The sequence below is a fragment of the Streptomyces sp. NPDC090499 genome, from assembly GCF_044769305.1.
Classification (GTDB): domain Bacteria; phylum Actinomycetota; class Actinomycetes; order Streptomycetales; family Streptomycetaceae; genus Streptomyces.
Genome location: NZ_JBIVXP010000001.1, coordinates 1422899 through 1537562 on the forward strand (window position 1 = coordinate 1422899; position 114664 = coordinate 1537562).

The following is a 114664-nucleotide window of genomic DNA, read 5'->3' on the forward strand; positions in this document are numbered from 1 at the left end:
CCGTGCTGCTCTCGCTGCTGGTCGCGGCGGCGGTGGTCGCCGTCGCGGTGGTGAAGGAGAAGGTGGCCGGCGGCCGGGCCAAGGAGGCGGCCGCCGAGCCTGCCGACCAGGTGTCCGTCGGCTGATCCTCACAGCAGGGTGAAGCTCTCCTTCACCTTCTCGTAGGTCCGTACGGCCTGGGCTTCGACCGCCGGCTGGTACCAGGTGTTGATCTGGTACGACTTGCCTCCGGCGTCGAAGCCCAGCAGCCGTGCGTGCCAGGGGGTGCCCCCGAGGGTGAAGGTGTACTCCCAGACCACCGCCGGGTGGCCGCGGAAGGTCGTCCCGGCCAGCCGGATCTTGGTGTAGTCCCGGCCCTGGTGGGCGCTCTGTTCGGAGGCGCTCCAGCTGTCCATGAGATTGCCCCGGGCGAGCGAGGACCTGGCGACGAGTTCCTGGCTGCCGTCGGGGGACGTGTAGTGGACCTCGGCGCCCGTCTTCACGTCCCTGCGCCAGCCGGCGGGCGGCGCCCAGGCGAAGCCGCCGGCCTCCTCGTGGGTGCCGGGCGGCAGCGAGCGGGGGCGGGCGGTGCCCTCGACTGTGGGCGCCGGTGAAGTGGGCGTCGGAGTCGAGGGGGTCGAGGAGGTGCCGGTCGCCTTGTCGCTGTCGCCGCCGCCTGTCGTGGTGGTGAGGAGGACGGCGAGGGCGGTGGCCACGGCGGCGATTCCCAGGGCGGCGAGGAGAGTCGTGCGTCGGGGGGCTTTGGCCGGGTGCGGACGTGCGGGCGCGTCGTGGCTGGTCGCGCGCCGCGGCGGAGCCGCTGACCGATGCAGCCCAGCACCCCTTTCGGGGCGCTGCAGCGTGGGCTTCGCCGAATTGCCCGACGGGGTTTCGGACCGTACCTCCGAGCGTTCCGAGGCCGCCTCCGTCGACGCGCTGAACGACGGGGCGGGCTGCGGCCGGGCCGGCGGGGGCTGCGGGGGTGCGTCCTGCGGTACCGGTGGGCGCAGCACGTGGGTGGGGGTTCGGCGTTCCGCGGGGGCCGGGGAGGCCACCGGGTGCAGTTCGCGTTCCACCTCCGCGAGGCCGGGACGTGCGGTCGGTTCCTTCGCCAGGAGGGCGGCCAGGAGGTCGTGCAACGGGCCTGCCGCAGCGGGGAGTTCGGGTTCCTCGTAGAGGACGGCGTGCAGGGTGGCCAGGGTGGTGTCGCGGGAGAAGGGGGAGCGGCCGCCGAGGGCCGCGCACAGGGTCGCGCCGAGCGACCAGAGGTCGGAGGGCGGGCCCTGCGGGCGGCCGGAGACGCGTTCGGGCGCCATGTAGTCGGGGGAGCCGACGAGCATGCCGACCATCGTGAGCGCCTTGGCGTCCTGGATCGCGGCGATGCCGAAGTCGGTGAGGACGACCCGGCCCGCGGTGTTCTCGACGAGGACGTTGCCGGGTTTGATGTCGCGGTGCAGCACTCCCCCGGCGTGCACCTGGCGCAGCGCCGCGACCAGGCCGAGGCCGATCCGGGCGGCCGCGCGCGGGCTCAGCGGCCCCTCCTCGGCCATGATCCACTCCAGGGAGCGGCCGTTGACCAGCTCCATGACGATCCAGAGGCGTTCGCCCTCGTCGACGACGTCGTAGACCCGCACCACGTTGGGGTGGTCGATCCGGGCGGTCGCCCTGGCCTCGCGCAGGGTGCGTTCGCGGCGGGTGCGGGTGTCCTCGGCGTCGAGGCCGTCGATCCGCATCTCCTTGACGGCGACCTGCCGGTCGAGTGTCTCGTCGGCGGCCCGCCACACCCGCCCCATGCCGCCCTGCCCGATACTCTCGGCCAGCCGGTAGCGGCCGGTCACCAGCAGCCCGGGAACACCGCCCGGCCCCGCGTTCTCCGGATTCCCCGCATTCCCCGGGCTCCCCGAGCCAACTGAATTCCCTGAACTCCCTGAACTCCCTGATTTCTCTGAATTCCCCGGCAATTCGCTGCACCCCCTCAACGACCGCCCCTGGCGACACACAATGGTCACACTTACAGCCGTACCAGCATAGTGCGGAGAAATCTTGTGGTACCTCTTCAAGTGACCGCGAATTCAGGCGCGGTCCAGGGGGTTGCAAGGGGGACGGACATGAGTTCTCGTCGTACGCTCCGGCGGCTGACCGTGGTCACGGGATCGCTGGTCACGGCATCTTTCTCGGCCGTGATGATCCTGTCGGCCACGGCCGTCGCCGACGACCAGGGGCCGGGAAGCGGCAAAGGGGGAAAGGCGGTCGACCAGGCACCGGACGGTGTGCGGCTGACCACCACGCTGCCCGAGAGGATCTCGGTCGACAACAGTTCGCAGAAAACGGCGATTACCGCCACCGTGAAGAACGAAGGGACCAAGGAAAGCGACAGTATCCGTCTTTTGGTGGTCGGTTTCGACGGACTGAAGGTCACCGGGGTGCAGGGGTGCGACGCCGTCGCCGCGAAGGATCTGCCGGCCGGTTCGAACAGTGCCTTCAGCTGTCCCGTGGGCGCGCTCGCCGCCGGCAAGTCGAAGTCGTACGCGGTCGACGCGACGTTCGACCTCGGCAGGACCGGGAAGATCTGCCTGCCCGTGCAGAGCGCGGACGGGAAGAAGACGTTCTGGCAGCAGGGCCCGGTGCCGTTCGGTACGACGAACCCGTCGCCGAACGCCCCGGCCACCCCGCTGCTGCTCGGCACCGACAACAAGCCGGTGGGGCCGAGCGGCGACCAGCTGCCGAAGACCGGCGCGGGACGTGACCTGCTGCCGCTCGGCGCGGCCGGCGCGGCGCTGGTCGCGGCCGGGGCGGCGGGGGTGTGGTGGTCGCAGCGGCGGCCGCGGCAGCAGTCGTAACGGCCCGAACGACAGTGGGGCCCCGGGTGCCGAAGCATCCGGGGCCCCACTGTCGTTCGGGTCGGGTCAGCGCTTGTCGACGAGCTTCCACGCCGCGGGCACCGCGCCCATCGCCAGGGCCGCCTTCACCGCGTCGCCGATCAGGAACGGGGTGAGGCCGGCCGCGATCGCGGCGGACGCGGACATGTCGGCGGCGTAGGCCAGGTACGGCACGCCGACCGCGTAGATGAGCGCCTCGCCGAGCAGCATCGTGCCCGCCATCCGCAGTACGCCGCGGTCGGCGCCGCGTCGGGCCAGGGCGCCGACGACGGCGGAGGCGAGCATCATGCCGAGGATGTAGCCGAAGGAGACCGAGACACCGGAGGTGCCGCTCGCGAACCACGGCACGCCCGCGAGTCCCGCCAGTGCGTACAGGGTGAGGGAGAGCAGGCCGCGGCGGGCGCCCAGGGCGGTGCCGACGAGCAGGGCGGCGAAGGTCTGGCCGGTCACCGGGACCGGGGAGCCGGGCACCGGGACCGCGATCTGGGCGGCGAGGCCGGTGAGCGCGGCGCCGCCGAGCACGAGGGCGGCGTCGCGCACCCGGGACGCGGGCAGGAGGTCGGCCAGGACGGTGCCGGTGCGGGTCGACGCGGCGGCGGTGGCGGTGCTCATGGGGACTCCGCGGGGTGGGGGCAGGCAAGGGACCCTGTGACGCTATCCCGGCCGGTCTGAGCCGGACACGTCAGCGGTCGACAAAGGCCGTGAGCGGCACTTGGTGGGCTCCCCACAAAGGGTGTGGGTTACACGCGGTAGGGGGTGACGCCGATCACTGAGGCAGAGATGTTTCAGTCACGTCAACGGCGTTGAACAGGCCTGTGGAGTTCCCCCAATCGAATCCCAGCACTCTGGTGGGATTCAAGGTTTCTGGCCTACGCTTCCGGACATGGTCGCCCAGTCCCGGAACCTCACGTCGCGTCGCTATGTCGACCTGCGACGCCAGGGTGCTGCCACCTGTCGCCGTAGGCCCTGAGGCCGCGCGGCGGGAGACCGGTCCGGCGCGCCTCGACCCCCGAGACGTGTCGGCCCCGTTCCCGAGGACGGTTTCCCATGCCCCGTACCGCGGCACCCCCGCTCACCCCCGCGCCCCGTGACCGGCGGCGGACCAGCGCCAGTGTGGTCCTGCGCTCGGTGCTGGAGCACGGGCCGGTCGCCCGCTCCACCATCGCCCGGCTGACCGGGCTGTCCCCTGCCTCCGTCACCGACTACTGCGCCCGGTTCACCGAACTCGGCCTGATCCGCGAGACCGGGACGCCGCAGCGCGTCAAGGGCGTGGGCCGGCCGCACGTGCCGGTCGACCTGGACGACTCGCGGTTCGTGGTCGGCGGGGTGCACGTGGCCGTCCCGTACACCACGGTCGCGCTGCTCGACCTGCGCGGACGGGTCGTCCTGCGCCGGGAGTTGAAGCACCGTTCCACCGATCCGCGCGGGGTGCTGGCGCGGGCCGCGGCGGGGCTCGACGCGCTGCTCGACGAGGTGCCCGGCAGCCGGCCGCTGGGTGTCGGCGTCGCCGTCGGCGGCTGGGTGGACCGGGACTCCGGGACCGTCGTCGAGCACCCCCTGCTCGGCTGGCGCGAGGTGCCGGTGCGCGAACTGCTCGGCGCGCACACCGGGCTGCCGGTCCATGTGGACGGGCACGCGCGCGCGTTGGTCAACGGGGAGCGGCTCTTCGGGCGGGCCCGGGGCAGCCGGAGCGTGCTGCACCTGTTCGTCGGGAACGTGGTCGACGCGGCCTTCGCCACCGGCGACGAGGTGCACCACGGCCCGCGCTCCCAGGCCGGCATGATCGGCCATCTCCCGGTGCCGGGCGGCACCGAGCCGTGCGGCTGCGGACGCACCGGCTGCCTCCAGGCGGAGCTCGGCGAACGCACCCTGGTGCGGCGGGCCCGCGCGGCCGGGGTGGTGGACAGCGGCAACCCGATGGACGTCCTGGCGGCGGCCGGGGCCGGTGCTCCGGCGGCCGTGCGGCTGCTGGTGGAGCGGGCGCGGCTGACCGGGCGGGCGGCGGCGCTGCTGCTCGACGTCCTCAACCCGGAGAGCGTGGTCGTCACCGAGGTCGGGGTGCTGTACCGGGAGGACTGTCTGGCCGCGCTGCGGGAGGCGGTGGGCGCGGAGCGGGCGGCCGTGGTCGCGCCGACCAGTTTCGGGGCCTCGGTGCTGGCGGTGGCGGGCGGTTCGGTGGTCCTCGACGTGCTGTACCGGGACCCGCTGAGCGCCTCGCGCGCCGCGGCTCCGGCCCTGTCACCAGAGCTTATTTAATTCAGAAACTCGGAATATTGACAGCCGTCGCACACGGCAAGGAGCATCCATCCCATGACCTGTCGCACCCTCTGTTGCTGACGTCTTGACGCGCCCCGGGCGCGCATTTCCCTCTGCGTGAGATCTCTCTTTCCGGCCCTCTGCCGCCGGGAATTTGCCCTGCCTTTCTGCTGCTTTTCTCCCCGGAGCACTCCCATGCCTTCTGCGTCCTCCCCCGGCCTCGACCGCCGGCTCTTCCTCACCTCACTGCTCGGCGCCTCGGCGGCCGTGGCCGGGCTGAGCGGCTGCGCGGGCGGCAGTGCGGCCGCCGACACCGCGGGCGCCTCGACCGCGCCGCTGGCCGACAAGGTCCCGGCCGGCACCAGCCTGAAGATCGCCTCCTATCTGGGCGCCCAGCAGCTGCAGTTCAAGCTGGCCAAACTGCCCGCGCTGCCGTTCACGGTGTCCAGCTGGGCGAACATCGGCGCCGGTCCCGATGTCATCAACGCGTTCCGCGCCAAGTCCCTGGACGTCGCCAACAACGCGGGAATTCCGCCGATCCAGGCGCAGTTCCAGGGTTTCGCCGCAAAAATCGTGGCGATCGAACTGACCCGCAAGCCGAACTACCTGTTCGCCACCAAGCCCGGCAGCGACATACGCACGGTCGCCGAATTCAAGGGGAAGAAGCTCGCCTTCTCGCAGGGGCAGGCGCAGGGTGTCGTCCTGCTGCGGGCGCTCAAGGAGGCCGGGCTCGCCCACGACGACGTGAAGCTGGTCCCGCTGACCAGCAACCAGTTCCTCACCGCCCTGCAGTCCGGCCAGGTGGACGTGGCCCCGCTGGCCAACAGCCAGGCCCCGGCCTACCTCCAGCAGTACGGCCCGAAGGGCGCGCACACCATCGCCACCGACGTCGTCGACCTGCTGAACCTGCTGTGGGCGCCGCAGTCGGTGCTGAACGACAAGGCCAAGGCGGCCGCGGTCGCCGCGTACATCCCGCAGTGGGCCAAGGGCCTGGTCTGGCAGTGGGAGAACCCGGACACCTGGAACGAGGAGTTCTACGTCAGGACGCAGAACCTGACCCTCGCCCAGGCCCAGGGCATCACCAGGCTCGCCAACAAGCCGCTGTTCCCGCCGAGCTGGGACGAGGCGGTCAAGTGGGAGCAGGAGACCGCCGATCTGCTCGCGGAGGGCGGGTTCGTGAAGAAGACCGACGTCACCGGGCTCTTCGACCACCGCTTCGAGTCCCTCGCCGCCGAGGCCGTACCGGCGGAGTACCGGAAATGACCGCCGTGACCACCGGCACCGTGCCGGTTCCCGTCGCGGAGGAGGAGGCGCACCGGGTCCGGCCGCGCCGCCGGCTCTCCCCCGGCCGCCGGCTGCCCGCCGCCCGGCTGGCCGGCCCGCTCGTCGTCCTCGCCGCCTGGGCGATCGCCTCCGCCGCCGGGCAGCTCGACCCCGGCGCGATCCCGGCGCCCTGGACCGTCCTGGACACCGCCGTCCGCCTGTGGACCGCCGGGACGCTGCGCACCGACATCCTGACCTCCGTGGAGCGGGCCGGGTACGGCTTCGTGATCGGCCTGACCGCCGGGGTGCTGCTGGCCCTGGCCTCCGGGCTCACCCGCACCGGCGAGGCGCTGATCGACGGGACCGTGCAGATCAACCGGGCGATCCCCACCCTCGGCCTGATCCCGCTGTTCATCCTCTGGCTGGGCATCGGCGAGACCTTCAAGATCGCCATCATCGCGATCGTCGTCTACATCCCGGTCTACCTGAACACGCATGCCGCGCTGTCCGCGATCGACAGCCGGTACGTCGAACTCGCCGAGGTGCTGGACCTGTCGCGGCTCCGGTTCGTCCGGGAGGTCGTGATCCCCGGCGCGCTGCCCGGTTTCTTCGTGGGGCTCCGGCTCGGCGTCACCGGTTCCTGGCTCGGCCTGGTCGTCCTGGAGCAGATCAACGCCACCAGCGGCCTCGGTTACATGATGTTCCAGGCCCAGAACTACGGGCGCAGCGACATCATCCTGGTCGGCCTGCTGATCTACGGCGTCTTCGGTCTCGTCTCCGACACGGTGGTCCGGCTGATCGAACGGAGGGTGCTGTCATGGCGCCGCACACTGAGCAGCTGACCCGCCCCGCCGTCCGGCTCCGGGGCCTGACCCGGTCGTTCGGGGAGCGTACGGTCCTCGACTCCGTCGACCTCGATCTGCCGGCCGGGCAGTTCACCGCGCTGCTCGGGCACAGCGGCTCCGGCAAGAGCACCCTGCTGCGGGCCGTCGCCGGACTCGACCACGGGGTCGCCGGCAGCGGGGAACTCAGTGCGCCGGAGCGGGTCTCGGTGGTCTTCCAGGACTCCCGGCTGCTGCCCTGGCGCCGGGTCCTGGACAACGTGGTGCTGGGCCTGGACGGCAGGGACGCCCACGACAAGGGCCGCTCGGCGCTGACCGAGGTCGGGCTCGCGGGCCGCGAAGGGGCCTGGCCTGGCGAGCTGTCCGGCGGCGAGGCACAGCGGGCCGCGCTCGCCCGCTCCCTGGTCCGCGAACCCGAACTGCTCCTCGCCGACGAGCCGTTCGGCGCCCTGGACGCGCTCACCCGGATCAGGATGCACCACCTGCTGCGCGAGCTGTGGAAACGGCACCGCCCGTCCGTGCTGCTCGTCACCCACGACGTCGACGAGGCGATCGTCCTCGCCGACCGGGTCCTCGTCCTGGAGCGGGGCCGGATCGGCCTCGACCTGACCGTGGACCACGACCGGCCGCGCAGCGAGTACCGGAGCCGGCTGCTGGCGGCGCTTGGCGTCGCCGAGGACGTCACGTGACCGTCGTTTGTGGTGGCCGTCCCGGGGGCTGCCGCCCCCCCGCCCCCCGCTTCGGCCTTCGGCCTCGTCCTCAATCGCCGGACGGGCTCAAAAGATGCAAAGGACCCCGCATGACCCGCCAGCTCCACCTCAACGCCTTCCTGATGAACACCGGTCACCACGAGGCCTCCTGGCGTCTCCCGGAGAGCGACCCCTACGCGCACGTCGACCTCGGGCACTACGTCGGGCTCGCCCGCACCGCCGAGCGCGGCACCTTCGACTCCCTCTTCCTCGCCGACGGCCCGCACCTGTGGGGCAGCGTCGAGCAGCGGCCCGCCGGAGCCCTGGAACCGCTCACCCTGCTCACCGCGCTGGCCACGGCCACCGAGCACATCGGCCTGATCGCCACCGCGTCCACCTCCTACAACTCCCCCTACAACCTGGCCCGCAGGTTCGCCTCGCTGGACATCATCAGCGGCGGCCGGGCCGGCTGGAACATCGTCACCACGGCGGGGGCGGAGGCGGCCCGCAACTTCGGCATCGACGAGGAGCCCGCGCACGCCGAGCGGTACGCGCGGGCCGCCGAGTTCCTCGACGTGGCGCTGAAGCTCTGGGACAGCTGGGAGGACGACGCGATCGTCGCCGACAAGGCGGCCGGTGTCTGGGGCGACGACGCGAAGATCCACCCGCCCCGGCACCGGGGCACGTACCTCAGTGTCGAGGGCGCCCTCAACGTGCCCCGCAGCCCGCAGGGTTACCCACTGCTGGTGCAGGCCGGGTCGAGCGAGGACGGCAAGGCGTTCGCGGCCCGGTACGCGGAGGCCGTGTTCACCGCGCAGCAGACCGTCGAGGAGGCGCGGGCGTTCTACGCCGACCTGAAGTCCCGTACCGCCGCGGCCGGCCGCGACCCCGACCACATCAAGGTGCTGCCCGGCATCGTCCCGGTCATCGGCTCGACCGAGGCCGAGGCGCGGGCCAACGAGCAGGTCCTGGAGGACCACATCGTGCACCGGCACGGGGTCGACCGCCTGGAGCGGCTGCTGCACCTGCCCGCCGGAACCCTGGAGCTGGACGCCCAACTGCCGGGCGGCCTCCCCTCCGAGGACGCCATCGAGGGCGCCAGGAGCCGCTACACCCTGGTCGTCGGGCTCGCCCGCCGCGAGCGGCTCACCGTGCGGCAGCTGATCGGCCGGCTCGGCGGCGGACGCGGGCACCTGACCTTCACCGGAACGCCCGAGCAGGTCGCCGACGCGATCGGGACCTGGTTCACCGAGGGCGCCGCCGACGGTTTCAACATCATGCCGCCCGTGCTGCCGTCCGGTCTGGAGGCCTTCGTCGACCACGTCGTCCCGATCCTGCGCGCCCGCGGCCTGCTGCGCAACGAGTACGGCCCGCGCCGGACCCTGCGGGAGCGCTACGGCCTCCCGCGCCCCGCCAACCAGTACGCCACCCCCGCACCGGCCACCGCCTGACACCCGCAGAAAGCCCGAGAATCCGGAAGGACGCACCCGTATGTCCATCGAGATCCGCAAGGTCACCGCGCACATCGGCGCCCAGGTCCTGGGCGTGGACATCGCCGAGCCGCTCGACGCGGAGCAGGTCGCCGCGATCCGCGAGGCCCTGAACGTCCACAAGGCCCTGGTCTTCGACGGCGTCCGCCTCGACGACGAGGGCCAGGAGGCCTTCGCCCGGCACTTCGGCGACCTGACCACCGCCCACCCGACGGTGCCCGCCGTCGACGGCGCCCCGAACGTGCTGCCCGTCGACAGCGAGCGCGGCCGGGCCAACCACTGGCACACCGACGTGACGTTCGTCCTGAACCCGCCGCAGGCCAGCACCCTGCGCTCCCTCACGGTCCCGCCGTACGGCGGCGAGACCCTGATCACCAGTTCGGCCGCCGCCTACCGCCAGCTCCCGGAGCCGCTGCGGGCGCTGGCCGACACGCTGTGGGCGGAGCACACCAACGACTACGACTACGCCGTACCGGACGAGGAGATCGACGAGGAGAAGGCCGCCCAGCGCGCCCAGTTCACGTCGACCAGGTTCCGCACGGTCCACCCGGTGGTCCGGGTGCACCCGCTGACCGGTGAACGCGGCCTGTTCATCGGCGGGTTCGCGCAGCGGATCGCCGGCCTGTCGAAGGACGAGTCCCGCAGGGTCCTCGACCTGCTGCAGGCCTACGTCACCCGCCCCGAGAACATCCTGCGCCACCGCTGGTCCCCCAACCAGCTCGTCCTGTTCGACAACCGCATCACCCAGCACTACGCCGTCGACAACTACGACGGCCTGCCGCGCCGCCTCCACCGCGTCACCGTCGCCGGCGACGTCCCGGTCGGCATCGAGGGCAAGGAGAGCTACTCGATCGAGGGCGACGCCTCGCACTACACCTCGGTAGCCGTGTGACCACGGCGCGCTGACGGCGCGTCCGGACAGCGGGCGGCCCCTCCGGGACGACGGAGAGGCCGCCCGCACGGGTCTTCGTCGCCGTCTCCCGGCTTCTGCCGCGCCGCCGCCCGGCCGGTGCGGCACCGGAGCAGCCGGTCGTGCGCATGCGGGCGTGCCCCTACCCGACTCCCGACACTCTTGCTGCTAGCCTGCACTTGCAAGTAGGTTGCAATAAGAGGTTCGGAGGGGACCCACGCCCATGCCCGTCTACACGCTTCCTGAACTGCCCTACGACTACTCCGCGCTCGCGCCCGTGATCAGCCCCGAGATCATCGAGTTGCACCACGACAAGCACCACGCGGCGTACGTGAAGGGCGCCAACGACACCCTGGAGCAGCTGGCGGAGGCGCGCGACAAGGAGAGCTGGGGGGCGGTCAACGGGCTGGAGAAGAACCTGGCCTTCCATCTCTCCGGCCACATCCTGCACAGCATCTACTGGCAGAACATGACCGGCCCGAAGGACGGCGGCGGTGAGCCGCTGGCGGCGGACGGGGTGGGTGAGCTGGCCGGGGCGATCACCGAGTCCTTCGGCTCGTTCGCGGGCTTCAAGGCGCAGCTGACCAAGGCGGCGGCCACCACCCAGGGCTCCGGCTGGGGCGTCCTGGCGTACGAGCCGCTCAGCGGGCGGCTGATCGTGGAGCAGGTCTACGACCACCAGGGCAACGTCGGCCAGGGGTCGGTGCCGGTCCTCGTCTTCGACGCCTGGGAGCACGCCTTCTACCTGCAGTACCGGAACCAGAAGGTCGACTTCATCGACGCCATGTGGGCCGTCGTCGACTGGCAGGACGTGGCACGCCGGTACGCGGCCGCGCGGTCCCGGGCGGATGTGCTGCTGCTGGCTCCCTGAGCCGCCGACGCGTCCTGCCTCGTGATCGTCTTCTCACCGTTCACCGCGGGCAGGCGGAAGAAGGAAGGCCCCCGCGAGGACGTGACTCGCGGGGGCCTTCCGGCGCGGTCGCCCAGGGCTTGCGGCCGAGGCCGCCGGGCGCGGAGGCGGGACCTAGAGGTTGCTGAAGTCGGGGCCCTTGGTGCGGGTCCGCTTGATCTCGTAGAAGCCGGGGACGGAGGCGACCGCGAGGGTGCCGTCCCACAGGCGGGCCGCCTCCTCGCCCTTGGGGGCGGGGGTGACGACCGGGCCGAAGAAGGCGATCTGCTCGCCGTCGGAGCCGGGGACCGCGATGACCGGGGTGCCGACGTCCTGGCCGACCTTGTCGATGCCCTCCTTGTGGGAGGCGCGCAGCTCGGCGTCGAACTCGAAGTCCTCCTGGTCGGCGTAGTCGATCAGGTCGGCCGGCAGGCCGACGTCCGCGAGCGCGCCCGCGACGGCCTCCAGGGTCGGGCCCTCGCCGTTGTTGTGGATGCGGGTGCCGAGCGCGGTGTACAGCGGGCCGATGATGTCGGAGCCGTGCTTCTGCCAGGCCGCGGTGACCACGCGGATCGGCTTCCACGCCTTGGTCTCCAGCAGCTCGCGGTACTCCTCGGGCAGCTCGTCGAGCTTGGGCTCGTTGAGGACCGCGAGGCTCATGATGTGCCAGCGGACCTCGATGTCGCGGACCTTCTCCACCTCCAGGACCCAGCGGGAGGTCATCCAGGCCCAGGGGCACAGCGGGTCGAACCAGAAGTCGACGGGGGTCTTGCCGGAGCTGGTCACGGTCTCGGACATGGTTCTCCTCGGAATACAGGCCTTTTCCAGCGGCAACACCGTCACCGGCCACCCCATTCCCGGGTGCCCGCCGTCAGGGGCGCGTGGGAGGATCGGTGCTGTCCCGACCACTGACGACGATGCGTTTCGACACGAAGGAGTGCCGCCCGTGCCCGGTGAGAATCTGTCCCGCGACGAGGCCCGGGAGCGGGCCGCCCTGCTGTCGGTCGACGGGTACGACGTGTCGCTGGACGTCCGGTCCGCCGTCGGGGAGAGCCAGGACGAGCCGCGCACCTTCCGCTCGGTGACCACGATCCGCTTCCGCTGCAACGAGCCGGGCGCGTCGAGCTTCGCCGACCTGGTCGCGCCGGGCGTGACCGCCGTGACCCTGAACGGCAAGGACCTCGACCCCGGGGAGGTCTTCGACGGCACCCGGATCGCCCTGGAGGACCTGGCCGCGGAGAACGAGCTGGTGGTGGACGCCCGGTGCGCCTACTCCCGCACCGGCGAGGGCCTGCACCGTTTCGTCGACCCCGAGGACGGCGAGGTCTACCTCTACACGCAGTACGAGCCGGCCGACTCGCGCCGGGTCTTCGCCAACTTCGAGCAGCCGGACCTCAAGGCGCCGTTCCGCTTCGAGGTGCGGGCGCCCGAGGGGTGGACGGTGTGGAGCAACGGCGCCGGTGAACTGGCCGACGGTGTCTGGCGGTTCGCGGAGACCAGGCCGATCTCGACGTACATCACGTGCGTGGTGGCGGGGCCCTACCACTACGTGACGGACGCGTACTCCCGCACCCTGCCGGACGGCTCGACGCTGGAGATCCCGCTCGGCGCGATGTGCCGCAAGGGCCTCGCCCCCTACTTCGACGCGGACGACGTCTTCCTGATCACCAGGCAGGGGCTGGACTTCTTCCACGAGCACTTCGACTACCCGTACCCGTTCGGGAAGTACGACCAGGCGTTCGTGCCCGAGTACAACCTCGGGGCGATGGAGAACCCTGGTCTGGTGACCTTCCGGGAGGAGTACATCTTCCGGGGCAAGGTGACGCAGGCGTCGTACGAGGCGCGCGCCAACGTGATCCTGCACGAGATGGCGCACATGTGGTTCGGCGACCTGGTCACCATGGTGTGGTGGGACGACCTGTGGCTGAAGGAGTCCTTCGCGGACTTCATGGGCACGTTCGCGAACGTCGGCGCCACCCGCTTCCAGAACGCCTGGACCACCTTCGCCAACCGCCGCAAGGCCTGGGCGTACCGCGCCGACCAGCTGCCCTCCACGCACCCGATCACGGCGGACATCCGCGACCTCCAGGACGCCAAGCTCAACTTCGACGGCATCACCTACGCCAAGGGCGCCTCCGTCCTCAAGCAGCTGGTGGCCTACGTCGGCCAGGACGCGTTCCTGGAGGGCGCCCGCCGCTACTTCAAGCGCAACGCGTACGGCAACACGCGCCTCGGCGACCTGCTGTCGGTCCTGGCGGAGACCAGCGGCCGGGACATGGGCGCCTGGGCCGGGAAGTGGCTGCAGACGGCGGGGGTGAACTCGCTGACCCCGCAGGTGCTGCTCGACGGGGACGGCAGGGTGGCCGAGCTGACCGTGCTGCAGGAGGCGGCCGAGTCGCACCCCGAGCTGCGCCCGCACCGGGTCGCGATCGGCCTGTACCGGCTGGAGGGCGGCGACCTGGTCCGGTACGCGCGCGCCGAGGCGGACGTGGACGGCCCCCGTACGGTGATCACCGAGCTGGCCGGCGCCGACGCCCCGGAGCTGGTCCTGGTCAACGACGACGACCTCACCTACTGCAAGATCCGCTTCGACGAGACCTCGCTGGCGACCCTGCGCGACCGGCTCGGCTCGCTCACCGACCCGCTGGCCCGCGCGCTGTGCTGGTCGGCGCTGTGGAACCTGACCCGGGACGCGCTGCTGCCCGCCCGGGACTTCGTCGGCCTGGTGCTGCGGTTCGCGAGCCGCGAGTCGGACATCGGCGTGCTGCAGATGCTCCAGGCGTGGGCGGAGTCGGCGCTGGTGAACTACGTGGCGCCCGAGGGCCGGGAGGCGGCCGGGCGGCTGCTCGCCGAGGGCGCCCTGCGGGAGCTGCGGCAGGCGGCGCCGGGCAGCGAGCACCAGCTGGCCTGGGCCCGCTTCTTCGCGTCGACGGCGGCCGACGAGCCCGGCCTCCGACTGCTCCAGGACCTCCTGTCGGGGGCGGCGGCGATCGACGGCCTGGACGTCGACCAGGAGCTGCGCTGGGCGTTCCTCGAACCCCTCGCCGCGCACGGCCTGGCCGACGAGTCGGTCCTGGCGGCCGAACTGGCCCGGGACGACACGGCGTCCGGCAAGCGCCACCAGGTGCGCTGCCTGGCCGCCCGTCCGTCGGCGGCGGTGAAGGCGCAGGCGTGGGCGCAGGTCGTGGAGTCGCAGGCGCTGTCCAACGCGCTGGTGGAGGCGACGATCGCGGGCTTCGCCCAGGCCTCGCAGCGGGAGCTGCTGGCCCCGTACGCCGAGAAGTACTTCGAGGTCATCGCCGGGATCTGGGCGGACCGCTCGATCCAGATCGGCATGGACGTGGTGCGGGGCCTGTACCCCTCCCTCCAGGACCGTCCGGAGACCCTGGCGGCGACGGACGCGTGGCTGACGGCGCACGCCGACGCGGCTCCGGCGCTGCGGCGGCTGGTCCTGGAGGCCCGGGACGACCTGGCACGGACGTTGCGCGGACAGGAGTGCGACGCGCGGGCCGCCGAGGCCGCCGCCGGCTGATCTTTGGCCAGAGGTTGCCCGCCGGGTGACCGTTACGCAATTCATTCCATCATGGCCGTAACCCCTGGTCCCCACCCATCCGGACCAGGGGTTTTGGCTCCCTACTCGGCACCCGAACACCCGTCCTTTAGTACCGCCTTGTCCGCATTTTTCGACGAGTGCGTAACACCGGTTAAGGACCCGGCCGGCCCCGGGAATCCCGAGGCCATGACCCACAACACCCCGCTCTCCCCCCGCCCCCTCCGCCACCTGTCCGACGTCCACCGCCGGGTCCTGACGACGGCCCAGCTCCGCTCGCACGGCGTCGCGGCCACCGAGATCGCCGAGCAGTGCCGGCCGGGCGGCCCCTGGCAGCAGCTGCTGCCGGGCGTGGTCCTGCTCCACCCCGGCCCCCCGACCAGCGAGGAACGCCTGCACGGCGCGCTCCTGTTCACGGCGCGCGAGCCGGTCCCGGGTGTCCCGGCGCAGCCCGCCCCGGACTCCCCGCACCGCCCGGTCCACGCGGACGTGATGATCACGGGCCTGGCGGCGCTGACCCTGCACGGCTTCTCCTCGACCCCGCCGCTGCTCTCCCTGGACCACGTGGACGTCCTGGTCCCGCGGCTGCGCCGGCTGCGCTCCACCTCCTACGTCCGCGTGCTCCGCGCCCCGGCCCTGCCCACCCCCGAGCAGGTCACGGGCCTCCCGGTCGCCCCGGTCCCCCGTGCCCTCGCGGACGCGGTGGCGGACCTGACCGACGCGGAGGCGGTACGCCGGCTGCTGACCGAGGCGGTGCGCGGCGGCCACTGCGAACCGGCGGCGGTGGTACGGGCGTTGAACGAGGCGAAGCTGCTCTCCCGCCCCCACGTGGTGGACGCCGTCGACTCCCTGGTCGCCGAGGGCCGGGCCATCGCCGAGGACCGTCTGTACCGGATGGTCCACGAGTACGGCCTCCCCGACCCGGTCTGGAACGTGGACCTGAGGCTGCCGGGCGGCCCGCACCTGGGCGGCGTCGACGCCTACTGGCCGGAGCAGGGGGTCGCCGTCGAACTCGACACCCGCGCACCCCGCCAGGACGAGGACGCCCTGTGGTCCGAGTACGCCCGCAAGCGCGAGCACCTGGAGCGGCTCGGCATCACGGTCGTCTACCTCACCCCGCGAAAGCTCCGCGACGCGATGGAACAGCAGGCGGCGGTGGTCCGCACGGCCCTGATGGCAGCCGGCGACCGCGACCCGGCCGCGTACGTGGTGGTACTGCCGCGCTGAAAAGCGCCCCCGGAACAGCACCCCGAAGGGCCCCGAAGGGGTCCTGAAGGGGCGCGGGGAACTGCGCGACCGGCCACGACGGCGCAGCAGACGAAAGAGGCCGCCGGTTCGGAGGGGAACCGACGGCCTCTTCCCGCGTCGCGGGGGGGGAGGGAGAGGGAACGGGGGAGAGACGGCGCGTCGCTACTGCCCGCCGACCCCCGGGCGCAGCCCGTCGCGGACGTCGCCGACGACGTGCCCGAGCAGGTCGGCGTAGGCGGCGATCATCCGGGTCCGGCTGAACCGCTCGCGGCTCGCCGCCAGCGCGGGAGCGAACAGCTCCCGGTCGGCCACCGCCGCCGACCACGCGAAGGCGATCGCGTCGGGGTCGAAGGGCGTCACGAACCCGTGCCCCTCGACGATCGACGCGCTGTCGCCGACGTCCGTCGTGACCGGGACGGCACCGCACATCATGCCCTCGATGAGGCAGAGCGGCGCCGCCTCGCCGGAGGCGGAGGTGAGGGCGACGACGTCGGAGCCGGCGTAGACGGTCTCCATGTCGTGCCGTACGCCGAGCAGGTGCAGCCGGTCGCCGAGGGCGGCCCGGTCGGCGCCGAAGGCGACCTCGATGTCGGCCCACAGGGCGGGGTTGTCCTCGGTCATCCCGGCCCCGCACATCACGACGTGGCCGCCCCCCTCGCGGGCCAGCCAGGCCCGCGCCGCCCGCAGGAAGAGCGGCACGTTCTTCATCCCGGCGTACCGGGCGGCGAACACGACGACGGGAGCGCCGGGGGCGCCGGGGCCGTCCGGAACCGTGGCGGGGATGCCGAGGGACTCGCGGAAGGCGAGCCGCAGCGCCGCGTCGGGCCGGAAGCGGAGCAGGTCGACGCCGTTCGGGATCACGTGCAGCAGCTCGCCGGGGATCCCGGCGGCCTCGTACGCGTCCCGGGTGGACTCGGCGCAGCACACGCAGGCGGCCACCGTGCCGTCCGCGATGGCGGCCTTGAGTTCGTCCAGCGCCCGGCCCTGGTTCTCCGGGTCGGAGCGGTGCAGGCAGACGACGACGGGACGGCGCGGCAGCCCGGCCTGGTTGAGCAGCGCGAGCGGCTGCTCCTTCAGGGACAGGATGACGTCCGCACCGGCCATGGCCCGTGCCGTATCGGCCAGTTCGGGGCCGCTGAAAACCGACGCCGCGACGGTGCCGTCCACGAGCCCGGCGGTGCGGCCGAGGGAGGTGACCTCGATGCCGCCGGCCGTAAGGGCCCGGTAACACGCGTCGTCCTCCATGCGTTGTGTGGTGGCTTCTCGGTGGACCTCACCGTGCAGACTCAGCACCCGATGCCACTGCTGTCCGCCCTCTACCAGGCCCAGCAGCACATCACTGTGCACGATCCGGGCTCCCCCGGAGAAAAAGCCCTCATAGACCGAGAGCACACGAAGTCCGAGCCGAGCGTCCACACGACCACCTGCCTTGCACCAGATCGAGCCATCCCCGGGATCCGCGGGTTAGCCGATATGAGGCGGTACGGACGTTTCATTCGGATGAACGGAGTGTCTCGTGTCGGAGTCGGCTGCGTTTACAGGATCAGCGCCGGACCCGCTGCCGCCAACATCATTCCACTTCTCGCGCCGCCACCCTTCTGACCTGCACTTTTACAAGGGCATTCGGCTCCCCCGCGCCCTCCGGACGACTGCCGCCGACGGCAAAAAATCGGCAAGCCAGGCACCCGGACGCGCGACGATGTCACGGGCCGCGGTGCGCGTTGAGGCGGGCGGCCCGGCGGGTCAGGTGGTCGCGTTCGGCGAGGTTCGTGGCCTTGCGGGCGGCCTCGGCGTACAGGCGTGCGGCGGTCACCGGGTCGCCGTCGCGTTCGTGCAGGTGGGCGGCGACCGCGGGGTGCCGGGGCAGGCCCGGGTCCAGCTCGGCGAGGGCGGCGAGGCCGGCCCGGGGACCGTCGGCCTCGCCGACGGCGACCGCGCGGTTGAGCCGGACGACGGGACTGTCGGTGAGGCGCACGAGTTCGTCGTACCACTCGACGATCTGCACCCAGTCGGTCTCCCCGGCGGTGGGCGCGTCCGCGTGCAGGGCGGCGATGGCGGCCTGGGCCTGGTACTCGCCGAGGCGGTCGCGGGCGAGGGCGCCCTGGAGGATCCCGACGCCCTCGGCGATCAGGCGGGTGTCCCAGCGGCTCCGGTCCTGTTCCTCAAGGGGCACCAGGCTGCCGTCGGGCGCGGTGCGGGCGGTGCGGCGGGCGTGGTGGAGCAGCATGAGGGCGAGCAGTCCGGCCGCCTCGGGGTGGTCGATCCGGGCCGCGAGCTGCCGGGTGAGCCGGACGGCCTCGGCGGCCAGGTCCACGTCGCCGGAGTAGCCCTCGTTGAAGACCAGGTAGAGGACGCGCAGCACGGTGGCGACGTCGCCGGGCCGGTCGAGGCGGACGCCGGAGACCGTGCGCTTGGCGCGGCTGATCCGCTGCGCCATGGTCGCCTCGGGCACCAGGTACGCCCGGGCGATCTGCCGGGTGGTGAGGCCGCCGACGGCGCGCAGGGTGAGGGCGACCGCGGCGGAGGGACTGAGGGAGGGGTGGGCGCAGAGGAAGTAGAGGTGGAGGGTGTCGTCGGCGGCGGGGACGGGTCCCGGCGGCGGCTCGTCGTCCACGCGGTCCTCGCGCCGGCGGCGGGCGGTGTCCGCGCGGGCCGCGTCGAGGAACCGCCGCCAGGCCACGGTGACCAGCCACCCCTTCGGGTCGCGCGGCGGATCCGCCGGCCAGACCCGGAACGCCTCGACCAGGGCGTCCTGCACGGCGTCCTCGGCCGCCGCGAAGTCGGCTCCGCGGCGGACGAGGACGGTGAGCACGCCCGGGGTGAGGCTCCTGAGCAGGACCTCGTCCATCAGTGGCAGGACTCCGCGATGGTGGGCGGCGCGGTCAGGAAGGGACGCACCTCCAGCCACTCGTGGATCGGCCTGCCGCCCGCCCCCGGGGCCGCGGACAGCTCACCGGCCAGCTCCACGGCGCGCTCCTGGCTGTCGACGTCGATCACCATCCAGCCGGCGATGAGGTCCTTGGTCTCGGCGAACGGGCCGTCGGTGACCGGCGGGCGCCCCTCGCCGTCGTAGCGGACCCACAGCCCGTCGGGGGCCAGGGCCTGGCCGTCGACGAACTCGCCGGACTTCTCCAGCCTGGCCGCGAAGTCGTTCATGTACCGGATGTGGGCCGAGATCTCCTCGGGCGTCCACCGGTCCATGGGCACGTCGTTGACTGCGGCCGGGGCGCCGCGGTAGTGCTTCAGCAGCAGGTACTTGGCCATGGTGGTTCTCCTCGGTGCCGGTGCGACCCATTGTGGCCGCCTTCACCCCTGGGACGGAGCCGGCTGCGGGTTCTCGACATCGCCGCCGAGAATTTCTTCCGGCTCGCGTCGCCGCGGCTCAGCTCCCGCAGAACTCCGCCTCGGCCACCGCGTCCTTGTCGCCCGTCCAGTCGGCGTTGAAGTTGAGGGCCAGGGCGTGGCGGCCGTCGGGGGTGGTGGCCGCGGTGGAGGAGGAGCCGTGGATGCCGCCGTCGTGGCCCCAGACGCGGACACCGCAGGGGAGGGTGACCTCGATCAGGCCGAGGCCGTACGCGCTGTTGGGGTCGCCGGGGACGGGCGTGGTGGTCTTCATCTCCTTCAGCTGGTGCGCGGGGAGCAGCCTGCCGCGCAGGAGGGCCTCGTAGAAGCGGGTCAGGTCGGCGGAGGTGGAGATCATCTCGCCGGCCGAGGAGGCCATGGAGGGGTTGAGGGCGGTGACGTCGTAGGTGGGGCCCGTCGTGGTCTCGGCGAGCTTCGAGTAGGCGCGGCTGCTCGGGCGCGGCAGGGTGGTGCGGGTGCCGGGGAGGGAGGTGCCGGTCAGGTGGAGGGGCCTGATCACCCGGTCGGTGATCTCCTGGGCGTACGAGCGGCCGGTCACCGCCTTGATCACCATGCCGGCGAGCACGTAGTTGGTGTTGGAGTAGGCCCAGCCGGTGCCCGGCGCGAAGGCCGGCGGGTGCTGCACCGCGATCGCCACCAGCCCGGCGGGGGTCAGCGTGTCGTAGCGGTGCCGGAAGAAGCCGTCCTTCAGGAAGTAGGTGCGGCCGAAGTCGGCGTCGCTCGTGTAGTTGAAGATGCCGCTGGTGTGGTTGAGGAGCTGACGGACGGTGATGCGGCGGCCGTCGTTGCCGTGGCCGGACACCACGTCCGGCAGCCACCTGTCCACCGTGTCGTCGAGGGACAGCCGGCCCTCGGCCTCCAGTTGCAGCAGGACGGTGGCCACGAAGGTCTTGGTGATGCTGCCGACCCGGTAGCGGTCGGACGGGGACCGCGGGGCGCCGGTGGCGATGTCGCCCGCCCCGGCCGTCGCCGACCAGGTGCCGTGGCCGTCCCGGACGGTGGCCGTCGCCCCCGGGACGCCGTCCCGGACCGCGGCCTCGATCGCCTTGCGGGTGGCCTGGTGGCCGGCCGCGGCCGCCGTGGGCGCCGGCCCGGCCGGTGCCGCCAGTGCCGGTCCCGCGAGCGCTGCCGACAGGGCCAGTGCGGTGGCCGCGACCAGCGTCGTGCGTACGGACATGTCTCTCCCCCGGTCGAGTGGTCGTACTCGGTCGGAGGGAGGGACACCGTGCTGATCGGCGAGGTTGCCCGGCCCGGTCCGGTTGAGCGATTCTCAGCCCTTCTTCAGGACCAGCTCCGTGTTCCGGTCCGCCGGGTCGCCGGCGAGGGCCTTGCTGGCGCCGGGGGCGTTGAAGGCCAGTTCGCGGTAGAGGGCGGCGAGGCCGGTCTGGGAGAGGTCGGAGAAGTCGGTGCGGTGCGGGGCGGCGGACTCGATCAGCGTGGTGAAGAGCGAGATCGTGCCGTCCTTGTTGTCCACCAGCTCGACGATCCTCGCGAGGTGCGGGTAGTCGACGTGCGAGGCGGTGGTGATCTCCCAGAAGGAGTTGCCGTTGGAGGCCTTGTGCGCGGTGATGAGGTTGCGGTGGATGTGGCCGTTCACCCAGGCCAGCACGTTGGCGTGGCGGTTGAGCAGGGTGACCAGCTCGGCGCCGGTGTGGCGGCGGTCGCTCGGGTGGGCCGGGTCCGGACGGGTGTTGGTCATCGACTTGCCGGTGTGGTGGCTGAAGACGACCGCGTAGGAGTCCTTGTTCTCCTTCAGGGTCTTCTCCAGCCAGGCCAGCTGGACCGTGCCGATCGATCCGTCGTAGTGGCCGCCCGCGTCCGTCGTGTCCAGGCTGATGCCGATGACGTCGTCGGAGATGCGGAAGGCGTAGTACTGGGTGCCCGCGGCCAGGTTGGCGCTGGAGTAGCCGTGGCCGACCGGGCCGAGGCCCTGGTAGGCCGGGTCCAGGTGGGCCTTGAGGTAGTCCGCGGGGGTGTAGGGGGCGCGCTTGTCGTCCGCGGTCACCGAGCGCATCGACCGGGCGTGCGCCTTGAGGAAGTCGCGGTAGCCGCTGCCCTTGGGGTCCTGCGCGTTGCGGATGCTGTCCTGGAGCTTCTTGGCCTCGGCGTCGCTGACCGACATCAGCTTCTTGCCGGCGACCGCGGCCGCGGCCAGGTAGGGGTCGGCGTGCGAGCCGAAGCAGCCGAGCGGCAGGGCGTCGTGGTTGCCGACCGTGGAGTACCAGGGCAGGTTGAGGCCGGGGCTCTTCACCTCGCGGATCGCGGCGGCCAGGTAGCCCGCGAGGTGCGGGAAGCCGAGCGTCTTGTCCTGGTCGCGGACGGTCGAGGAGGCCTGCCAGTACAGCTTCATCCCGCTGTTCTGGACGCCCTCGTAGTGCTTGGGGTCACCGGTGTTGGGGGTGATCCGGCCGCCGCTCATCACCTTCATGAACCACTCCAGTTCGGAGTGGGCGTTGTTGTCGGTGTTGTCGCCGGTCGTCATCACGAAGTGCAGCGGCGAGCCGGTGACCGGGGCGCCGCGCAGCGCGTTGACCCGCTCGACGAGCGAGACCGCGCCGGGCACGGTGAGCGCCTCGTGCGGGCGCCAGGCGTGCCGGTCGTGGACGCGCACGTACTCCAGGCGCAGCGGGTGCTGGACGTCCATCAGGTGCAGGTCGGTGAACTGCACGAACGCGGCGAGGGCGGTACGGCGGTTCTCCCGGCCGGACTTGGCGGCGGCCAGGTCGGAGCGCAGCACGCGCGCCCAGCCGGCGCCGTCGCCGAGCCGCCGGTACCCGGAGCTGTTGCGAGGCGCGGCGACCGAGGCGAGGGTGGTGCCCTTGGTGTACGGGGCGAGGGCGGCCGCCGCGGCCCTGCGGCCCTCGGCGACCGGCTGCTCCTCGGCCGCGGCGGGTGCGGCCTCGCTGTCGGTGGGACGCAGCGCGTAGCCGACGCCCGCGGAGAGCGAGACGGCTCCGGCGGCGGCGAGCACGGTACGGCGGTTGATCTCCAGTGCCTCGCGGCCCTTCTGGGCCGCGGAGGTGGCGACAGAGCGTATGCGCGACATGGCGCGATCTCCCCGAGTACGAACGCGTCGGCAGTGGTCACGGGCGATCGCTTCCGCGAACTTCCCGCTCACTGTGGATCGTTGGCACCGGGGGTGACCTGCGCGTGAACGCGGCGGCAACGTGCAGCGCCGATCACCGTACGTGGATCAGCGGAGGTGGGGACCGGTCATGGAGCGGATTGCGGGCGGCCGGGGCCCGGCTACTCCGCGTTCATCTGCCGGGGTAGGGGAGGGTCTCCGGCGCTTACGACTGCTCTTCTGCAAACCGTCCGGCGGCCGGGCGCTCCCGCCACAGCCGCAGGGCGACGTCGATCAGCGGGACGCGCCTGAGGGACGGTACGGCGTCGAGGTCCTGCCAGGCGGCCATGTCGGTCGAGCCGCCGACCTCGTTCCTGAGCTCGCCGCCGACGATCTCGCCGGTGTAGACGATCCGCACGCCGTGGTGGTCGGTGGCGGGGCGCCGCAGACCCGCGCGGGGGAAACGGACACGGTTCGAGTCGATGCCGAGCAGGCCGGTCACCTCGATGCGGTAGCCGGTCTCCTCCATGAGTTCACGGCGGACGGTGTCGTAGGGGTCCTCGCCGTGCTCCATGCCGCCGCCGGGCAGGACCCACTCGGACGTGCCGTCGCCGGCCGGTGACCGGGCGAGCAGGATCCGGTCGTCACGGACACACACGGCGTAGGCCGCCACCCTGAGCTTCTCGCGCACGTCGGCACGGTAGGGCGTGCGGCGGCCCCCGGCCAACGGGATTTCCTCGCACAGCAAGGGCACAGACAGGGGGTTTTCCCCATACGTTCATATCGATTCGGTCAACGTTCCCAAAAGACCGTTCCCTTGGGTGAAGCTGTGCGCCTACGCGCCGGTACTTGACCAAGTTCCGGCCACTCCATGCTCGTTCCTTTACCTACAAGGGATGCAGATGACCCTCAGCCCCCAGCACGACCCGATACCGGGCCACAGACGCCTGGGCCGAACAGCCCTCGCCGTCGGTGTCGTGGCCGCGCTCTCCGCCGCCGGACCGGTCCCCCTGGCCGCCGCCGCGGCCACGGCCCCCGCCGCGTCCGCCGCCACCGCCGACCCCGGTGTCAAGTCGGCCCACGACAAGCTCGGTTCGGACGACGCCGAACTGCTCGCCGAGGCCAAGGCCACGGGCACCAAGAACGTCACGATGATGGTCGCGACCGCGCCGGGGCAGACCGAGCAGGTCGCCGAGGAGCTGGACGCGGTCAAGGGCGGCTCGGTGGGCCGTACGTACGACAGGCTCGGTTACGTCCGGGCGACCGTCCCCACCGGTCGGGCGGACGCGGCGATCGCCGCCGCCGCGAAGCTGTCCTCGGTGCACGGGATCGACCTGCGCCAGGAGATCCGGCTCGACGACCCGACGGTGAGCGGGACCGGCGCCAAGAGCGCCGAGGCGGCCAGGACGGCCAAGGGCACTTACGCGGGGCCGGACAAGAACACCCCCGCCGAGAACCCCTACAACCCCTCCTTCGAGACGGGCGCCGTCGACTTCGTCAAGGAGCACCCGAAGGCGGACGGCCGGGGCATCACCATCGGCGTCCTGGACTCCGGCGTGGACCTCGGCCACCCGGCGCTGCAGAGGACCACCACCGGCGAGCGGAAGATCGTCGACTGGGTGACGTCGACCGACCCGCTCGTGGACGGCGACCAGACCTGGCGGCCGATGGTCACGGCCGTGTCCGGGCCGAACTTCGGCTACGGGGGCAGGACCTGGACGGCGCCCGCCGGGTCGTACGAGATCAGCACCTTCAGGGAGTCGTACACCACGGGCGGCGACGCGGCCGGTGACGCCAACCGCGACGGCGACACCACCGACAGCTGGGGCGTGCTCTACGACCCGGCGGCCGGCACGGTCACCGTCGACCTGAACGACAACGCCGACTTCTCCGACGACACGCCGATGAAGCCGTACAAGGACGGCTACCAGGTCGGCTACTTCGGCACCGACAACCCGGCGACCGACGTCGTCGAGCGGCAGCCGTTCGTCGTGCAGATCCGCAAGGACGTCCCCATGGACCCGAAGGGCGGGGACTGGGTCGGCAAGAAGGCCGACTTCGTCAACATCGGCGTCATCGAGTCCGAGCACGGCACCCACGTCGCCGGCATCACCGCCGCCAACGGCCTGTTCGGCGGCAAGATGAACGGCGCGGCCCCCGGCGCGAAGATCGTCTCCTCGCGCGCCTGCACCTGGACCGGCGGCTGCACCAACGTGGCCCTCACCGAGGGCATGATCGACCTGGTCGCCAACCGGGGCGTCGACATCGTCAACATGTCGATCGGCGGCCTCCCCGCGCTGAACGACGGCAACAACGCCCGCGCCGAGCTGTACACGCGGCTCATCGACACCTACGGCGTGCAGCTGGTCATCTCCGCGGGCAACGAGGGCCCCGGCGCCAACACGATCGGCGACCCCGGCCTGGCCGACAAGGTCATCTCGGTCGGTGCGGCCATCTCCAAGGAGACCTGGGCCGCCGACTACGGCTCGCAGGTGACGACCAAGTACCAGCTGCTGCCCTTCTCCTCGCGCGGCCCGCGCGAGGACGGCGGCTTCACGCCGACGCTGGTCGCGCCGGGCGCCGCGATCAACTCCACCCAGACCTGGCTCAAGGGCTCCCCGGTCGCCGAGGCGGGCTACTCCCTCCCGGCCGGCTACTCGATGCTCCAGGGCACCTCGATGGCGTCCCCGCAGGCGGCGGGCGCGAGCGCGCTGCTGCTGAGCGCCGCCAAGGAGAAGGGCATCGCCCTCTCCCCCGCCGACCTGCGCACGGCCCTCACCTCCACCGCCCACCACATCAAGGACGTGCAGGCGTACGAGGAGGGCGCGGGCCGCATCGACATCGTCGACGCGTGGGAGTCCATACGCGACCACGCCACCGCGCACGACTACACGGTCAAGGCGCCCGTCGACACCGCGATCGACTACGCGCTGAAGACCCCGGGCTTCGGCACCGGCCTCTACGACCGTGAAGGCGGCCTGAAGGCCGGGCAGAAGAAGACGTACGACGTCACGATCACCCGTACCTCCGGCGCGGACAAGGCGATCCGGCACGAGCTGCACCTGGCGAACAACGCCGGGCACACCTTCAAGATCCTCGGCTCCGACGAGGTGACGCTGCCGCTGAACCAGCCGGTGACGGTCAAGGTGCAGGCGAAGCCGAAGAGTTCGGGCATCAAGTCCGCGATCCTGGAGGTCGACGACCCGCGGACCGAGGGCGTCGACAAGCAGATCCTGACGACGGTCGTGGTGTCGGACCCGGTCCGCTACACCTACTCGGCGTCGGGTTCGGTGCAGCGCAACAGCTCCACGTCGTACTTCGTGACCGTGCCCGAGGGCGCCACCTCCCTCGAGGTCGCGATGAGCGGGCTCGCCGACAAGAGCCAGACGCGGTTCATCTCCATCCACCCGTACGGCGTCGCGGTCGACAACACCGGTACCCCGTACTGCTACAACAACTATCTGAACGGCAACGGCTGCAAGCCCGACGTCCGTTCCTACGCCGACCCGCAGGCCGGGGTCTGGGAGATCGAGGTCGAGGCGCGCCGCACCTCGCCGCTGCTCGACAACCCGTACCAGCTGGGCGTCACCGTGCTCGGCGCGGCCTTCGACCCGGCGACCGTGACCGTGCCCGAGGCCAAGGTCGGCACCCCGGTCACCGCCTCCTGGAAGGTGACCAACGCGTTCGCCGCCCTCGACGGCACGCTGGTCGGCGGCCCGCTCGGCTCCTCGAAGACGGCCCGCCCGGCCATCAAGGAGGGCGAGACCCAGACCACTACGGTGACCGTGCCGGCGGGCGCGAACTCCCTTGACGTGGCGATCGGCAACGTGTCGGACGCCTCGGCCGACCTGGACCTGACGGTGTACGACGCGTCCGGCAAGCAGGTCGCGCAGTCCGCCGACGGCGACGCGGAGGAGGCGGTCTCGATCGCCTCGCCGCCCGCCGGGACCTACACGATCGAGGTCGTGGGCTACTCGGTCCCGGCCGGCTCCACCGCCTACGACTACCGGGACGTGTTCTTCTCCGCCGCCCTCGGCTCCGTCATGGTCGACGGGTCGACGCCGGTCAAGCTCGGCACGGGCGGCTCGGCCACGGTGACCGGCCAGGTCACGGCGGCCGCGGCGGCCCCCGAGGGACGTGAGTTCTTCGGCCGGGTGCAGCTGGTCAACGCACGCGGCACGGTCGCGGGCACCGGCAGCGTGCAGATCGAGAAGGTCACGCAGTAGGCGGGTCCGGTGCCGGAGGGGGCGGGCGTCCTGCGGGGCGCCCGCCCTTTCAGCTGTCCGGGCACGTCATGGTCCGCGACGCGGGCAGGTCGCGGACGATCCAGGACCGCTCCGCCGCGATCTGCTGCTCCCCCACCGCGTACCGGTCGGGCACCTGCTGCCCGGCCGTGATGCCGACCAGGAGGCGGACGCCGGTGCGGATCCGGGCGTCGGTGCCGGAGTCGAGGAGGAACTCCACCTCGTCGGCGGTCTGCGCCGGTTTGTAGGCGCGGGTCACGCGCAGGGTGACGCGTTCCTCGCCGGAGTCCGCGAGCTGCCGCACCCCGGTGACCGTGCCCTCGACGACCAGCCGGGCACAGGCCAGGTAGCCGGGGCCGCCGGCCTGCTCCTTGCCGCCCTGGCCCGCCGGGCCGGCCGCGCTGGCGGCCTTGTCGGAACTGGCGCCGCTCGACAGGGAGCCGGCACCGCCGTTCGCCGCGAGCCATCCGATGCCGAACACGGCCCCCGCGAACGCGGCCGCGAGGGCACCGGCCAGACCGAGGGCCCGCAGGCTCCGGTGCTGCCGGGGGCGGCGGCCGACCGGGCGGGGGCGGGGCTCCGGCCGCGGGGGTGGCGCGGCCAGGGTGTCCCCGATGATCCCGAGGTGCTCGCGCAGCAGCGCCACATCGGCGCCCGCCGCCCGGTGCTCGGCCATGAAGGCGGGGTCGGCGCGCTGCTCGGCGGTGAGCGGCTCGTCCGCGAGAACGGCGAACAGGGCGTCGGTGCCGCCCGGCTCGCCGGGATCGCCGGGATCGCCGCCGTGTCCGGCGGGCATGCGCCCGTCGTGTCCGTCGGGCATGTGGTCGGCGGGCATGGTCACACCACCTCGTCCTCGTGCAGGCGGGCGCGCAGGGCCCGTACCGCCGTGTGCAGCCGGCTCTTGACCGTGCCCTCGGGGATGCCGAGCTCCCCGGCTATGTCGCGTACCGGCAGGTCGGCGTAGAAGCGCAGGACGAGGATCTGGCGCTGGGCGTCCGGCAGCTCGTCCAGACCGCGGGCGACGGCGACGGAGAGCAGCCTGCTGTCCTCGCCCACGGCGTGGTCGGGCTGGCGGAGGGAGGCCAGGCGTTCGCCGAGGCGTTCCTGGCGGCGCTTGGCGCGGTGCCAGTCCATGGCGAGCCGGGAGGCGACGACCGCCGCCCACGCCGACACGTCCCGCGGCGCCTCCTGGCCGCTCGCGGCCCGCTCCAGCAACCGCAGACGTACCTGCTGTACCCCGTCCGGCAGGTCCGCCTGCGGTACGCCGCCCAGCGCGAGCACCGCCCGCACCCGGCGCTCCTGGTCCGCGTCCAGGGGATCACCGTGCTGGTCCCCCCGGTCGCGGCGGGCCTTTCTGCGCAGCACAACCCACCCCCTCACCGCGTTTCTCCTACGACGCCGCAGCCCCCGGAAACGTTCGCCCCGGTTCCCGGAAATCTTCCGCGCGGGTTCCCGGGGCGCCTCCGAGGCGTACGTCACACCGGCGCGCGGCGCAGCACAGCTTGCGGTACTACGGCTGGGCGGAGGTAACTTCTGCAGCTCAGCGGGGGTGCGAGCGGGAGTTCCGCGGGCCGGGTGGTCCGGTCGGCGGGCATGGCGTGCAAAGAATTGGACAGGCTGGCCCTGGTCGGCCGCATGATGGAAAGGCCGTAGACACACGTCAACGTATGCAGAGGGAGTCGCTGTGAGGGTCGGAATCGTCGGAGCCACCGGTCAGGTCGGCACGGTCATGCGCAGGATCCTCGTGGAGCGGAACTTCCCCGTCACGCAGCTGCGCCTGTTCGCCTCGGCCCGTTCGGCCGGGTCCGTGCTCGACGGTGTGACGGTGGAGGACGCGGCGACCGCCGACTACTCGGGCCTGGACATCGTGCTGTTCTCGGCGGGCGGGGCCACCTCGAAGGCGCTCGCGGAGAAGGTCGCCGCCCAGGGTGCCGTCGTGATCGACAACTCCTCCGCCTGGCGCAGGGACCCCGAGGTCCCGCTGGTCGTCTCCGAGGTGAACCCGCACGCGATCGCCGACCGCCCCAAGGGCATCATCGCCAACCCGAACTGCACGACCATGGCCGCGATGCCGGTCCTGAAGGTGCTGGACGCGGAGGCGGGCCTCGAAGCGCTGGTCGCCACCACCTACCAGGCGGTGTCCGGCTCCGGTCTCGCGGGCGTCGCGGAGCTGCACGGGCAGGTGCAGAAGGTCGCCGCGGACGCGGAGAAGCTCACCCACGACGGCACGGCGGTCGACTTCCCCGAGCCGCAGGTCTACAAGCGGCCCATCGCCTTCAACGTGCTGCCGTTCGCCGGCAACCTCGTCGACGACGGTCTGAACGAGACCGACGAGGAGCAGAAGCTGCGCAACGAGTCCCGCAAGATCCTGGAGCTCCCCGAGCTGAAGGTCTCCGGCACCTGTGTGCGCGTCCCGGTGTTCTCCGGGCACTCCCTCCAGCTCAACGCCCGCTTCGCCCGGCCGATCTCCCCGGAGCGGGCGACCGAGCTGCTCGCGGACGCCCCGGGTGTCGAGCTGTCCGACATCCCGACCCCGCTGCAGGCGGCCGGGCGGGACCCGTCGTACGTCGGCCGGATCCGGCGGGACGAGACCGTGGAGAACGGGCTCGCGCTGTTCGTGTCCAACGACAACCTGCGCAAGGGGGCTGCGCTGAACGCGGTGCAGATCGCGGAGCTGGTGGCCGAGGAGCTGTCCGCGTAAGGGACGGGCGCCTCAGGGGGTGCCGTGTTCTGCCGTCGGGCGGGTGCGGCGCCGTCCTGGCCGGTCGCGCAGTTCCTCCCCCAGCCTTCGGCCGGGGGTACCCCCAGCGCCCCTTCAGGGGCGCTGATGCTCAAGTCCGCCACAAAGGGGAGCCTTCACATATGAGCGACACCCGACCTGACTGCGCCGGCTCACGTGTTCTCGACGGCAGGGTCGCCATGATCACCGGGGCGTCCAGCGGGATCGGGGCGGCTGCCGCGCGGTTGTTCGCGCGGGAGGGGGCGGCTGTCGTGGTGACGGCGCGGCGGGCGGAGCGGCTGCGGACGCTGGCCGAGGAGATCTCGGCCGGCGGCGGCCGGGCGCTGGCCGTGCCGGCGGACGTGGCCTCGGCCGCGGACGTCGAGCGGGTCGTCCGTTCGGCCGTCGACGCCTTCGGGCGCCTGGACTGCGCCTTCAACAACGCCGGGTTCGGCACCGCCGGCACCGAGCTGCACGAGACCGGCCAGGACGTCTACGAGCAGACCATGGACGTCAACGTGCGCGGGGTGTGGAACTGCCTGCGCTTCCAGATCCCCGAGATGCTGGGGGCCGGCGGCGGCACGATCGTCAACACGTCGAGTGTCGCGGGGCAGCGGGCCACCGGGGCGTCGGCGGCGTACGTGGCCGCCAAGCACGCGGTCCTCGGGCTCACCCGGGCGGCCGCGGCCGAGTACGCGCAGCGCGGCATCCGTGTCAACGCGCTGGTGGTGGGCAGTACCCGCACCGAGATGATGGACCGGGCCGTGCAGACCATGCCGGAGCTGCGGGAGCGGTTCGAGGACGAGACGCTGCAGAAGCGCATGGCGGGACCCGCCGAGGTCGCCGAGGCCGCGCTCTGGCTGTGCAGCGACCGTGCCTCCTTCGTCACCGGCGCGGCGATGCCGGTCGACGGCGGCACGACGGCGGCCTGACGGCAGCGGCCCCGCGCGATCTCTGGGGTTTTCCCTCGTCGCTCTCCTCCCCGGTCCCGTGGAAGGATGGCGCAACCCACACATAACGAGGAGATGACCGCGTGCCTGGCACAAACCTGACTCGCGAAGAGGCGCAGCAGCGGGCGAAGCTGCTCACCGTTGACTCGTACGAGATCGATCTCGACCTCTCCGGCGCGCAGGAGGGCGGTACCTACCGGTCCGTGACCACGGTGCGCTTCGACGTCGCCGAATCCGGCGCCGCGTCCTTCATCGACCTGGTGGCCCCCGCGGTCCACGAGGTCACCCTGAACGGTGACGCCCTCGACCCCGCCGAGGTCTTCGCGGACTCCCGGATCGCGCTGCCGGGGCTGCTGGAGGGCCGCAACATCCTGCGGGTCGTGGCCGACTGCGCGTACACCAACACGGGTGAAGGTCTGCACCGGTTCGTCGACCCGGTCGACGAGCAGGCCTACCTCTACACCCAGTTCGAGGTGCCGGACGCCCGCCGGGTCTTCGCCAGCTTCGAGCAGCCGGACCTCAAGGCGACGTTCCAGTTCACGGTGAAGGCGCCGAGCGGCTGGACCGTCATCTCGAACTCGCCGACGCCCGAGCCCAAGGACGACATCTGGGTCTTCGAGCCGACGCCGCGCATCTCGTCGTACATCACCGCGCTGATCGTCGGCCCGTACCACTCCGTGCACAGCGTGTACGAGAAGGACGGCCAGAGCGTGCCGCTCGGCATCTACTGCCGGCCGTCGCTCGCCGAGTTCCTGGACTCGGACGCGATCTTCGAGGTGACCCGGCAGGGCTTCGACTGGTTCCAGGAGAAGTTCGACTACGCGTACCCGTTCACCAAGTACGACCAGCTGTTCGTGCCGGAGTTCAACGCGGGCGCGATGGAGAACGCGGGCGCGGTGACCATCCGCGACCAGTACGTCTTCCGGTCCAAGGTGACCGACGCGGCGTACGAGACGCGCGCCGAGACCATCCTGCACGAGCTGGCCCACATGTGGTTCGGCGACCTGGTCACCATGGAGTGGTGGAACGACCTGTGGCTGAACGAGTCGTTCGCCACCTACACCTCCATCGCCTGCCAGGCGTACGCCCCGGGCTCGCGCTGGCCGCACTCGTGGACGACGTTCGCGAACTCCATGAAGACCTGGGCGTACCGGCAGGACCAGCTGCCCTCCACGCACCCGATCATGGCCGAGATCCGAGATCTCGACGACGTGCTCGTCAACTTCGACGGCATCACGTACGCCAAGGGTGCGAGTGTCCTGAAGCAGCTGGTCGCGTATGTCGGCATGGACGAGTTCTTCAAGGGCGTGCAGGCCTATTTCAAGCGGCACGCGTTCGGCAACACGCGCCTGTCCGACCTGCTGGGCGCCCTGGAGGAGACCTCCGGGCGTGACCTGAGCACCTGGTCGCAGAAGTGGCTGCAGACGGCCGGCATCAACATCCTGCGCCCGGAGGTGGAGACGGACGCCGACGGTGCCGTCACCTCCTTCGCCATCCGCCAGGAGGCCCCGGCGCTGCCGGCCGGTGCGAAGGGCGAGCCGACGCTGCGTCCGCACCGGATCGCGATCGGCCTGTACGACCTCGACGAGGCGACCGGCAAGCTGGTGCGCACCGACCGGATCGAGCTGGACGTGGACGGCCCGCTGACCGCCGTACCGCAGCTGTCCGGCCGCCGCCGCCCGGCGGTGTTCCTGCTCAACGACGACGACCTGTCGTACGCCAAGGTCCGCCTGGACGAGCAGTCGCTGCACTTCGTCACCGAGCACCTCGGCGACTTCGAGTCCTCGCTGCCGCGCGCGCTGTGCTGGGCGTCGGCCTGGGACATGACCCGGGACGCGGAACTCCCCACCCGCGAGTACCTGTCGCTGGTGATGTCCGGCATCGGCAAGGAGTCCGACATCGGTGTCGTGCAGTCCCTGCACCGCCAGGTGAAGCTCGCCATCGAGCTGTACGCCGACCCGGCCGCCCGCGAGGCCCTGCTCACCCGCTGGACCGACGCCACGCTGGCCCACCTGCGGTCCGCCGCGCCGGGCAGTGACCACCAGCTGGCCTGGGCCCGTGCCTTCGCGGCCACCGCCCGTACCCCGGAGCAGCTGGACCTCCTGGACAGCCTGCTGGAGGGCACCCACACCATCGAGGGCCTGGCCGTCGACACCGAGCTGCGCTGGGCGTTCGTGGAGCGGCTGGCGGCGGTCGGCCGCTTCGACGAGGCGGAGATCGCGGGCGAGTACGAGCGGGACCGGACCGCCGCCGGTGAGCGGCACGCGGCCACCGCCCGCGCCGCCCGCCCGACGCAGGAGGCGAAGGCGGAGGCCTGGGCGTCGGTCATCGACTCCGACAAGCTGCCGAACGCCGTGCAGGAGGCGGTGATCGGCGGCTTCGTCCAGACCGACCAGCGTGAGCTGCTGGCGCCCTACACCGACAAGTACTTCGAGATCCTGAAGTCGGTGTGGGACTCCCGCTCGCACGAGATCGCCCAGCAGATCGCGGTCGGCCTCTACCCGTCCCTCCAGGTCTCCCGGGAGACCCTGGCCAAGACGGACACCTGGCTGGCCGCGGCCCAGCCGAACGCGGCGCTGGCCCGGCTCGTGTCGGAGTCCCGCGCGGGCGTCGAGCGCGCCCTGAAGGCGCAGGCGGCGGACGCGGCCGCCCAGTAGGCGGCACCTTGTCGGGGCGTCCGGTGGCATCTCCACCGGGCGCCCCGCCCTATGCGCGAAGTACCCATCACCCAGGACGAGTTGAGTATCCGTGCTCACGCCGGGGGCGCCCGCACGTTGCGAGGATCGACGCAACGGCGCGGCAGAGAGCGCCGGGCCATTCGGCTCAGACGGTCTGAGCCGGTCCGAACCAGTCACGGAGAACTCGCCATGTCCCGTCGTATCGCCCTGTCCGTGGTCGCCGGTGTCGTCGTGCTCGGAGGTGCCGGGGCCTTCGCCCTCGCCTACGCCGGCGACCAGGACCCGGCGCCCGCCCTGGCGCACAGCGCCGTCCACTACACCGCGCCCACGGCCGGTCACAAGGGCTCGCTCTCCTTCACCACCGAGGTGACCGCGCCCTCCGGTGTGAAGAACCTGAAGGTACTGGCCTGGCCGGAGAAGTCCGAGTTCGCCGACAAGCCGCTGACCGCCAAGGACATGGCCTCGGTGGAGTCGGCGACCTGCACGCCTGCCGGGGGTCGCACCGTCCGGTGCGTGTACGGGAACGCGGTGTCCGCCGCCGATGTCGCCTCGTCCCCGCACGGCACCTGGCACATCGCCGTGCTCGCCACGGCGAAGGACGGGCACACCACCCTCGACACCAAGGCCGCCGACTTCACCCTCGCGTGAACCGGCCGCCCGGCGGGCAGCCGGTGGTCAACCGGCGGGCACCCGGTGGTCAGCCGGTGGTCAGCCGACGTGGATGGCCAGCGCCTTCTCGACGTCCGGCGCCTAGGCGTCCTCGCCCGCCCAGGCCACGTATCCGTCGGGGCGCACCAGAACGGCCGTACGGCGCCCGCTGCGCCAGTGCGCGACGGCCAGCCGGTCGCCGTACCGCGGGTCCGTGCCGTAGGGATCGGAGGCCGGGACCGGTGCCGGGGCTGGGGCGGAGGCGGAGGTGAGGGCGGGGGCTGGGGCTGGGGCTGGGGTGACCAGGACGAACCGGCCGCCGCGCAGGGCCTCGTACAGGCGGCCGCCGTCGGCCAGTGCGAGGTCGGGGGCGCGGGTGCCGGTGAGCGGGTGGGCGCCGTGCGGGGCGGGGTAGCGGTAGCCGATGCCGGTGATCTGGCCCAGGATGCGGCGGCGGACCGGGCCCAGCAGGCCGAACGCGCGGATGAGTCCGGAGCGCACCGACAGCATGGGGCCCCTGGCCATCGCGAGGCGGATCAGGGCGCCGCTGCTGCGCAGTACGGTCCTGCCGACCGGGTGGCGTTCGCTCTGGTAGGTGTCGAGCAGGCCGGGATCCGCGTGGCCGTGCAGCACGGCGGCGAGCTTCCAGCTCAGGTTGGCCGCGTCCTGCAGCCCGGTGTTCATCCCCTGGCCGCCGGCCGGGGTGTGCACGTGCGCCGCGTCGCCGGCCAGGAAGACCCGGCCGACCCGGTAGCTGGGCACCTGGCGCTCGTCGCTGTGGAAGCGGGACAGCCAGCGGGCGTCGTGCATCCCGTAGTCCTTGCCCAGCGCCAGGCGGGTGATCTCCCTGACCTCGTCGAGGCCGACCGGCTCGTGGTCGGGGACGTCACGGCCGCGGTGCCAGCAGATGACGCGGTAGTAGCCGTCGCCGAAGGGCGCCAGGAACGCGAACGCGTCGCCGACCGCGGCGGCCGTCAGCAGCGTCGCGGGCGGCTCGGCGAGCAGTACGTCGGCGAGGACCACGGACCGGATCGCCGACCTGCCCGGGAACGGCAGCCCGACCGCCTCCCGCACCGCGCTGTGCATGCCGTCGGCGCCGACCACGTACGCGGCCCGCAGGCTCTCGCCGTCCTTGACGTGCACGGTGACCCCGGCCGCGTCCTGGGTCAGGCCGGTCACCTCGCACTCGTTGCGGAACTCGACGCCCGCCTCTGCCGCCCGGCGCTCCAGCACCTTCTCGACCTCGTACTGCGGGAGGACGAGGACGTGCCGGAAGCGGGAGGGCAGGTCGTCCAGGTCGAGGGTGAGCCCGCCGAAGAGGCCGAGGCGGGCGAGCGGCCTGCCGACGGCTTCGAGTTCGTCGGCCAGGCCCCGGGAGTCCAGCTGTTCCAGGGCGCGGGCGTGCAGGGCGAAGGCGCGCGAGAGGTTGCTGATCTTGCGGGGGCGCTTTTCGAGGAGGGTGACCGGGATGCCGGAGGCGGCGAGGTCACCGGCCAGCAGGAGGCCGGTGGGGCCTGAGCCGACGACGATCACGCGGGCGGTTCGGCCGACGGTCCCGCCGACGGCTTCCGGGGTACCGGGTGTGCCCTGCGTGCCGGGTGTGCCGTTCATAAGGGCCTCCTGGATGTCTGCGCTCGTTTGCCAACATCCGATGACCAACACCTGTTGGCCAACGCTTGTTGACAAGCCTAGGGCGGACCCATTCCGCGGTCAACACTTGTTGGCCCACACGTGTTGGCCTACGCTCGTTGACATGACCGGCACTCCCAGTGGAAACACAGGCCCGGCGAACGGCCCGGCGAACGGCCCCGCGAACAGCCCGGCAGGCGGCCCGGCGGCGCGCCGCTCCGACGCCAGCCGCTCCGCCATCCTGGCCGCCGCCCGCGAACGCTTCGCCGCCGACGGCTACGAGCGCGCCACCATCCGCGCCATCGCCAAGGACGCTCGCATCGACCCCTCGATGGTCATGCGCTACTTCGGCAGCAAGGACGGCCTCTTCGCGGCCGCCGTCACGCTCGACCTGCGGATGGCCGACGTGTCCGCGGTGCCGCCCGCCGAGGCCGGGCGGGCGCTGGTGAGCCACTTCCTGGACATCTGGGAGGCGAACGAGGAGCTCACCGCGATGCTGCGGGTCGCCGTCACCAACAGGGCGGGGACGGAGCGCCTGCAGGACATCTTCCGGGAGCAGGTGGTGCCGGTGGCGGCGCGGGTGTGCCCGGATCCCGAGCAGGTGGTGACCCGGGCGGGGCTGTGCGCCGCCCAGCTGATGGGGCTCGCGCTGACCCGTTACGTGGTGCGGCTGCCGCCGGTCGTGGCGCTGGCGCGCGAGGAGGTCATGGCGTGGCTCGGGCCGACCGTGCAGCGGTACCTGACCGCGCCGAGCCCCTGAGGACGCGCCGAGGGCGCCGGTCGGCCCCCGTACGTGCGGTACGGGAGGCGACCGGCGCCCTCGGTGAAGCGGGGAGCCCTCGGGGCCTACGCCTTGGCCTTCGGCTTGGTGACCCGGACCTTGGACTTGTCCAGCACCATCACCAGGCCCGCGATGACCGCGAACAGCACGAGCGGTATCAGGACGTAGAGACCCAGCGTCTGGACGACGCTCAGGCCCTTGCCGGGGTCGTCGCCGTCGTCACGCGTGAGCGCGAGGGCGGGCGACGACATGAGCAGCATCATCAGCGTCGTACCGGCAGCCAGGGCGCCGGCGCGCAGGGCGTTCTTCTTGTCCACGAAGCCAAAGTTAGCGGGCCGACCTGGGGGGCGCGCGTCCGGGGGTACCCGTAAGCCGCCCTCGCCCGTGGTAGGGGCGGATCCCGGGGAAAGGGTGACAGGAACTGTCACCTTTGGCGGGCACGGTGGTGCCATGGACAAGGACATCAGCACGCAGGACACCGACACCCGTGACACCGGCACCCGTGACACCGACGCCCAGGACACCGGCACCCGTGACACCGGCCGGGAAGGCCCGCTCGCCGGCCGGATCGCGCTCGTCGCCGGGGCCACCCGCGGCGCCGGACGTGCCCTCGCCGTGGAACTCGGGCGCGCCGGCGCCACCGTGTACGCCACCGGCCGCACCACCCGCGAGCACGCCAGCGAGGTCGGCCGGACCACGGAGACCATCGAGGAGACCGCGGAGCTGGTCACCGCGGCCGGCGGCACCGGCATCGCGGTCCCCACCGACCATCTGGAGCCGGACCGGGTCCGGGCCCTCGTCGAGCGGATCGGCCGCGAACAGGGGCGGCTCGACATCCTCGTCAACGACCTCTGGGGCGGCGAGCACCTGCTCACCGGCTCCGTCTTCGGCAAGAAGAGCTGGCAGACGCCGCTCGCCGACGGTCTGCGCATCCTGGACCTCGGGGTGCGCTCGCACGTGATCACCGCGGCACTCGCCCTCCCGCTCCTGGTCCGTTCGGACGCGCCGCTGCACGTGGAGGTCACCGACGGCACGGCGGCCTTCAACCGCCGCTACCGCGAGAACCTCTACTACGACCTCGCGAAGAACGCCCCGATCCGCATCGCCTTCGGGCTGGGCCAGGAGCTGGCCGAGTACGGCGGCACGGCGGTCGCCGTCACACCGGGCTTCCTGCGCTCGGAGCAGATGCTCGCCCATTTCGGCGTGACCGAGGAGAACTGGCGCGACGCGGTGACCCAGGACCCGCACTTCGCCATCGCCGAGTCGCCCGGCTATCTCGCCCGCGCGGTCGCCGCGCTCGCCGCCGACCCGGACCGGGCCGCCCGCTGGAACGGCAGGTCCACCTCCAGCGCGGAGCTCGCCCGGACCTACGGCGTCCGGGACGTGGACGGCAGCCGGCCCGACGCCCTGGCGTACTTCGAGGACGTCGTGTACGGCGGGAAGGCCGCCTCCCCGGACGACTACCGCTGATCCGTACTACCGCTGATCCCCACTACGGCCGGTCCTGCGGCCCGGCGCTGTAGACGGCGGCGAGGGCCCGCGCGTGTTCGCGGAAGCGGGCCCGCAGGCTCGCCGGGGCCAGCACCTCCGCGTCCGCGCCCAGCCCGGTCAGCTGGCCGAAGGCGACGTCCTCCGACTCCACCGGCAGGTCGAGCGTGACCCGCCCGGCGGCGTCCGGCGCGGTCGCGGACGCGGACGCCAGCGCGACGGCCACGCCCGCCGGGTCCGCCACGGCGGGCAGTCGCCGCAGGCCGGGCCCGGTCAGCCGCACGGTGACCGTCGTACGCAGCAGCGCCCGGGCGAAACCGGCGGAGTGGGCCTGCCAGTGCGCGGCCAGGTCGAAGGACGGGTCGCGGACGAAGGGTTCGCCGGCGCCGGGCGCGGGGGCGAGTGCCGTGACGCGGTCGACGCGGTAGGTGCGCCAGACGCCGTCCCGGCCCGTCGTCCGCTCGGCGGGGAGGCGCCCCACGACGTACCAGACCCCCGCTTTCAGGACGAGCCCGTACGGCTCCAGCAGGCGGGTCACCGTGCGGGGCGGCGCGCCGTCCCGGCCCGGCCGCGCGTAGTCCAGTTCGACGGTGCGGTCGGACCACACGGCGCGGGCCAGCTCCGGGAGCAGTTCCGGCGCGGACGGTTCGCGGAACCAGGCCGGGGCGTCCAGGTGGAAGCGGCGCACCGAGGACTCGGCCGCCGCGCGCAGCGAGGGGAGCAGGGTGGCCGACAGTTTCAGCCGGGCGGTGTCCGCGGCGTCCGACAGGCCCAGGTCGCGCAGGACCGTGGGCAGGCCGGAGAGGTAGAGCGTCTCCGCCTCGGTGGGATGCAGCGTGGTGAGGCGGGTGCGGTGGCCCGGCGCCAGGTGGTAGCCGCCCGCGCGGCCGCGCTCGGACCGGATGGGGACGCCGGCCTCCTGCAGGGCCTGGGCGTCGCGGATCACGGTGCGCCGGGAGACGTCCAGCTCGCGGGCGAGGGCGTCGGCGGTCAGTCCGGGGCTCGACTGGACGAGGAGCGCCATGCGGATCAGGCGGGCGGCACGCATGACTCAAGGATCGTGGACGCCCTGCCCTACGTCCGCGCCGCCGCCTAGGACCGAAGCGGGAGCGCGGACCGGAGCGCGCGTCGTCACGCCGTGGACGGGCTGTCCGTGTGCAGGGTCCGGAACAGCGCCCGTACCCGCTCGGAGGCCGTCAGTTCCTCCAGGGTGACCGGGCGCCCCTTCGTGTCGGCGATCGGGAGGCGCCAGTTCGGGTACTGGTCCCAGGTGCCGGGGAGGTTCTGGGGGCGGCGGTCGCCGACGGTGTCCGGGAGCCAGACACCGATCATGCGGGCCGGGGTGCGGAGCAGGAAACGGTGGACGGCCCGGATCTCGGCCTCCTCGTCGCCGGACTCGGAGGCGGCGATCAGGCCGAGGCGGGTCAGCAGGGCCAGCCACTCGGCGATGTCGGCCGCCGCTTCGGCCCGCTCCTCGGCGAGCGGGCGGGTGAGGAGGCCGAGGCGGTCGCGGAGTTCGACGTGTTCGCCGGTGAGGCGGGCGGCGGTGGGCGGCAGGTCGTGGGTGGTGGCGGTGGCGAGGCAGTCGGCGCGCCAGCGTTCCGGGGGCAGCGGGCGGCCGTCGCCCGTCCAGTCCCGTTCGAACCAGAGCACGGACGTGCCGAGCACCCCGTGCCGCTGGAGCGTCTCGCGCACCCCCGGTTCCACCGTGCCCAGGTCCTCGCCGATCACCACCGCTCCGGCCCGGGTGGCCTCCAGGGCCAGCAGGGCGAGCATGGCCTCGGCGTCGTAGCGGACGTACGTGCCCTCCGTCGGCGGCCGGCCCTCGGGCACCCACCACAGCCGGAACAGGCCCATCACGTGGTCGATGCGCAGGGCGCCCGCGTAGCGGAAGAGGGCGCGCAGGAGTTCGCGGAAGGGGGCGTGGCCGGAGGCGGCGAGGCGGTCGGGGCGCCAGGGCGGCAGGCCCCAGTCCTGGCCGCGGGCGTTGAAGGCGTCGGGCGGGGCGCCGACGGACATCCCGGCGGCGAAGTGGTCCTGCTGGGCCCAGGCGTCGGCGCCCGCGGGGTGCACGCCGACGGCGAGGTCGTGCACGATCCCGACGGGCATCCCGGCCTCGCGGGCGGCGCGCTGGGCGGCGGTGAGCTGGGTGACGGTGAGCCAGGCGAGGCGGGCGTGGCAGGCGACGCGGTCGGCCAGTTCGGCGCGGGCGCGGGCGGTCTCCGGGGAGCGGGGGTCGCGCAGGGCCTCGGGCCACCGGTGCCAGTCGGAGCCGTGCAGCTCGGCGAGCGCGTACCAGGTGGCGTGGTCCTCCAGGGCCTGGCCCTCCGCGGCGCGGAAGGCGTCGTAGGCGGCCTGCCGGGCGGGGGCGAGCGGGGCGGCGGCCGCGGTCTCCAGTGCCTGCCGCTTCAGCTCCCACACGGCGTCCCGGTCGATGAGGGCGCCCTGGTCGAGGACGGCGGAGCGCAGGTGTCCGGCGCGGTCCGTGAGGGCGGGGGTGGCGGTGTACTCGGGGACGGCCTCCGGCCGTAGGTGGACCGGGTCGGGGAAGCGGCGGGAGGAGGGCCGGTAGGGGGACGGGTCGGTCGGGGCGCCCGGTACGGCCGCGTGCAGGGGGTTGACCTGCACGAATCCGGCGCCCGCGGTGCGTCCGGCCCAGTCGGCCAGCGCGGCGAGGTCGCCGAGGTCGCCCATGCCCCAGGAGCGGCGGGACAGCAGCGAGTAGAGCTGGACGAGGATGCCGTACGAGCGGCCGGCGGGGGCGGGCAGCCGGTCGGGGGCGACGACCAGGTGGGCGCGGGCGGTGCGGCCGTCGGGTGCGGCGGCGGTCAGCAGATGCACCCCGGGCGGCAGACCCGCGACGCCCTCCCGGCTCTCCCCGTCCTCCGTCCGCACCTGAAGGCGGGTGCCGGCGGGCAGGCCGAGGGCGATCTCGCCGGTGCCCGTCCAGTGCACGACGGTCGGCGGCAGCAGCCGTCCGGCGAGCTCCCGCTCCCGGTCGGCCAGGGCGGCGCGGACGGCCTCCGGGCCGCTCGCGTCGACGCCCAGGGCGCCCAGGGCGGCGGTCACGGCACCGGCGGAGGCGGCGACCGTACGGTCCGGGGCGGGGCGGTAGGAGGTGGCGACGCCGTGCAGCTCAGCGAGCCGGCGCAGCCATGGGTCCAGGGCTTCGTTCATCTACAACCCCGGCTCGCTGGTCAGCGGCACCGCGTCGGCCAGCGGCGGCTCACTGGTGAGGGGCTCGGCGTCGGGCAGCGGCGGCTCACTGGTGAGCGGGGCCTCGGCGCAGGCGCTCTCGGCGCTGAACACGCACAGGTGGGGCTCGTCCTCGGTCCGCACCGGGGGTTTGAACTGGGCCGGGATCGGATGATGAACCGTTGCGGCCACGGCGGCCTCCTCGTCTGTCCTCGTCTGTCCTCGGGTACGGCGGCGAATGCCGCGTCCTGGCAGGCCTACCCCGTGAACCGGACGGCACTCTCGCCGGAAACCGAACCGACTATTCACTCAGTACATGTACTCGGTGCATACTGATCTCCATGAGCACCCGGCACATCCTCCTGGGGCTGCTCGAGGCCGGCCCGAGCCATGGCTACGACCTCAAGCGGCGCCACGACGAGCGCTTCCCGCAGGCCCGCCCGCTGGCCTACGGGCAGGTCTACACGACCCTGCAGCGCCTGGTCCGCGACGGCCTGGCGGAGATCGACGGCACCGAGGCCGACGGCGGCCCCGAGCGGACCCGCTACCGCTCGACGGAGGCGGGCGGGCACGAACTGGCCCGCTGGGCGGGAGCGATCACCCCGCCGGCGCCGTTCGTGGCGAACGAGATCTTCGCCAAGGTCGTGGTGTCGATCCTGGCCGGCGGCGACCCGGCCGCCTACCTGCGCGACCAGCGCGCCGCGCACATGGAACGGATGCGGGAGCTCACCGCCGTCAAGACGGCGCGGAAGGCCGATCTGACGACCGTGCTCTCGGCGGACTTCGCCCTCAACCACCTCGACGCCGACCTCCGTTGGATGACCACGACGACGGCCCGGCTCACCACTCTGACCGCGGAGGTCGACCCGGCATGAACACCAAGGGGGGCACCCCGGTACCGCTGCTGGCGGGCCGGGACCTGGCCAAGGCGCACGGCAGGACCGAGGCCCTGCGCGGCGCCTCGGTCGGGCTGCGGGCGGGCGAGATCCTGGCCGTGACCGGCGCCAGCGGCAGCGGGAAGTCCACGCTGCTGCACTGCCTCGCCGGGATCGTCCGCCCGGACGCGGGCTCGGTGACGTACGCCGGGGAGCGGCTGGACGGGCTGCCGGAGAAGCGGCTGAGCGAGCTGCGGCGGACCGACTTCGGGGTGGTCTTCCAGTTCGGGCAGCTGATCCCGGAGCTCACGGCGCTGGACAACGTGGCGCTGCCGCTGATGCTCGCGGGGGCGGCCCGTACGGACGCGCGGGCGCGGGCCGGCGAGTGGCTGGAGCGGTTCGGGGTGCGCGGGCAGGAGGAGCTGCGGCCGGGGGCGATGAGCGGCGGGCAGGCCCAGCGGGCCGCCCTGGCCCGGGCGCTGGTGACCGGCCCGAAGGTGGTCTTCGCGGACGAGCCGACCGGGGCGCTGGACTCGCTGGCGAGTGAGCAGGTGATGACCGCCCTGGTGCACACGGTCCGGGAGACGGGCGCGGCCGTCCTGCTGATCACGCACGACGCCCAGGTGGCGGCGTACGCGGACCGCGAGGTGCGGCTGAGCGACGGGGCCGTGCTGCCGTCGGAGGTGACCGCGTGAGGACCGATCTGGCGCTCGCCTGGCTGCTGACCCGGGGGTCGGACCGGCGGGAGTGGTGGCGGGTGGTGCTGACGGCGGCGGGGGCCGCCCTCGCGACCGGCCTCGGGATGGTGGTCGCCGTGCTGGTGCCGATGGACGGGCACCATCACATCGGGGTCGGCGGCGGGCTGCTGGACGAGGAGGGGACCCGGGGCGGCGTGGTCGTCGCGCTGACGATGCTGCTGATTCCGGTGTACGGGTTCCTCGGGCAGAGCGCGCGGATCGGTGCCGTGCACCGCGACCGGCGGCTGGCCGCGCTGCGGCTGGCGGGGGCCGGGGCCGCGCAGGTGCGGCGGATCGCGGCGCTGGAGTCGGGGCTCGCCTGCCTGGCCGGCTCCGCCGCGGCCACGGCGGTCTCGGTGCCGGTCATGCTCCGCCTGTGGTCCCACCCCGCTCTCCTGGCCTGGGCCGGCCTCGCCGCGATGGTCCTGCTGGTGCCGGCGGCCGGCGCGGCGGTGGGCGTGCTGTCGCTGCGCCGCGTGGTGGCGTCGCCGCTGGGCGTCGTACGGCGGGTGCCGCCGGCGGGCCCGGGGCGGCTGTTCCAGGTGGCGACCGTGCTGCTGGGCGTGTCCGCGTTGTTCGTGGTGGTGGCCGTGTTCGTGCGCGACCCCTTCTCGCTCCCCCTGTTCGGGCTGGCCGTCGGCCCGCTCGTGGTCTTCGCGCTGTGCCTGCTGGTGGGCGCCGCGGCGGTGTGGCTGGCGGGCTGGTCGTCCCGGTGGCTGGGCTCGGCGCTCGCCGCCCGCACCGGGAGCCCCGCGGTGCTGATCGCTGCGGAACGGCTGCGCGACGACCCGTGGGCGGCGGCCCGGACGCACGCGGCCGTGCTGCTGGTGACGGTCGTCGGCACGGGCTTCGTGGGGGTGCGGCAGGTGCTCCTCGCCGATCTGCGCGCCTCCGAGCGCGCGGGCCGGCTCGGGACGGGCCTGTCGTACTACACCGGCGGGCTCGACCTGACGGCCGCCGCGATCCTCCTCGCCCTGGCGATCGTGCTGTCCGCGCTCGCCGTGGGCACCGCGGAGTCCCTGGCCACCCGGCGCCGGGGCCTGGCGGTCCAGACCGCCGCCGGGGTGCCGCACGGGGTGCTGGTCCGGGCGCTGCTGCTGGAGACCGCGCTGCCGCTGCTCCCCGCGGTCACGGTGGCGGGCGCGGGCGGCATGGGGATCGGGGTCTGGTACGCCGCGCTGGTCACGGAGCACGCCGCCGCGGGGGCGCCGTACGCCGCGCTGCTGGTCCCGGTGGCCGTGTACGCGTGCTGCCTGCTCGCCGCGGCCACCTCGCTGCCCCTGCTGCGCCGCTCGGTGCGCCCGGCGGAGCTGCGCTACGCATGACCGCCCGATGAGCGTCGGTCCCGGGGGCGCAGGGGGGTTCCGGGGCCGGAGCGTGCGCGCCCCGAAGGGCCCCGTGGCCGTACGGGCAGCCACGGGGTATGCGAAGGCCCGGATCGTCAGGCGGAGATGCCGTCGATCCGGGCCAGGGCGTCGTCCGCGCCGTACGGCTGCAAGTACGGCAGCCAGCGCGGGTCCCTATGGCCGGTCCCGATGATGCGCCAGGCCAGGCCGGTGGGTGGGGCTGGTTTGTGCCGCAGCCGCCAGCCGATCTCGAAGAGATGGCGGTCGGCCTTGACGTGGTTGCAGCGGCGGCAGGACGCCACCACGTTGTCCCAGACGTGCTGACCCCCGCGACTGCGCGGGATGACGTGGTCGACGCTGGTTGCGACGCCACCGCAGTACATGCACCGGCCCCCGTCGCGGGCGAAGAGCGCCCTGCGGGTGAGAGGAACGGGCCCCCGGTAGGGAACCCGTACGAATCGCTTGAGCCGGACCACGCTGGGTGCGGGGACTGTGACGGTTGCGCTGTGCATGAAGGCGCCGGATTCCTCCAAGGCGACTGCCTTGTTCTCCAGGACGAGGATGAGCGCGCGGCGGAGCGGTACGACGCCGAGCGGCTCGTACGACGCGTTGAGGACCAGGACATGCGGCACGGGTGCCTCCTTGGGCGTCGGCGGCGCGTGGCTCGCGCCGGGACGATCTGTGGCCAGTCTCCCCTCTTGCCTGGTGGACGCGCCACCATCTCCCGGTAACGGGCTGGGAGTGTTTTCGACCACACCGCATTCATCCCCCGGTTGCACCCCTCTTCAAGCGGGCCTGTTCAAGCGGGCCTGTTCAAGCGGTGGCGAGAAGCGGGCGTGAGTGCGGTCTCTCCTTCTCGTATCGGCCCGGCCCACACACAATGCCCCGTTAGTGTGGTGTTCCTGCCCGTCCGGTGACCTTTCCGTGACCTGGAACGCCGTATCTGACCCTGATCGCCGTGCCGGAGGGCAGTACCGCACCGCCTGGAGGTACCCGCCGTGTCCTTGCCCGCCGTCCTACTGGCCGCCGGTTCGTCGCCGTCGCCGAGCCCCTCGGGTTCGTCGACCCCGGCGGTGCCCACGCTCCAGGACGCCCAGGAGAGCGCCACCAACGCCGCGAGCTGGGTCGAGCAGAACTGGTCGACCTGGCTGGCGATCGGTCTGAAGGTGCTGCTGATCCTGGTGATAGCGGTGCTGCTCAGAAGGGTCGTGCTGCGGTCGATAACCAAGCTCATCGACCGGATGAACCGGACGGCCGAGTCGGCCGAGGGCACCACCCTCGGGGGGCTGCTGGTCAACGCCGAGCGGCGGCGGCAGCGGTCGCAGGCGATCGGGTCCGTGCTGCGGTCGGTGGCGAGCTTCGTGATCCTGGGCACGGCCGCGCTGACGGTGCTGTCCGCCTTCCAGATCAACCTCGCCCCGCTGCTGGCCTCCGCCGGTGTCGCCGGTGTCGCGATCGGTTTCGGCGCCCGGAACCTGGTCACGGACTTCCTGTCCGGCGTGTTCATGATCCTGGAGGACCAGTACGGCGTCGGCGACTCGATCGACTCGGGCGTCGCCTCCGGCGAGGTGGTCGAGGTGGGCCTGCGCGTGACCAAACTGCGCGGGGCCAACGGCGAGATCTGGTACGTCCGCAACGGTGAGATCAAGCGGATCGGGAACCTCTCGCAGGGCTGGGCCACCGCGGGCGTCGACGTCACCGTGCGGTCCAACGAGGACCTGCACCGGGTCCGCGCCACCCTCGACGAGGTCGCCGAGAAGATGGCGAAGGAAGAGCCGTGGAACGAGGTCCTGTGGGGCCCGATCGAGGTGCTCGGCCTGGATTCCGTGCTCATCGACTCGATGGTGGTCCGCGTCTCCGCGAAGACCATGCCGGGCAAGGCGCTGACCGTGGAGCGGGAGCTGCGCTGGCGGATCAAGCGGGCGTTCGACGCGGCGCACATCCGCATCGTGGGCGGCGAGACGGCCGTCCTCCTGGACGAGGAGATCCCGGACCGCGCGGCCGGGGTGGCGGCGCCGTCGGTGTTCTCCGACGCGGATTCGCCGCAGGCGGCGGCGACGACGCCGATCGCTCCGCCGCGGTCGGCGACGGGCGGACGGTAGCGGAACGGTTCGGCACGCCGGTTCGGGTGAACAGGTGTGGCGTCCCGGCGCCTCCCCGGCGACGACCCCACCGGGGCCGGGCGCCTGAGCGGGCCTCGGGTCAGCGGGCTTCGAGGGTGCGCACTGTCTGGCAGAGCGCGAGGAACACGGCACCCTGGAAGACGGGGGTGTCGGTGGCGAGGCGCTTGCCCGCGTGGAGTTCGACGCGGGTCTCCCCCGAGGCCTCGTCGTAGGTGACCGAACCGTCGGCGGACGCCTTGCCCCGGAACGGACGCCAGGAGAAGTCGACCGGGTTGCCGCCGCGGACCTCGGACGCCCGCCGGGACGCGCCCAGTTCGGCACGGACGAGGGAGAGCGGGAGGCCGGTGAGGGTGTGCGTCTGGGTGCGGTCGAGGGCTCTCTCGGAGACCGGGATGCCCAGCCCGCGCGCCGCGCGTACCAGCGAGCGGGTCCGCCAGGCCGCCCACAGCGGGGAGAACAGCGCCGCGGCCACCGGGATGCCGGCCGCCTCGCGCAGGGTCGACCAGGCGAGGCCGTCGTCGACGAAGGCCATGATGCACACCGTCACCGTCAGCGGCACGGCGTCGGTGAAGGTTCTCAGCGACAGCCGCAGGAACAGCTTTCTCCGGTGGGCCATACGAGTCCCCGCTCCCCTGGTCGATGCTCGGATCAGACGGCAGGAAACTGTGCGGAGGACCCCCTCGACCAGCCCGGACGGAGATCGTGACGCAGCCGTGATCAAAAACCGGCCATCGGCCGGATTCAGACGCTCTTCACAGGTCCCCCGCGTTCTCCCCGCAACCGTGATGATCTATGGTCAGCCCACTACGGGCCCTTGCTCTGGAGCGCGACGTCGCCCGGGGGCCCGTCTCGAATGTGGGGAAACATGAGAAAGCTCGCCATAGGCGCCGCCCTGTCCGGTGCCCTGGCCCTGGCCGGCATCGCGGCGCCCGCCGCCTCCGCGGCCACGCCGAACCTGGTCTTCTCCGTCGTGACCGTGAACAAGGGCAAGGCGATCGTCGTCGGCACCACCAAGACGGTGAACGTCCCGGTGTCGTACACCCTGACCCGGCCCGCCGACCTGGTCATCGACAACAAGGAGACGTTCGCCGCGGTGATCCTCTACCGCGGCACGCTGAGGACGCTCGACAACGAGCTGGACTCGGCGGTCATGCCCGTCTGCACGACGACCGCCACCACGGACACGACGGTCACCGAGAGCTGCACCGAGACCATCCCGGTCGACCCGGGCGACTCCCTGTACGAGGCCGCGGACGCCACCACGTGGAAGGCCGCGGGCCTGTACGCCCACTTCGACGGCTCCGTCTCGGACGACTACCTCAGCTCCGAGTCCGACGTGGCCATGTGGGGCAGCCTCGCCACCGTGAAGGTGCAGCGTGCCGCCCAGCTGACCGCCGACGCCTCGCCGGAGCCGGTGGCCAAGGGGAAGACGATCACCGTCAAGGGCAAGCTGACCCGGGCGGACTGGGACGCCATGGCGTACAAGGGCTACTCGGGGCAGAAGGCCGTCCTGCAGTTCCGCGCCGAGAGCGGCAAGACCTACACGAACGTGAAGACGATCACCTCCGGCACCGGCGGCGCCCTGTCCACCACGGTGAAGGCGTCCAAGAGCGGCTACTACCGGTACGTCTTCGCGGGTACGACGACCACCGCGGCGGCGACGGCCACGGGTGACTACATCAAGGTGAAGTGACGGCCCACCGCCGCCGGGATCTCCGACTGGGCCCGTCCGGATCATCCGGGCGGGCCCTTCGCATGCCCCCGCACATGCCCAAGCGCAGGTAACGACTGGGTTGCCGCCCCGGCGGGCTATTGACGCTCTCCTTCCGGCGGCCTACGTTTTCCAGCCAACAGGAAACTTTCCTAACAGTGATCAACGGATGGACGGTTCGAGCGGGTCACCCGGGTGGACCGACCGCCCAGGTCACTGGGAAACTGAGCGGCTGGAAAGGCAGGTGTCGAACCCCATGGCAGGAACCGCCGGTACGCCGGGCACCCCGCGCGTTCTGCGCGCCATGAACGACCGCGCCGCACTGGACCTGCTGCTGGAGCACGGCCCGCTCTCGCGCACCCGGATCGGCAAGCTCACCGGCCTCTCCAAGCCGACCGCCTCCCAGCTGCTGGCCCGCCTGGAGGCGGCCGGGCTGGTGCTGGCGACCGGCACCAGCGAGGGAAGGCCGGGCCCCAACGCCCAGCTGTACTCGGTGAATCCGCGTGCGGCCCACGCCGCCGGCCTCGACGTCAACCCGGGCCGGATCCGGGCCGCCGTCGCCGACGTCACCGGCCGCACGGTCGGCGAGTACGAGCTGCCGACCCCCGGCCGGCGCTCCGCGCACTCCGTCGTACGGCAGGTCACCGACGCCCTGGACGGTGCCGTGAAGGCGGCCGGGCTGGCCCGGGACGACGTGCACCGGGTCGTCGTCGGCACGCCGGGCGCCTTCGACCCGAACACCGGCCGGCTGCGGTACGCCTCGCACCTGCCCGGCTGGCACTCCCCCGCGCTGCTCGACGAACTGGCCGCCGCGCTGCCGATGCCGGTCGAGTACGAGAACGACGTCAACCTGGCCGCCATCGCCGAACAGCGGCTCGGTGCGGCCCGCGGCCACGGCGACTTCGTGCTGCTGTGGAGCCAGGAGGGCCTCGGCGCCGCCCTGGTCCTCGGCGGCCGGCTGCACCGCGGCTGGACCGGCGGCGCCGGCGAGGTCGGCTTCCTGCCGGTGCCGGGCACCCCGCTGGTCCGCCAGGTCACCAAGGCCAACAGCGGTGGCTACCAGGAACTCGCCGGTTCGCAGGCCGTGCCCCGGCTGGCGCGCGAGCTGGGTATCGAGGACCTGCCGGCCGGGCCGTACGACGAGGTGGCCGCGGAACTCGTCGCGCGCGCCGCCGACCACGCCACCGGCCCCTACCACCAGTTGCTGCGCACCTACGCGACCCGGCTCGCCACCGGTCTCGCCTCGCTCGTCTCCGTCCTCGACCCCGAACTCGTCGTCCTCAGCGGCACCGCCCTGACCGCCGGCGGCGAGGTGCTGCGCGCCCTCGTCCAGGCCGAACTGGAGGAGCTGGCCGCCGCCCGGCCGCATCTCGTGGTCGGCGACGTCCGTCAACACCCCGTGCTGCGCGGCGCGCTGGAGAGCGCGCTCGCGACCACCCGCGACGAGGTCTTCGACACCTCGCGCTGAACCCCTCAGACCCCCGCACAGCCAGTCCTTCCCTCGCACACCGCCCGCCCCGGGAGATCTCGCCATGCCCATACCCTCCGCTGCCCGAAAGACGGCTTTTGCCCTGACCGCGGCGGCCAGTTCGCTGGCCCTGCTCACCGCCTGTACCGGCCAGTCGTCCTCCGGAGCCGACGACGACGCCTCCGCGAACACCACCATCAACTTCTGGCACGCCTGGAGCGCCCCGAACGAAGTGAAGGCGGTCAACGCGCTGATCGCCGGCTTCGAGAAGGCGCACCCCAACATCCACGTCAACGTCGTCAGCAACATGACCGACGACAAGATCAACCAGGCGCTGCGCAGCGGCGGCGACAAGGCCCCGGACGTCATCTCGTCGTTCACCACCAACAACGTGGGCAAGTTCTGCTCCTCGGGCGCCCTGGTCGACCTCAACCCGTTCTTCAAGAAGGCCGGCATCGACCCTGAGACCACGTTCCCGAAGGCGATGAACGAGTACACCCAGTACGACGGCAACCGCTGCACGGCGCCGCTGCTCGGTGACGCGTACGGCCTCTACTACAACAAGACGGCGTTCAAGGCGGCCGGTATCACCAGCCCGCCGAAGACGTGGACCGAGTTCAAGGCGGACGCCAAGAAGCTGACGATCAACCAGGGCGACAGCTACAAGCAGCTCGGTTTCATGCCGGACTACCACGGCTGGGAGACCACGACCGAGCACTACGCGGCGCAGTTCTCGCCGACGTACTTCACCTCCGACGGCAAGTCGGACATCGCCAAGGACCCCGCCCTCACCGAGGCGTTCACGCTGCAGAAGAGTCTGGTCGACGAACTCGGCGGATTCCAGAAGCTGGAGAAGTACCGGGCGACGCTCGGCGACGAGTGGGGCGACAAGCACCCCTTCCAGACCGGTCAGGTCGCCATGCAGCTCGACGGCGAGTGGCGGCTCGGCATGGCCGTGGACGCCAAGACGAAGTTCGACATCGGCGTCGCGCCGCTGCCCGTGCCCGACGACCAGGTCGCGCAGTACGGCAAGGGCTACATCACCGGCACCATCGCCGGCATCGCCGCCACCAGCAAGAAGCAGAACGCGGCCTGGGAGTTCGTCAAGTACATCACCACGGACACGGACGCGGTGGTGGACTTCTCCAACGCCATCCACAACGTGCCGTCCACGCTGGCCGCCCTGAAGTCGCCGAAGCTGAAGTACGACCCGCGTTTCAAGACCTTCCTGGACATCGCCGCCAACCCGAACTCGACGACGTCCCCCGCCTCCATCAACGGCGGTGTGTACCTGGCGACGATCCAGAACTTCGGATACGACTACGAGAGCGGCAAGGTCAAGGACCTGAAGTCCGGTCTGGCGGCCACGGCCAAGCAGATCGACACGGACATCGCGCAGGCCAAGTAGCGATGAGCACCATCACGTTGGCGTCGAAGCGCCGCCGGTCGGCGCTTCGCACGGTCGCTTTCATGTCGCCCTGGCTGATCGGTTTCGCGGTGTTCTTCGCGTACCCGCTGATCTCCACGGTCTATTTCTCCTTCATGCACTACGACGGCTTCAAACCGCCGACGTGGACCGGCACGAAGAACTGGACGTACGTCTTCGAGCACTACCCGTACTTCTGGCCCGCGCTGCGCAACACCCTGTGGCTGGTCGTCGTGATGGTGTCGCTGCGGGTCGTCTTCGGCCTCGGCGTCGGCATGCTGATCACGAAGATCAAGACGGGTACGGGTGTCTTCCGGACCCTCTTCTACCTGCCCTACCTGGCTCCGCCGGTCGCGGCGACCATGGCGTTCGCGTTCCTGCTCAACCCCGGTACCGGGCCGGTCAACTCGATCCTGGAGAAGGTCGGCATCCCGGCCCCTGGCTGGTTCAACGACCCGTCCTGGTCCAAGCCGGCCCTGACCCTGCTGGCCCTGTGGGGCGTCGGCGACCTGATGGTCATCTTCATGGCCGCGCTGCTCGACGTGCCGAAGGAGCAGTACGAGGCGGCGGAGCTGGACGGCGCGTCGGCCTGGCAGCGCTTCCGGTTCGTGACGCTGCCGAACATCTCGCCGATCGTGATGTTCGCGGTCGTCACGGGTGTCATCCAGACGATGCAGTACTACACGCAGCCGCTGATCGCCGGGAAGGTCGCCTCGGGTGTCATCCAGGGCGCGGGCACGCAGTTCGAGCCCGGCTATCCCGAGAAGTCGACGCTCACCCTCCCCCAACTGGTCTACAACCTCGGTTTCCAGCGCTTCGACTACGGCTCCGCGTGTGTCGTCGCCCTCGTGCTCTTCGCCCTGTCCATGGTGTTCACCGCGTTCCTGATGCGGCGCCGGGGCGGTCTCATCCAGGCAGGTGACTGACGATGACCCAGGTACTGGACCGGCCGGCGGAGCTGAAGGCCCCGGTGTCGGAGGCCGAACGCACCGCCCGCCGCAAGGCGTTGCTGAACTGGGTGGCGGTGCACTCGCTCGGCGTCGCCGCCGCCCTGTTCTTCACCCTCCCCTTCGTGTTCGTGTTCCTGACCTCGCTGATGAGCGACAGCCAGGCACTGAGCCGGGACCTGATCCCGCACACCTGGGAGTGGGGCAACTACAAGAAGGTGTTCGACACCCCGGGCTTTTTGACCTGGTGGAAGAACACCCTGATCTACGCCGGCCTGGGCACCGTCCTGACCGTCGTGTCCTCGCTCCCGGTGGCGTACGCGCTCGCCAAGTTCCGCTTCCGGGGCCGCAACCTGTCGCTCATGCTGGTGATCTCGATGATGATGCTGCCGCCGCAGGTGGTCATCATCCCGATGTACCTGTTCTGGGCGAAGCAACTGGACCTGTCGGGCACGCTGTGGCCGCTGATCGTCCCGATGGCGTTCGGCGACGCGTTCTCCATCTTCCTGCTGCGCCAGTTCCTGATGACGATCCCGAACGAGTACCTGGACGCGGCGAAGGTGGACGGCTGCGGCGACCTCAGGACCCTCCTCAGGGTGGTGATCCCGATGGCGAAGCCGGGCATCGCCGCCGTCGCCCTCTTCCAGTTCTTCTACGCCTGGAACGACTACTTCGGCCCCCAGATCTACGCCTCGGAGAACCCGGGCGCCTGGACCCTCTCCTACGGCCTGGAGTCGTTCAAGGGCATGCACCACACCGACTGGAACCTGACCATGGCCGCGACCGTGCTGGTCATGGCCCCCGTGATCCTCGTCTTCTTCTTCGCCCAGAAGGCGTTCGTCGAGGGCGTCACGCTCACCGGAGTGAAGGGTTAACCACGTATGAAACTCACTGTGGTCGGCGGAGGCTCGACCTACACCCCCGAACTCATCGACGGCTTCGCACGCCTGCGGGACACCCTGCCCGTCGAGGAACTGGTCCTCGTGGACCCGGCCGCCGAACGCCTGGAACTGGTGGGCGGACTGGCCCGCCGGATCTTCGCGAAGCAGGGCCACAGCGGCCGTATCGTCACCACCTCCGACCTGGACGCGGGCGTCGAGGGCGCCGACGCGGTGCTGCTCCAGCTGCGCGTCGGCGGCCAGGCGGCCAGGCAGCAGGACGAGACGTGGCCGCTGGAGTGCGGCTGCATCGGCCAGGAGACCACCGGCGCCGGCGGCCTCGCCAAGGCCCTGCGCACGGTCCCCGTCGTCCTGGACATCGCCGAACGCGTCCGCCGCACCAACCCGGACGCCTGGATCATCGACTTCACCAACCCGGTGGGGATCGTGACCCGTGCCCTGCTCCAGGCCGGCCACAAGGCGGTCGGGCTGTGCAACGTGGCGATCGGCTTCCAGCGGAAGTTCGCGAACCTGCTCGGTGTCACGCCGTCCGAGATCCACCTGGACCACCTCGGCCTCAACCACCTCACCTGGGAGACGGCGGTCCGCCTCGGCGGCCCCGAGGGCGAGAACGTCCTGCCCAAGCTGCTCGGGGAGCACGGCGACACCATCGCCGCCGACCTGAAGCTGCCCCCGGCGCTCCTCGACCGCCTCGGCGGCGTGATCCCCTCCTACTACCTGCGCTACTACTACGCCCACGACGAGGTGGTGCGGGAGCTGCGCACCAAGCCGTCGCGGGCGGAGGAAGTCGCCGCGATGGAGAAGCAGTTGCTGGAGATGTACGGCGACCCGGCCCTGGACGAGAAGCCGGAGCTGCTCGCGAAGCGGGGCGGCGCCTACTACTCGGAGGCGGCGGTCGACCTGGCCGCGGCCCTGCTCGGCGGCGCCGGCAACCCCTACCAGGTGGTCAACACGTACAACGGCGGCACGCTGCCCTTCCTCCCCGACGACGCGGTGATCGAGGTCCAGGCGGCGGTGGGCGCGCACGGCCCGGTGCCGCTGCCCGTCCCGGACGTCGACCCGCTCTTCGCCGGGCTCGTCGCGAACGTGACGGCGTACGAGGAGCTGGCCCTGGAGGCGGCCCTGCGCGGCGGCCGGGACCGCGTCTTCCGGGCGCTGCTCGCCCACCCCCTGATCGGCCAGTACGAGTACGCCGACGCCCTGACCGGCCGACTGATCGCGCACAACCGGGAGCACCTCGCGTGGGCCTGACCGCAAGTGTCCTCGCCATCGACGCGGGCAACAGCAAGACCGACGTCGCGGTGGTGGCGGCGGACGGCGAGGTCCTCGCCACGGCTCGCGCCGGCGGCTTCCGGCCGCCGGTGGTGGGCGTGGAGCAGGCCGTGGACGAGGTGGCCGCGGCGGTCGCCGAGGCGTACGGCGCCGCCGGGGTCACCTCGGCCGCCCACGTCTCGGCGTGCCTGGCCAACGCCGACTTCCCCTTCGAGGAGGAGCAGTTGGCCGCCGCGCTCGCCACGCGCGCGTGGGGGGCGACGGTGGCGGTCCGCAACGACACCTTCGCGATCCTGCGGGCCGGCGTCACCGAGCCGCGCGGGGTCGCCGTCGTCTGCGGCGCCGGCATCAACTGCGTCGGCATGCGCCCCGACGGCCGCACCGCCCGCTTCCCCGCGCTCGGCCGGATCTCCGGTGACTGGGGCGGCGGTTGGGGGCTGGCGGAGGAGGCCCTGTGGCACGCGGCACGCGCGGAGGACGGCCGCGGGGAGGGCACGGCGCTGGCCCGCGCGCTCCCGGCGTACTTCGGGTACGACAGCATGCTCGCGCTGATCGAGGCGCTGCACCGGGAGGAGGTCGAGCCCGCCCGGCGGCACGAGCTGACGCCGGTGCTGTTCGCGACGGCGGCCGACGGCGACCCGGTCGCACGGGCGGTCGTGGACCGGCTGGCGCAGGAGGTGGTGGCCATGGCGGTGGTCGCGCTGACCCGCCTGGAGCTGCTGGACGAGGAGACGCCGGTGCTGCTGGGGGGCGGGGTGCTCGCGGGCGGGCATCCGCAACTCGACGACGGGGTCCGCGAGTTGCTCGCGGCACGGGCACCGAAGGCGGTACCGAGGGTGGTGACGGCGCGGCCGGTGCTGGGCGCCGCGCTGCTGGGGCTGGACGAGGTGGGGGCGGGGGCGGCCGTGCAGGAGAGGGTGCGGCGGTACTTCGAAGGGTGACGGGGGGTGTGGGCGGGGGTGGGGAGGCTCACCGGCGCCGGCAGGGTGCCGCCCGCGGCTGAAGCGCCCCTTCAGGGGCGCGGGGAACTGCGCGGGCAACCCCCACCGGCCCGCGCCCCGCGACGATGCGACACCACCCCCCAGGAACCGAACCGATTCCCCCGGCGTATTCATGGGCAGGGGTTCCGCTGCGATCCGATCAAGATCCAGTGAAGGCCGGTGCCGAATGTCAGTCCGGGCGGCGATACTGGGCGGCGACCGGATGACCATGGGGGAGGTCAAGTGACACACCCGCCGACGAAGAGCGCGGCACCGCCAGGCGCGGGCACCGCGCTGCCCGCCCAGCGGGCCGGCTCCTCCCCCGCGCCGGGCCCGGCGCCCGCCCCGGCGCCCCCGCGCCGCTCCGCGTTCGCGGAAGGCGTCGACCGGCTCCGCGCCGCCGCCACCACCGAACCCGGCCGGCTCCGCGTCATCGGCGCCGTCCTCGCCGCGCTGATCGTCGCCTTCGGTGCCGTCACCGCCTGGCAGATGACCGACCGCGCGGCCGCCGCCGACGACGTGCTGCACCGCAGCCAGCCGCTGAGTTCGGGCGCGGCCGACATCTACCGTTCGCTGGCCGACGCCAACACCGCCGCCTCCAGCGGGTTCCTGGCCGGTGGTCAGGAGACGCCCGCCTCCCGCGCCCGGTACGAGCAGGACATCCGGACCGCCGCCGCCAAGCTGGTCACCGCCGCCGCCAACTCCGAGCCCGGCTCGCCCTCCGAGGCGGCCGTGGAGAAGCTGAACACGCTGCTGCCGGAGTACAAGGGGCTGGTGGAGCGGGCCCGGGTGTACAACCGGCAGGGCTACCCGGTCGGCGGCGCCTACCTGCGGTACGCGAACGAGAAGATGGAGCAGGAGATGCTCCCGGCGGCGGAGGACCTCTACACCAAGGAGAACGCGAGCCTCGCCGCCGACTACTCGGACGCGACGCCGTACCCCTGGGCGGCGATCGTCCTCGGCCTCCTCGCGCTCGCCGCGCTCGCCTGGGCCCAGCTGCGCCACTACCGCCGGACCAACCGCCTGCTGAACCACGGCCTGGTCGCGGCCTCCGCGGCCACGGTCGTCACGCTGCTGTGGCTGGTCGTCGGCCACACCGTCGCCCGCTCCGGCCTGGACGGCTCCTACGACCACGGCGTCCGCTCGCTGAACGTGCTGCACGACGCCCGGATCGCCTCCCTGAAGGCGCGCGGGAACGAGAACCTGAGCCTGGTGGCGCGCGGCGCCGAGACGGTCACGGTCGGCGGACAGACGTACGACGCGTACTACTACGACTTCGACAAGGACATGGACGCGCTCGGCAAGGGCCTCACCGAGGCCGCGGCGCTCGCGGACGACACGGCGGGCAGCAAGCCGGTGGTGGCGGCCGAGGGGAACATGAAGGTGTGGAAGCAGCGGCACGCCGCCGCCCGCACCGAGGACGAGAACGGCGACTACCAGGCGGCGCTGGACAAGGTGATCGGCGCGAAGGGCGCGACCGCCGAGTGCTTCGACAGCGTCGACACGAACCTGAAGAACGCGCTGGCGTACGAGGAGACCCGGTTCAAGGAGCAGGCCACCGACGGGCGGGACGCGATGTCCGGACTGCCCATCGGAGCCGCCATGCTGGGGGTCGCGGCGGCGGCCGGCGCGCTGTTCGGCATCGGGCGCAGGCTTTCGGAGTACCGGTGAGAGGGGGCGTGGCGATGTTCGTGCGGCGGATGAGGGTCTCCCTGCGCGGCTGGGGCGGGGTGGGCGCGATGGCGGTCGGCTGCGTCCTGGCGCTGGCGTTCGTCCTGCTGCTGCCGCTCACCCAGTCCCGCGGTGCGGGCGGGCAGGGCGTGGGGCTCGGCGGTCCGGGGCTGGCCACCGGCAGCCCGGCGAAGGCCGACTCGTGCGTGGACTCCCGGGCGCAGGACGAGACCTGGTCGCCGTCGGGCGCGGACGGGTCCACGATCGACGCCATCAAGGCCCGTACCGGCGCCAAGCGGAAGCTGATCGTCGGCGTCGACCAGAACAGCTACCGCTGGGGCTACCGCAACCCGAACACCTCGGACGCGGAGCTGGAGGGCTTCGACATCGACCTGGTGCACCGGATCGCCCAGGACATCCTCGGCGACCCGAACGCGGTGCAGTTCAAGGCGATTCCGACGAGCCAGCGGATACCGGCGATCCAGGACGGCCGCGTGGACATGGTGGTGCGCACGATGACCATCAACTGCGACCGGCTGAAGGACGTCGCGTTCTCCGCGCCGTACTTCAGGACCGGGCAGCAGGTCCTCGCCCCCAAGTCGTCGCGGATCACCGGGTACAACGGCACGCTGGCCCACAAGAGGATCTGCACGGCGGCCGGTTCGACGGCGTACACCAAGCTGGACGCCGACAGGAAGGCCGGACGGCTGCCGGCCTCGGCGGACATCTCCACCACCGTCCCCAACCAGCTCGACTGCCTGGTGCGGCTGCAGCTCGGCGAGGTCGACGCGGTGGTCACCGACGGTGCGCTGGCCGCCAGCCAGGCCGCCCAGGACCCGACGGTCGAGCTCAAGGGCGCCGCCTTCACGACCGAGTACTACGGGGTGGCGATGAAGAAGGACGCGACCGATCTGGTCCGCCGGGTCAACCAGATCCTGGTGGAGTACCGGTCCGACGGCTGGCAGGCGTCGTACGACAAGTGGTTGTCGGCGACACTGGGAGCGGACTCGACGGCGTCGAAGCCACCCGCGCCGCAGTACCTGCGCACCAGCTGACCCGCATCCGCGAGGCCCAGCCCCGACGAGCAAGCGAGAGGTGATCGATGGGCGTCACGGACCCCGCCGGGCCGGTGATGGACCGGGACGAGGTGGACCGTGCGCTGGCGCGGCTGGGCGCGGAGCACGAGGCGATCGAGACCTCGCTGCTCGCCCTGCAGGACCACGCGGGCCGCAGGCTCCTCGAAGGCGCCGAGCTGACCGGGACGACCCGGGAGCGGTGGGCGTCCGCCGAGGCCTCGATCACCCTGCTGTGGGCGTATTTCGACGCCTACACGGACGCGTTGCGCTCCGCCCGGGAGATCAGGGCGAGACGCCGCTGGTCCAGCCGTGAGGACCTGGTGGAGCTGACCGAGCTGCTGCGCGGCGAGTCCGTGACGGTGGCGGGCAGCGCGACCGCGACGGCGAACGCGCCGACGCTGCTGTCCGCGGCCGGCCGGCTCAGCGAGCGGTTCTCGCTGTCCGGTCTGGTCGAGCGGATGAACGAGCTGTACGCGACCTCGCTGGACATGGTCGTCACCGCCGACGCGGTGTGGTCGGCGCTGCCCGCGCGGATCGATTTACTCGCCGCCGAGCTGCAGCGCACCCGCACGCTGGCGCACTCCGTCGGAGTGCGCCCCGGCGAGCACCCGGCAGGCGACGACCTGGAGCGGATCACCCGCACGCTGACGAGGCTCCGCGCGGACGTGGTCTCCGATCCGCTGGCGTTCTGGGTTCCGGCGCCGGGGAGTTCGGCGCCCGGCGGCGGCCGTCCCGACACCACGGTGTACGACCGGGAGGCGCGGGCGCTGGAGGAGGTGCGGCGGGAGATCGACGCCGTGCTGACGGTACGGCAGGACGCCGAGGCCCGGCTGATCAGGCTGCGGGACGTGCTGTCCCGCGCGGACCGCACCCTCGCCGAGGCGCGCACCGCGCGCGGTGAGGTCCTTGCGAAGATCGCGGCGACCGAGGTGCCGGTGGTCAGCGGCCCGCCGACGGTGCTGCAGGAGCAGCTGGCGACGGCCGCCGAGTACCGCCGGGGGGCCCAGTGGCACCGCCTGTCGCCGCTCCTGGAGTCCTTGGAGCAGAAGGCGGAGGACGAACTGCTGCGCGCCCGTGAGTCGTTGACGGCGGTCACCGCGCCGCTCGCGGTCCGTGCGGAGCTGCGCGGCCGGCTGGACGCGTACAAGGCGAAGGTGGCCCGGCACGGGCTGGCCGAGGACCCGTTCCTGGTCGAGCGGTACGACGCGGCCCGGCGGATGCTGTGGAGTGCGCCCTGTGATCTCAGGGTCGCGGAGCAGGCGGTGCTGCGCTATCAGCAGTCGGTGGCCGAGGTGCTGGGGGCGCCGCGGGTGCCGCAGCAGAGCGGGCCCGAGGACCGGAGGGGGGAGTAAGCCGTGAGTCAGGCGGGAGACAGCTGCCAGCGGCCGGACTGCGAGGGGACGTACGAGGACGTCGGCGACGGTGAGCTGTACTGCGACACCTGTGGTCTGGCCCCGGTCGTCTCGGCAAAGGGGATGGTGGGCTCGCCGCCCACCGGAATCACGGCGGGCGGCAGGGGCTCGGCGGGCAGCGGGAGTTCGGGTTCCAGCAGCCGCAGCAGCCGGAGCAGTTCGCGTACGTCGTCGCAGTCGTCGAAGTCGCGCCGCTCGGTCTCCGGACGGCTGTCGCGGTCCCTGTCGGGGAAGTCGACGGGCCGTTCGGTGTCGGTGCGCAGCTCCGGTTCCTCGGCGAGCACGTCCGGGCGCAGCCGGCTGGGCGCCGGTCTGGTCACGGTGCCGCAGGTGCCGAAGCCGGACCCGCGCGAGATGGTCCTGGAGAACCCGGAGGTGCCGGAGCGCAAGCGGTTCTGCTCGCGGGCGGACTGCGGGGCGCCGGTCGGACGGGCCCGCGGGGAGCGGCCGGGGCGGACCGAGGGGTTCTGCACCAAGTGCGGCAACCCGTACTCGTTCGTGCCCAAGCTCAAGGGCGGCGACGTGGTGCACGGCCAGTACGAGGTCGTGGGCTGTCTCGCGCACGGCGGCCTGGGCTGGATCTACCTCGCGGTGGACCGGGCCGTCTCGGACCGCTGGGTGGTCCTCAAGGGCCTGCTGGACACCGGCGACCAGGACGCGATGGCCGCGGCGATCTCCGAGCGGCGGTTCCTCGCGGAGATCGAGCACGCCAACATCGTGCGGATCTACAACTTCGTGGAGCACCTGGACCAGCGCACCGGCTCCCTCGACGGTTACATCGTCATGGAGTACGTCGGCGGCAAGTCCCTCAAGGAGATCGCCAACGACCGCCGCACCCCGGAGGGCCGCCGGGACCCGCTGCCGGTGGAGCAGGCGTGCGCGTACGGCATCGAGGCCCTCGAAGCCCTCGGCCACCTGCACAGCCGCTCCCTGCTGTACTGCGACTTCAAGGTCGACAACGCCATCCAGACCGAGGACCAGCTCAAGCTGATCGACATGGGCGCGGTGCGCCGGATGGACGACGACGAGTCGGCCATCTACGGCACGGTCGGCTACCAGGCGCCCGAGGTCGCCGAGGTCGGCCCGTCCGTCGCCTCCGACCTGTACACGGTGGGCCGGACGCTCGCGGTCCTCACCTTCGACTTCCAGGGGTACACGACCGTCTTCGTGGACTCGCTGCCCGACCCGGACAACATCGAGGTGTTCCGGCAGTACGAGTCGTTCTACCGGCTGCTGGTCCGGGCCACCGACCCCGACCCGGCCCGCCGGTTCGCCTCCGCGCAGGAGATGGCCGAGCAGCTGACCGGTGTGCTGCGCGAGGTGGTCTCGGTGCAGACCGGCACGGCCCGGCCCGCGCTGTCGACGCTGTTCGGGCCCGAGGTGAAGGTCACGGACACCGAGCTGTTCCCGAAGCTGGACGGGGACGTGTCCCGGCTGGGCGGGCGGAAGGTGGCCTCCAGAACGCTCGCGCTGGACCCGTCGGGACCGGCTGCGGCCCCGGCCGACCCGGCGCTGGTCCGGCCCGTCGCCACCGCGCCCGCCGCGCTCGCCCTGCCGGTCCCGCTGGTCGACCAGGGCGACCCGAACGCCGGTTTCCTGGCCGGCCTGTCGACCTCGCTGGTCGGCGAGGTCAGCCTGCTCAGCGCGCTGGCCGCGGCGCCGGCGCAGACGGTCGAGACCGAGCTGCGGATGATCCGCGCCCGGCTGGAGAACGGCGACTTCGAGGCCGCGCTGGTGAGCCTCGGCCGGCTGGAGGACGAGCGGCCCGACGACTGGCGGGTGGTCTGGTGCCGGGGGATGGCCGGCCTGGTCACCGGCGACTTCGAGGGCGCGGCGCTGTCCTTCGACGCGATCTACGACGCCTTTCCCGGCGAGACCGCGCCCAAGCTGGCGCTCGGCCTGTGCGCGGAGGTGCTCGGCCAGCTGGACAACGCTGCCGAGTACTACCGGCTGGTGTGGGCGACCGACCCGGGCTTCGTGAGCTCCGCGTTCGGCCTGGGCCGGGTGCAGCTGGCGGCCGGGGACCGGCGGGGTGCCGTACGGACGCTGGAGTCGGTGCCGGAGGCCTCGATCCACTACACGGCGGCCCGGGTGGCGGCCGTACGGGCGCGGCTGCGGCACCGGACGGCGGCGGCCGACGACACGCCGTTCCTGGACGATCTGACGGCCGCCGCCGGGCAGATCGAGGCGCTGGACGCGTACGGTCTGGATCCGGCCCGGCGCGAGCAGTTGTCGGCGGAAGTCCTCGGCTGCGCGCTGGACTGGATACTCTCCGGAGGCCAGGACTCCCAGCCCGTCGTCGGCGGCCGGGAGCTGCTGGGCAGCGGTCTGGACGAGCGGGGCCTCCGCTTCGGCCTGGAACGCTCGTACCGCACGCTGGCCAGACTGGCGGCCGGCGGTGAGGAGAGGATCGACCTGGTGGAACGGGCCAACCGTTACCGCCCCCGGACGTGGGTGTAGTTGATGTCGCAGATGCCCCAGCAGGCCGCACCGGCGAAGTGCCCGAGCTGCGCGGAGCCGCTCGAATCGGGTGACCTGTTCTGCGGTGCGTGCGGGTACGACCTGTCGGCCGTGCCCGCCGCGCCGCAGGACCACCCGACCCTCACCATGGGCGCCGCCGGTGTGGGATCCTCGGGCGTGGACTGGCCCCCGCCCGAGCCGGAGAGCTCCGGTACGCCCGCGGCACCGCATCTGCCGACCGACCTGCCCGGCACCGACTCGGGCGGCAAGCCGCTGCCGGTGTCGCGGCCCGCGCACGGCTCGCCGGCCGCCCCGCCGCCGCACGGCGCGCCCCCGCACGCTTCGCCGGTGTCGCCGGCCTCCGGGGTGCGGTTCGACCGGCCGCCGGAGCCGGACGACGACTACCCGCTGCAGGCGCCGGACCCGCGGGTGGCCGCCTCCGCCGCCGAACCGGCCGGGACGGCCGGCGCCGCCGACACCACCGGCACCGCCGAGACCACCGAGCTGCCGAAGGTCTGCGTGGCCTGCCGCGCGGGCCGGGTCGACGACGACGGCTACTGCGAGAACTGCGGGCACGCCCAGCCGCGCGAGCGCGACCACATGGAGCAGGAGTCGGGCCCGGTGGCCGCCGTCAGCGACCGCGGGCTGCGCCACCATCGCAACGAGGACGCGTTCACCGTCGGCCACACCGCGCTGCCCGACGGCACCCCGGCCGCGCTGGCGGTCGTCTGCGACGGCGTCTCCTCGGCGACCCGGCCCGACGAGGCCTCCATGGCCGCGTCCCGGGCCGCCGGCGAGGCGCTGGTGGCCGCGCTGGAGCAGGGCACCCATCCGCAGCAGGCGCTGCACGACGCGATCGTCGCGGCCTCCCAGGCGGTCAACGCCCTCGCGGAGGAGCCCCCCTCGGCCCGTGAGCACACCCCGCACCAGAACGCCCCGGCGTGCACGATCGTCGGCGCGATCGTCGCCTCGGGCCTGCTGGTGGTCGGCTGGGTCGGGGACAGCCGCGTCTACTGGGTGCCGGTGGACCGCAGCGCCCCGGCGGCGCGGCTCACCGAGGACGACTCCTGGGCCGCGCAGATGGTCGCCGCGGGCCTGATGAGCGAGGCGGAGGCGTACGCCGACGAGCGCGCGCACGCGATCACCGGCTGGCTCGGCGCGGACGCCTACGAGCTGGAGCCGCACACCGCCTCCTTCAAGCCGGACCGGCCCGGCGTGGTGGTGGTGTGCACCGACGGCCTGTGGAACTACGCGGAGACGGCCGAGGAGATGGCCGAGATCGTGCCCGCCGACGCGGACGTACGACCGCTGCACGCGGCCCGGGTGCTGGTCGGCCACGCCCTGGACGGCGGGGGCCACGACAACGTAACAGTGGCGCTGCTGCCGTTCCCGGAACCGCCTGAGGGGGCAGGATCCGCCTGAGGCCGCCGCAAAACGGCCGCAAACGGGGAAGAGACGTACAGGGAAGCGTCGCACGAGGCAGTACCGGCGGACCGGAGGGGACCGGTCCGCACACCGTCAGCACCCACCACGCGTGGGGTGGAGGGGGACCAGAGCAGTCATGGCCAATTTCTCGAAATCGAGCGTGCCGCAGTTCTCGGTGGACGTGTACCAGAACGAGTACCTGCCGGAGGGCGGCCGCGAGGTCAACGCGATCGTCACGGTGACGGCTACCGGCGGGGGCACCGTCGGGAGCGCGGTCGGCGCGTCGTACGCCCCCGGGCAGGGGCCCGCCGCCGGGGTGGCGATCATGGTCGACTGCTCGGGGTCGATGGACTACCCGCCCACCAAGATGCGCAACGCCCGGGACGCCACCGCGGCGGCGATCGACACCCTGCGCGACGGCACCCACTTCGCGGTGATCGGCGGCACGCACGTGGCCAAGGAGGTCTACCCGGGCGGCGGCCGGCTCGCGGTGGCCGACCGCTCCACTCGGGAGCAGGCCAAGCAGGCGCTGCGCAGGCTCAGCGCGGGCGGCGGGACGGCGATCGGCACCTGGCTGCGGCTCGCGGACCGGCTCCTGTCCTCCGCGGACGTCACCATCCGGCACGGCATCCTGCTCACCGACGGCCGCAACGAGCACGAGGCGCCGGAGGATCTCAAGGCCGCCCTCGACTCCAGCGCCGGGCGGTTCACGTGTGACGCGCGCGGTGTCGGCACCGACTGGGAAGTGAAAGAAGTCACAGGGATCGCCTCCGCGCTGCTCGGCACCGCCGACATAGTCGCCGACCCCACCGGTCTGGCCGCCGACTTCACGCAGATGATGGAGACGGCGATGGGCAAGGAGGTCGCGGACGTCGCGCTGCGGCTGTGGACCCCGGTCGGCACGACCATCAAGTTCGTCAAGCAAGTGGCGCCCACGGTGGAGCAGTTGACCGACCGCCGTACCGAGGCCGGGCCGCGCGCCGGGGACTACCCCACCGGCTCCTGGGGCGACGAGTCGCGTGACTACCACGTCTGCGTGGAGGTCCCCACGGCCGGCCTCGGCCAGGAAATGCTGGCCGCGCGTGTCTCGTTGGTCGTCCCGCAGCCCGGGGGCAGCGTCCAGAACCTCGGTGCACAGGGTCTGATCAGGGCGGTGTGGACGGACGACATGGTCGCCTCGACCTCCATCAGCCCCCAAGTCGCCCACTACACAGGCCAGGCCGAACTGGCACAAGCCATCCAACAGGGTCTGGATCTCCGCAAAGCGGGCGATATGGACGGGGCAACGGCCAAACTGGGTCGTGCCGTTCAGTTGGCAAGCGCTTCCGGGAACGCGGATACTGCGAAACTGCTTGCGAAGGTGGTGGACGTGGTCGACGCCACGACAGGTACTGTGCGACTGAAGGCGAAGGTCGAGGAGGCCGACGAGATGACTCTCGAAACAAGGTCCACAAAGACTGTTCGTGTAAAGAAGTGATCTGACAGTCCACACGCAGGACCACCCAGACAGGCTCAGGACGATCCTGACAGAGAGGGAAGCCCGCCATGCCGACCTGCCCGAACGGACACCAGTCGGGTTCCGACGACTGGTGCGAGGTGTGCGGTCACCGCATGGCCGGTGCCGTACCTCCGCCGCCCCCGCCCCCGCCGACCGCGGGCGGCTACGGCTTCCCGCCGCCCGCGTCCGGCGCCCCGGCGGGCGGCCCGATGGGCAGTGGCCCGATGGCCGGCGGCCCGATGGGGGGCGGCCGGCATCTGTCCGCCGTGCCGAACTCCGCCGAGCCGGAGCTGTGCCCGCAGTGCCGCACGCCCCGTGAGGGCGGTGCGCCGTTCTGCGAGGAGTGCCGCTGGAACTTCCTGACCAACACGGCCACCTCGTACACCCCGGCCGCCCCGCGCCCGCCCGCGGGCGGCGGCCCGGCCGCGCCGACCTTCCGGCCGCCGGCCCCGCCGTCGTTCGGCGGCGGCGACTCGTACGAGTACCAGGGCTCGCGCCCCTCCCAGGTGAACCGTCCGGCCGAGCCGATCCCGTCCTTCGGCAGCGAGCCCTCGGGCCCGACGCCGTTCGCGGGCGAGCGCGGCGGCCAGTCCGCCTTCGGCACCGACCGCGGCCCCTCGGGTCCTCCGGCCTTCGGGGGCGGCGACCGAGGTCAGTCCGGTCCGCCCGCGTTCGGAGGCGGCGACCGCGGCCAGTCCGGTCCGCCCGCCTTCGGAGGCGACGACCGCGGCCAGTCCGGTCCGCCCGCCTTCGGAGGCGACGACCGAGGTCAGTCCGGTCCCCCGGCCTTCGGCGGCGACCGCGGCCAGTCCGGTCCGCCCGCGTTCGGTGGCGGCGACCGCGGCCAGTCGGGCCCGCCCGCCTTCGGTGGCGGCGACCGCGGCCAGTCCGCTGCCCCGCCCTACGGCGGCGAGCGCGGCCCCGGTGCCCCGTCCTCGCCGTTCGGCGGCGCCCCCGGCCAGAACCCGGGCGGCGCGTCCGCCTTCGGTGCCCCGCCCGGCGCCGGCCAGGCCTCCGGCCCCTACACCCGTGATCCCGCCGGCGGTCCGTTCGGTGGCTCGGACCCGTCCCGGCCGCCGGTTCCGCCGCCCGGCGGCCCCGGTGCGACCACCGGCGGCGCTCCCGGCGCCTTCCAGCAGTCGGCCCCGCCCGCGCCGCCCGGCTTCCCGCAGGAGACCAGGGCGCCGGCCGGCGGCCCGTCCTTCGGTGGCGGTGACGACGACTGGGTGATCTCCCCGCCGGGCCAGGCCGCGGGCCCCGGCGCACCCGCCCGTCCGGGCGGCTACGGCTATCCGCAGCCCGGCGCCACCCAGGCCCCGCCCGGCCCCGGCTTCCCGCAGGCGCCGCAGGCTCCGGCGACCTGGACGGCGACGATCGGCCCGGACCGCGAGTACTTCATGGCCATGATGCAGCGCTCGGGCCCGGAGGCGGCCGGCCTCAACCTGCCCGCGTACTCCCCCGAGCAGCAGCGCGCCCTCACCGGCAACCAGGTCACCATCGGCCGCCGCCGGCACTCCACCGGCGACACCCCCGACATCGACCTGGCGGTACCGCCGGAGGACCCGGGTGTCTCGCACCAGCACGCGGTCCTGGTCCAGCAGCCGGACGGCAGCTGGGCGGTCGTCGACCAGAACTCGACGAACGGGACGACGGTGAACGGCGGCGAGGAGCCGATCCAGCCGTTCGTCCCGGTGCCGCTGCAGGACGGTGACCGGGTGCACGTGGGCGCCTGGACGACGATCACCGTGCGCCGGGGCTGAGCCGCGGCGCCCCCTCGGGGGCGCGGGCCCGTCCCCGCACGCGCTCCGGGTCCTAAGCCTTGAGTCCTCGGCCACCCCGTCTGAGACCATGTACGGGTGAGAGAGATTCGGCGCGGCACGCTTCAGGAGAAGACCTTCTACGAGCAGGTCGGCGGGGAGGAGACCTTCCGTCGGCTCGTCCACCGTTTCTACGAGGGCGTCGCCGAGGACCCGGTCCTGCGGCCGATGTACCCCGAGGAGGACCTGGGACCGGCCGAGGAGCGGCTCACCCTGTTCCTCATCCAGTACTGGGGCGGTCCCACGACGTACAGCGACAACCGCGGCCATCCCCGGCTGCGGATGCGGCACGCGCCGTTCACCGTGGACCGGGCGGCGCACGACGCCTGGCTGCGGCACATGCAGGTGGCCGTGGACGAGCTGGGCCTCTCCGAGGAGCACCGCGAGCAGCTCTGGAACTACCTCACCTACGCGGCCGCCTCGATGGTCAACACCCCCGACTGAGCGCCGTCGGCGCTCAGCGGACGCTGACGTCCAGCGCCCCGAGTCCCGCCCGGCGTACGGCGATCGACCCGAACGGGGTCCGCAGCCGCAGCCAGGCCCCCGCCGAGAGCAGTACCGCCTCGTCGCCCTGCTCGCCGCCCGGCTCGGTGCGCGGGCGCAGGAAGCCCAGTGACTGCGCCGCGTGGACGGCCCGGACCGGCAGCCGGGTGCCGCCGACGGTCCGGGACCAGATGTCCCGCCCGATCCGGTCGAGCGCGGCGCGGGTTCGGCCGTCCGGCGCCAACTCCTCGGTACGGGACCGGAATTCACCGACGGCGGCGGAGACCGTGGCGCGCAGCGCCTGGGGCGCGGGCAGCCCGGGCTCGGCCTGCCAGCCGCCGCGCGGCGGCAGCACCCCGGCCCACGGCGGCCCGGTCACCGGCTTCGGTACGGCGGCCGTGGCGGCCCGCTCGTCCAGCGACTCCAGCAGTTCGCCCGCCGACACGGTCACGTCGAGGGTGACGTCCAGCCCGTCCTCGTACGGCTTGGCGAGCCGCACCGCGCGGATCGCCAGCACCTCGAAGGAGGGCGGGCGGCCGAAGACGGCGAGCGCGGTGCCGGCCGCCTGCAGCCGTACCGCGGCCGAGCGGTCGTAGTGGAGCAGCCGGGAGAGGAAGGCCGCGAGGTCCGCGGCCTCCCCGTCGTCAGCGAGGTGGAGCACCGTCATGCGGCGACGGCCTCCTCCTTGTCGTCGTCACGGTACTCCTCCAGGAAGTCCCGCTCCTCGGCGGTGATCCGGCGCGGCCGTCCGGCGTCGAAGTCGAACGGCACGACGACCGTCGAGGCCCGTACGTAGACCAGGTCGTCGTCCTTCACCTCGTAGGTGATGGTGAAGGACGCGGCCCTGATCTCGGTGATCCACAGCTCGACGTCGACCGGGTGGTGCCGGTGGACGAGCTGCCGCTTGTAGTCGATCTCGTGGCGCGCCACCACCGATCCCTGCTTGAACTCCTTGTCCGGGCGGAACAGGAAGTCGATCCGGGCCTCCTCCAGGTAGCGGACGAAGACCGCGTTGTTGACATGGCCGTACGCGTCCATGTCGGACCAGCGCAGGGGGCAGCGGTAGAGATGGCGCAAGTTCGATCAGCCCCGGGTCAGCTTCTTGTAGGTGGCGCGGTGCGGACGCGCGGCGTCCGGTCCCAGCCGCTCGATCTTGTTCTTCTCGTACGACTCGAAGTTGCCCTCGAACCAGAACCACTTGGAGTCACCCTCGTAGGCGAGGATGTGGGTGGCGACCCGGTCGAGGAACCAGCGGTCGTGGGAGACGACGACGGCGCAGCCGGGGAACTCGAGCAGCGCGTTCTCCAGGCTGGAGAGCGTCTCCACGTCGAGGTCGTTGGTCGGCTCGTCGAGGAGCAGCAGGTTGCCGCCCTGCTTGAGGGTGAGCGCGAGGTTGAGGCGGTTGCGCTCACCGCCGGAGAGGATGCCGGCCGGCTTCTGCTGGTCCGGGCCCTTGAACCCGAAGGCGGACACGTACGCCCGGCTCGGCATCTCGACCTGGCCGACGTTGATGTAGTCGAGCCCGTCGGACACGACCTCCCACAGCGTCTTCTTCGGGTCGATGTTGGCGCGCCCCTGGTCGACGTACGAGATCTTGACGGTCTCGCCGACCTTGATGTCACCGGAGTCCGGCGTCTCCAGTCCCTGGATCATCTTGAACAGGGTGGTCTTGCCGGCGCCGTTCGGGCCGATGACACCGACGATGCCGTTACGCGGCAGCGTGAAGCTGAGGCCGTCGACGAGGACCTTCTCGCCGAAGGCCTTGTTCAGCTTCTCGACCTCGACGACGACGTTGCCCAGACGCGGGCCCGGCGGGATCTGGATCTCCTCGAAGTCCAGCTTCCGCATCTTGTCGGCCTCGGCGGCCATCTCCTCGTACCGCGCGAGACGGGCCTTGGACTTGGCCTGCCGCCCCTTGGCGTTCGACCGCACCCACTCCAGCTCTTCCTTGAGCCGCTTCTGCCGCTTGGCGTCCTTCTGGCCCTCGACCTTGAGACGGGTGGCCTTGGTCTCCAGGTACGTGGAGTAGTTGCCCTCGTACGGGTAGGCACGCCCGCGGTCGAGCTCCAGGATCCACTCGGCGACGTTGTCCAGGAAGTACCGGTCGTGGGTGATGGCCACGACGGTGCCGGCGTACTTGGCGAGATGCTGCTCCAGCCAGTTCACCGACTCGGCGTCGAGGTGGTTGGTGGGCTCGTCGAGGAGCAGCAGGTCGGGGGCTTCGAGCAGCAGCTTGCACAGCGCCACACGCCGCTTCTCACCACCGGAGAGCGTGGTGACCGGCCAGTCGCCCGGGGGGCACCCGAGCGCGTCCATGGCCTGCTCCAGCTGGGCGTCGAGGTCCCAGGCGTTGGCGTGGTCCAGGTCCTCCTGCAGCTTGCCCATCTCGTCGAGCAGCGCGTCGGAGTAGTCGGTGGCCATCAGCTCGGCGATCTCGTTGAACCGGTCGAGCTTGCCCTTGACCTCGGCGACACCCTCCTGGACGTTCTCCAGGACGTTCTTCTCCTCGTTGAGCTCGGGCTCCTGCATGAGGATGCCGACGCTGTACCCCGGCGAGATGTAGGCGTCGCCGTTGGACGGCTGCTCGATCCCCGCCATGATCTTCAGCACGGTCGACTTACCGGCGCCGTTCGGGCCGACGACGCCGATCTTGGCCCCCGGCAGGAAGTTCAGGGTGACGTCATCGAGAATCACCTTGTCGCCGTGCGCCTTGCGCGTCTTGCGCATGGTGTAAATGAACTCAGCCAAGAGAAACCGTCCGGCAGCTTGAAATCTGGCAGTGGGCAGATACACCCCATCTTGCCCGACGTCCAGCCTCGGGTGTTAACCCGTTTGGTCCGGGGCCTGTGACCTGGGGTTTCACCGGCGGTCACAGCGACCGGTCCGTCACTGCCGGTCGCTGTCGAGTGACCACGGGGAGCCTCGGACGGCCCGGGGGCGGTCCAGGGACGGCCCAGAGGTGATCACTGAGTGGAACCTCCCAGTGATCAGCACACGGGAAGGGGACCGGGGCTTGCCCTGGCACCGTCTCGCGTCTCCCTGCCGACCGGACAGGGGTGCACTTACTGATCGTTTCAGAATGACGTGCTTGGTCAGATGGTTGTGCGCTGCGAGGATGCGTTCTCGACTGAGCGGTCGAGGACGGGGGAACTTCGTGGCGCAGTGGCAGCTTCTGCAGGGGGACATCCTGCTCGGTGAGCTGAGTGAGTATGGCTGTGACCAGCCATTCTTCTTGGCGCGCTTCGTGCCGGGGCCGGGATGGGAGTGCGTGAGGCCGCTGTTCGAGGCTCTGGCGGCTCTCAGGGGTCCGGATCCAGATGGGTCTCGGACTGCTGCAGCGGTGAAGCCATTGCTCGACTTGGACCTCACGCTGGTTCCGGTCGGCGGCGGGCGGTCCTTGCTGCAGGTGTTCAAGGACTGCTGGCTGCGCATCGACGGGGCCGAGGCTCGCCTTCGTTACTGACCTGGGGAGCGGGGGCCTGAAGGCCTGTGCGCAGAGGGGAAGTTGTTCGTCGTGCCGATGAGCCAGTGGAAGGAAGACCACCGGCCGGATCGTCCAGGTAATGCGGGTACTGGCCTGGGTGACTGACACGGTGCAGGCCTCAAAACGCAGCAGGGCTCGGCGGGTTTTCGGCGCGGTCGTCGTGGAGCCAGGCCCAGACCTCGTCCGAGGTGTCCGCGGCGAGTGCGGGTGAGATGGTGCGGAGGGCGATGGCGACCCAGCTGTCTGCCTGGGGTGCGGAGTAGGCGTCGAAGGATGCCCGGAGTGCCGGCCACGGCATCCCGTCGGTGGGGTCCTCGGTCCGCTCTTCCTCATCGTCACCGGCAAGGACGAAGACCGCCGCGACGAGATGGTCACCCGGCTCGGCCGCGCGGCCGGCATCTGTCTCGAGGTCTGCGGCAAAGGCTTCGGCGCCGAAGCAACTTGGGTGGGGGCGCTGCCCTGGGCTGGTGTGTCTCTCGCCTGCGCTGAGGGTCCGTAGAAGTTCGCGCTCGTTCGCCGCTGTCCGTTCGCGGTGTCACCCAGTTGGACACTCGCTGAGACGGAGCCGTACGGGCCGGCTGCGTCTTGGGACGTCGGTGGTCAGGTCTGGGGGTCCACGGTGGTGTCCTCGTGACGATCGGAGATGGTGAACTCCATCCACTCGACGCCGGCGACGCTGAATCTTGCACCGGCGTTGACGGACGCGATGCCTTCGAACTCCTGGTGTGTGCCCGATTCGGGGTTGAGGAGACTCCACGGTGTGGCAATCGTCCAGGCCCACTGGAGAGTGGTCAGCAGTGCCTGCTCCGGGGTGGGGCGGACGAGAGGGGTCACGAGCCGCACCTCGGCAAGCTCCGGGAACTTCCAGTAACGCTCATGTCCCACGATCTCGACGGGGCACGGCAACAGTTTCTCGATGTGGCCGACCACTCGTCCGGCACCACGGCGGTCGGCTGCGTGTACGTAGCAGCGCCATCGGATCGTCTCGAACATGCAGGCACGATACGGCTCTTGGGTGGCCTGGGTACGTCTCGTCGAACCCGCTCTGCTCAGGTCTGGCGGTCCTTGCCGCCCGCGAACACGGCAGGTATGCGCCGCTCCGGCATTTCCACGCGTCGGGCCTCCTGGACGCCGGCGCTTTCGGCGGGCGGTTTCAGAGGCTGCAACGGCAGTAGAGGTGGTCGCCCGCCGTCCGTGCCCGGACGGCCAGGGCCGTGAACGTGCCGACGGTGTCCTTGGCGTCGAGGTAGTCGGCGAAGCCGGCCTCCTCGGTGTCGTACCACTGGGCCGCCACCATCGGGACGGCGTCCTCGGGGAGGTCGGCAAGGATGTCCCGCCAGCGGTCGGGGAGTTGCTGGAGGACCAGGCCCGTGGTCCAGGGGGAGTCGGGGTCGGTGGGCTCGCCCTGGGGGTAGGGCGGTTCGGGCCAGATCAGTGCCGGCGTGTCCGGCTGATCGGTGAAGGGTATGCCCTCGGCGTAGGCGACCAGTTTGCCCAGGACGATGTTCGGGTCCAGGCCCTTCGCGTCGATCCAGTCCGCGCCCGACTCCTCCAGCGGCGTGCCGCGCAGCCAGTCGCCGTCGGGCCCGACGGCCTGGTCGACCGCCGTGGTGTGGTCGGTTGCGCGGAAGTAGTCGTACAGCACGCCCATGTCGGTCTCCGTCGGTCGCCGGGTTCTGGGCTCAAGTAGAGCAGTCGGCACCGACACCGGGCTGTCCGCGGAACGCTTCGGTGCCGGCTTGCGTCGTCCCTCTCCGGGGCACGGTGGGCGTGTTCCGGAGAGGGGAGACCGGGTGCGTACGGGCGGCTTCGCCGGGTGGACGGTGCGGTTCGAGGACGAGCGTGCGCGCAGGCGTGCCCAGGGTGATCCGGACTGGGGGCGGGGCGCGACGCTGCATCCGGCGGTGTGGGCGAGCATCCAGCGCTTCCAGGTCGGCGAGGACGGTGACGGCGCCAACCTGATCGGCAAGGCGGACCAGGCCGGCGACGCCGACTACGGGGCGGCGGTCCGGCTCTTCGTCGCCGAGGAACAGAGCCACGCCCGGTTGCTGGCCCGGCTGCTGGCCGCGGGGGGCGTGCCGACGTTGAGCGGGCACTGGAGCGACGCGGTCTTCGTACGGCTGCGGCGTCTCATGGGCCTGCGCATGGAGCTGCTGGTGCTGATGATCGCGGAGGTCGTGGCACTGCGTTACTACCGGGCCCTGCGCGACGGCACCGACGACGCGCTCACCGCGGAGGTGGCGGGGCGGATCCTGTCCGACGAGGAGCGTCACGTACCGTTCCACTGCGAGCGGCTGCACTCCTCCCTGGCGGAGCTGCCGCCCGCCGCCCGCCGCCCGGTGATGGCCCTGTGGCGGCTTCTTCTGCTCGCCGTCTGCGTCGTCGTCGCCGCGGACCACGGAGCGGCGCTGCGCCGCCTCGGCACCGGGCGGCTGCGGTTCGTGCGCGATGTCATGGCCTCGTCCCACGGGGTGGTCTCCGCCGTGCTGGTGCCCGGCCCCAGCCTTGCGGGGGATTCCGCTGCTCCTTTCGACATGACAGCACTCGGGCGGGAGCGCAAGCTGGGAGGGTCGAAAGGTCGCTCATGACGCGGTCCATGCGGGCGCTCGTGGCCGGCAGGGCCGGTGAGCCGGGCGATGTGCTGCGGGTGGAGTCCCGGCCCGTTCCCACGGCGGGGGTGGGCCAGGCGCTGGTGCGTGTGGCGGCGACGCCGGTCCACGCCAGTGATCTGCACGTGCTGCGGGGGCGCTACGGCTTCTCCCCCGGGTTCCCCACGGTCGGCGGGTACATGGAGTGCGTGGGCCGTATCGAGGCCCTCGGTGCGGGCACCGAGGGGCTGAGGATCGGTGAGCGCGTGGTGTACGTCGCGATCCCGGCGGTGCCCGGACCGCAGGTCGACGGCACCTGGCAGGAACACCTCGTCGCCGATGCGCACCGGCTGCTGCCGGTCCCCGGGCGGCTGAGCGACTCCGACGCCTGCCAGCTCGCCGTCAACCCGTTGACCGCGCTGCTCCTGGTGACGCGCGAGCTCGACGTGCAGCCCGGTGAATGGCTGTTGCAGACGGCGGCGGGCTCCACCGTCGGCCGGCTCGTCGTCCAGCTGGCCGGGTATCTGGGCATTCGCACGATCAACGTGGTGCGGCGGCGCGCTGCCGTCGACGAGATCAGGGCGCTGGGTGGCGACGAGGTCGTCTGCACCGAGGACGAGGACCTGGTGCGGCGGGTGGCCGAGATCGCGGGACCGGCCGGTGTGCGCAAGGCCACCGACTGCGTCGCGGGCGACGTGGGTGCCCAGGTGTCCCGGGCACTGGCTCCGGGAGGAGTGACCATGGTCTACGGCGCGCTCTCCACGCATCGGCAGACCGACCCGGCGGCGCTGACCATCCCGGTGTCGGCGCGCTCGGTCATCTACGAGACCAAGGTGGTCCGCGGGTTCTGGCTGAACCGCTGGTTCGGCACCGCCTCGCCCGCGGAGGTGCTGGACGCGCTGTGCGAGGTGCGCAGCCTCGTCGTCGGTGGAGTGCTGAGCATCCCCCCGGGACGGCCGTTCCCGCTCGAACGCTTCGCAGAGGCCGTCTCGTTCGCCGAAGCGCCCGCCCACGGCGCCAAGCCGCTTCTCGTCTTCGAGGACGGCCGGGACGGAGAAACGGCCGCTTAGCGAATTCGCAGGGCCCTGTGCAGGAGGAGGGCGGCCACCGCGACCGCTCCGGCTGTTCCGACGGCCCCGACAGCCCCGACTTCGCCGGCCGAGCGGAAGGCCCGGGAGGAGCGCCAGGACAGGGTTGACCAGCGGGAGTTGGCGGAGAGGACGGAGCCTGTGCTCAGCCAGGACCCGGCCGAGACGAGGGACAGGGCGGAGCCGATCGAGCCTGCCGAGAGGGCGCTGCCGATCGACCCGACGGAGAGCACGGAGCCCACCGAGCCGATCGACAGCACCGAGTCGTGCGACCACAGGGACAGGACGGAGTCCGATGACGAACCGCGGGGCGCGGGTGAGTTGGTCATGACGTCATAGTGCCCGTCCGGGAGTCAGTCGGTCTGCTGGTTCTCCCGCTGACGGAGGATCACCAGGACCGCGCCGCCGATCACCACCAGGCCGATGGCCACGCCCGTGATGACGCCGGTCGCGGAGTCGCCGCCGGTCGCGGCCAGGTTGACGTCGGAGGCGGTGCCGCCCACCGAGGCCGGGCTGGGCTCGCTGAGGGTCTGGGTGGCGAGGCCGGCGTCGGCACCCTGGGTCTTGCAGTCGAGGACACCGGTGAAGCGGCGTTCGAGGCCGTTCGCGCCGGTGATCGTGAAGTCGTAGGCCTGGTCCTCCTGGAGCGGGACGGTCACCGTCCGCGAGCCGGCGGCGGGGATGGTGTACTCCGTGCTCACCAGCTCGAAGGTGAACGGCTTGTCCCCGGTGTTGGCCGCGGTGATGTCCAGGCCGCTCCGGGCGCAGTTCTTCTCGGCCGACAGGGCCGGTATCGCGCCCTGGGCCGCCCAGGTGGCGTTCGCGGTCGCGGCGACCGTGGACTCGCTGGAGCCGGCCAGGATCTGGGTCTGGCTGCGGCTCCCGGAGGTGAAGGCCCGGCCGACGGGGACGGTCGTCGACGCCTGGACCGTCAGCTCGGCGGAGGCTCCCCCGCTGCTGGACGCGTGGGTGGTGCCCCCAGCCGCGTCGTCGGGGACATTGAAGTACAGCTCGCTGCCGTCCTGGGCGGTGGTGACGGGCTTGCCCGCCTTGTCGGTGATCCGTACCCCGCTGAGGGTCGCGTCGGACGGCGGGACCACGGTGACCGTGCTCGCGTTGGTGTGGACCGTCACCGGGCCGAGCAGGCCGCCCGGCCGGCCGGACACGGCCGGCGGGGAGAGGGTCAGCGAGGCCGGCGGCTCGTTCTGGCCGCGGGCGTTCTTCTCCAGGTAGTCGGCGAGCTTCTCGGCCTGCGGGTCGACGGCGTCGACGTCCGCGCCGTCCGAGTAGCGCCAGATCGCCACCTGCGTGCCGGCCGCCGCGTCCTGCTCGGTGAGGCTGCCGGCACCGGCCTTGCGGGCCAGCGCGGCGAGGTCGTTGACCTGTGGGTAGGAGTTCTGCAGGATCCAGCGGATGTTGCCGGCGTTCCTGTTGGCGCCGAGCGAGGTGCCGCTCCACGCCGTCTCCTGGTACTTGGCGTCCCGCTGGGCGGGGTTGTGGAGGTCGACGCAGTACGTCTGGAGCGTGCCGCCGCCGTCCACGGACATCTCGAACAGGCCCGCGGCCACCTGTTCGTCGCCACTGTCGCCGTGGACCACGGCCTCGCCGTAGGTCTTCAGGCCGTTCATGGTCGCCGTGGCACCGCTCTGGCTCTGGGCGGTCCCGTCGTCGGCCGCGGCCGGGCCGGCGCCGGTCAGCGCGGCGGCGGCCACCAGCCCGGACACCAGGGCCGCGGCGGCGAGGCGGACCATGCCTCTCGCGGCCACGGCGGTGCCGTAGTGCCTGGTGGACGCGCGGGGCGCCGAGAGGCCAGAGAACGCAGCGAGCACAGAATTCCCCTTCGAGCAGGACCCGTTGGACGCGGGGGGTGGTCCCACCAGCAGAATCAGCGGCCCCAGGGGCCATGCCCGGCATCCTATGGATCAGCCGGACCCCCCTTTCCCGGTGGGATGGTCCGATGAGCGATCCGATCCGTAATCGTTATCGCGGAGGCGTGAACGGGCAGGGCCTGTCGACAAATCCACCAGGTCGCGGTGGTGGGCACTTCGGAGCGCATTTGCCGATAAGCCGTCAGGAGACGTCAAGAGGCGTCAATGGGTCTCAAGGGGCGTCAAGAGACGTCGAGATCACCAGGAGTCGCCACGGAACCCGCACACGGCTGTCGGTGGCTGCCGGTGACTGCCGCCGACTGCCCCTGGGCGTCGACGAGTGTCAACGGGCGGCCGGGCGGCCGCCGTTCGGGCGGGCTCGCGCCGACGGACCTTGACGTGGAGTCACTTCCTGCTCCGTCACGGCGCAGCGACCGCCGCCGCCACCGGTTCCGGTGGTGCTTGGGCGGGCGGGTCGGGGGACTCCGCCGGTGTCTCCCAGTCGGGCTCCGGGCGCGGTGGTGCCGGTGCCGTCGTGTCCGGCCTGCCGGTTCGCCGGAAGGCCGCGGTGCCGCGGGCGAGGTCGTGGCCGATCGCCACCGCGTCGATGTCGGCGGAGGCCCACTGCTGGCCCTCCCGGGTCTCGGAACGCACCTTGAGCCGTCCCTGCACGACGACCGGGTCGCCGACCGTCAGCGAGGTCGCCGCGTTGGTGGCGAGCTGCCGGTTGGCCCACACCGTGAAGAAGTTGGTGTGGCCGTCCGTCCAGGCGTTCTTCTCGCGGTCCCAGTAACGCGCGGTCACCGCCAGCCGGAACCGGGCCGACGGACCTGCCGCCAGCTCCCGGAACACCGGCTGCGTCGCCACGTTGCCCACCGCGCAGACCATCGTCTCGTTCATCACGAACCCCTCCCTCGCCCGGCCGCCGCGGCCGGGCGGATCCGCGTACGGGCCGTCCCGTACGGCTGTGTCCACCGCGGCGACCACGCACCCGGATGCCGGTCGCGGTCGCCGTGGGTCCAGACTGCCGCCGTCGGCGCGGGCCCGCCGAGCGCTGTGGACCACCGCCGGCCTGTGGAAAACCCCACCACCCGGACGAGTGACCCTGTCCCCGCGGACAAGTGACCCCGTCCCCGCGGACGGAGCCTCGGCCAGGCCCGAACCCCGGCTGCGGCCCCGCCCCGCTCCGCTGCCTCACCCGACTCCGGCGCCCGTCCGGGCCACCCTCGCGTACTGCTCCCGCACCTCCTGGTACCGCAGCAGCTCCGCCGCCACCGGATCCAGTACCCGGGCCCGTCCGCAGCCGGCCGCCGCCTCGCGGAGCCGGCGTTCCGCGTCCAGGCCGTACCGGCGGGCCGGACCGCGGGCGGCCATCCGGCAGCCCCACTCGACCAGCGGGCCGCCGATGATCCCGGAGACCATCAGCAGCACCGGAACGCCCAGGTTGGGCGCCGTCACCCCGGCGATCTGCCCGATCAGCCACAGTCCGCCGACCACCTGGAGGAGCGTCATCGCGGCCTGGGCGAGCACCGCCACCGGCCACCAGCCCGGCCGCGGCGGCCGCCCCGGCGGCAGCCCGGCCCGCGCGGCCAGGTCGTCGAGCGCCTCCGGAAGGCCCTGCGCGCCGCGTACGGCCGCCTCCCGCACCGCCTGCGCCCAGGGTGCGGGCAGTCCGGCCGAGGCCCGCTCGGAGACCGTGCGCACCGCCTGCTCGACGCGCTGCCGCGCGGTGGCCTCCACCTCCGGCTGGGCCTTCTGCAGGCGCCCGGTGGGCGGCTCGCCGCGCTTCTGGTGCCAGCGCCACAGCCGGAGCCAGGGCGTGCCGCAGGCCCGGTTGGCGTTGCGCCGCCAGGCCCGCTCGGCGGCCTCGCCCGCTGCGGTGGCACCGACCGCGTCCGCGAGCCGCCCGGCGAACTCGTCGCGCGCCTCCTCGGTGAGCCCGGCGCGCCTGCCGGTGGCGTAGACGGGCCGCAGCCGGGCCGCGGCGGCGTCCACGTCGGCGGCGACCCGGCGGGCCGCCGCGCCCCGCTCGGACACGAACTGGCCGAGCACCTCGCGCAGTTCGCCGACACCGTCGCCGGTGAGCGCGGACAGCGCGAGCACGGTCGCGCCCGGATCGCCGTACTCGCCGAGGGCGATGCCGTCGTCGTCGAGCAGCCGGCGCAGGTCGTCCAGTACCTGGTCGGTGGCCTCGCCGGGCAGCCGGTCGGTCTGGTTGAGGACGATGAACATGACCTCGGCGTGGCCGGCCATGGGCCGCAGGTAGCGCTCGTGGAGGACGGCGTCGGCGTACTTCTCGGGGTCGACGACCCAGACCACCGCGTCGACGAGTTTCAGGATCCGGTCGACCTGTGCGCGGTGCTGGACGGCGGCCGAGTCGTGGTCGGGCAGGTCGATCAGGACCAGCCCGCGCAGCTGTGCGTCCGCCTCCGGGTTGTGCACGGGACGGCGGCGCAGCCGGCCCGGGATGCCGAGCCGGTCGATGAGGGCGGCGCTGCCGTCGCTCCAGCTGCACGCGATGGGCGCGGCGGTGGTGGGCCGGCGCACCCCGGTCTCCGAGATGGCGACTCCGGCGAGCGCGTTGAACAGCTGGGACTTGCCGCTGCCGGTGGCGCCCGCGAGGGCGACGACGGTGTGCTGGCCGGAGAGCCGGCGCCGGGTGGCCGCCTCGTCCAGGACCCGGCCGGCCTCGCCGAGGGTGTTGCTGTCGAGGCGGGTGCGGGAGAGGCCGACGAGTTCGCGCAGGGCGTCGAGGCGGGAGCGCAGCGGGCCGTCGTAGGCGAGCGGGGCGGGGGCCGGGGCTCCCGGGCCGCGGGTCTCCACGACGGGGACGGCGGCCTTGGCGGTCTCGGTGACCCGGCGGGCGATGAGGCCGTCGTCCCAGACGTCGTCGGCGGCGGGATCGTCCTCGGCGGAGGACGGGCGGTCGCCGCCGGCGGGCGGACGGTCGTCGGCCGGCTCCCGCTGCTCCCGCACGCGTGCGTGCGGGACGCTCTCGGCGGCAGGATCGGCGGCCTCGGTCGCCTCGGGGGCCTGCGCGGCTCCGGGAGTCGCGGCATTTTCGGGAGCTTCGGCGGCGCCCTTGTGCTCCGTACGCTCCTTGTGCCCCACCTGCTCCTTGTGCCCCGCTTGCTCCTTGTGCTCCGCCTGCTCCTTCGGTTCCCTGAGGTCCTTCCCGGCCTCGTCCCGGTGCCGGTCGCCGTCCGGCGCACGGCCCCGTACCGGCTCCCGTACCGGCTCCCGTACGGACTCCCGTGCTGACTCCCCTACGGCGTCCGGCGCGGTGTCCGACGCGGCCGGTCCGGGCTCGAAGTCGCTGGCGTAGTCACCGGTGAAGTCACTGGTGTGATCCATGCGTTCCATGTGATCCGTGTGGTCGTGGTCAGTGACGGCGGTCACCGGTCACCTCTCCTTCTGCAGGACGGACAGGGCGGCGATGAGCTCGGCCTGGGGCTCGGGGTGCACGTCGAGGGCGTCGAGCGGGGCGATGCGGCGCTCGCGTTCGGCGTGCAGGACGCGGTCCACGTGCTCGGAGAGCAGCCGTCCCGCGCGGTCGCGCAGCCGCAGCGCGCCGTGGGCACCGATGCGTTCGGCGAGCCGCTCCCCCGCGGGCTTGGTGCGCCGGCCGCCGAGCAGCGCGGTGGCGACCAGGGCGGCGACGACCTCGGAGTCCGGGGCGACGCTGCGGTCGAGCTCGCGCACCTCGTCCTCGGCATACTCCTCCAGCTCGCGCCGCCAGCGCCGGACGGCGAGGCCGATGCGGTGCTCGGCGCTCTCCAGGGACGGGTCGCGGTCGGTGAGTCCGGGGGCGGCGGAGGCCGGCTCGCGGCGCCAGGCGTCGTCGACACGTTCGTCGGCGGCGGTGACGGAGCAGAGCAGCAGGGCGGCGAGGCTCTCCACCAGAGCGTCCAGAAGCTCCTCGGCGGAGCAGTCGAGGGGGTAGGCGCGCCAGCGCTTGAGGGCGTCGCCTGCGAGGACGGCTCCGGCCTGGAGGCGTCCTCGCACGCGCGCGTGCTCGCTGTCGTAGGCCGTGTCGACGGCGGAGGTCAGGCGCAGCGCCGCGGCGTACTGGGCGGCGGCGGCACCGGCCAGCTCGGGCATGCGGGCCCTGAGGGAGTCGAGGAGGCCGTGGGCGGTGCGGGCCAGGGTGTGGCTGCGGGCGCCGGGGTCCTGTGCCTGGTGGAGGAGCCAGGCGCGCAGCGGGGCGACCGCGGTGGCCGGGAGCAGGCCGCCGCCCCAGGCCGACTCGGGCAGCTCGGGCACGGTGAACCGGGGTACGTCACCGAGTCCGGCCTTGGTGAGGAGCGCTCCGTACTGCCGGGAGACCTCCGAGACGACCGTGTGCGGGACCCGGTCGAGGACGGTCACCAGGGTGGCGTCGTACTCCTTGGCGGTGCGCAACAGGTGCCAGGGGACGGCGTCGGCGTAGCGGGCCGCCGTGGTCACCATCACCCAGATGTCGGCGGCGCAGATGAGTTCCGCGGCGAGCACGCGGTTGTCGACGACCAGGGAGTCGATGTCGGGGGCGTCGAGCAGCGCGAGGCCGCGCGGGATGCTGTCGGCGGTCTCCACGCGCAGCACGCGCGCGGAGTTCTCGCCGGGGATGAAGGGGTCGTCGCTGGGCTCCTGGTGCGGTACCCACTCCCGGGTGAGGTCGGGCAGCACGCGCATGCCGCTGAACCAGTGATGGTCCTCCGGATGACAGACCAGGACCGGGGTGCGGGTGGTCGGCCGCAGCACGCCCGCCTCGCTGACCCGGCGGCCCACCAGTGAGTTGACGAGGGTTGACTTCCCGGCGCCCGTGGATCCGCCCACCACGGCCAGAAGCGGCGCATCGGGCTCTCTGAGGCGGGGCACCAGATAGTCGTCGAGCTGTGCGAGCAGTTCGTCGCGGTTGGCACGCGCGCGTGGAGCCCCCGCCAGGGGCAGCGGGAAGCGTGCGGCAGCGACACGGTCGCGCAGGGCGGAAAGTGTGTCGAGCAGCTGAGGCCGTACGTCCAAGGTCACCACATGCGAAGAATGCCCAATTTTAGGGGAATTCTGAAGCATATAGACATGTCTGCGTGCCGACAGGACACAACGGGCGGAAGGGGCGACTGGGACGGAGGCACAGTCCAGGCATAACGAGTGCACAACACCCGGTGCGTCGGGCGCCAAAAGCGATGCACGATTCGTACCTGCCTGCGATTATCAGGACCGCTTCACCGAACCTCCACATTGAGCCACGGAGGCGAAGCAACAGGGACACGGATCGGGGAGTTCTATCCTTGTCCCCGGCAACGTCACGGACCCGCCCCCACCAGGGCGGTGCGTACGAGGCCAGCACAGCCGGCCCCCGTAGCTCAGTGGATAGAGCAGGCGCCTTCTAAGCGCTTGGCCGCAGGTTCGAGTCCTGCCGGGGGCGCTGCGAGCTACCTGACCTGCATGTACGGGTCGGATGGATCATCGAGGACGGCGTGGCTCACCCACCGGACCCGGCCAGGTGAGGCGCCTGTCGGACCGCACCTTGCCCAGTCCGGACACCGGGGAGCCCCCCGTGTCGAAGTTGGCCGGGAAGAGCCCTCCGCCGGGGACTCTCTCCGCCGACTTCATCTACGACGTACTGAAGGCGACCGGCAACGGGCACCCCGGGTGCGGGAGTTCGAGAAGCCGAGGGACCACGCAGGCGTGCGGTACCTGGCAGAGGGACTCCGTCGGCACCGATGCCACGGCGTCTTCCACGGCCCGTCTCTGCATCATGGGGTTACCGGGTCATTTCTTCGGCTCCTGCTCCTTCTTCCTCTCCCACACAACGGAAGACAAGGCCATGACTCCCCACCCTCCGAGAGCCTGCACCGCAAACCCGATATCCAGCATCGGGTAGCCCTTGACCGGAGAGACGACCAGGGCGAGGACCGAGCCTGCCGCGAATCCCATGGCCCACATACCGGCGAACCGGGGAGCAAACAGCATGACGAGCATGACGGCCACCAGGATGGCGAGCCCTGCATTCACTCCGTCCGCCCATGAGTGAGGTCTGACCCCACTGTCGACGGACATTCCGAACGGCACAGCCGCACCCCACAGAAATACCAACCACACGCGAACATCACTCCAGCGGCCGTGATCCCGAGCGCACGTGAGTATGGCAGGGCACCACTCAACTGCACGGCAACGGGCCGGAATTGCCCCCGCGCGGGTCGCGGTCGCGGGTCACAGGTCGGCGGTCGGGTCCGGGAAGCCCGGCGGGCCGGTCTCGGTCAGTTCGGCCCAGACCGTCTTGTCGTGCCGGGCGTGGCGGGTTCCCCAGCGGGCGGCGAGCCGGGCGACCAGCAGCAGGCCGCGGCCGCCCTCGTCGAAGGTGCGGGCGCTACGCAGGTGCGGGACGGTGCCGCCGGCGTCGGAGACCTCGCACAGGACGGCACGGGCAGGACCCGCGCCGGGCCGGTCGGGGGTCAGGGGGCGGATCAGGCGCAGCCGCACGGGCGGCCTGCCGTAGCGGATGGCGTTGGTGACGAGCTCGCTGACCACCAGTTCGGCGGCGAAGGAGAGGTCCGCCAGGCCCCAGGCGGCGAGCTGCCGTGCGACGCCCGCGCGGGCCGGGGCGACGGCCGCCGGGTCCGGTTCCAGGTCCCAGACCGCGACCCGGTCCGCGCCGAGGGCGTGGGGGCGGGCCAGCAGCAGCGCGACGTCGTCGTCCGGCCGATAGGTGGGCAGCAGGGCCTGGAGCACCGTGTCGCAGGCGGACTCCAGGGAGGCGGCGGGCCGGGCGAGGACCTCCCGCAGGGTGGCGAGGCCCGCCTCCACGTCGTGGTCGTGGCCTTCGAGCAGGCCGTCGGTGTACAGGGCGAGCAGGCTGCCCTCGGGCAGGTCCGCCTCCACCGCCTCGAACGGCAGCCCGCCCAGGCCCAGCGGCGGACCCGGCGGCAGGTCGAGGAGACCGGCGGCGCCGTCGCGGTGCACCACGGTGGGCAGCACATGGCCGGCGCGGGCCAGGCTGCAGCGGCCGGCGACGGGGTCGTAGACGGCGTACAGGCAGGTGGCGGCGATGTCCCCGGCCGGCACCCCGCCCGGATCCAGGCCGAGGCCGGGGCAGGGGCCGGAGTCGAGGGCGGGGCGGGGGCCGGAGCCGGACTCCGGGACGGGGTCCGGATCCGGGTCGGCGGCGGCCTCCGCGGAGAGCCGGATGACGACGTCGTCCAGGTGGGTCAGCAGTTCGTCGGGCGGCAGGTCGATGTCGGCGAGGGTGCGGACGGCGGTGCGCAGCCGGCCCATCGTGGCCGCCGCGTGGATGCCGTGGCCGACGACGTCCCCGACCACCAGGGCGACCCGGGCCCCGGACAGCGGGATCACGTCGTACCAGTCGCCGCCCACCCCGGCCCGGCCGCCGGCCGGCAGGTAGCGGCAGGCGACCTCGGCGGCGGACTGCTCGGCGGTGCGCCGCGGCAGCAGGCTGCGCTGCAGGGTGAGCGCGGTGGCCCGGGCGTGGGTGTAGCGGCAGGCGTTGTCGACGGCGACGGCGGCACGGGCCGCGATCTCCTGGGCGAGGAGGAGGTCCTGGTCGTCGAAGCGGGCAGGATGGCGGCGCCGGGAGAACCGGGCGACGCCGAGGGTGGTGCCGCGGGCGGTCAGCGGCACCACCAGCGTGGCGAGGTCCGCCGCGGTGTGCCGGACGGGCCGTCCGGTGGCCAGGGCGCGGGCCGCCGGTGAACCGTCCGGGCAGCTGTGCGGCTCCGGCACCTTGACCGCCGGTTCCGCGCCGTCGCCCGCCGCGTACGTCCCCTGGGCGACCCGGCGCAGCAGGAACCGCTCCGCCGCCCGGGAGTCGTCGCCGCGCACCACGGAGTCGAGCAGGTCGACGGTGACGAGGTCGGCGAAGTCCTCGGTGGCGAGGTCGGCCAGCTCCTGGGTGGTGCGGACGATGTCCAGGGCGGTCCCGACCCGCAGGCCGGCCTCGTTGACCAGGGACAGCCGCCACTGCAGCCGCCGGTCCCGTTCCTCCTGGAAGGCGAGGACGCCCTGCTCGCCGATGCGGTCGACGTACCGGGTGGACACGGCGAGCAGCCGGCGGGCGACCGCGTCGACCAGGCCGGGGTCGTCCGTCAGCCGAGGCAGCTCGGCGAGGAGGCCGTCGAGGACGACGCCCTCCCCGAGGCGGTGCGCCCGCAGCATGGCGGTCACGGGGATGCCGCGCCGGGCCAGCCGGCGGGCGCGGTCCACGTGGTCCGGCGGCGGCTCCAGGCTCCTCGGGTCGAGGCCCGCCTCCAGGCCGCCCAGCACGCCCGCGACGTGGTCGGCGATGTTCTCTGAGGTCATCCGGGCGAGCTCCGGATCCTCCCACAGCTCGGGGACCTCGGCACGCAGGCACCGGGCGACGTCCCTGATCAGCTCGTCCGCCCGCGGGGCGAGTTCGCGCGCGGCCCGGGAGACGAGCCCGTCGGCGGTGCCGTCCACACACTCGACGGTACGCCCCGAGGGCGGCCGCTACGCGACGGCGCACATCCCACGACGCACTCCCCCGGCGCGCGTCCCCCGGCGCACGCCATGGCCGGCACGGCGGCGGGCTGCGGCCGGGCCGGTGCTACGCCGACCGCTCCCGGGCCGGTGCTACGCGGACCGCGACCGGCGTGCGGCGCCCAGCCGGGCGTAGTGGCCGAGAAGGTCCGGCGCGTCCACGGCGGCCGGGTCGGCGGCCTCGGCCACCGGGGCGCCCTGGAGCAGGCGCTTGACCGGGACCTCCAGTTTCTTGCCGGTACGGGTGTGCGGGACGCCCGGCACCTCGATGATCTCGTCGGGGACGTGGCGGGGCGAGGCGCCGGAGCGGACGGCGGCCCGGATCCGGTCGCGGAGGGCGTCGTCCAGGGCCGCCCCGGCCGCGAGGACCACGAACAGCGGCATCCAGTAGCCGCCGTCCGGCTCCTCCACGCCGACGACCAGGGCCTCGGCGATCTCCGGGAGGCGTTCGACGACGTCGTGGATGTCGGCGCTGCCCAGCCGTACCCCGTTCCGGTTGAGCGTGGAGTCGGAGCGGCCGTGCACGATCACCGAGCCGTGTCCGGTGACCGTGATCCAGTCGCCGTGCCGCCACACGCCCTCGTACACCGAGAAGTAGGCGTCGCGGTAGCGGGTGCCGTCCGGGTCGTTCCAGAAGTACGGCGGCATCGACGGCATGGACCGGGTGACCACCAGCTCGCCCACCCGGTCCACGACCGGGGAGCCCCCGGTGTCGTAGGCGGCGAGCGCCACGCCGAGGTGCGGTGCTGACAGCTCTCCCGCCCAGACGGGTGTGCTGGGCGCGCTGCCGGCGAAACCGGAGACCACGTCGGTGCCGCCGCTGACGGAGGCCAGCAGGACCCGCTCGCCCACGTGGTCGCGGACCCAGGGGTAGGCGGAGGCGGGCAGGGCGGAGCCGGTGCAGCCGACCACGCGGACCGCGGAGAGGTCGTGCGCGGACGGGTCGATGCCGAACTTGGCCATGCCCAGCAGGTACTGCGGGCTGGTGCCGAAGACGGTCACCCGGTGCCGGGCGGCCAGCTCCCACAGGGTGTCCGGCTTGGCGAGGGGCGCCGGACTGCCGTCGTAGGTGAAGGTGGTGGCGCCGGTGAGCAGGGCGGAGACGACCAGGTTCCACATCATCCAGTGGGTGGTGGTGTACCAGAGGAGGCGGTCGCCGGGGCCGAGGTCGGAGTGCAGTCCGAGGGTCTTGAGGTGTTCGAGCAGGACACCGCCGTGGCCGTGCACGATGCCCTTCGGCAGTCCGGTCGTGCCCGAGGAGAAGACGACCCACAGCGGGTGGTCGAACGGGACCGGGGTGCAGACGAGTTCCTCGGTGCGGGTGGCCGCGTCCTCCCAGGGGACCACCAGCGAGGGGTACGGCCGGGCGGGCCACGGCAGGCCCGCGTGGTCGACCAGCAGGGTGGCCTTCAGCGTGGGCAGGGCGGCGGCGAGTTCGAGGACGGCGTCGCGGCGGTCGTGGGTGGCGCCGTTGAAGAGGTAGCCCTCGGCGGCGACCAGGACGGCCGGTTCGAGCTGGCCGAAGCGGGCGGCGGCGGCCCGCGGCGCGTAGTCCTGCCCGCACACCGACCACACCGCGCCGAGGCTCGCGGCGGCGAGGAACGCGACGATCGCGTGCGGGGTGTTGGGGAGGTAGCCGACGACCCGGTCGCCCGGTCCGACGCCGAGGTCGCGCAGGGTGGCGGCGACGGAGGCGACCTGGGCGCGCAGCCGGTCCCCGGTCACCTCGTACCCGGAGCCGGTCTCGTCGAGGGCGAGGACCGCGGGCCGGTCGGCCGGGAGGGCGCGCAGCGCGTGGTGGGCGTAGTTGAGGGTGGCGCCGGTGAACCAGCGGGCGCCGGGCATCCGGTCCTCCGCGAGCACCCGCCGGTACGGGGTGTCCGCGTCGATGCCGAAGTACTCCCAGACCGCGGCCCAGAAGCCGTCCAGGTCGGTGACCGACCAGCGGTGCAGGGCGGCGTAGTCGGCGCCGTCCCGGCCGTTGCGGCGGGCGAAGTCCATGATGCGGCTGTCCGCGACGGCCTGCGGGTCGGGGACGGCGAACGGGGCCGGACTGGGGTGGGAGGCCGGGCGGTTCATGGCGTGGTGCTCCTCGGCAGGGGGTTGTTCACAGCGGGGTTCACAGTGGGGTTCTCGGCGGAGTTCTCGACAGGGTTCCCTGCGGGTTCTCGACAGGGTTCCCTGCGGGGTTCTCGACAGGGTTCCCGGCGAGGCTCCCGACCGGGTTCCCGGCGAGGCTCTCGGCGGGGTTCCCGGCGAGAGCCTCGGCGGGGTTCCCGGGCGGGCGGGGGCTGCGCGTGGTGTGCAGCAGGGATGCCCAGGCCGCGGTGCCGAGAGTGCGGTCCTGCCGCAGCTCCCCGTTGACGCTCAACCGCAGCCGCAGGTCGAGGAGGTGCGCGAAGTCCTCGGGCTCCAGGAGGGCGAGGTGGGGCCCGGTGGGCGTGAAGGTGGGATACGACTTGCTCTCGTAGAACTGCGTCCTGGTGAGCTGCACGTCCCGGGCGCTGACGTCGTCGGTGACGACGAGTCCGGCGACGTACGACGGCAGGTCCGGCTCCCCGACCACGGTGCCGACGGGCAGCGGGGCGCCCATGACCAGGCCGAGTTCGACCTCGTAGTCGAGGAGGGCGACGTGCGCGGGCCGGACGATCGCGTCGGCGGGGCCGCTGACCGAGCCGGACGCCTTGCGGAAGAAGGCGGGCGGGATGTCGCCGGTGAAGCCCGAGTCGCGGGCGTGACTGCGGTAGTTGACCATCTGGGCGACCACCCGGCAGGGGGTGGTGACCGGCGAGAGCGCGGCCAGGTCGGCGACGGGCGTGCCCTGCTTGCCCGAGGCGGCCGCCTCCTTCACGGCGGCGCGGTCGGCGATCAGCTCGGCGGTGGTGGCGGCCTCGGTGCGGACCGGGACGGCGCGTTCGCCGCGGACGGCCCACCAGCCGTCGGCGGTGCGCAGGACGTTGGTGCTCATTCGGTGGCTCTCTGTGAAGGGGCTCGCGGTGCGGGGGCTCGCTGTGAGGGGGTCCGCGGTGCGGGGCCCACGCGGTGCAGGGGCTCGCCGTGCGGGGGGGGGGCTCGCTGTGCGGGGCTCAGGACTTCGCGGCCCTGAGCAGGCCGAGCAGGCGGGCGGGGTCCAGTTCGTTGTCGCCGCGCAGGGCCTGGACGACCTCGCGGACCCGCCGTGGGGAGGGGCTCGCGCCGAGGAAGTCGCGGGTGGCGGGCGGCCCCCACTGGGCGAGGCCGCTGGTGGACATCGCGGCCCAGCCGGGTTCGACGTCGCCGGCGAACAGGTCGCCGTCGGCGAAGTGCTCCAGCATGAGGCGGTCCGGGTCCCGCCAGTAGTCGAAGAGCTGGCTGCCCTGGATGTGCCGGCCGATGCCCCAGCTCCGCCGGTAGCCGCGCTCCCTGAGGTACTCGCCGCCGGCCGCGATGGAGTCCAGGTCGGTCACCTGGTAGGCGGAGTGGACGTACCCGGTGCCGGGCCCCAGGTGCACGGCGAGGGTGTGGTGGTCGGCCGGCGTGCCGCCCAGGTCGCAGCGGACGAACGCCATGACCGGGCCCCGCTCGCGCTGCCCGTCCAGGAACAGGAAGTCGGACACGATCATGCCGAGGGTGTCCAGGTACCAGTCCAGGGCCTGCCCGAAGACCCGGGTCTCCAGCACCACGTGACCGAGCCGCTGGATACGGGACGGCTCGCGGGGCGGGCGCTGGGCGGCGTTCGTACGGCGGTGACCGGTACCGGAGTTGAGCACCAGCGGCCGCTGTCCGGGGAGCGCCGGCAGCCGCTCGCCGCAGTGCACGACCCGCACCGGGAAGCCGGACGGGTCGAGCAGGCTCACGGCCCTTCCGCCGCCCGGCACGTCCGCGTCCCGGACCTCCGTGCCCGTCGCGCGGGCCAGCCGGTCCAGGTCGGAGCGCTCGGCCGCCCGGAAGACCGGTCCCGTGAAGCGGCCGGTGCGCCCCTTGCGGATCACCATGCACGGCGCGCCGGCGAAGGTGCCGCGCAGCCACAGCTCGCCGTCGGTGCGGGCGGCGACGGCGAACCCGAAGTCGCGGGCGAAGACCTCGGCCCGGTCCAGGTCCGGCTTCTCGAACTCCAGCCAGGCCAGGTCCGCCACCTTGATCACGGGGTTCCGGGACCGGCCCGGATGCTCGCCGCGCAGGGCGCCCTGCTCGCTGTGGAGGTCCTGGTGGGCCGTCCTGGCGGTTTCAGACATGGTGCCCTCCGAGCGACATCGCCGTAATGAGGAAATCATCAAGTATGAGATTTTCCTCGTCAAGGCTTCACCGAGAGGCAACTGATGGATTCATCAGAAATGTGGCCGACATCGCCCCGCAGCTAGACTCGGGCGCATGCCTACGTCAGCCCCGCCCGCCAACCGGTTCGAACGACGCCGCGCCGAGACCCGTCAGGCGCTGGTGCGCGCGGCCCGCCGCATCCTGGCCGAGACCGGCGACACCGGCGCCAGCATCCAGGCGATCGCCGAGCAGGCCGACGTCGGCTTCGGCTCCTTCTACAACCACTTCGGCTCCAAGGCGGAGCTGTTCGAGGCGGCCGTGGTGGACGCCCTGGAGGAGTTCGGCCAGGCCTTCGACGAGCGGCTGGCGGGGATCGACGACCCGGCGGAGCTGGTCGCGGCGGGTTTCCGGCTCAGCGCCCGGATGGCGGACTCGCACCCGGAGCTGATGCAGGTCCTGCGCCGCCGCGGCCTCGGCCACATCCACGCCGAGAACGGCCTGACCAGGCGGGCACTGCGGGACGTCGAGGCGGGCACGGCCGCCGGCCGCTTCACCGCCGTCGATCCGGCGGTGGCCCTGTGCGCCCTCGGCGGCAGCCTGCTGTCCCTGGTGGAGCTGCGGTTCGCCCGCCCCGAGGCGGACGGCGACGAGGCCGCGGCGAGCCTCGCCGAGATGGTGCTGCGCATGCTGGGCGTACCGCCGGACGACGCCCGCGAGGTGGCCCGGCGCCCGCTGCCCGGTCTCGGCTGACCGCCGGGGCCTGGTGTTCTGAGTCGGGAATTCGGTTCAGAACACTAGGACAGGCTGCCCTGGTCGCAGACCCGGCGGGCGACCTCGCGGAGCTTGACGTTGTTCTCCTGCGAGTAGCGGCGCAGCACGTCGAAGGCCTGCTCCTCGGTGAGGCGGTGGCTGCCCATGAGGATGCCCATGGCCTCGCCGATCAGGTGGCGGGTCGCGACGGCCTGCTCCAGCTGGGCCTGGGTGCGGGCGCTGGAGAAGGCGACCGCCGCGTGTGAGGCCAGCAGCCAGCCGGCCAGCTCACCGGCCTCGGTGAAGGCACCGGGCCGGCGGGAGTAGATGTTCAGCGCGCCGAGCTCCTCGTCCTCGGTGTACAGCAGGAACCCCATCATGCTGCCGACGCCGAGCCGGTGGATCTCCGGGCCGAAGGCGGGCCAGGACGGCTGCTCCCGGGTGAGGTCCCGGATCCGGAACACCCGCTCCCCCGCCCTGGTGCGGGCGGCGTCGAAGCAGGGCCCCTCGCCCAGCCGCTCCTGCAACCGGTCGCTGTCGACGACCAGTTGCTCGGTGGGCGCGAGCGTGCGCACCTTGCCGCCGTGCAGCACCAGGATGCCGGCCGCGTCACAGCCCTCCACCAGCTCCACGGCCGAGGCGGTGATCCGGCCGAGGGTGGCGTCGACCGACTCCTGCGCCAGCAGATCCCGCGCCATCGCCGCGAGTTGCTGCGCGAACCGGGCCCAGTCCGCCACGCCCACCACCTCCCGGTCGGTTGCGCCGAAGCCGCGCCCTCAGCATGCCACGCCCACCGGACCGGACCTACGAGGCACCCGCGGCGCGGGAGCGCACGGTTCAGGCCCCGGCGGGATCCGCCGTCCCGGCCGCGGCGGCGATCTCGGCGGCGACCTCGTCGACCACCGTGCGGGCCCGGTGCTCCGGGACGCCGGCCGCGATGAGCGTGGCGACGGCCGTGCGGGCGCCGTCGTCCTCGAACGTCTTGCCGTTGACCTCTTCCAGCAGGGCGATCGCCATGCCCTCCAGGGCGGCGGCGAGCACCGCGGGCGGGAGGTGGAGGTGGAAGACGCCGTCCCGCTGGCCGCGTTCCACGACGGCCGTGGCCCGCAGCCGGGCGGGCCGGAGGATCCCGGTGACGCGTTCCGCGCCCAGGTCCCGGTGGGCGAGGGCCAGCAGCATCCGGTAGCGGTCGCCCACCGGCCACATCGACAGGGAGAAGCGCGCCAGCGCCCGGTCGGCCGGCTCCGCGGGCTCCGCTCCCCGTGCCACGGCGGCCTGGAGCGTCTCGGCGGCCTCCTCGGCCAGCGCCTCCAGGAGCGCGGCCCGCCCGGGGAAGTGCCCGAAGAGCGTGCGCCGTACGACACCGGAGGCGCGGGCCAGCTCCTCCAGGGTGATGTCGGGGTTCCGGCCGAGTTCCTGGCGGGCGGTGGCCAGGATCCGCGCCCGGTTGGACCGTGCGTTGCGACGCTGTGGCACGCGGCCGACGGGCTGGGACACGGACTACCTCGATGAAGACCGGACGGACGACGGGCGCCCTCATTCTGACACGGGCCCTCCGGGACGCTGGACAACGTTGTCAGGAGGCGGGTGCGCCTGATGTCACCGGTGGCCGTGCCGTCGTCCCACCGGTGGCATCAGGCGCACCCGGGGGCTCAGGTCCGGTCGACCAGTTCGCTCAGGGTCGCGGCCAGTTCGCCCACCGACTGCTCGCGCAGCAGGTGGTGGGCCGGCACCGGGATGTTCAGGGCCGACTCCAGGGTGCGCTGGAGGGTCAGCGCGGTGAGGGAGTCGATGCCCTGGGTGTAGAGGGGGCGGTTGCGGGCGATGCGGTGGGCCGGGGGGATGTCCAGGTGCTGGGCGAGGTTGCGGCAGAGGAACGTCTCGAACGCCTGCCTGCGGTCGTCGCCGGAGGTGTCGCGCAGGGCGCCCAGGTTCAGCGCGGTCGTCGGTGTGCCTGACACGGTCTCATCGTCCTTCCGGGTGGCGTGGTCGTGGCTGGGAACTGCGCAGATCGCGGGGGTCGGGGCCGGGACGCGGTCCGGCGCCGTCCGACCACACCAGCCGGAACCGCCAGCGGTGCAGCCGCCAGCCGTCCGGGGTGCGGACGGCCTCGCCCTCGCTGTAGCCGCCGATGTCGAAGCGGCCGTCCGGGTCCGGGCCGTCCTCGTGGTGGACGTGGGACGCGACGAGGTGGACGCGGATCCGGGCGGTGTCCCCCGTCACCCGGATGCCGTAGTTGGCGGCCAGGTGGTGGGTGCGGGCGAACCGGGACTTGCGGTCGTGGTGGAAGGCGGCGGCCCGCTCGCGGCCCTCGACGGTGCCGACCGGGAACTCCAGGCGGCAGTCCGGGGTGAAGACGGTGGCCGGCCAGGCGGGGTCGAAGCCGTGGTCGTCCTGGGTGTCGAGCAGGGTGATGTAGCGGTCGACCAGCTCGGCGACCGCCGCGCGGTCGGCGAGGGCGCCGAACTCGGCGCGCAGGGCGTCGAGTTCGGAGCGGAGGGCGGTGACCGCGTCGGTGCGGTCGAGGGACGGGGAGGTCATGGGGTGCGGGGCTCCGATTCGGTCGGGGATGCGATCGCGGGGGGGTGGCGGGTCGGGACGCGGGCAGCGGCCCAGGCCGGAAACCCGGGGCGCGCCCCGCGCGGAAACCTGGGCAGCACCCCGCACGGAAACCGGGCAACGCCCCGCGCGGGAAACCGGACGGCGATCCGCGCGGAACCCGGGCAACGCCCCGCGCGGAAACCCGGACGGCGATCCGCGCGGAAACCGGGCAGCGGGCCGGTCACGCCGCACGGCCGCCGGTGAGGCGCCAGCCGCGGGGGTCGCGGTGGGTGGCGAGGCGTTCCGGGCGGCGCCAGCCGGCCACCGGGCGGGGCTCCAGGGGACCGGGGGCCACCGCGGCCAGGGCGGCGGCGCGGGCGAGCAGGACGGTGGTGAGGGCGGCGAGCTCGGCGGGGCTCGCCTGCCCCTTCACGACCCTGATGACCAGGGCGTCCGCCGCGCCGTCGAAGCTCTCCGGCGCGCTCACTGCGGCGGGTTGCCGTGCTTGCGGCACGGCAGGTCGGCCTGCTTGCTGCGCAGCATCGCGAGGGCGCGGACGAGGGTGGAGCGGGTCTCGCGCGGGTCGATGACGTCGTCGATCAGGCCGCGCTCGGCCGCGTAGTAGGGGTGCATCAGCTCCGCCTGGTACTCCTTGATCTTCTGCGCGCGGGTGGACTCGGGGTCGTCCGCGGCCGCGATCTCCCGGCGGAAGATGACGTTCGCCGCGCCCTCGGCGCCCATCACGGCGATCTCGTTGGACGGCCAGGCGAGGGCGAGGTCGGTGCCGATGGACCGGGAGTCCATGACGATGTACGCGCCGCCGTACGCCTTGCGCAGCACCAGGGAGATCCGCGGCACGGTGGCGTTGCAGTACGCGTAGAGCAGTTTGGCGCCGCGCCGGATGATGCCGTTGTGCTCCTGGTCCACGCCGGGCAGGAAGCCGGGGACGTCGATCAGGGTGACCAGCGGGATGTTGAAGGCGTCGCAGAACTGCACGAACCGCGCCGCCTTTTCGCTGGCGTCGATGTCCAGGACCCCGGCGAACGAGGCCGGCTGGCTGGCGACGAGGCCGACGACCTCGCCGTCCAGCCGGGACAGCGCGCACACCACGTTGGTGGCCCAGCCGGGCTGGATCTCGAAGTAGTCGCCGTCGTCGACGATCTCCTCGATGACGGTCCGGATGTCGTAGACCTGCCCGGGGTCGTCCGGGACCAGCTCCACCACCCGGTCGGTACGGCGGTCGGCCGGGTCGGTGGTCGCCGAACGGGGCGGCAGGTCACGGTTGTTGGACGGCAGCAGCGACAGCAGGTGCCGTACGTCCGCCATGCAGCCGCGCACGTCGTCGTAGGCGAAGTGGGCCACGCCGGAGGCGCCCGCGTGGACGTCGGCGCCGCCGAGGTCGTTCTGGGTGATCTCCTCGCCGGTCACCGCCTTCACCACGTCAGGTCCGGTGATGAACATCTGGGAGATGTCGCGGACCATGAAGACGAAGTCGGTCAGGGCGGGCGAGTAGGCGGCGCCGCCCGCGCACGGGCCGAGCATCACGCTGATCTGCGGGATCACCCCGGAGGCGCGGGTGTTGCGCTGGAAGATGCCGCCGTAGCCGGCGAGGGCGGAGACGCCCTCCTGGATGCGGGCGCCGGCGCCGTCGTTCAGCGACACCAGCGGGGCCCCGGCCGCCATGGCCATGTCCATGATCTTGTGGATCTTCTGGGCGTGGGCCTCGCCGAGGGCGCCGCCGAAGATGCGGAAGTCGTGCGCGTAGACGAAGACGGTACGCCCGTGGACGGTGCCCCAGCCGGTGATCACCCCGTCGGTGTACGGCCGCTTCTTCTCCAGGCCGAAGCCGGTGGCACGGTGCCGACGGAGCATCTCGACCTCGTTGAACGACCCCTCGTCGAGCAGGAGTTCGATACGTTCGTACGCGGTGAGCTTGCCCTTGGCGTGCTGACGCTCGGTGGCGAGGGGGTCCCCGTGCCGGGCGGCCTCCTTCATCAGGCCGAGTTCCTCGATGCGCTCGGCGGCGGTCCACTGACCGCGGTGCTCACGGTCGTGCAGGCTCGGACGGCCTACCTCACGACCGGCTTTCTGTTCGAGTGACATTGGCGGGTCACGCTCCCCAGTCGGATACTCGGGTGGCCACGCCCACAGGCACGGTCACGGGCACGGGCACGCCCACCGTCCCGTCGGCGTCCAGGTCGACCGTCTCGCCCGCGTACAGCGCGACCGGCGGCACCCATCGCACGGTGACCTGGTCCGGTGCCGTGCCACGCACCGCGACGGCCGCGTTGTGCCGGGGCCCGGACGGCAGGTCGAGCAGCGTCCAGCCGGCCGGCCTGCGGTGCGGGTCGGCGCCCAGGTAGTCGTGGCCGGGGTCGCGGGAGAGCCCGGTGCCGAGCGCCTTGAGATAGGCCTCCTTGCGGGTCCACAGCCGCCCGAAGGCGGCGCGCCGCTCCCCGGCGTCGCCGAGCACGGCCAGCTCGGCCTGCTCCCCCGGGTGCAGGGCCGGGGTGCAGACCTCGACGGTCTCGGCCCGCGGCAGCCGCTCCACGTCGGCGCCGACGACCGTACGGGAGACGGCGACCACGGCCATGCCGTGGCTGTGCGCGAGGGAGAAGTGCAGCGGCGGGTCGGGGTGCACGACCGCCGGCCGGCCGTGCGGCTCGGCGCAGCCCGGGCAGGGCTCCCGCACGAACGGCACGTCCCGCGGGGGCAGTCCCAGGTAGCCGCCGAGCAGCCGGCGCAGGGCGACGTGCGCGGAGGCGTACGTCACCCCGTCCGCGGGCCGGACGAAGGACGCGGTCCGCCGGCGCTCCGCCTCGCTCAGCTCGGACAGGTCGAGCAGCTCGGCCGCGGTCTCCAGGGCGGCCCGGCGGACCAGCCAGACGTCCAGCTGCCCGGCGGCGGGCAGTCTCGGCGCGACGGTGAGAGCGGCCGTGCCGAACTCCAGGACCGGCATCTCCCCGATCACCTCGGGCTCGGCACGCGGTGCGCGACCAGGTGGTGCTCGCCGCGGCCGACGTGCTTGTGCGGGCTGTCCTCCGGGCCGAGCTGGCCGGCGAGGCAGTCGACCAGCTCGGCCGCGCTGTTGGCGCGCAGCAGCCGGTTGAGGTTGACGTCGACACGCAGCGCGGCCTCCATCCGGCGCTGGAGTTCCAGGCCGTTGATGGAGCCGATGCCCAGGCTGTTCATCGGGCGGCCCACGGTGTCGATGTGCTCCGGGGCCACCCGCAGCACCCGGGCGAGTTCGCCGCGCACGTACGCGTCGATGAGCCGGGTGCGTTCGGCGAGGCCGACGGAGGCGAGGTGCGCGAGGCTGGGCGGCACCACCTCGACGATCTGGTCGCGCTCGAACTCGTAGTCCAGATCGTCGAGGTCGTCGTCCAGGTCGTCGAAGACCCAGGTCTGCGTTGTCTGGTCCATGGTCATTCCCCGTGGTGTGGTGAGGAGGGTGGGGGTGGGGTGCGGATCAGGCCGGTGAGGCCGACGAGCAGGCCGAGGAGGCCGAGGGCGGCTGTCAGGGCCAGTGCCGGCCGGCAGGCGGCCGCCGCGGCGGCCGGACCCGCGCCGGGGGCCGGCGCGTGGGCGGCGAGCAGGGCGGCGGTGAGCGCGACCGCGAGGACCGCGGCGAGCTGGACGGCCGTCTGGTAGAGGCCGCTGCCGGTGAGCCGGTCGGCGGGGGTGAGGCGGGACATGGCCTGCATGTTGAGTGCGGCGAAGGAGAGCACGAAGGCGGTGCCGACCAGCAGGAGCGTGGGCAGCATCCGGCCCGGGTAGTCCAACGGCCACGGGTACGGCCGGAGTTGGAGCAGGATGCCCGCGAACGCGCAGGCCGCACCGGCCACGACGAGGCGCGGGGCGCCGAACCTGGCGACCAGGCGGCCGGAGGCCAGTGCGGTGAGCGCCGGGGGCGCGGCGGCCGGGAGCAGGGCGAGCGCGGTGCGCAGGGGCGACCAGCCGGCGAGGGTCTGGGTCTGGTACGTCAGGACGAACAGGAGGCCCAGGTAGGAGCCGTTGAGGCAGGCGGCGCCGAGGGCGGAGCGGATGAGGGCGGGGTTGCCGCGCAGCGAGGGGGCGACGGCCAGGAGGGGGTTGGCCGAGCGCCGCTCGATCTGCCGGAGAGCCAGCACCAGCAGGACAGCGGTGCAGAGCGGCCCGACGGCTCTCGGGTCGCTCCAGCCGTGGGTGGGGAGTTGGGTGATGCCCTGGACGAGGGCCAGGAGGGCTCCCAGAAAGGTGAGGGCGCCCGGGATGTCGTAGCGGCGGGCCGTCGTGGCGATGGTGCGGCGCCGTGGGGGCTGGTCGCGCAGTTCCCCGCGCCCCTTCGGGGCGCTCGGCGCGTCCGCTCCCGGGGCGCTCGGGCCGGTCTCCTCGCCCGGTATCAGGCGCAGCCCGCACGCGAACAGCACCAGCACCACCGGGGCCGGGAAGGCGAAGGCCCAGCGCCAGGAGGTCTCGGTGAGCCAGCCGGAGAGGAGGAGGCCCGCGGTGAAGCCGCCCGCGCCGAAGAGGGTGTAGACGGAGACGGCTCGGGAGCGGGGGCGGCCCTCCGGGAAGGTGCTGGTGATGATGGCGAGGCCGGTGGGGGCCGTCAGGGCGGCGCAGAAGCCCTTGGTCAGGCGGGTGGCCAGGAGCAGCCAGGGGTCGTGGGCGAGAGCGCTGAGCACGGAGGCGGCGGCGAAGGCGAGGAGGGCCGCGAGGTAGACGCGGCGGCGGCCGAGGAGGGTGACCACGCGGGCGCCGAAGAGCAGCAGGCCGCCGAAGCCGGCGGCGAAGCCGGTCATCGCCCACTGGGTGACGGTCGGCGGCTGTCCCAGGTCCGTGCCGATGGCGGGCAGCGCCACCACCGCCACGGACACCTCCAGCGCGTCGATGAGCATGTTGCCGGCGAGGACGAGCAGCAGCCCCCACAGCCGGGGGCCGAACCGCTCGTCCTGACCGGCGCCGACCGGTGCCGGAAGGGTCCTGGTCACCGCGTCACCCGAGGAGGGTGCCGCCGCTCGCGTCGACGAAGGAGCCGGTGACCCAGCGGGCGTCGTCGGAGACGAGGAAGGCGATGACGTCGGCGACGTCCTGCGGCTCGCCGACCCGGTTGAAGGCGGACAGCGCGGACATGGCCGCGACGGCCTCGGGGATGTCGAACAGCGGGTTGCCGTTGCGGGTGATGCCCGGCGCGACGCTGTTCACGGTGATCCCGCGCGGGCCCAGCAGCTTGGCGTAGTGGAGCGCCAGTTGCTCCACCGCGCCCTTGCTCATGGCGTAGGCGATCTCGTCCGGGTTGGCGAACCGGGTCAGCCCCGAGGAGATGTTCACGATCCGGCCGCCGTCGGGCATGTTCGCGAGCGCCCGCTGGATGACGAAGAACGGTGCCCTGGCGTTGACGGCGAAGATCCGGTCGAACTCCTCCGGGGTGGTGTCCTCGGCCTTGACCCCGCCCATCACACCCGCGTTGTTGACCAGGATGTTCAGCTCGGTCTCGCCGGTGCGCTCCTTGAGTCCCGCCTCCAGGGCGAGGAACAGCTCGTGGACGTCGCCGGGCGTGCCCAGTTCGGCGCCGACGGCGAACGCCCGCCCGCCGTCCTGCTCGATCCCGGCGACCACCTCGGCGGCGGCCTCGGCGCTGCTGCCGTAGTGCACGGCGACCAGCGCGCCGTCGGCGGCGAGCCGTTCGGCGGTGGCCCGGCCCATGCCCCGGCTGGCGCCGGTGACGAGGGCGGTCTTTCCGGCCAGGTTGCCCATCTTCCTTCTCCTGACGGTCGGTTGTGGTGTGTGAGGGGCGGCTGGATCGGGCGCGAACCAGGGGCCGAGGGCCTCGTGCAGGCCGTCCGGCGAGGCACCGGCCCAGGCGACGTAGCCGTCCGGGCGTACGAGCACGGCGGCGAGGCCGGCGAGGGGCCCCACGGGACGGGTGACGACCGTGTCGACGGACGCCGACCGGTCCCCCGCCGCCCCGGCGAGCACCGGGTCCGTCACGAGCAGCAACCCCCGTGCCGTGTGCAGCAGTTCGGCGGTGGTCGTCCCCGGGTCGAGCCGCGTCTCCGGCAGCCGCGAGCCGACGAGCTCGGCTCCGTCGGCTCCGTCGGCTCCGTCGTCCCCGTACCGCACGTCGAGGCCGCTGATCGTCCCGGCCAGGTGCGCCCGGACCCGCTCGTACGACGTGAGTTCGCCGACGACCGCCCGCAGCGACTCCACCTCGGGCCCGCCGAGCAGCAGCCGGGCCTGGGCGCGGATGGCGGACAGGACGCGGCGGCCGACGGCGTGCCGTTCGTCGTGGTAGGTGTCGAGCAGCCCTGCCGGGGCCCGGCCGAGGACGGTGGCCGCGAGCTTCCAGCCGAGGTTCACGGCGTCCTGCAGACCGAGGTTGAGGGCCTGGCCGCCGATCGGCATCTGCTGGTGGGCCGCGTCGCCGGCCAGCAGCACCCGGCCCGCGCGGTAGCGCTCGGCCTGCCGGGAGGCGTCGCCGAAGGAGTTCACCCACAGCGGGGTGCCGTGGCCGATGTCCTCGCCGGTGACGTCCCGCCAGGCGGCGACGATGTCGGCGAACCGGGTCTGCGCGGTGCGCGGCGGGGTGCCGAACCGGTGGACCATCACCCGGGTGACGCCGTCACCGCGCCTGGCGGCGATGGCGAGCCCGTCCGGCAGCCGCTGGAAGCGCCGGTCCGGGATGTCGATGCCGTCGACGTCGGCGCGGATCAGTTCCCGTCCGGCGGCGTCGCCGGGGAAGGCGATGCCGGCGAGGCGCCGTACCGCCGACTGCTCGCCGTCGCAGCCGACGACGTACCGGGCCGTGAACTCCCGTCGGTGGCCCTGCTCTTCGGCCACCACGGTGACGTGGTCCGGGTGCTGCGTGAGGGCGAAGACCTCGTGTCCGCGCAGCACCCCTGCCCCGAGCCGCCCGGCCCACGCGCCGAGGAGTTCCTCGGTGCGGGTCTGCGGGACCTTCCACTGCCCGGGATGGCTGCTGGGCAGGGTCAGGTCGAGGGGGAGGCCGCCGAAGTGGCCGCGGGGTTCGTTCGGCGGCGGCCCGGGGTCGGCGAGGCCGCCGGGGCCGTCCAGCAGCCCGCGCTGCCGCAGCAGTTCCATGGTGCGTGCGTGCAGGGTGGACGCCCGGGACTCCGTCGTCGGGGCGGCCAGCCGTTCCAGGACGGTCACGTCGGCGCCGCCGAGGCGCAGTTCCCCGGCGAGCATGAGCCCGACGGGTCCGGCGCCGACCACCAGGACGTGCGTGTCGACCGCGTCGGCACCGGCCATCGGTCAGCGCCTCGCTTCGGCGTACGCCTTGGCGTGGTTCAGGGTGGCGCGGCTGTTGGTGCTGAGCGCGCCCTGCACGTACTCCCGGGCCTCGGCGACCCCGGCCTCGGGACCGAGGATCTTCGCGATGTTCTCCGGGCGCAGCACGACGGTGTGCTGCGAGGAGGCGAAGGTACCCTCGTCGGTCTCGCGGAAGGTCCAGTGGCCGGTGTGCAGGTTCATCAGGGCCGGCAGGGTGGTCTGCTTGTAGGCGATCTTCCGGCCGTCCAGGCAGACCCGGTACGACCTGGTGGTGTGCGTCGAGCCGTCCTTGGCGCGGGTGTCCATCTCCAGGGTCTGCAGGCCCGGGGTGTCCTCGGTGAGCCGGACGGTCGCCACGTGCGGCAGCCGCTCGGACCAGCGGTCGGCCTCGTTGACGAAGTCGTAGAGGTCCTTGGCGGCCCCGTCGACCCGCACGGTGTCCTCGAAGGAGAACGTCAGCTCCGCGCCCGCTGTGGCGAGTTCGACGTTCTTCTGCAGCGCGGCCAGCTCGGAGCGGGAGTTGCGGTCGACGGCCTCGTCGATCCAGGCCAGGCCCGCCGGGTCGTCGCCGACGGCGGTGTAGTCGTGCAGCAGCCGCACCCGTGCGGACCCCTCGCCGGCGGACTCGATGATCCAGCTGCCGCCCATGCTCGCGACGGGCGGGGTGGAGACGGTCTGGCGGAAGGTGATCCGCAGGCCCTCGGGGTCCAGGACGCGGCGCGAGGTCCAGTTCTTGGCCTCGCCGTTGGCGGTGGCCCAGATCCCGATCAGCTCCTCGTTCCCGGAGCGCTCCAGGTGGTCGACGTAGATGGTCGGCGGGAAGATCCGCGGCCAGTTGGCCACGTCGGCGATCAGCCGGTAGACCTCGGCGGCCGGCGCCGGGACCGTGATCTCGTGCTCGACTTCCTTCGGCTCGGACATGGGTGAACTCCTAGAGGGTGCGGGGGCTTTCAGAAGTTGCCGAGGCCGCCGCAGACGTTGAGGGCCTGCGCGGTGATGGAGGCGGCGGGGTCGGAGGCGAGGTAGCCGACCAGGCCGGCGACCTCGTCCGGGGTCGAATAGCGGCCGAGCGGGATCTTCGCCGTGAACCTGTCGAGGATGGCGTCCTCGCTGGTGTCGTAGGCGGCGGCGTAACCGGCGCGCACCCGCTGCGCCATGGGCGTCTCGACGTACCCGGGGCAGACGGCGTTGACGGTGATGCCGGTGGGGGCCAGCTCGTTGCCGAGGGCCTTCGTGAAGCCGACCACCCCGTGTTTGGAGGCGGAGTACGGCGCGCCGAGCACGACGCCCTGCTTCCCGGCCGTGGACGCGATGTTGATGATCCGCCCCCGGCTCTTCTCCCGCATGCCGCCGGTGGTGAGGGCGGCGCGGGTGAGGCGGAAGACGCTGTTGAGGTTGGTCTCGACGACGTCGTACCAGAGCTCGTCGTCGATGTCGGCGGTCACTCCGCCGCCGGACCGGCCGGCGTTGTTGACCAGCACGTCGACGGTGCCGTACCGCTCCACGGCGGCCCGCACGAAGTTCTCGATGGACAGCGCGGACCGCACGTCGAGGGTGGTCCCGTCGACGTCGAGCCCCTCTTCGCGCAGTTCCTTCACGGTCCGCTCGACGTTCCCGGCGTCGCGGGAGCCGATGAAGACGCGGTGGCCCTGCCGGGCCAGCAGCCGCGCCGAGGCGAGACCGATTCCGCTGGTGGCCCCGGAGACCAGGGCGACCCTCTGCTGCTGTTCGGACATGTCTGCAGCTCCCTTTCAGGGCATGGGGGAGCCGCCGGCGCCCGGTCAGGACGGGCGCCGACGGCCGACGGGGGGTGGGGAGAAGGTCAGGCAGCGGCGGCGACGTCGCCGAGCTGCGTGTTGACGACGGCGAGCAGTTCGCGGGGCGTCTTCGCCTCGGTCACCACGGTGTCGTCCAGCGTGATGTCGTACTCCCGCTCGATCCGCCCGCAGGTCTCCAGGATGGCGAGCGACTCGTAGCTGAGCTCCTCGAAGTCGGTGTCGAGGATGTCCCCGTCGAGATCGACGCTCTCGTCGGCACCGGCGGCCTCCAGCAGGATCCGCTTGAGGTCGTCGAGGGTGAAGGACTGGGTGGCCACGGTGATCTTCCTTTCAGGACTGAGAATGGGAACGCCCGCCGAGGCCCGGGGGGCCGGGAGGGCGGGCGGGTCTCTTCATCTGCGGGGGAGGTGGGGCCGGGGGGTGGGGACGCTTACCGGCGCTGGCAGGGTGCCGCCGCGCCCACCCGTGCCGCCCTGCGGCACGCCTGCCCGCAGCTGGGGGTAGCTGTGTAGCGCCCCGTAAGGGACGCGGGGAACTGCGCGAGCAACCCCCACCGGCCCGCAGCGGAGCGCCCGCCCGCAGCTGGGTAACTGGACAGCGCCCCGTAAGGGACGCGAGGAACTGCGCGAACAACCCCCACCGGCCCGCAGCGGAGCGCCCGCCCGCAGCTGGGTAACTGGACAGCGCCCCGTAAGAGACGCGAGGAACTGCGCGAACAACCCCCACCGGCCCGCGGCGGAGCGCCCGCCCGCAGCTGGGTAACTGGACAGCGCCCCGTAAGGGACGCGGGGAACTGCGCGAGCAACCCCCACCGGCCCGCAGCCGCGCCACCGCGCGAACTCCAACGGCGGGAGCGCTACGCCCGTACGACCATCGCGGAGTTGAAGCCGGCGTAGCCGCGGGCCAGTACCAGCGCCGTGCGTACCTCGGTGAGGCGCGGCTCCCCCACCACGAGGTCGAGGTCGTACCCCGTCTCCGGCGAGACGTTCACCGTCGCCGGTACCACCCCGTCCCGGGCGGCGAGCAGCGCCGTCGCGACGTCCAGCGGCGCCGCCCCCGAGTACAGCCGCCCGGTCATCGTCTTCGGCGCCGTCACCGGCACCCCGTGCGGCCCGAACACGTCGGCGATCGCGTCGGCCTCCACCCGGTCCAGCTCCGGCACGGCCGCCGCGTCGGCGAACACCACGTCCACGTCGGCCGCGTCCGCCCCCGCGTCCGCGAGGGCCAGCTCGATCGCCTTGCGCAGCCCCGGCGGCCGCCCGCTCCCCGGCGCCGGGTCGAACGTCGCGCCGTACCCCGCGATCTCCCCGTACACCCGGGCACCGCGCCGCACGGCCGTCTCCTCGGCCTCCAGGATCAGGATCGCGCCGCCTTCACCGGCCACGTGCCCGGCCGCCGCGGAGTCGAACGGCAGGTACGACCGGTCCGGCTCCTCCGACGTGGACAGCCGGGCGCCGGCGAGCTGCGCCACCCACCCCCACGGGCAGATGGACGCGTCGATCGCCCCGGAGACGATGAGCCGCGTCCCCTTGCGGATCTGCCGGCGCGCGTGGGCCAGGGCCTCGAGGCCGCCCGCCTGGTCGGAGACGACGACCCCGCTCGGGCCCTTCATGCCGTTGCGGATGGAGATCTGGCCGCTGTTGACGGCGTAGAACCAGGCGAACGACTGGTATGCCGAGACGAACTGGCTGCCCTGGCTCCACAGCTTCTGCAGCTCCCCCTGCCCGAACTCGAAGCCGCCGGAGGAGCTGGCGGTGACGACGCCCATGTCGTAGGCGGGCAGGTCGGCCGGAGTGACCTCCGCGTCGGCCAGCGCCCAGTCCGTCGCGACGAGCGCGAGGCGGGTCATGTGGTCGGTCTGGGCGAGCAGCCGGTTCGGCAGGTGCTCCGCGGCCCTGAACCCGGGCACCTCACCTGCCAGCTTCGCCGGATACCCGGACGGGTCGAACCGCGTGATGCGGCCGATCCCGCTCTTCCCGGCGCGGGCGGCCGCCCAGTAGTCGGTCGTGCCAAGGCCGTTGGGCGCGGCGATGCCGAGCCCGGTCACCACGGTCCGCGTGCTCATGCGGCCGCGCTCCTCTCCGGTCGGGCGAGCACCATCGCGCTCTGGAAGCCGCCGAACCCGCTGCCCACGGTGAGCACCGCGTCGGTGCGGTGCTCGCGGGCGGTGAGCGGCACGTAGTCCAGGTCGCACTCGGGGTCGGGGGTGTGCAGGTTGGCCGTCGGGGGCACGACGTTGTGCTCCATGGCGAGGACGGACGCGGCGATCTCGATGGAGCCGATCGCGCCGAGCGAGTGCCCGACCATCGACTTGATCGAGGAGACCGGGGTCCGGTAGGCGTGGTCGCCGAGGCTCTTCTTGAACGCGGCGGTCTCGTGCCGGTCGTTCTGCTTGGTGCCGGAGCCGTGCGCGTTGATGTAGTCGATCGCCTCGGGGTTCAGGCGCGCCTCGTCCAGGGCGACCGAGATCGCCTCGGCCATCTCCGCGCCGTCGGGCCGCAGCCCGGTCATGTGGAAGGCGTTGCAGCGGGAGGCGTACCCGGCGATCTCGGCGTAGATGTGCGCCCCGCGCGCCCGCGCCGCCTCCAGTTCCTCCAGGACGAACACGGCCGACCCCTCCCCCAGCACGAACCCGTTGCGGGTGCCGTCGAAGGGGCGGGAGGCGTGCTCGGGGTCGTCGTTGCGCGGGGTGGTGGCCTTGATGGCGTCGAAGCAGGCCAGGGTGATCGGGGAGATCGGGGCGTCGGTGGCGCCGGCGATCATCGCGCAGGCCGAGCCCTCCCGGATCAGCTCCACCGCGTGCCCCACGGAGTCGAGCCCCGAGGTGCAGCCGGTGGAGACCACCGTGGCGGCGCCCTCCGCACCCACCGACCAGGCGACCTCCGCCGCGAACGAGCTGGGCACCAGGTAGTTGTAGAGGTGCGGGACGGCGTAGGTGTGGTCGACGAGGTCGAGCCGGCCGCCGTCGCTGACCACCCGGTACTCCTGGTCGAGGCCCATGGTCGCGCCGACCGCGCTGCCGATGGTGACCCCGACCCGGTAGGGGTCGGCGCCGGACAGGTCGAGCCCGCTGTCGGCGAGCGCCTCGCGGGCGCTGACGACGGCCAGCTGGGCCGCCCGGTCCATCCGCCGTATCTCCTGCGGGCTCAGCCCGTGTTCCTCGGGGTCGAAGTCGACCTCGGCGGCGACCCTGGACCGGAACGAGGACGGGTCGAAGAAGGTGATGCCGCGGGTCGCGGTGCGGCCCTCGCTGAGCAGGTTCCAGAAGTTCTTGGTGCCGACACCGCCGGGGGCGATGACGCCGACCCCGGTGATGACCACTCGCCTGGCGTTCACGCCCGGCCCTCCCAGTCGTAGAAGCGCGTGGCGACCGCGTCGGCGGGAGACCGCCAGGTGGCGGGGTCGTACGCCTCGATGAACGGCTTCAGGTCCTCGCTGATCCGGACGAACCGAGGGTCGCTCTTCGCCTCCTCGATCAGCTCACCGCCGTTGTCGGTGTCGAAGTGCTGAAGGTGGAAGTACAGCCCGCGGTACGCGAACAGCTCGCGCCGCCGCGTACCCATCAGATGCGGCATCTCGGTCCGGTCGAACTCCCCGAACAGCCGGGCGACTTCGGCACTGCTACCCGGTTCCATCCGGGCCACGATCAGGGTGCTGTGCATGAGAACTCCTCAAGGAAAAGCGCCCCGAAAGGGGCGTGGGGAACTGCGCGACCAGCCACGACGGCGGGGCAGCCGCAACACGACACAACCCGGCACTCTCGGCGGCGAGCCCTCAGCGCGCAGGCCCGAACCACCGCTCCAGCGCCATCGGCAGATCCGCATGACTGCCCGGCGCCACCCAGGCCACGTACCCGTCGGGCCGCACCAGCACAGCCGTGGCACCGGCCGACGGCCCGTCGGCCGGCACATCGGCCGCCGCCGTGACGACGTCCACCCGGTCCCGCCACGCCCAGGCCCGCTCCCGCAGCCGCGCGTTGTCGGCGAGGTCGAGCAGCACGCCCCGCCCGCCGCGCAGCGCCTCCGTGCTGGAGGAGACCCTCCGGTGCCCGGCGAGCGGCACGTTCGGCAGCCGCCGCCCGAGCAGCGGATGCGCGCCCCCGTCGACGTCGTAGTGGATCTCGAGGCCGGACACCATCGCCGCGAGATGCCTGCCGACCTCCGGATAGCGGATCAGCTCGTTCAGAACGTCCCGCAGCGGCTGCACCTCGGGCCCGGACAGGAACAGCAGCCCCTGTGCCCGGGTGTTCATCATCAGCCGCTCCCCGACCGGGTGCCGTTCGCCGTGGTAGGTGTCGAGCAGCGTCTCCGGCGCCCGCCCCCGCACCACCGCACCCAGCTTCCAGCCGAGGTTCACGGCGTCCTGGATGCTGGTGTTCATGCCCTGCCCGCCGGCCGGCAGGTGGATGTGCGCGGAGTCGCCGGCGAGCAGGATCCGGCCGCGCCGGTACTCGGTGACGAGCCGCGTGCCGTCGCCGAAGGACGACACCCACACCGCCTCGGCGTGCGCGATGTCGTCGCCGGTCAGCCGCTGCCAGGCCGCCGCGGCCTCCGCCCAGGTCGGCGGCTTGTCGCGGCGCTGCGGCGGGGTGCCGCGCTCGCAGATGATCAGCCGGGTGATGCCGCCGGGCAGCGGCCCGACCATCACCATCCCGCCGGGCAGGGTCTCCCCGATCATCCGGGGTTCCAGCTCGATGCCGCGCACGTCGGCGAGGTACATCTCCAGCGTCGACGGGGTGCCCGGGAAGTCGAACCCGGCGGCCTTGCGGATGGTGGACCGGCCTCCGTCGCAGCCGACCAGGTACTCGGCGCGCAGCCGGTGCACGCCCTCGGGGCCGCGCACCTCGACCTCGACGCTGTCCTCCTTCTCCTTGACGGAGAGCACCTCGTGCCGGCGCCTGATGTCCGCGCCGAGCCGGCCGGCCCACTCCTCGAGGACGGTCTCGGTGACCGACTGCGGGATCGTTTTGGCAGCCTGGTGGGCGCCGTCCAGGACACCGAAGTCGACCGGCAGGCCGCCGAAGTGGCCCACGTTGCTGACCTCGATGTCCCCGAAGCGGGGCAGCAGTCCGCGCTGGTCGAAGACCTCCATGGTGCGGGCGGTGAAGCCGAGTCCGCGCGACTCTCCGGTGCGCGCGGGCAGCTTCTCCAGGACGATGACGTCGGCGCCCGCGAGCCGTAGCTCACCCGCGAGCATCATGCCGGCCGGACCGGCGCCCACGACGATGACTTGTGCGTCCATGACACTCCTCGGGAACGGTTCCGTACGGCCCCGTCGCGGAGACCGTCGGCGAAGACGAACTGTCAGCGGTACAGGCGGCCGATCGCCCGGTTGGCCACGTGCGCGGCCGCCGCGTGCCGCGGGTCGGGCGCCAGCGCCTCGTGCCGTACGGCGACCTCGGCGAGCTTGATGGCGTGCTCGTCGCCGATCTGGACGGCCTCGGCGAACAGGGCGGCCGGGTCGGGGACCTCGGGCAGCGGGGCCGCGGGCCGGGGCACGGCGTGGAACCAGTCGAGCATCGTGCGGCTGACGGCCCGCGCCGCCCGGTACGACGGCCACCGCTGGTCCGCCGGCAGGTGCTCCACGACCAGGCGTACGGCGGCGGGCCCGGTGACCGAGTGGATCAGCGGGACCGGGTGCGGGAGGGAGAGCGTGGCGTAGATCCCGGAGAACTCGGCGACGAGCCCGTCCAGCGCCCGTACGACGTCGTCGCCGTCGCCCCCGGCCTCCTCGACGACGACCCCGCCCTCCGCGTACCGGGCCGCCCAGTACCCCAGCCCCTGGGCCAGTTCGGCCCGTTGGAGGCGGTGGTCGGGGCCGGCGGTGACCACCGCGCGGACCGCGTGCGCGGTGCGGATCACCCCGTGCGTGAGCACCCCGGACATGCCGGGCAGCAGCCGGGGCCACCAGCGGGCCAGCACCTCGGTCCACTCGTCCTCGGCGAGCTCGCGCTCGAACAGGGCGGTCCAGTCGGCGACCCGGCCGAACGCGCCGAGCGCCTGCCGCCAGTCGGCCTCGTCGGCCGGGTCGAGGGCGAACCGCCGCTCGGGCACGTCGTGGAAGGTGTGGCTGCGCAGATGGCCCTCCACCCAGCCGGGCACCTCGTCGGCGTACCCCATGTGGGCCAGGGCCTCGGCGGCCATCGGCGCGTGGTTGACGAAGCTGCGCCCGTGCTCGTATCCCACGGAACGCAGCCGCTCCAGGGCACCGTTCATGGCGTCGGAATAGGTGAGTGCTGCCAAAGCGATCAGTCCTCGGTCAGTCGACGACCGGTCCTGGACCGGCCCGCGACCGGTCTGCGATCAGTCCTTGATGTCGCAGATCGCGACGCCCGCGGCGAGGGCCTGCCCCACCTCGGCGGCGATCCCGGTCACGGTGCCGGACCGGTGCGCGGCGAGCGGCTGCTCCATCTTCATGGCTTCGAGTACGACGACCAGGTCGCCCTTCTCGACGGTCTGCCCCTCGGTGACGGCGACCTTGACGACGGTGCCCTGCATGGGAGAGGTGAGGGTGTCCCCGGAGGCGGCGGGCGCCGAGCCGCCGGTGGTGCGTCGGCGGGCCCGGGGCGCGGTGGCGGCCGCCACGAGCGTCCGGTCGGGGACCCTGCCCAGCACCGCGGGCAGCGAGACCTCCAGCCGGTGCCCGCCGACCTCGACGACGACCGTCTCGCGACCGGCGTCCTCGGTCTCGGCACCGGCGGCCGAGGACGCCGCGTAGGCCTCGATCTCGTTGACGAACTCGGTCTCGATCCACCGGGTGTGGATCCGGAACGGGTCGCCGGTGAAGGCCGGGTCCCTGACGACCGCCCGGTGGAACGGGATCGCCGTGGCCATCCCCTCCACCCGGAACTCGTCGAGCGCGCGGGCGGCCCGTTGCAGGGCCTCCGCGCGGGTGCGGCCGGTGACGACCAGCTTGGCGAGGAGCGAGTCCCAGGCGGGGCCGATCACGCTGCCCGACTCCACGCCCGCGTCCAGCCGCACCCCGGGACCCGACGGCGGTTCGAAGACCGTCACCGTGCCCGGGGCGGGCAGGAAACCCCGGCCCGGATCCTCGCCGTTGATGCGGAACTCGAAGGAATGGCCGCGCAGTTCGGGGTCGTCGTAGCCGAGTTCCGCGCCGTCGGCGATGCGGAACATCTCGCGGACCAGGTCGATGCCGGCGACCTCCTCGGTCACCGGATGTTCCACCTGGAGGCGGGTGTTGACCTCCAGGAAGGAGATCGTGCCGTCCTGCCCGACCAGGAACTCGCAGGTGCCCGCGCCGACATAGCCGGCCTCGCGCAGGATGGCCTTGGACGCCCGGTACAGCCCGGCGGTCTGCTCCGGCGTCAGGAACGGTGCCGGAGCCTCCTCCACCAGCTTCTGGTGGCGGCGCTGCAGCGAGCAGTCACGGGTCGATACGACCACGACGTTGCCGTGCCGGTCGGCGAGGCACTGCGTCTCGACGTGCCGCGGCCGGTCCAGGTAGCGCTCCACGAAGCACTCGCCGCGTCCGAAGGCGGCCACCGCCTCCCGCACCGCCGACTCATAGAGCTCCGGCACCTCCTCCAGGGTCCGGGCGACCTTCAGCCCGCGCCCGCCGCCGCCGAAGGCCGCCTTGATGGCGATCGGCAGGCCGTGCTCCTCGGCGAACGCCACGACCTCGTCGGCGCCGTTCACCGGGTCCGGGGTACCGGCCACCAGCGGGGCACCGGCGCGCTGGGCGATGTGCCGGGCGGCCACCTTGTCGCCCAGGTCGCGGATGGCCTGCGGCGGCGGGCCGATCCAGGTCAGGCCCGCGTCCAGGACCGCCTGCGCGAACTCCGCGTTCTCGGAGAGGAAGCCGTAGCCCGGGTGGACGGCGTCCGCCCCGGTCTCACGGGCGGCCCGCAGCACCTTGCCGATGTCCAGGTAGCTGGTGGCCGGGGTGTCACCGCCCAGCGCGAAGGCGGTGTCGGCGGCCCGGACGTGCAGGGCGTCGCGGTCCGGGTCCGCGTAGACGGCGACGCTCGCGATCCCGGCGTCCCGGCAGGCTCTGGCGACGCGGACGGCTATCTCGCCACGGTTGGCGATGAGCACCCTGCGCATGTCAGGACGCCTGCCGGACGTGCTGGAAGCGGTCCGCGCCGGTCTCCAGCGGGCCCAGGGAGCCGTCGAAGAAGATCAGCGGCTCCAGGCCGTGCTCGGGGACGCCCAGCTCCACCACCTCGCCGATGACGATGTCGTGGTCGCCCGCGGTGTGCACGTCGACCGTGGTGCAGGTCAGGTGGGCGAGGGCCTCGCTGAGCACGGGCAGCCCGTCCTCGGTGAAGTGGTGCGGGACGCCCTCGAAGGCACTCGCGCTCGCACCCGCGCCCGCACCCGCGCCCGCGCCGGTCCGGCGTCCGGCGAAGTGCCGGGCCAGCGGCTGCTGCCGTCCGGACAGGAAGTTGACGGTGAACCCGCCGCTCTGCTCCAGGAGCGTGTGCAGCCGGGACTGGTGGTGCAGGCAGAACAGCACCAGCGGGGGTTCCAGCGAGACCGAGGTGAACGAGTTGACGGTGGTGCCGTCCGCGTCGCCGTCGGGGCCGGTGGTGATGACCGTGACGCCGGTCGTGAACAGGCCGCACACGCGGCGCAGATCCAGCGGTTCGACGGGCCGGGTCTCTTCGGCGCGGGTCAGCGACCGCGCTGCTGCGGACATGCGGATCCCTTTCTGGCTTGGCTGGCAGTGGTCAGAGGAGCTTGCGGACCTTCGCACCGGCCCTGAGGATGCCGAGCAGGAACTCGCGGCCGACGCTGTTCATCTCGGCGGGGGCCTCGACGGAGGCCCAGTACAGGAAGCGGGCCATGGTCAGCGTGGAGGGGTAGATGAACCGCTGCTCCTCGTCCTTCCAGCCGAAGACCGGGTTGACGACCGGGGACTCCTTGAGCAGTCCGAAGACGATGTCGGCGGCCTCGTCGCCGGTGAGCGCGCCGGCCTCGTACTTCTCGCAGGTCTCGGCGGTGGACTCCAGGATCCGCTTGAAGGAGTCGCTCTGCGGCCACCACAGGCCCGGGTGGGCCACCTTCTCCAGCTCGTCGAAGTGGCGGGTGTCGTGGTCCTTGAAGTGCTTGAGGCGGGCCCGGGTCAGCCGCATGGTGCCGGGGGTGATGAAGGAGCCCCAGACCCGGAAGACCGCGTTCCAGAGGCGGAAGTGGGAGAACGCGATGAAGGAGCTGTTGACCAGGTCGTCGTTGTACTGGAGCAGGCCCTGCTCGACTCGTTCGACGTACTCGAAGCGCTCGGCGGAGAAGTCGCCGTCCTTGAGGGCGGGGATCAGCCGGGAGGTGAGCGCGTCGACGACCTCCATGGTGTTGGACAGGCCGCGGGAGAACAGCGGGTCGAGGAAGCCGGCCGCGTGCGACATCAGGCACCAGCGGTCGCCGATGGTCTGCTTGGAGGAGTACTGCAGCCGGTCGGTGGAGATCCACTCGCGGACCCGGGTGGCGCCGTCGAACTGGCGCTTCACCGCCGGGTACTTGTCGAGGAAGGACTGGAACTCCTGCTCCGGGGTGAGGTCCTTCGGCTTGGGGTAGGTGCGCTCGTCCATGGTCAGGCCGACGCTGCACAGCGGGTTGCGGGACTTGGGGTGGTTGTCGAAGGGGATGATCCAGAACCAGCCGCGCTCGATGAGGTGGTGCATGGTGCCGGTGTGCCAGTCGGCCGGCGGGCGCAGCTCCTGGGGGTGGCCGCTGACGTCGTCGAACCGCCTGATGCCGACGTAGTGCGTGAACATCGAGCGGGAGTGGTGCTTGAAGCGGGCGGTGGGCTTGTCGCGCAGGTCGAACTTGTCGGCGAGCGGGGAGCGGAAGCCGGAGGCGTCCACCAGGTACTTGGCCCGGTACAGCTCGGGTTCGGCGCCGGGGGCGGCGCTGCGGCCGAGGACGGTGACGCCGTCGTCGTCGAACTCGACCTCGTTGGCCCGCCAGTTCTGCCGGGGGGTGCAGCCGTACTTGACGGCGACGTGGAACATGAAGGCGTCGCTGTCCTGCCGGAACATGTGGCTGTTCTGGTGGAATATCTTCGGCAGGGCGAGCTGGGTGGCCTCGCGCGGGTCCGGCTCTTTTCCGACCTCGTGCTTCATGAAACCGAAATGGGCCTTCGTGCCGAAGGTCGGGCCGATGTCACGGGTGGAGGCCTCGACACTCGCCAGGCTTTTCAGCTCGGGAATGTCGTGGCGTTCGGCGAGGATGTGGATCCATTCCACGAGCTGCGGGGTCATGGACTCGCCGATGGCGAAGCGCGGGTGCGCGGCGGCGTCGACCAGCAGCACCTTGGCGCCGTGCCTGGCCAGGACGGCACCGGTGACGGAGCCGGCGAGGCCGGAGCCGAGGATGATGACGTCGAAGGTCATGTCCTCGGGTGTGCGCGCCGGTTCCGGCGCGCCGTCGGTCTTCTGGGCGACCATGACTGTCTCCTTCGTCGAGGGGCGGTGCGCAACGGGAAATCAGCATGAGAAAAGGCCCCTCGCGGCCCTTGCGGAAAGAATCCGGAAGGGCGGCGCGAAGAGCCTGGAAAAGGGCGCGGGAAATCCGCTGAATTAAGCGTGACATCCTTTAGCCAGAGGGTCAACCCCTGGCGGACACGGACGACTTGGTGTTCTCGGTGAATGCCGGACCGGAATGTGTGGGGGCCAGGAGTTTCAGCAGCAGTTCCCGCAGTTCGTCCGCGCCGCCGGGGCCGAGCATCGCGGAGACGTCCGCGGCGAGCCCCGCGACGGCGCGGGCCACGACACCGAGCTGCTCGCGGCCGAGGTCGGTGACCTCGAGGGCGTAGCGGCGCCGGTCGTGCGGGTCCCGGCCGCGGCGCACCAGGCCCAGCCTGACCAGTTCGTCGACGAGCTGGGAGGCGGCGGGTCCGGTGATGGCGAGCAGTTCGGCGAGCCGCTGCTGGGCGATGGGCCCGAGCACGTCGAGGGCGGAGAGCGGGCCGTAGTGCCGCACCCTGAGGCCGGTGCCGGCCAGCTTGTCGTCGCCGTGCTTGCGCAGCCGATGGTGGGCCTGCCCGACCAGGTACTCGGTGCCCTGCACGAGGGGCTGCGCGGACTCGGGCAGCAGCCGGGCCAGCAGCTCGTCGAGCCGGGCGGTCTCCTCGTCCGTCAGGACGGCGGTGAGCCGGGCGTCCCGCTCGGCGACCGCCCGCCGGCTGGCCCCGACGGCCTCGCGCCCCTTGTCGGTCAGGGAGAGCACGTACTGGCGCCGGTTGTCGGGGTTGCGGGTGCGCCGGACCTCGTCGCGGGCCTCCAGCCGGTCGATGACGCCGACCATGATGGTGCGGTTGATGCCGAGCCGTTCGGCGAGGTCGAGCTGGGACTCCCAGTCGCGGCCGGTGAGCGCGTCGAGGACCAGGAAGTCGCGGGGGTCGCTGTCACCGCCGTCGTCGGTGGCGGCGAACTGCGCGTAGACGCGGCGCAGGAGGTAGCCGATGAAGTCGGTGAGCTCGTCCGGGAGGACGCCGGGGACCTCCGCGGTCTGCTCGGTCCGGGTCACCGGGCCGCGCTCGTCGTCGCTCTCGTACCGCAAGACAGCACCTCCTGCCCGAGTATATCGACGGCTTGCCGACGGGCGCAGACACCGACACCGGCTGCGGCGCAGACACCGGCACCGGCACCGGCCGGGGGAACCGGGAACCGGCGGCCCCGCCCGGAAGTGGTCAGGGCGGGGCCGCCGGAGTCGGTCACAGGGCGACGGGCGGGTGCTCGGCGTCCTGCTGCTGGGGGCGGGCGCCCGGGAGGGTGGCCAGGGCCACGACCAGGGCCAGCAGGTAGAAGGCGCCGCCGAGCAGGAACCCGTACGAGTAGCCGGTGGTGAGGGCGTGCGGGACGCTGCCCGGCAGCTCGTGGTCGGTGATCGCGGTGGCCGCCGCGGCGAGGGCGGCGAGGCCGATGGCGCCGCCGATCTGCTGGGCGGTGTTGACCAGGCCGGAGGCCGCGCCGGTGGCCTGCGGGGCGACCCCGCGGACGCTGACGATGGTGACGGCCACGAAGACCATGCCGAGGCCGAGACCGGCGACCAGCTGGGCCGGCAGCAGCGCGGCCCACGGGGTCTGGCCGGGCTCGATGAGGCTGAACCAGACCATGCCGGCGGTGCCGATCAGCAGACCGAGGGCGATCACGTTGCGCTCGGGCAGCTTGGCGAGCAGCTGCGGGCCGACGCCGCCGGCCGCGATGCCCATGCCGAGGGCGAAGGGCAGGTAGGCGACGCCGGTGACCATCGGGGCGTAGCCCTTGACCAGCTGCATGTAGAGGGTCAGGAAGTAGAAGGTGGCGAGCATGCCCGCGCCGACCAGGAACATGATCAGGTTGGCGCCGACGCGGCTTCTGTCGGCGAGCACGCCGCTCGGGATCATCGGCGCCTTGCTGGAGCGCTGGATGAGGACGAAGGCGAGGATCAGGACGAGCGCGGCGCCCAGGCCGGTCAGGGTGACGCTGTCGCCGAAGCCCTTGTCGCCGGCCCGGTTGATGGCGTAGACGAGCGAGCCGAAGCCCAGGGTGGCGGTGAGCGCGCCGGGCACGTCGACCTTGCCGCGCTCGCGCTCGCCCTCCTTGAGGACGCCGGTGCCGAACAGGACGGCCAGGGCGATCGGGATGTTCACGAACATCACCCAGCGCCAGCTCAGGTACTCGGTGAGCGCGCCGCCGAGCAGCAGGCCGACGACCGAGCCGAGGCCGCCCATCGCGCCGTAGACGCCGAGCGCCTTGTTGCGGGCGGGTCCGGCCGGGAAGGTGGTGGCCAGCAGGGACAGGGCGGTGGGGGCGGCGATGGCGGCGCCCGCGCCCTGGATCACGCGGGCGGCGATGAGCAGTTCGCCGCTCTGGGCGAGGCCGCCGAGCAGCGAGGCGGCGGTGAACAGGACCAGGCCGGTGCGGAAGACCCGGCGGCGGCCGAAGAGGTCACCGGCGCGCCCGCCGGCCAGCAACAGCCCGCCGAAGGCCAGGGCGTAGGCGGTGACGATCCAGCCGAGGCCGGACTCGCTGAGCCCGAGGGCGCTCTGCATGCTGGGCAGGGCGACGGCGACGATCGTGTTGTCGAGGACGAGCATGAGCTGGGCCGCGGCGATCACGAGTAACGCCAGTCCGAGTCTGCCGTCCTGCTGCGGCGGGGCCGCGGCCTTGGGGACGGCCTGGGTGCGGTCTTGCAGCGACATGGGATGTCTCCGTGTCTGTCTCAGGGTTGGGGGGGTGTCGGGCGGAGCGGAAACCCGCGGGATCCGGTCAGCGGGTGGCGAAGGGAGTCTTGGGGGTCCAGACGGCGAGGTCCTCGTAGGCCTTGCGCCAGTCGTTCTCGTAGGCGTTGCGCAGCGGCTCGGGCATGTTGCCGAGGAGCTTGGCGACCTTTGCCGCGTCGGCGTCGTCGAGCAGCCAGGGCAGGTAGCGGGAGGAGTCGTCGCCGACCCGGGTGCGCTGCTCGCCGGCGAAGGCCGCCCACTGCTCCTGGGAGAGCGTGATGTCCATCAGCCGCAGGGCGTCCCGCTCCTCGTGGTCGAGGTGGCCGCCGAGCTTGGTGCAGAGGGTGTCGGTCAGGCCGGTCAGGCGCTCCAGGCCGGAGTCGCGGTCGGCGAGGGCGGCGTCGATGTCGGCGAGCAGCGGGTCGATGACGCCGTGCTCGGCCTCCATGTCGGCGAGCAGGGCCAGTTCGGCGTCCTTGCCCGCCAGCGCGGCCTCCATGACCGGCCAGATCTTCACGTCCTCGGAGGTGTGGTGGACGGTCAGGAACTTCTTGAAGAGCTCCCAGCCGACCGCGGTGCTCAGTACGTGCCGGGGGTCCTCGTCGACCCGTGCGGTGATCCGGGCGATCCGCTCCAGCTCGCGGCGGAGCGCGTCGTGGATGGCGAACATCATCGTCATGTCGAGGTTCTTGAAGTCCTGGCTCATCGTTCTCTCCCTCACTGCCTCACTGCTGCGTCGTACTGCGAGAGTATCGTCAACTCACTTATCTATCAACCTTCCAACTAGCAGTCTTCCAACCATCAGGGACGGAACTGTTCGCCGGTCGGCGGCTGACGCCGCGGCCCCGCCCGCAGGCGCAGGTCAGCGGGTTCTCGCGATCTCCAGGGCGGGCTCGTCCTGGCCGGTTCCGGCCGTCTCCCGGCCGGGCTCCTCGTCGATCCCCTTGCGGATCCGGGTCAGCGCCGGGGTGGTCATGGCCGTGGTGAGCAGCGCCATCAGCACCAGGACCGTGAACAGC

Annotated in this window: 99 protein-coding genes, 1 tRNA gene and 2 pseudogenes (2 of these 102 cut by a window edge); 43 read left to right on the plus strand and 59 right to left on the minus strand. The window is 72.6% G+C overall.

The genetic code is table 11. The annotated features are described in order from the left end of the window. Positions 1-125: the end of an amino acid permease gene (locus ACIQVL_RS06570; protein ID WP_403474601.1), read on the plus strand. The gene continues 1321 nt to the left of window position 1, outside the view; 125 of the gene's 1446 nt are visible here — the last part of the coding sequence; its start codon lies off the left edge, out of view; the stop codon is at positions 123-125. A gap of 3 nt (positions 126-128) precedes the next feature. Here the strand turns inward: ACIQVL_RS06570 and ACIQVL_RS06575 are convergent, their stop codons facing one another. Further along, positions 129-1772: a serine/threonine-protein kinase gene (locus ACIQVL_RS06575; RefSeq protein ID WP_403474799.1), complete on the minus strand. Its 1644-nt coding sequence runs from the start codon at positions 1770-1772 to the stop codon at positions 129-131. Positions 1773-2087: 315 nt separating this feature from the next. Here ACIQVL_RS06575 and ACIQVL_RS06580 point away from each other — a divergent pair, with 315 nt between their 5' ends. Next, a complete protein-coding gene (locus ACIQVL_RS06580; protein WP_403427604.1) occupies positions 2088-2819 on the plus strand; it encodes a hypothetical protein in 732 nt (243 codons plus the stop codon). Between the two features lie 66 nt (positions 2820-2885). Here ACIQVL_RS06580 and ACIQVL_RS06585 read toward each other — a convergent pair whose 3' ends face one another. Then, positions 2886-3470: a biotin transporter BioY gene (locus ACIQVL_RS06585; RefSeq protein WP_403427602.1), complete on the minus strand. Its 585-nt coding sequence runs from the start codon at positions 3468-3470 to the stop codon at positions 2886-2888. A 435-nt stretch (positions 3471-3905) separates the two neighbouring features. On the opposite strand from ACIQVL_RS06585, the gene ACIQVL_RS06590 reads away from it, so the two are divergent. From ACIQVL_RS06590 to ACIQVL_RS06620, 7 genes are all read left to right on the plus strand, one after another. Further along, entirely contained in the window at positions 3906-5114 is a 1209-nt protein-coding gene (locus tag ACIQVL_RS06590; RefSeq protein WP_403474602.1) for an ROK family protein, read from the plus strand. 195 nt (positions 5115-5309) lie between these two features. Further along, positions 5310-6377, plus strand: coding sequence for an ABC transporter substrate-binding protein (locus ACIQVL_RS06595; protein WP_403427599.1), 1068 nt, complete (start codon positions 5310-5312; stop codon positions 6375-6377). Next, complete coding sequence (locus tag ACIQVL_RS06600; protein WP_403474603.1) at positions 6374-7219, plus strand: ABC transporter permease; 846 nt, start codon at positions 6374-6376, stop codon at positions 7217-7219. Before ACIQVL_RS06595 ends, ACIQVL_RS06600 begins: the two co-directional genes overlap by 4 nt. Next, positions 7195-7908, plus strand: a complete 714-nt coding sequence (locus tag ACIQVL_RS06605; RefSeq protein WP_403474604.1) for an ABC transporter ATP-binding protein — start codon at positions 7195-7197, stop codon at positions 7906-7908. The genes ACIQVL_RS06600 and ACIQVL_RS06605 overlap by 25 nt, the downstream gene beginning before the upstream one ends. A 110-nt stretch (positions 7909-8018) precedes the next feature. After that, on the plus strand, positions 8019-9359 hold the full coding sequence (locus ACIQVL_RS06610) for an LLM class flavin-dependent oxidoreductase (protein ID WP_403474605.1): 1341 nt from the start codon (positions 8019-8021) through the stop codon (positions 9357-9359). A 40-nt stretch (positions 9360-9399) separates the two neighbouring features. Continuing rightward, positions 9400-10290, plus strand: a complete 891-nt coding sequence (locus tag ACIQVL_RS06615) for a TauD/TfdA dioxygenase family protein (RefSeq protein ID WP_403427593.1) — start codon at positions 9400-9402, stop codon at positions 10288-10290. A 241-nt stretch (positions 10291-10531) separates the two neighbouring features. Further along, positions 10532-11179, plus strand: a complete 648-nt coding sequence (locus ACIQVL_RS06620) for a superoxide dismutase (protein ID WP_403427592.1) — start codon at positions 10532-10534, stop codon at positions 11177-11179. A 153-nt stretch (positions 11180-11332) separates the two neighbouring features. Here ACIQVL_RS06620 and ACIQVL_RS06625 read toward each other — a convergent pair whose 3' ends face one another. Then, positions 11333-11995: a DsbA family protein gene (locus ACIQVL_RS06625; protein WP_403474606.1), complete on the minus strand. Its 663-nt coding sequence runs from the start codon at positions 11993-11995 to the stop codon at positions 11333-11335. Between the two features lie 148 nt (positions 11996-12143). On the opposite strand from ACIQVL_RS06625, the gene pepN (ACIQVL_RS06630) reads away from it, so the two are divergent. Both pepN (ACIQVL_RS06630) and ACIQVL_RS06635 read left to right on the plus strand, forming a co-directional pair. Next, on the plus strand, positions 12144-14729 hold the full coding sequence (pepN, locus tag ACIQVL_RS06630) for an aminopeptidase N (RefSeq protein ID WP_403474607.1): 2586 nt from the start codon (positions 12144-12146) through the stop codon (positions 14727-14729). Positions 14730-14936: 207 nt separating this feature from the next. Then, complete coding sequence (locus ACIQVL_RS06635; protein WP_403427587.1) at positions 14937-15974, plus strand: hypothetical protein; 1038 nt, start codon at positions 14937-14939, stop codon at positions 15972-15974. Between the two features lie 183 nt (positions 15975-16157). Here ACIQVL_RS06635 and ACIQVL_RS06640 read toward each other — a convergent pair whose 3' ends face one another. The 6 genes from ACIQVL_RS06640 to ACIQVL_RS06665 form a co-directional block, all read right to left on the minus strand. Beyond that, entirely contained in the window at positions 16158-17342 is a 1185-nt protein-coding gene (locus ACIQVL_RS06640; protein WP_403427585.1) for a glycosyltransferase, read from the minus strand. Positions 17343-17697: 355 nt separating this feature from the next. Next, entirely contained in the window at positions 17698-18843 is a 1146-nt protein-coding gene (locus ACIQVL_RS06645; protein ID WP_403474608.1) for an RNA polymerase sigma factor, read from the minus strand. Continuing rightward, a complete protein-coding gene (locus ACIQVL_RS06650) occupies positions 18843-19259 on the minus strand; it encodes a YciI family protein (RefSeq protein ID WP_403427581.1) in 417 nt (138 codons plus the stop codon). The genes ACIQVL_RS06645 and ACIQVL_RS06650 overlap by 1 nt, the downstream gene beginning before the upstream one ends. Before the next feature lie 118 nt (positions 19260-19377). Further along, positions 19378-20535: a serine hydrolase domain-containing protein gene (locus ACIQVL_RS06655; RefSeq protein WP_403474609.1), complete on the minus strand. Its 1158-nt coding sequence runs from the start codon at positions 20533-20535 to the stop codon at positions 19378-19380. A 93-nt stretch (positions 20536-20628) separates the two neighbouring features. Further along, positions 20629-22404, minus strand: a complete 1776-nt coding sequence (locus ACIQVL_RS06660) for a TIGR03767 family metallophosphoesterase (protein ID WP_403474610.1) — start codon at positions 22402-22404, stop codon at positions 20629-20631. Between the two features lie 244 nt (positions 22405-22648). After that, the gene (locus ACIQVL_RS06665; RefSeq protein WP_403427577.1) at positions 22649-23113 is read right to left on the minus strand and encodes an NUDIX hydrolase; all 465 of its coding nucleotides are present in this window, start codon (positions 23111-23113) and stop codon (positions 22649-22651) included. A gap of 211 nt (positions 23114-23324) precedes the next feature. On the opposite strand from ACIQVL_RS06665, the gene ACIQVL_RS06670 reads away from it, so the two are divergent. Continuing rightward, on the plus strand, positions 23325-26648 hold the full coding sequence (locus tag ACIQVL_RS06670) for a S8 family serine peptidase (RefSeq protein WP_403474611.1): 3324 nt from the start codon (positions 23325-23327) through the stop codon (positions 26646-26648). Between the two features lie 49 nt (positions 26649-26697). Here the strand turns inward: ACIQVL_RS06670 and ACIQVL_RS06675 are convergent, their stop codons facing one another. Both ACIQVL_RS06675 and ACIQVL_RS06680 read right to left on the minus strand, forming a co-directional pair. Further along, the gene (locus ACIQVL_RS06675; protein ID WP_403474612.1) at positions 26698-27501 is read right to left on the minus strand and encodes a hypothetical protein; all 804 of its coding nucleotides are present in this window, start codon (positions 27499-27501) and stop codon (positions 26698-26700) included. Positions 27502-27503: 2 nt separating this feature from the next. Further along, on the minus strand, positions 27504-28031 hold the full coding sequence (locus ACIQVL_RS06680) for an RNA polymerase sigma factor (protein ID WP_093502985.1): 528 nt from the start codon (positions 28029-28031) through the stop codon (positions 27504-27506). A gap of 319 nt (positions 28032-28350) precedes the next feature. Here ACIQVL_RS06680 and ACIQVL_RS06685 point away from each other — a divergent pair, with 319 nt between their 5' ends. The 4 genes from ACIQVL_RS06685 (at position 28351) to ACIQVL_RS06700 (ending at position 33661) form a co-directional block, all read left to right on the plus strand. Beyond that, the gene (locus ACIQVL_RS06685; RefSeq protein WP_403474613.1) at positions 28351-29367 is read left to right on the plus strand and encodes an aspartate-semialdehyde dehydrogenase; all 1017 of its coding nucleotides are present in this window, start codon (positions 28351-28353) and stop codon (positions 29365-29367) included. 161 nt (positions 29368-29528) lie between these two features. After that, positions 29529-30317: an SDR family NAD(P)-dependent oxidoreductase gene (locus ACIQVL_RS06690; protein WP_403427570.1), complete on the plus strand. Its 789-nt coding sequence runs from the start codon at positions 29529-29531 to the stop codon at positions 30315-30317. Positions 30318-30418: 101 nt separating this feature from the next. Beyond that, positions 30419-32992: an aminopeptidase N gene (gene pepN / locus ACIQVL_RS06695; RefSeq protein ID WP_403427568.1), complete on the plus strand. Its 2574-nt coding sequence runs from the start codon at positions 30419-30421 to the stop codon at positions 32990-32992. A 210-nt stretch (positions 32993-33202) separates the two neighbouring features. Further along, on the plus strand, positions 33203-33661 hold the full coding sequence (locus tag ACIQVL_RS06700; RefSeq protein ID WP_403474614.1) for a DUF5707 domain-containing protein: 459 nt from the start codon (positions 33203-33205) through the stop codon (positions 33659-33661). A 102-nt stretch (positions 33662-33763) separates the two neighbouring features. On the opposite strand, the gene ACIQVL_RS06705 is transcribed toward ACIQVL_RS06700, so the two are convergent. Continuing rightward, entirely contained in the window at positions 33764-35272 is a 1509-nt protein-coding gene (locus tag ACIQVL_RS06705; protein ID WP_403474615.1) for an FAD-dependent monooxygenase, read from the minus strand. Between the two features lie 142 nt (positions 35273-35414). Here ACIQVL_RS06705 and ACIQVL_RS06710 point away from each other — a divergent pair, with 142 nt between their 5' ends. Continuing rightward, a complete protein-coding gene (locus ACIQVL_RS06710; RefSeq protein WP_403427562.1) occupies positions 35415-36050 on the plus strand; it encodes a TetR family transcriptional regulator in 636 nt (211 codons plus the stop codon). A gap of 86 nt (positions 36051-36136) precedes the next feature. Here the strand turns inward: ACIQVL_RS06710 and ACIQVL_RS06715 are convergent, their stop codons facing one another. Further along, positions 36137-36388 (minus strand): hypothetical protein, encoded by a 252-nt coding sequence (locus tag ACIQVL_RS06715; RefSeq protein WP_352361069.1) that lies wholly within the window; start codon positions 36386-36388, stop codon positions 36137-36139. A gap of 133 nt (positions 36389-36521) precedes the next feature. Here ACIQVL_RS06715 and ACIQVL_RS06720 point away from each other — a divergent pair, with 133 nt between their 5' ends. Beyond that, positions 36522-37541, plus strand: a complete 1020-nt coding sequence (locus ACIQVL_RS06720; protein ID WP_403474616.1) for an SDR family oxidoreductase — start codon at positions 36522-36524, stop codon at positions 37539-37541. Between the two features lie 22 nt (positions 37542-37563). Here ACIQVL_RS06720 and ACIQVL_RS06725 read toward each other — a convergent pair whose 3' ends face one another. From ACIQVL_RS06725 to ACIQVL_RS06735, 3 genes are all read right to left on the minus strand, one after another. Beyond that, complete coding sequence (locus ACIQVL_RS06725) at positions 37564-38607, minus strand: helix-turn-helix transcriptional regulator (RefSeq protein ID WP_403474617.1); 1044 nt, start codon at positions 38605-38607, stop codon at positions 37564-37566. 83 nt (positions 38608-38690) lie between these two features. Continuing rightward, positions 38691-40736 (minus strand): 4-alpha-glucanotransferase, encoded by a 2046-nt coding sequence (gene malQ, locus ACIQVL_RS06730; protein WP_403474618.1) that lies wholly within the window; start codon positions 40734-40736, stop codon positions 38691-38693. Then, complete coding sequence (locus ACIQVL_RS06735; protein ID WP_403427556.1) at positions 40737-40946, minus strand: hypothetical protein; 210 nt, start codon at positions 40944-40946, stop codon at positions 40737-40739. A 149-nt stretch (positions 40947-41095) separates the two neighbouring features. On the opposite strand from ACIQVL_RS06735, the gene ACIQVL_RS06740 reads away from it, so the two are divergent. The 3 genes from ACIQVL_RS06740 to ACIQVL_RS06750 are packed head-to-tail and all read left to right on the plus strand — an operon-like array spanning position 41096 to position 43691. Then, complete coding sequence (locus tag ACIQVL_RS06740) at positions 41096-41629, plus strand: PadR family transcriptional regulator (RefSeq protein WP_403427554.1); 534 nt, start codon at positions 41096-41098, stop codon at positions 41627-41629. Continuing rightward, positions 41626-42324 carry an ABC transporter ATP-binding protein gene (locus ACIQVL_RS06745; RefSeq protein ID WP_403427553.1) on the plus strand — a complete coding sequence of 233 codons (699 nt, stop codon included), beginning with the start codon at positions 41626-41628 and terminating at the stop codon, positions 42322-42324. Before ACIQVL_RS06740 ends, ACIQVL_RS06745 begins: the two co-directional genes overlap by 4 nt. Beyond that, a complete protein-coding gene (locus tag ACIQVL_RS06750; RefSeq protein WP_403427551.1) occupies positions 42321-43691 on the plus strand; it encodes an FtsX-like permease family protein in 1371 nt (456 codons plus the stop codon). The genes ACIQVL_RS06745 and ACIQVL_RS06750 overlap by 4 nt, the downstream gene beginning before the upstream one ends. Before the next feature lie 116 nt (positions 43692-43807). On the opposite strand, the gene ACIQVL_RS06755 is transcribed toward ACIQVL_RS06750, so the two are convergent. Further along, positions 43808-44344 carry an HNH endonuclease gene (locus ACIQVL_RS06755; RefSeq protein WP_355711725.1) on the minus strand — a complete coding sequence of 179 codons (537 nt, stop codon included), beginning with the start codon at positions 44342-44344 and terminating at the stop codon, positions 43808-43810. 366 nt (positions 44345-44710) lie between these two features. Between ACIQVL_RS06755 and ACIQVL_RS06760 the strand changes: the two genes are divergently transcribed. Beyond that, positions 44711-45814: a mechanosensitive ion channel family protein gene (locus ACIQVL_RS06760; RefSeq protein WP_403427549.1), complete on the plus strand. Its 1104-nt coding sequence runs from the start codon at positions 44711-44713 to the stop codon at positions 45812-45814. 100 nt (positions 45815-45914) lie between these two features. Here the strand turns inward: ACIQVL_RS06760 and ACIQVL_RS06765 are convergent, their stop codons facing one another. After that, positions 45915-46451 (minus strand): hypothetical protein, encoded by a 537-nt coding sequence (locus ACIQVL_RS06765; protein ID WP_403427547.1) that lies wholly within the window; start codon positions 46449-46451, stop codon positions 45915-45917. A 249-nt stretch (positions 46452-46700) separates the two neighbouring features. Here ACIQVL_RS06765 and ACIQVL_RS06770 point away from each other — a divergent pair, with 249 nt between their 5' ends. The 15 genes from ACIQVL_RS06770 to ACIQVL_RS06840 all read left to right on the plus strand — a co-directional run bounded on the left by ACIQVL_RS06770 (position 46701) and on the right by ACIQVL_RS06840 (position 66341). Beyond that, a complete protein-coding gene (locus ACIQVL_RS06770) occupies positions 46701-47528 on the plus strand; it encodes a hypothetical protein (protein ID WP_403474619.1) in 828 nt (275 codons plus the stop codon). A gap of 274 nt (positions 47529-47802) precedes the next feature. Then, positions 47803-49014 carry an ROK family protein gene (locus tag ACIQVL_RS06775; protein ID WP_403427545.1) on the plus strand — a complete coding sequence of 404 codons (1212 nt, stop codon included), beginning with the start codon at positions 47803-47805 and terminating at the stop codon, positions 49012-49014. Positions 49015-49078: 64 nt separating this feature from the next. Next, entirely contained in the window at positions 49079-50422 is a 1344-nt protein-coding gene (locus ACIQVL_RS06780; RefSeq protein ID WP_403474620.1) for an ABC transporter substrate-binding protein, read from the plus strand. Between the two features lie 2 nt (positions 50423-50424). Continuing rightward, complete coding sequence (locus ACIQVL_RS06785) at positions 50425-51366, plus strand: carbohydrate ABC transporter permease (protein WP_403427542.1); 942 nt, start codon at positions 50425-50427, stop codon at positions 51364-51366. A 2-nt stretch (positions 51367-51368) separates the two neighbouring features. Further along, entirely contained in the window at positions 51369-52262 is an 894-nt protein-coding gene (locus ACIQVL_RS06790) for a carbohydrate ABC transporter permease (RefSeq protein ID WP_089107451.1), read from the plus strand. Between the two features lie 6 nt (positions 52263-52268). Further along, positions 52269-53537 (plus strand): 6-phospho-beta-glucosidase, encoded by a 1269-nt coding sequence (locus ACIQVL_RS06795; RefSeq protein ID WP_403474621.1) that lies wholly within the window; start codon positions 52269-52271, stop codon positions 53535-53537. Then, on the plus strand, positions 53528-54499 hold the full coding sequence (locus ACIQVL_RS06800) for an N-acetylglucosamine kinase (RefSeq protein ID WP_403474622.1): 972 nt from the start codon (positions 53528-53530) through the stop codon (positions 54497-54499). Before ACIQVL_RS06795 ends, ACIQVL_RS06800 begins: the two co-directional genes overlap by 10 nt. Positions 54500-54781: 282 nt before the next feature. Then, positions 54782-56209 (plus strand): hypothetical protein, encoded by a 1428-nt coding sequence (locus ACIQVL_RS06805; protein WP_403474623.1) that lies wholly within the window; start codon positions 54782-54784, stop codon positions 56207-56209. 14 nt (positions 56210-56223) lie between these two features. Beyond that, positions 56224-57264, plus strand: a complete 1041-nt coding sequence (locus ACIQVL_RS06810; protein WP_403474800.1) for a glutamate ABC transporter substrate-binding protein — start codon at positions 56224-56226, stop codon at positions 57262-57264. A gap of 47 nt (positions 57265-57311) precedes the next feature. Continuing rightward, complete coding sequence (locus tag ACIQVL_RS06815) at positions 57312-58637, plus strand: hypothetical protein (protein ID WP_403427535.1); 1326 nt, start codon at positions 57312-57314, stop codon at positions 58635-58637. A gap of 3 nt (positions 58638-58640) precedes the next feature. Beyond that, positions 58641-61157: a tetratricopeptide repeat protein gene (locus tag ACIQVL_RS06820; protein WP_403427533.1), complete on the plus strand. Its 2517-nt coding sequence runs from the start codon at positions 58641-58643 to the stop codon at positions 61155-61157. Positions 61158-61160: 3 nt separating this feature from the next. Continuing rightward, positions 61161-62579: a protein phosphatase 2C domain-containing protein gene (locus ACIQVL_RS06825; protein ID WP_403474624.1), complete on the plus strand. Its 1419-nt coding sequence runs from the start codon at positions 61161-61163 to the stop codon at positions 62577-62579. Positions 62580-62718: 139 nt separating this feature from the next. Next, entirely contained in the window at positions 62719-64059 is a 1341-nt protein-coding gene (locus tag ACIQVL_RS06830) for a VWA domain-containing protein (RefSeq protein WP_403427530.1), read from the plus strand. Between the two features lie 68 nt (positions 64060-64127). After that, a complete protein-coding gene (locus ACIQVL_RS06835; RefSeq protein ID WP_403474625.1) occupies positions 64128-65840 on the plus strand; it encodes an FHA domain-containing protein in 1713 nt (570 codons plus the stop codon). Between the two features lie 96 nt (positions 65841-65936). Continuing rightward, a complete protein-coding gene (locus tag ACIQVL_RS06840; protein WP_403427527.1) occupies positions 65937-66341 on the plus strand; it encodes a globin in 405 nt (134 codons plus the stop codon). Between the two features lie 13 nt (positions 66342-66354). Here the strand turns inward: ACIQVL_RS06840 and ACIQVL_RS06845 are convergent, their stop codons facing one another. The 3 genes from ACIQVL_RS06845 to ettA are packed head-to-tail and all read right to left on the minus strand — an operon-like array spanning position 66355 to position 69128. After that, positions 66355-67047 (minus strand): hypothetical protein, encoded by a 693-nt coding sequence (locus tag ACIQVL_RS06845; protein WP_403427526.1) that lies wholly within the window; start codon positions 67045-67047, stop codon positions 66355-66357. Then, positions 67044-67457, minus strand: a complete 414-nt coding sequence (locus ACIQVL_RS06850; RefSeq protein ID WP_403427524.1) for an acyl-CoA thioesterase — start codon at positions 67455-67457, stop codon at positions 67044-67046. The genes ACIQVL_RS06845 and ACIQVL_RS06850 overlap by 4 nt, the downstream gene beginning before the upstream one ends. A gap of 6 nt (positions 67458-67463) precedes the next feature. Further along, complete coding sequence (gene ettA / locus ACIQVL_RS06855) at positions 67464-69128, minus strand: energy-dependent translational throttle protein EttA (RefSeq protein ID WP_403427522.1); 1665 nt, start codon at positions 69126-69128, stop codon at positions 67464-67466. A 406-nt stretch (positions 69129-69534) separates the two neighbouring features. Between ettA and ACIQVL_RS06860 the strand changes: the two genes are divergently transcribed. Then, the gene (locus tag ACIQVL_RS06860; RefSeq protein ID WP_403474626.1) at positions 69535-69843 is read left to right on the plus strand and encodes a hypothetical protein; all 309 of its coding nucleotides are present in this window, start codon (positions 69535-69537) and stop codon (positions 69841-69843) included. Positions 69844-69855: 12 nt separating this feature from the next. Here ACIQVL_RS06860 and ACIQVL_RS06865 read toward each other — a convergent pair. Beyond that, a pseudogene (locus ACIQVL_RS06865) lies at positions 69856-70162 on the minus strand (hypothetical protein); the annotation flags it as partial. Between the two features lie 24 nt (positions 70163-70186). Between ACIQVL_RS06865 and ACIQVL_RS06870 the strand changes: the two are divergent. Continuing rightward, positions 70187-70300 (plus strand): annotated as a pseudogene (locus tag ACIQVL_RS06870) (conjugal transfer protein TraS); the annotation flags it as partial. A gap of 164 nt (positions 70301-70464) precedes the next feature. On the opposite strand, the gene ACIQVL_RS06875 reads toward ACIQVL_RS06870, so the two are convergent. Together ACIQVL_RS06875 and ACIQVL_RS06880 are read right to left on the minus strand one after the other, a co-directional pair. Further along, positions 70465-70857 carry a hypothetical protein gene (locus ACIQVL_RS06875; protein WP_403474627.1) on the minus strand — a complete coding sequence of 131 codons (393 nt, stop codon included), beginning with the start codon at positions 70855-70857 and terminating at the stop codon, positions 70465-70467. Positions 70858-71017: 160 nt separating this feature from the next. After that, positions 71018-71515, minus strand: coding sequence for a hypothetical protein (locus ACIQVL_RS06880; RefSeq protein WP_403474628.1), 498 nt, complete (start codon positions 71513-71515; stop codon positions 71018-71020). Between the two features lie 142 nt (positions 71516-71657). On the opposite strand from ACIQVL_RS06880, the gene ACIQVL_RS06885 reads away from it, so the two are divergent. After that, positions 71658-72452 carry a ferritin-like domain-containing protein gene (locus ACIQVL_RS06885; protein ID WP_403474629.1) on the plus strand — a complete coding sequence of 265 codons (795 nt, stop codon included), beginning with the start codon at positions 71658-71660 and terminating at the stop codon, positions 72450-72452. Next, complete coding sequence (locus ACIQVL_RS06890; RefSeq protein WP_403474630.1) at positions 72449-73522, plus strand: zinc-dependent alcohol dehydrogenase family protein; 1074 nt, start codon at positions 72449-72451, stop codon at positions 73520-73522. The genes ACIQVL_RS06885 and ACIQVL_RS06890 overlap by 4 nt, the downstream gene beginning before the upstream one ends. Here the strand turns inward: ACIQVL_RS06890 and ACIQVL_RS06895 are convergent. The 5 genes from ACIQVL_RS06895 to ACIQVL_RS06915 form a co-directional block, all read right to left on the minus strand. Beyond that, on the minus strand, positions 73519-73869 hold the full coding sequence (locus tag ACIQVL_RS06895) for a hypothetical protein (protein ID WP_403474631.1): 351 nt from the start codon (positions 73867-73869) through the stop codon (positions 73519-73521). The genes ACIQVL_RS06890 and ACIQVL_RS06895 overlap by 4 nt on opposite strands. Before the next feature lie 24 nt (positions 73870-73893). Continuing rightward, on the minus strand, positions 73894-75369 hold the full coding sequence (locus ACIQVL_RS06900; protein ID WP_403474632.1) for a Cys-Gln thioester bond-forming surface protein: 1476 nt from the start codon (positions 75367-75369) through the stop codon (positions 73894-73896). A 459-nt stretch (positions 75370-75828) separates the two neighbouring features. After that, positions 75829-76308, minus strand: a complete 480-nt coding sequence (locus ACIQVL_RS06905) for a single-stranded DNA-binding protein (RefSeq protein ID WP_403427508.1) — start codon at positions 76306-76308, stop codon at positions 75829-75831. Positions 76309-76602: 294 nt separating this feature from the next. Beyond that, entirely contained in the window at positions 76603-78807 is a 2205-nt protein-coding gene (locus tag ACIQVL_RS06910) for a GTPase (protein ID WP_403474633.1), read from the minus strand. A 3-nt stretch (positions 78808-78810) separates the two neighbouring features. Continuing rightward, the gene (locus tag ACIQVL_RS06915; protein WP_403427507.1) at positions 78811-80418 is read right to left on the minus strand and encodes a dynamin family protein; all 1608 of its coding nucleotides are present in this window, start codon (positions 80416-80418) and stop codon (positions 78811-78813) included. Between the two features lie 321 nt (positions 80419-80739). Between ACIQVL_RS06915 and ACIQVL_RS06920 the strand changes: the two genes are divergently transcribed. Next, positions 80740-80812: transfer RNA gene (locus ACIQVL_RS06920), tRNA-Arg, on the plus strand. A gap of 347 nt (positions 80813-81159) precedes the next feature. On the opposite strand, the gene ACIQVL_RS06925 is transcribed toward ACIQVL_RS06920, so the two are convergent. From ACIQVL_RS06925 to ACIQVL_RS06945, 5 genes are all read right to left on the minus strand, one after another. Continuing rightward, entirely contained in the window at positions 81160-81369 is a 210-nt protein-coding gene (locus tag ACIQVL_RS06925; protein WP_403427505.1) for a hypothetical protein, read from the minus strand. A gap of 231 nt (positions 81370-81600) precedes the next feature. Next, positions 81601-83841 carry a SpoIIE family protein phosphatase gene (locus ACIQVL_RS06930; RefSeq protein WP_403474634.1) on the minus strand — a complete coding sequence of 747 codons (2241 nt, stop codon included), beginning with the start codon at positions 83839-83841 and terminating at the stop codon, positions 81601-81603. 153 nt (positions 83842-83994) lie between these two features. Next, a complete protein-coding gene (locus tag ACIQVL_RS06935; RefSeq protein WP_403474635.1) occupies positions 83995-85980 on the minus strand; it encodes an acetoacetate--CoA ligase in 1986 nt (661 codons plus the stop codon). Between the two features lie 40 nt (positions 85981-86020). Beyond that, positions 86021-86869 (minus strand): fumarylacetoacetate hydrolase family protein, encoded by an 849-nt coding sequence (locus ACIQVL_RS06940; protein ID WP_403474636.1) that lies wholly within the window; start codon positions 86867-86869, stop codon positions 86021-86023. A gap of 118 nt (positions 86870-86987) precedes the next feature. Beyond that, positions 86988-88115 carry a VOC family protein gene (locus tag ACIQVL_RS06945; RefSeq protein WP_403474637.1) on the minus strand — a complete coding sequence of 376 codons (1128 nt, stop codon included), beginning with the start codon at positions 88113-88115 and terminating at the stop codon, positions 86988-86990. Positions 88116-88251: 136 nt separating this feature from the next. Here ACIQVL_RS06945 and ACIQVL_RS06950 point away from each other — a divergent pair, with 136 nt between their 5' ends. After that, the gene (locus ACIQVL_RS06950) at positions 88252-88887 is read left to right on the plus strand and encodes a TetR/AcrR family transcriptional regulator (protein ID WP_403427495.1); all 636 of its coding nucleotides are present in this window, start codon (positions 88252-88254) and stop codon (positions 88885-88887) included. 44 nt (positions 88888-88931) lie between these two features. On the opposite strand, the gene ACIQVL_RS06955 is transcribed toward ACIQVL_RS06950, so the two are convergent. The 25 genes from ACIQVL_RS06955 to ACIQVL_RS07075 form a co-directional block, all read right to left on the minus strand. Then, positions 88932-89624 carry a GAF and ANTAR domain-containing protein gene (locus tag ACIQVL_RS06955; RefSeq protein WP_403474638.1) on the minus strand — a complete coding sequence of 231 codons (693 nt, stop codon included), beginning with the start codon at positions 89622-89624 and terminating at the stop codon, positions 88932-88934. Between the two features lie 100 nt (positions 89625-89724). Beyond that, on the minus strand, positions 89725-90384 hold the full coding sequence (locus ACIQVL_RS06960; RefSeq protein ID WP_403427491.1) for a TetR/AcrR family transcriptional regulator: 660 nt from the start codon (positions 90382-90384) through the stop codon (positions 89725-89727). 155 nt (positions 90385-90539) lie between these two features. Next, complete coding sequence (locus tag ACIQVL_RS06965; RefSeq protein ID WP_351500880.1) at positions 90540-90848, minus strand: acyl carrier protein; 309 nt, start codon at positions 90846-90848, stop codon at positions 90540-90542. A gap of 4 nt (positions 90849-90852) precedes the next feature. Beyond that, on the minus strand, positions 90853-91428 hold the full coding sequence (locus ACIQVL_RS06970; RefSeq protein ID WP_403474639.1) for a nuclear transport factor 2 family protein: 576 nt from the start codon (positions 91426-91428) through the stop codon (positions 90853-90855). A 241-nt stretch (positions 91429-91669) separates the two neighbouring features. Then, on the minus strand, positions 91670-91915 hold the full coding sequence (locus tag ACIQVL_RS06975) for an acyl-CoA carboxylase epsilon subunit (RefSeq protein WP_403474640.1): 246 nt from the start codon (positions 91913-91915) through the stop codon (positions 91670-91672). After that, positions 91912-93423, minus strand: a complete 1512-nt coding sequence (locus ACIQVL_RS06980; RefSeq protein ID WP_403428156.1) for an acyl-CoA carboxylase subunit beta — start codon at positions 93421-93423, stop codon at positions 91912-91914. Before ACIQVL_RS06980 ends, ACIQVL_RS06975 begins: the two co-directional genes overlap by 4 nt. Before the next feature lie 115 nt (positions 93424-93538). Next, positions 93539-94387, minus strand: coding sequence for a 4'-phosphopantetheinyl transferase family protein (locus ACIQVL_RS06985; RefSeq protein WP_403474641.1), 849 nt, complete (start codon positions 94385-94387; stop codon positions 93539-93541). Between the two features lie 8 nt (positions 94388-94395). Next, positions 94396-94851, minus strand: a complete 456-nt coding sequence (locus ACIQVL_RS06990; RefSeq protein ID WP_403474642.1) for an acyl carrier protein — start codon at positions 94849-94851, stop codon at positions 94396-94398. Positions 94852-94853: 2 nt separating this feature from the next. Beyond that, entirely contained in the window at positions 94854-96401 is a 1548-nt protein-coding gene (locus tag ACIQVL_RS06995) for an MFS transporter (protein WP_403474643.1), read from the minus strand. Between the two features lie 4 nt (positions 96402-96405). Beyond that, positions 96406-98679 carry an SDR family oxidoreductase gene (locus ACIQVL_RS07000; RefSeq protein WP_403474644.1) on the minus strand — a complete coding sequence of 758 codons (2274 nt, stop codon included), beginning with the start codon at positions 98677-98679 and terminating at the stop codon, positions 96406-96408. Between the two features lie 3 nt (positions 98680-98682). Then, entirely contained in the window at positions 98683-99621 is a 939-nt protein-coding gene (locus ACIQVL_RS07005) for an aromatase/cyclase (protein ID WP_403474645.1), read from the minus strand. A gap of 29 nt (positions 99622-99650) precedes the next feature. Further along, complete coding sequence (fabG, locus tag ACIQVL_RS07010; RefSeq protein WP_403427477.1) at positions 99651-100436, minus strand: 3-oxoacyl-ACP reductase FabG; 786 nt, start codon at positions 100434-100436, stop codon at positions 99651-99653. Positions 100437-100522: 86 nt separating this feature from the next. Then, positions 100523-100795 carry an acyl carrier protein gene (locus tag ACIQVL_RS07015; RefSeq protein ID WP_351500603.1) on the minus strand — a complete coding sequence of 91 codons (273 nt, stop codon included), beginning with the start codon at positions 100793-100795 and terminating at the stop codon, positions 100523-100525. Positions 100796-101334: 539 nt separating this feature from the next. Next, entirely contained in the window at positions 101335-102543 is a 1209-nt protein-coding gene (locus ACIQVL_RS07020) for a ketosynthase chain-length factor (protein ID WP_403427475.1), read from the minus strand. Then, on the minus strand, positions 102540-103814 hold the full coding sequence (locus ACIQVL_RS07025; RefSeq protein ID WP_403474646.1) for a beta-ketoacyl-[acyl-carrier-protein] synthase family protein: 1275 nt from the start codon (positions 103812-103814) through the stop codon (positions 102540-102542). The genes ACIQVL_RS07020 and ACIQVL_RS07025 overlap by 4 nt, the downstream gene beginning before the upstream one ends. Continuing rightward, positions 103811-104140, minus strand: coding sequence for a TcmI family type II polyketide cyclase (locus ACIQVL_RS07030; RefSeq protein ID WP_393808653.1), 330 nt, complete (start codon positions 104138-104140; stop codon positions 103811-103813). The genes ACIQVL_RS07025 and ACIQVL_RS07030 overlap by 4 nt, the downstream gene beginning before the upstream one ends. Positions 104141-104252: 112 nt before the next feature. Next, entirely contained in the window at positions 104253-105719 is a 1467-nt protein-coding gene (locus tag ACIQVL_RS07035; RefSeq protein WP_403474647.1) for an FAD-dependent monooxygenase, read from the minus strand. A 62-nt stretch (positions 105720-105781) separates the two neighbouring features. Beyond that, positions 105782-106720 carry a hypothetical protein gene (locus ACIQVL_RS07040; protein ID WP_403474648.1) on the minus strand — a complete coding sequence of 313 codons (939 nt, stop codon included), beginning with the start codon at positions 106718-106720 and terminating at the stop codon, positions 105782-105784. Between the two features lie 60 nt (positions 106721-106780). Further along, the gene (locus ACIQVL_RS07045) at positions 106781-108544 is read right to left on the minus strand and encodes an acetyl/propionyl/methylcrotonyl-CoA carboxylase subunit alpha (RefSeq protein WP_403474649.1); all 1764 of its coding nucleotides are present in this window, start codon (positions 108542-108544) and stop codon (positions 106781-106783) included. 1 nt (position 108545) lies between these two features. Further along, on the minus strand, positions 108546-109139 hold the full coding sequence (locus ACIQVL_RS07050; RefSeq protein WP_403474650.1) for a flavin reductase family protein: 594 nt from the start codon (positions 109137-109139) through the stop codon (positions 108546-108548). A 31-nt stretch (positions 109140-109170) separates the two neighbouring features. Next, positions 109171-110886 carry an NAD(P)/FAD-dependent oxidoreductase gene (locus ACIQVL_RS07055; RefSeq protein WP_403474651.1) on the minus strand — a complete coding sequence of 572 codons (1716 nt, stop codon included), beginning with the start codon at positions 110884-110886 and terminating at the stop codon, positions 109171-109173. Positions 110887-111046: 160 nt separating this feature from the next. Beyond that, entirely contained in the window at positions 111047-111967 is a 921-nt protein-coding gene (locus tag ACIQVL_RS07060; RefSeq protein ID WP_403428154.1) for a MarR family winged helix-turn-helix transcriptional regulator, read from the minus strand. Between the two features lie 187 nt (positions 111968-112154). Next, positions 112155-113624 (minus strand): MFS transporter, encoded by a 1470-nt coding sequence (locus ACIQVL_RS07065; RefSeq protein WP_403474652.1) that lies wholly within the window; start codon positions 113622-113624, stop codon positions 112155-112157. 67 nt (positions 113625-113691) lie between these two features. Continuing rightward, the gene (locus ACIQVL_RS07070) at positions 113692-114351 is read right to left on the minus strand and encodes a hemerythrin domain-containing protein (protein ID WP_403474653.1); all 660 of its coding nucleotides are present in this window, start codon (positions 114349-114351) and stop codon (positions 113692-113694) included. Positions 114352-114507: 156 nt separating this feature from the next. Then, positions 114508-114664: the final stretch of a cation:proton antiporter gene (locus ACIQVL_RS07075; protein ID WP_403427456.1), read on the minus strand. Its footprint extends 1148 nt past the window's final position; 157 of the gene's 1305 nt are visible here — the last part of the coding sequence; its start codon lies beyond the right edge, outside the window — the gene reads right to left on this strand; its stop codon occupies positions 114508-114510.

Bases quoted from the DNA above. Each gene is read 5' to 3' on its own strand.
- ACIQVL_RS06775 (WP_403427545.1), top strand. From the start codon at position 47,803: ATGGCAGGAACCGCCGGTACGCCGGGCACCCCGCGCGTTCTGCGCGCC.
- ACIQVL_RS06790 (WP_089107451.1), top strand. From the start codon at position 51,369: ATGACCCAGGTACTGGACCGGCCGGCGGAGCTGAAGGCCCCGGTGTCG.
- ACIQVL_RS07000 (WP_403474644.1), bottom strand. From the start codon at position 98,679: ATGGCCGGTGCCGACGCGGTCGACACGCACGTCCTGGTGGTCGGCGCC.
- ACIQVL_RS06950 (WP_403427495.1), top strand. From the start codon at position 88,252: ATGCCTACGTCAGCCCCGCCCGCCAACCGGTTCGAACGACGCCGCGCC.
- ACIQVL_RS06655 (WP_403474609.1), bottom strand. From the start codon at position 20,535: ATGTCCGTACGCACGACGCTGGTCGCGGCCACCGCACTGGCCCTGTCG.
- ACIQVL_RS06615 (WP_403427593.1), top strand. From the start codon at position 9,400: ATGTCCATCGAGATCCGCAAGGTCACCGCGCACATCGGCGCCCAGGTC.
- ACIQVL_RS06580 (WP_403427604.1), top strand. From the start codon at position 2,088: ATGAGTTCTCGTCGTACGCTCCGGCGGCTGACCGTGGTCACGGGATCG.
- ACIQVL_RS06985 (WP_403474641.1), bottom strand. From the start codon at position 94,387: ATGCCGGTCCTGGAGTTCGGCACGGCCGCTCTCACCGTCGCGCCGAGA.
- ACIQVL_RS06705 (WP_403474615.1), bottom strand. From the start codon at position 35,272: ATGAACGGCACACCCGGCACGCAGGGCACACCCGGTACCCCGGAAGCC.
- ACIQVL_RS06895 (WP_403474631.1), bottom strand. From the start codon at position 73,869: ATGACCAACTCACCCGCGCCCCGCGGTTCGTCATCGGACTCCGTCCTG.
- ACIQVL_RS06925 (WP_403427505.1), bottom strand. From the start codon at position 81,369: ATGCTCGTCATGCTGTTTGCTCCCCGGTTCGCCGGTATGTGGGCCATG.
- ACIQVL_RS06780 (WP_403474620.1), top strand. From the start codon at position 49,079: ATGCCCATACCCTCCGCTGCCCGAAAGACGGCTTTTGCCCTGACCGCG.
- ACIQVL_RS06610 (WP_403474605.1), top strand. From the start codon at position 8,019: ATGACCCGCCAGCTCCACCTCAACGCCTTCCTGATGAACACCGGTCAC.
- ACIQVL_RS06880 (WP_403474628.1), bottom strand. From the start codon at position 71,515: ATGGGCGTGCTGTACGACTACTTCCGCGCAACCGACCACACCACGGCG.
- ACIQVL_RS07045 (WP_403474649.1), bottom strand. From the start codon at position 108,544: ATGCGCAGGGTGCTCATCGCCAACCGTGGCGAGATAGCCGTCCGCGTC.
- ACIQVL_RS06605 (WP_403474604.1), top strand. From the start codon at position 7,195: ATGGCGCCGCACACTGAGCAGCTGACCCGCCCCGCCGTCCGGCTCCGG.
- ACIQVL_RS06740 (WP_403427554.1), top strand. From the start codon at position 41,096: ATGAGCACCCGGCACATCCTCCTGGGGCTGCTCGAGGCCGGCCCGAGC.
- ACIQVL_RS06595 (WP_403427599.1), top strand. From the start codon at position 5,310: ATGCCTTCTGCGTCCTCCCCCGGCCTCGACCGCCGGCTCTTCCTCACC.
- ACIQVL_RS07070 (WP_403474653.1), bottom strand. From the start codon at position 114,351: ATGAGCCAGGACTTCAAGAACCTCGACATGACGATGATGTTCGCCATC.
- ACIQVL_RS06635 (WP_403427587.1), top strand. From the start codon at position 14,937: ATGACCCACAACACCCCGCTCTCCCCCCGCCCCCTCCGCCACCTGTCC.
- ACIQVL_RS06660 (WP_403474610.1), bottom strand. From the start codon at position 22,404: ATGTCGCGCATACGCTCTGTCGCCACCTCCGCGGCCCAGAAGGGCCGC.
- ACIQVL_RS06785 (WP_403427542.1), top strand. From the start codon at position 50,425: ATGAGCACCATCACGTTGGCGTCGAAGCGCCGCCGGTCGGCGCTTCGC.
- ACIQVL_RS06770 (WP_403474619.1), top strand. From the start codon at position 46,701: ATGAGAAAGCTCGCCATAGGCGCCGCCCTGTCCGGTGCCCTGGCCCTG.
- ACIQVL_RS07055 (WP_403474651.1), bottom strand. From the start codon at position 110,886: ATGGTCGCCCAGAAGACCGACGGCGCGCCGGAACCGGCGCGCACACCC.
- ACIQVL_RS06645 (WP_403474608.1), bottom strand. From the start codon at position 18,843: ATGGACGAGGTCCTGCTCAGGAGCCTCACCCCGGGCGTGCTCACCGTC.
- ACIQVL_RS07065 (WP_403474652.1), bottom strand. From the start codon at position 113,624: ATGTCGCTGCAAGACCGCACCCAGGCCGTCCCCAAGGCCGCGGCCCCG.
- ACIQVL_RS06845 (WP_403427526.1), bottom strand. From the start codon at position 67,047: ATGACGGTGCTCCACCTCGCTGACGACGGGGAGGCCGCGGACCTCGCG.
- ACIQVL_RS06600 (WP_403474603.1), top strand. From the start codon at position 6,374: ATGACCGCCGTGACCACCGGCACCGTGCCGGTTCCCGTCGCGGAGGAG.
- ACIQVL_RS06940 (WP_403474636.1), bottom strand. From the start codon at position 86,869: ATGAGCACCAACGTCCTGCGCACCGCCGACGGCTGGTGGGCCGTCCGC.
- ACIQVL_RS07030 (WP_393808653.1), bottom strand. From the start codon at position 104,140: ATGCACAGCACCCTGATCGTGGCCCGGATGGAACCGGGTAGCAGTGCC.
- ACIQVL_RS06700 (WP_403474614.1), top strand. From the start codon at position 33,203: ATGTCCCGTCGTATCGCCCTGTCCGTGGTCGCCGGTGTCGTCGTGCTC.
- ACIQVL_RS07005 (WP_403474645.1), bottom strand. From the start codon at position 99,621: ATGTCCGAGCCGAAGGAAGTCGAGCACGAGATCACGGTCCCGGCGCCG.
- ACIQVL_RS06675 (WP_403474612.1), bottom strand. From the start codon at position 27,501: ATGCCCGCCGACCACATGCCCGACGGACACGACGGGCGCATGCCCGCC.
- ACIQVL_RS06980 (WP_403428156.1), bottom strand. From the start codon at position 93,423: ATGAAGGAGGCCGCCCGGCACGGGGACCCCCTCGCCACCGAGCGTCAG.
- ACIQVL_RS06835 (WP_403474625.1), top strand. From the start codon at position 64,128: ATGCCGACCTGCCCGAACGGACACCAGTCGGGTTCCGACGACTGGTGC.
- ACIQVL_RS06710 (WP_403427562.1), top strand. From the start codon at position 35,415: ATGACCGGCACTCCCAGTGGAAACACAGGCCCGGCGAACGGCCCGGCG.
- malQ (WP_403474618.1), bottom strand. From the start codon at position 40,736: ATGAACGAAGCCCTGGACCCATGGCTGCGCCGGCTCGCTGAGCTGCAC.
- ACIQVL_RS06720 (WP_403474616.1), top strand. From the start codon at position 36,522: ATGGACAAGGACATCAGCACGCAGGACACCGACACCCGTGACACCGGC.
- ACIQVL_RS06810 (WP_403474800.1), top strand. From the start codon at position 56,224: ATGTTCGTGCGGCGGATGAGGGTCTCCCTGCGCGGCTGGGGCGGGGTG.
- ACIQVL_RS06990 (WP_403474642.1), bottom strand. From the start codon at position 94,851: ATGGACCAGACAACGCAGACCTGGGTCTTCGACGACCTGGACGACGAC.
- ACIQVL_RS07035 (WP_403474647.1), bottom strand. From the start codon at position 105,719: ATGGACGCACAAGTCATCGTCGTGGGCGCCGGTCCGGCCGGCATGATG.
- ACIQVL_RS06935 (WP_403474635.1), bottom strand. From the start codon at position 85,980: ATGAACCGCCCGGCCTCCCACCCCAGTCCGGCCCCGTTCGCCGTCCCC.
- fabG (WP_403427477.1), bottom strand. From the start codon at position 100,436: ATGTCCGAACAGCAGCAGAGGGTCGCCCTGGTCTCCGGGGCCACCAGC.
- ACIQVL_RS06945 (WP_403474637.1), bottom strand. From the start codon at position 88,115: ATGTCTGAAACCGCCAGGACGGCCCACCAGGACCTCCACAGCGAGCAG.
- ACIQVL_RS06765 (WP_403427547.1), bottom strand. From the start codon at position 46,451: ATGGCCCACCGGAGAAAGCTGTTCCTGCGGCTGTCGCTGAGAACCTTC.
- ACIQVL_RS06905 (WP_403427508.1), bottom strand. From the start codon at position 76,308: ATGAACGAGACGATGGTCTGCGCGGTGGGCAACGTGGCGACGCAGCCG.
- ACIQVL_RS06830 (WP_403427530.1), top strand. From the start codon at position 62,719: ATGGCCAATTTCTCGAAATCGAGCGTGCCGCAGTTCTCGGTGGACGTG.
- ACIQVL_RS06890 (WP_403474630.1), top strand. From the start codon at position 72,449: ATGACGCGGTCCATGCGGGCGCTCGTGGCCGGCAGGGCCGGTGAGCCG.
- ACIQVL_RS06590 (WP_403474602.1), top strand. From the start codon at position 3,906: ATGCCCCGTACCGCGGCACCCCCGCTCACCCCCGCGCCCCGTGACCGG.
- ACIQVL_RS06795 (WP_403474621.1), top strand. From the start codon at position 52,269: ATGAAACTCACTGTGGTCGGCGGAGGCTCGACCTACACCCCCGAACTC.
- ACIQVL_RS06625 (WP_403474606.1), bottom strand. From the start codon at position 11,995: ATGTCCGAGACCGTGACCAGCTCCGGCAAGACCCCCGTCGACTTCTGG.
- ACIQVL_RS06875 (WP_403474627.1), bottom strand. From the start codon at position 70,857: ATGTTCGAGACGATCCGATGGCGCTGCTACGTACACGCAGCCGACCGC.
- ACIQVL_RS07050 (WP_403474650.1), bottom strand. From the start codon at position 109,139: ATGTCCGCAGCAGCGCGGTCGCTGACCCGCGCCGAAGAGACCCGGCCC.
- ACIQVL_RS07020 (WP_403427475.1), bottom strand. From the start codon at position 102,543: ATGAGCACGCGGACCGTGGTGACCGGGCTCGGCATCGCCGCGCCCAAC.
- ACIQVL_RS06825 (WP_403474624.1), top strand. From the start codon at position 61,161: ATGTCGCAGATGCCCCAGCAGGCCGCACCGGCGAAGTGCCCGAGCTGC.
- ACIQVL_RS06690 (WP_403427570.1), top strand. From the start codon at position 29,529: ATGAGCGACACCCGACCTGACTGCGCCGGCTCACGTGTTCTCGACGGC.
- ACIQVL_RS06970 (WP_403474639.1), bottom strand. From the start codon at position 91,428: ATGACCTCCCCGTCCCTCGACCGCACCGACGCGGTCACCGCCCTCCGC.
- ACIQVL_RS06745 (WP_403427553.1), top strand. From the start codon at position 41,626: ATGAACACCAAGGGGGGCACCCCGGTACCGCTGCTGGCGGGCCGGGAC.
- ACIQVL_RS06575 (WP_403474799.1), bottom strand. From the start codon at position 1,772: ATGGGGCGGGTGTGGCGGGCCGCCGACGAGACACTCGACCGGCAGGTC.
- ACIQVL_RS06670 (WP_403474611.1), top strand. From the start codon at position 23,325: ATGACCCTCAGCCCCCAGCACGACCCGATACCGGGCCACAGACGCCTG.
- ACIQVL_RS06585 (WP_403427602.1), bottom strand. From the start codon at position 3,470: ATGAGCACCGCCACCGCCGCCGCGTCGACCCGCACCGGCACCGTCCTG.
- ACIQVL_RS06650 (WP_403427581.1), bottom strand. From the start codon at position 19,259: ATGGCCAAGTACCTGCTGCTGAAGCACTACCGCGGCGCCCCGGCCGCA.
- ACIQVL_RS06725 (WP_403474617.1), bottom strand. From the start codon at position 38,607: ATGCGTGCCGCCCGCCTGATCCGCATGGCGCTCCTCGTCCAGTCGAGC.
- ACIQVL_RS06815 (WP_403427535.1), top strand. From the start codon at position 57,312: ATGGGCGTCACGGACCCCGCCGGGCCGGTGATGGACCGGGACGAGGTG.
- ACIQVL_RS06620 (WP_403427592.1), top strand. From the start codon at position 10,532: ATGCCCGTCTACACGCTTCCTGAACTGCCCTACGACTACTCCGCGCTC.